The 115,343-nt window shown below is 40.0% G+C and carries 86 protein-coding genes and 1 pseudogene (2 of these 87 running past the window's edge); 48 read left to right on the plus strand and 39 right to left on the minus strand.

Annotation, left to right across the window (positions count from 1 at the left end):
* Window positions 1–673 carry the start of a helix-turn-helix domain-containing protein gene (locus QR40_RS17460; RefSeq protein WP_044296152.1) on the minus strand. It extends 1,538 nt beyond the left edge of the window, so the window shows 673 of its 2,211 coding nt (coding positions 1–673); its start codon is at window positions 671–673; the stop codon falls past the left edge of the window.
* A 1,025-nt stretch (window positions 674–1,698) separates the two neighbouring features.
* Here QR40_RS17460 and QR40_RS17465 point away from each other — a divergent pair.
* The 17 genes from QR40_RS17465 to QR40_RS17540 all read left to right on the plus strand — a co-directional run bounded on the left by QR40_RS17465 (window position 1,699) and on the right by QR40_RS17540 (window position 26,215).
* Window positions 1,699–3,039, plus strand: a complete 1,341-nt coding sequence (locus QR40_RS17465; RefSeq protein ID WP_052430905.1) for a GH1 family beta-glucosidase — start codon at window positions 1,699–1,701, stop codon at window positions 3,037–3,039.
* 404 nt (window positions 3,040–3,443) lie between these two features.
* Window positions 3,444–5,036: a type 2 periplasmic-binding domain-containing protein gene (locus QR40_RS17470; RefSeq protein WP_027295557.1), complete on the plus strand. Its 1,593-nt coding sequence runs from the start codon at window positions 3,444–3,446 to the stop codon at window positions 5,034–5,036.
* Between the two features lie 95 nt (window positions 5,037–5,131).
* Entirely contained in the window at window positions 5,132–6,115 is a 984-nt protein-coding gene (locus QR40_RS17475; RefSeq protein ID WP_242858550.1) for an ABC transporter permease, read from the plus strand.
* Between the two features lie 30 nt (window positions 6,116–6,145).
* A complete protein-coding gene (locus QR40_RS17480) occupies window positions 6,146–7,060 on the plus strand; it encodes a carbohydrate ABC transporter permease (protein ID WP_027295559.1) in 915 nt (304 codons plus the stop codon).
* A gap of 141 nt (window positions 7,061–7,201) precedes the next feature.
* Window positions 7,202–7,690, plus strand: coding sequence for a MarR family transcriptional regulator (locus QR40_RS17485; protein ID WP_027295560.1), 489 nt, complete (start codon window positions 7,202–7,204; stop codon window positions 7,688–7,690).
* Window positions 7,691–7,924: 234 nt separating this feature from the next.
* On the plus strand, window positions 7,925–9,211 hold the full coding sequence (locus tag QR40_RS17490) for an MFS transporter (RefSeq protein WP_044296154.1): 1,287 nt from the start codon (window positions 7,925–7,927) through the stop codon (window positions 9,209–9,211).
* Window positions 9,212–9,502: 291 nt separating this feature from the next.
* Window positions 9,503–10,270 carry an SDR family NAD(P)-dependent oxidoreductase gene (locus QR40_RS17495; protein WP_044296155.1) on the plus strand — a complete coding sequence of 256 codons (768 nt, stop codon included), beginning with the start codon at window positions 9,503–9,505 and terminating at the stop codon, window positions 10,268–10,270.
* 1 nt (window position 10,271) lies between these two features.
* Window positions 10,272–11,942, plus strand: coding sequence for a dihydroxy-acid dehydratase (gene ilvD / locus QR40_RS17500; RefSeq protein WP_044296156.1), 1,671 nt, complete (start codon window positions 10,272–10,274; stop codon window positions 11,940–11,942).
* 9 nt (window positions 11,943–11,951) lie between these two features.
* The gene (locus QR40_RS17505; RefSeq protein WP_027295564.1) at window positions 11,952–12,641 is read left to right on the plus strand and encodes an RraA family protein; all 690 of its coding nucleotides are present in this window, start codon (window positions 11,952–11,954) and stop codon (window positions 12,639–12,641) included.
* Between the two features lie 177 nt (window positions 12,642–12,818).
* Window positions 12,819–13,661 carry an SMP-30/gluconolactonase/LRE family protein gene (locus QR40_RS17510; protein WP_044296157.1) on the plus strand — a complete coding sequence of 281 codons (843 nt, stop codon included), beginning with the start codon at window positions 12,819–12,821 and terminating at the stop codon, window positions 13,659–13,661.
* Window positions 13,662–13,880: 219 nt separating this feature from the next.
* A complete protein-coding gene (locus tag QR40_RS32640; protein WP_255348109.1) occupies window positions 13,881–14,015 on the plus strand; it encodes a hypothetical protein in 135 nt (44 codons plus the stop codon).
* Between the two features lie 13 nt (window positions 14,016–14,028).
* Window positions 14,029–14,910 carry an AraC family transcriptional regulator gene (locus tag QR40_RS29985; protein WP_027295565.1) on the plus strand — a complete coding sequence of 294 codons (882 nt, stop codon included), beginning with the start codon at window positions 14,029–14,031 and terminating at the stop codon, window positions 14,908–14,910.
* Between the two features lie 14 nt (window positions 14,911–14,924).
* On the plus strand, window positions 14,925–16,430 hold the full coding sequence (locus QR40_RS17520) for a sugar ABC transporter ATP-binding protein (RefSeq protein WP_027295566.1): 1,506 nt from the start codon (window positions 14,925–14,927) through the stop codon (window positions 16,428–16,430).
* Complete coding sequence (locus QR40_RS17525; RefSeq protein WP_242858551.1) at window positions 16,427–17,455, plus strand: ABC transporter permease; 1,029 nt, start codon at window positions 16,427–16,429, stop codon at window positions 17,453–17,455. Before QR40_RS17520 ends, QR40_RS17525 begins: the two co-directional genes overlap by 4 nt.
* A 117-nt stretch (window positions 17,456–17,572) precedes the next feature.
* Window positions 17,573–18,700: a substrate-binding domain-containing protein gene (locus QR40_RS17530; protein WP_044296158.1), complete on the plus strand. Its 1,128-nt coding sequence runs from the start codon at window positions 17,573–17,575 to the stop codon at window positions 18,698–18,700.
* A 27-nt stretch (window positions 18,701–18,727) separates the two neighbouring features.
* A complete protein-coding gene (locus tag QR40_RS17535; RefSeq protein WP_027295569.1) occupies window positions 18,728–19,801 on the plus strand; it encodes a uroporphyrinogen decarboxylase family protein in 1,074 nt (357 codons plus the stop codon).
* A 63-nt stretch (window positions 19,802–19,864) separates the two neighbouring features.
* The gene (locus tag QR40_RS17540) at window positions 19,865–26,215 is read left to right on the plus strand and encodes a glycoside hydrolase family 2 (protein ID WP_044296159.1); all 6,351 of its coding nucleotides are present in this window, start codon (window positions 19,865–19,867) and stop codon (window positions 26,213–26,215) included.
* 264 nt (window positions 26,216–26,479) lie between these two features.
* On the opposite strand, the gene QR40_RS17545 is transcribed toward QR40_RS17540, so the two are convergent.
* Together QR40_RS17545 and QR40_RS17550 are read right to left on the minus strand one after the other, a co-directional pair.
* Entirely contained in the window at window positions 26,480–26,677 is a 198-nt protein-coding gene (locus QR40_RS17545; protein ID WP_027295571.1) for a hypothetical protein, read from the minus strand.
* A gap of 196 nt (window positions 26,678–26,873) precedes the next feature.
* On the minus strand, window positions 26,874–28,628 hold the full coding sequence (locus tag QR40_RS17550) for a DUF885 domain-containing protein (RefSeq protein ID WP_044296160.1): 1,755 nt from the start codon (window positions 28,626–28,628) through the stop codon (window positions 26,874–26,876).
* Window positions 28,629–28,787: 159 nt separating this feature from the next.
* On the opposite strand from QR40_RS17550, the gene QR40_RS17555 reads away from it, so the two are divergent.
* From QR40_RS17555 to metG, 4 genes are all read left to right on the plus strand, one after another.
* Entirely contained in the window at window positions 28,788–29,381 is a 594-nt protein-coding gene (locus QR40_RS17555) for a recombinase family protein (protein ID WP_027295573.1), read from the plus strand.
* A 204-nt stretch (window positions 29,382–29,585) separates the two neighbouring features.
* On the plus strand, window positions 29,586–30,374 hold the full coding sequence (locus QR40_RS17560; RefSeq protein ID WP_052430906.1) for an ATP-binding protein: 789 nt from the start codon (window positions 29,586–29,588) through the stop codon (window positions 30,372–30,374).
* 146 nt (window positions 30,375–30,520) lie between these two features.
* Window positions 30,521–30,691: a hypothetical protein gene (locus QR40_RS33985; RefSeq protein WP_465231370.1), complete on the plus strand. Its 171-nt coding sequence runs from the start codon at window positions 30,521–30,523 to the stop codon at window positions 30,689–30,691.
* A gap of 211 nt (window positions 30,692–30,902) precedes the next feature.
* Window positions 30,903–32,855 carry a methionine--tRNA ligase gene (metG, locus tag QR40_RS17565; RefSeq protein WP_044296161.1) on the plus strand — a complete coding sequence of 651 codons (1,953 nt, stop codon included), beginning with the start codon at window positions 30,903–30,905 and terminating at the stop codon, window positions 32,853–32,855.
* A 212-nt stretch (window positions 32,856–33,067) separates the two neighbouring features.
* On the opposite strand, the gene QR40_RS17570 is transcribed toward metG, so the two are convergent.
* The 3 genes from QR40_RS17570 to QR40_RS17580 all read right to left on the minus strand — a co-directional run bounded on the left by QR40_RS17570 (window position 33,068) and on the right by QR40_RS17580 (window position 38,044).
* On the minus strand, window positions 33,068–35,791 hold the full coding sequence (locus QR40_RS17570; protein WP_242858552.1) for a sensor domain-containing phosphodiesterase: 2,724 nt from the start codon (window positions 35,789–35,791) through the stop codon (window positions 33,068–33,070).
* A 296-nt stretch (window positions 35,792–36,087) separates the two neighbouring features.
* Window positions 36,088–37,317 carry a sensor histidine kinase gene (locus tag QR40_RS17575; protein ID WP_044296163.1) on the minus strand — a complete coding sequence of 410 codons (1,230 nt, stop codon included), beginning with the start codon at window positions 37,315–37,317 and terminating at the stop codon, window positions 36,088–36,090.
* 31 nt (window positions 37,318–37,348) lie between these two features.
* Window positions 37,349–38,044, minus strand: a complete 696-nt coding sequence (locus tag QR40_RS17580) for a LytR/AlgR family response regulator transcription factor (RefSeq protein ID WP_027295577.1) — start codon at window positions 38,042–38,044, stop codon at window positions 37,349–37,351.
* 341 nt (window positions 38,045–38,385) lie between these two features.
* On the opposite strand from QR40_RS17580, the gene QR40_RS17585 reads away from it, so the two are divergent.
* From QR40_RS17585 to QR40_RS33795, 20 genes and pseudogenes are all read left to right on the plus strand, one after another.
* Window positions 38,386–39,141, plus strand: coding sequence for an ABC transporter ATP-binding protein (locus QR40_RS17585; protein WP_044296165.1), 756 nt, complete (start codon window positions 38,386–38,388; stop codon window positions 39,139–39,141).
* Complete coding sequence (locus QR40_RS17590) at window positions 39,134–41,227, plus strand: FtsX-like permease family protein (RefSeq protein WP_160295828.1); 2,094 nt, start codon at window positions 39,134–39,136, stop codon at window positions 41,225–41,227. Before QR40_RS17585 ends, QR40_RS17590 begins: the two co-directional genes overlap by 8 nt.
* Window positions 41,228–41,328: 101 nt before the next feature.
* Window positions 41,329–43,035, plus strand: coding sequence for a response regulator (locus QR40_RS17595; RefSeq protein ID WP_044296167.1), 1,707 nt, complete (start codon window positions 41,329–41,331; stop codon window positions 43,033–43,035).
* Between the two features lie 24 nt (window positions 43,036–43,059).
* Window positions 43,060–43,389, plus strand: a complete 330-nt coding sequence (locus QR40_RS17600; RefSeq protein ID WP_044296168.1) for a hypothetical protein — start codon at window positions 43,060–43,062, stop codon at window positions 43,387–43,389.
* Window positions 43,390–44,817 carry a sensor histidine kinase gene (locus QR40_RS17605; protein WP_044296169.1) on the plus strand — a complete coding sequence of 476 codons (1,428 nt, stop codon included), beginning with the start codon at window positions 43,390–43,392 and terminating at the stop codon, window positions 44,815–44,817.
* Between the two features lie 145 nt (window positions 44,818–44,962).
* Window positions 44,963–46,411, plus strand: coding sequence for an ABC transporter substrate-binding protein (locus QR40_RS17610; RefSeq protein WP_160295829.1), 1,449 nt, complete (start codon window positions 44,963–44,965; stop codon window positions 46,409–46,411).
* 142 nt (window positions 46,412–46,553) lie between these two features.
* Window positions 46,554–47,441, plus strand: a complete 888-nt coding sequence (locus tag QR40_RS17615; protein ID WP_027295583.1) for a carbohydrate ABC transporter permease — start codon at window positions 46,554–46,556, stop codon at window positions 47,439–47,441.
* Complete coding sequence (locus tag QR40_RS17620; RefSeq protein WP_044289604.1) at window positions 47,434–48,276, plus strand: carbohydrate ABC transporter permease; 843 nt, start codon at window positions 47,434–47,436, stop codon at window positions 48,274–48,276. Before QR40_RS17615 ends, QR40_RS17620 begins: the two co-directional genes overlap by 8 nt.
* Window positions 48,277–48,774: 498 nt before the next feature.
* Window positions 48,775–50,073: a group II intron reverse transcriptase/maturase gene (ltrA, locus tag QR40_RS17630; RefSeq protein ID WP_044296171.1), complete on the plus strand. Its 1,299-nt coding sequence runs from the start codon at window positions 48,775–48,777 to the stop codon at window positions 50,071–50,073.
* A gap of 169 nt (window positions 50,074–50,242) precedes the next feature.
* The gene (locus QR40_RS17635) at window positions 50,243–56,623 is read left to right on the plus strand and encodes a discoidin domain-containing protein (RefSeq protein ID WP_044296172.1); all 6,381 of its coding nucleotides are present in this window, start codon (window positions 50,243–50,245) and stop codon (window positions 56,621–56,623) included.
* A gap of 71 nt (window positions 56,624–56,694) precedes the next feature.
* Window positions 56,695–56,823, plus strand: a complete 129-nt coding sequence (locus tag QR40_RS32645) for a hypothetical protein (protein ID WP_276325443.1) — start codon at window positions 56,695–56,697, stop codon at window positions 56,821–56,823.
* A gap of 25 nt (window positions 56,824–56,848) precedes the next feature.
* Entirely contained in the window at window positions 56,849–57,070 is a 222-nt protein-coding gene (locus QR40_RS31835) for a hypothetical protein (RefSeq protein ID WP_276325444.1), read from the plus strand.
* Window positions 57,071–57,425: 355 nt separating this feature from the next.
* Window positions 57,426–59,249, plus strand: a complete 1,824-nt coding sequence (locus tag QR40_RS17640) for a cache domain-containing sensor histidine kinase (protein ID WP_044296174.1) — start codon at window positions 57,426–57,428, stop codon at window positions 59,247–59,249.
* A complete protein-coding gene (locus tag QR40_RS17645) occupies window positions 59,242–60,816 on the plus strand; it encodes a response regulator transcription factor (RefSeq protein ID WP_044296176.1) in 1,575 nt (524 codons plus the stop codon). The genes QR40_RS17640 and QR40_RS17645 overlap by 8 nt, the downstream gene beginning before the upstream one ends.
* A 174-nt stretch (window positions 60,817–60,990) precedes the next feature.
* Window positions 60,991–62,292 (plus strand): ABC transporter substrate-binding protein, encoded by a 1,302-nt coding sequence (locus tag QR40_RS17650; RefSeq protein WP_044296177.1) that lies wholly within the window; start codon window positions 60,991–60,993, stop codon window positions 62,290–62,292.
* 77 nt (window positions 62,293–62,369) lie between these two features.
* A complete protein-coding gene (locus QR40_RS17655; RefSeq protein ID WP_052430907.1) occupies window positions 62,370–63,254 on the plus strand; it encodes a carbohydrate ABC transporter permease in 885 nt (294 codons plus the stop codon).
* A gap of 12 nt (window positions 63,255–63,266) precedes the next feature.
* Entirely contained in the window at window positions 63,267–64,094 is an 828-nt protein-coding gene (locus QR40_RS17660; RefSeq protein WP_044296179.1) for a carbohydrate ABC transporter permease, read from the plus strand.
* A gap of 57 nt (window positions 64,095–64,151) precedes the next feature.
* Entirely contained in the window at window positions 64,152–65,201 is a 1,050-nt protein-coding gene (locus tag QR40_RS17665) for a uroporphyrinogen decarboxylase family protein (protein ID WP_044296180.1), read from the plus strand.
* Between the two features lie 53 nt (window positions 65,202–65,254).
* Window positions 65,255–67,321, plus strand: a complete 2,067-nt coding sequence (locus QR40_RS17670; protein WP_044296181.1) for an alpha-amylase family protein — start codon at window positions 65,255–65,257, stop codon at window positions 67,319–67,321.
* Window positions 67,322–67,898: 577 nt separating this feature from the next.
* Window positions 67,899–68,176 (plus strand): annotated as a pseudogene (locus QR40_RS33795) (group II intron reverse transcriptase/maturase); the annotation flags it as partial.
* Window positions 68,177–68,440: 264 nt separating this feature from the next.
* Here QR40_RS33795 and QR40_RS17680 read toward each other — a convergent pair.
* From QR40_RS17680 to QR40_RS17705, 7 genes are all read right to left on the minus strand, one after another.
* Window positions 68,441–69,304, minus strand: coding sequence for an alpha/beta hydrolase (locus QR40_RS17680; protein WP_044296183.1), 864 nt, complete (start codon window positions 69,302–69,304; stop codon window positions 68,441–68,443).
* 9 nt (window positions 69,305–69,313) lie between these two features.
* Entirely contained in the window at window positions 69,314–69,445 is a 132-nt protein-coding gene (locus QR40_RS33800) for a DUF6783 domain-containing protein (protein ID WP_416389798.1), read from the minus strand.
* A gap of 329 nt (window positions 69,446–69,774) precedes the next feature.
* On the minus strand, window positions 69,775–70,122 hold the full coding sequence (locus QR40_RS17685; protein ID WP_044296184.1) for a hypothetical protein: 348 nt from the start codon (window positions 70,120–70,122) through the stop codon (window positions 69,775–69,777).
* Window positions 70,123–70,496: 374 nt separating this feature from the next.
* Window positions 70,497–70,769, minus strand: coding sequence for a hypothetical protein (locus QR40_RS17690; RefSeq protein ID WP_044296185.1), 273 nt, complete (start codon window positions 70,767–70,769; stop codon window positions 70,497–70,499).
* A 75-nt stretch (window positions 70,770–70,844) separates the two neighbouring features.
* Window positions 70,845–71,597 (minus strand): EFR1 family ferrodoxin, encoded by a 753-nt coding sequence (locus tag QR40_RS17695; RefSeq protein WP_044296186.1) that lies wholly within the window; start codon window positions 71,595–71,597, stop codon window positions 70,845–70,847.
* A gap of 15 nt (window positions 71,598–71,612) precedes the next feature.
* Window positions 71,613–72,362, minus strand: a complete 750-nt coding sequence (locus QR40_RS17700) for an EFR1 family ferrodoxin (protein ID WP_044296187.1) — start codon at window positions 72,360–72,362, stop codon at window positions 71,613–71,615.
* 14 nt (window positions 72,363–72,376) lie between these two features.
* Complete coding sequence (locus tag QR40_RS17705; RefSeq protein ID WP_044296188.1) at window positions 72,377–72,955, minus strand: TetR/AcrR family transcriptional regulator; 579 nt, start codon at window positions 72,953–72,955, stop codon at window positions 72,377–72,379.
* 183 nt (window positions 72,956–73,138) lie between these two features.
* Here QR40_RS17705 and QR40_RS17710 point away from each other — a divergent pair, with 183 nt between their 5' ends.
* The 7 genes from QR40_RS17710 (at window position 73,139) to QR40_RS17740 (ending at window position 80,511) form a co-directional block, all read left to right on the plus strand.
* Window positions 73,139–74,509 carry an aldehyde dehydrogenase gene (locus QR40_RS17710; RefSeq protein ID WP_242858554.1) on the plus strand — a complete coding sequence of 457 codons (1,371 nt, stop codon included), beginning with the start codon at window positions 73,139–73,141 and terminating at the stop codon, window positions 74,507–74,509.
* Between the two features lie 91 nt (window positions 74,510–74,600).
* Window positions 74,601–76,715 carry an NAD(P)/FAD-dependent oxidoreductase gene (locus tag QR40_RS17715; protein ID WP_044296190.1) on the plus strand — a complete coding sequence of 705 codons (2,115 nt, stop codon included), beginning with the start codon at window positions 74,601–74,603 and terminating at the stop codon, window positions 76,713–76,715.
* A gap of 517 nt (window positions 76,716–77,232) precedes the next feature.
* Window positions 77,233–77,436, plus strand: coding sequence for a hypothetical protein (locus QR40_RS17720; protein ID WP_044296191.1), 204 nt, complete (start codon window positions 77,233–77,235; stop codon window positions 77,434–77,436).
* Between the two features lie 199 nt (window positions 77,437–77,635).
* The gene (locus QR40_RS17725; protein WP_052430908.1) at window positions 77,636–77,923 is read left to right on the plus strand and encodes a hypothetical protein; all 288 of its coding nucleotides are present in this window, start codon (window positions 77,636–77,638) and stop codon (window positions 77,921–77,923) included.
* Window positions 77,924–78,225: 302 nt separating this feature from the next.
* The gene (locus QR40_RS17730) at window positions 78,226–78,435 is read left to right on the plus strand and encodes a hypothetical protein (protein WP_044296192.1); all 210 of its coding nucleotides are present in this window, start codon (window positions 78,226–78,228) and stop codon (window positions 78,433–78,435) included.
* Window positions 78,436–78,919: 484 nt separating this feature from the next.
* A complete protein-coding gene (locus QR40_RS17735) occupies window positions 78,920–79,639 on the plus strand; it encodes a hypothetical protein (protein ID WP_044296193.1) in 720 nt (239 codons plus the stop codon).
* A gap of 116 nt (window positions 79,640–79,755) precedes the next feature.
* Window positions 79,756–80,511, plus strand: coding sequence for a hypothetical protein (locus QR40_RS17740; protein ID WP_044296194.1), 756 nt, complete (start codon window positions 79,756–79,758; stop codon window positions 80,509–80,511).
* A 60-nt stretch (window positions 80,512–80,571) separates the two neighbouring features.
* On the opposite strand, the gene QR40_RS17745 is transcribed toward QR40_RS17740, so the two are convergent.
* The 26 genes from QR40_RS17745 to QR40_RS17870 form a co-directional block, all read right to left on the minus strand.
* On the minus strand, window positions 80,572–80,775 hold the full coding sequence (locus tag QR40_RS17745; RefSeq protein WP_044296195.1) for a cold-shock protein: 204 nt from the start codon (window positions 80,773–80,775) through the stop codon (window positions 80,572–80,574).
* Between the two features lie 250 nt (window positions 80,776–81,025).
* Window positions 81,026–82,765 carry a glucosaminidase domain-containing protein gene (locus QR40_RS29990; RefSeq protein WP_052430909.1) on the minus strand — a complete coding sequence of 580 codons (1,740 nt, stop codon included), beginning with the start codon at window positions 82,763–82,765 and terminating at the stop codon, window positions 81,026–81,028.
* 188 nt (window positions 82,766–82,953) lie between these two features.
* Window positions 82,954–83,172, minus strand: coding sequence for a hypothetical protein (locus QR40_RS17755; protein ID WP_044296197.1), 219 nt, complete (start codon window positions 83,170–83,172; stop codon window positions 82,954–82,956).
* A gap of 13 nt (window positions 83,173–83,185) precedes the next feature.
* Complete coding sequence (locus QR40_RS17760) at window positions 83,186–83,710, minus strand: hypothetical protein (RefSeq protein ID WP_044296198.1); 525 nt, start codon at window positions 83,708–83,710, stop codon at window positions 83,186–83,188.
* Entirely contained in the window at window positions 83,692–84,234 is a 543-nt protein-coding gene (locus tag QR40_RS30985) for a hypothetical protein (RefSeq protein ID WP_052430910.1), read from the minus strand. The genes QR40_RS17760 and QR40_RS30985 overlap by 19 nt, the downstream gene beginning before the upstream one ends.
* 427 nt (window positions 84,235–84,661) lie before the next feature.
* Window positions 84,662–85,063 carry a hypothetical protein gene (locus tag QR40_RS17770; RefSeq protein WP_052430911.1) on the minus strand — a complete coding sequence of 134 codons (402 nt, stop codon included), beginning with the start codon at window positions 85,061–85,063 and terminating at the stop codon, window positions 84,662–84,664.
* Between the two features lie 3 nt (window positions 85,064–85,066).
* The gene (locus QR40_RS17775; RefSeq protein WP_044296199.1) at window positions 85,067–85,624 is read right to left on the minus strand and encodes a hypothetical protein; all 558 of its coding nucleotides are present in this window, start codon (window positions 85,622–85,624) and stop codon (window positions 85,067–85,069) included.
* Window positions 85,625–85,634: 10 nt separating this feature from the next.
* Window positions 85,635–86,108, minus strand: a complete 474-nt coding sequence (locus QR40_RS30000; RefSeq protein ID WP_052430912.1) for a putative ABC transporter permease — start codon at window positions 86,106–86,108, stop codon at window positions 85,635–85,637.
* A complete protein-coding gene (locus QR40_RS17785; RefSeq protein ID WP_044296200.1) occupies window positions 86,083–86,985 on the minus strand; it encodes a hypothetical protein in 903 nt (300 codons plus the stop codon). Before QR40_RS17785 ends, QR40_RS30000 begins: the two co-directional genes overlap by 26 nt.
* Before the next feature lies 1 nt (window position 86,986).
* On the minus strand, window positions 86,987–87,442 hold the full coding sequence (locus QR40_RS17790; protein WP_044296202.1) for a hypothetical protein: 456 nt from the start codon (window positions 87,440–87,442) through the stop codon (window positions 86,987–86,989).
* A gap of 103 nt (window positions 87,443–87,545) precedes the next feature.
* Complete coding sequence (locus QR40_RS17795; RefSeq protein WP_044296204.1) at window positions 87,546–87,923, minus strand: hypothetical protein; 378 nt, start codon at window positions 87,921–87,923, stop codon at window positions 87,546–87,548.
* Between the two features lie 181 nt (window positions 87,924–88,104).
* On the minus strand, window positions 88,105–88,839 hold the full coding sequence (locus tag QR40_RS17800) for a hypothetical protein (RefSeq protein WP_044296206.1): 735 nt from the start codon (window positions 88,837–88,839) through the stop codon (window positions 88,105–88,107).
* Window positions 88,840–88,997: 158 nt separating this feature from the next.
* Entirely contained in the window at window positions 88,998–89,249 is a 252-nt protein-coding gene (locus QR40_RS17805) for a hypothetical protein (RefSeq protein WP_044296207.1), read from the minus strand.
* 15 nt (window positions 89,250–89,264) lie between these two features.
* Window positions 89,265–89,936, minus strand: a complete 672-nt coding sequence (locus tag QR40_RS17810) for a hypothetical protein (RefSeq protein ID WP_044296208.1) — start codon at window positions 89,934–89,936, stop codon at window positions 89,265–89,267.
* A gap of 229 nt (window positions 89,937–90,165) precedes the next feature.
* Window positions 90,166–90,384, minus strand: coding sequence for a hypothetical protein (locus tag QR40_RS17815; protein ID WP_044296209.1), 219 nt, complete (start codon window positions 90,382–90,384; stop codon window positions 90,166–90,168).
* A 170-nt stretch (window positions 90,385–90,554) separates the two neighbouring features.
* Window positions 90,555–91,238 carry a hypothetical protein gene (locus QR40_RS17820; RefSeq protein WP_044296210.1) on the minus strand — a complete coding sequence of 228 codons (684 nt, stop codon included), beginning with the start codon at window positions 91,236–91,238 and terminating at the stop codon, window positions 90,555–90,557.
* Window positions 91,239–91,246: 8 nt separating this feature from the next.
* Complete coding sequence (locus QR40_RS17825) at window positions 91,247–91,705, minus strand: Panacea domain-containing protein (RefSeq protein ID WP_044296211.1); 459 nt, start codon at window positions 91,703–91,705, stop codon at window positions 91,247–91,249.
* 402 nt (window positions 91,706–92,107) lie between these two features.
* A complete protein-coding gene (locus tag QR40_RS17830; protein WP_052430913.1) occupies window positions 92,108–92,425 on the minus strand; it encodes a hypothetical protein in 318 nt (105 codons plus the stop codon).
* A 2-nt stretch (window positions 92,426–92,427) separates the two neighbouring features.
* Window positions 92,428–94,299 carry a DEAD/DEAH box helicase gene (locus QR40_RS17835; protein ID WP_152614231.1) on the minus strand — a complete coding sequence of 624 codons (1,872 nt, stop codon included), beginning with the start codon at window positions 94,297–94,299 and terminating at the stop codon, window positions 92,428–92,430.
* A gap of 246 nt (window positions 94,300–94,545) precedes the next feature.
* The gene (locus QR40_RS17840; protein ID WP_044296212.1) at window positions 94,546–96,327 is read right to left on the minus strand and encodes a leucine-rich repeat domain-containing protein; all 1,782 of its coding nucleotides are present in this window, start codon (window positions 96,325–96,327) and stop codon (window positions 94,546–94,548) included.
* A gap of 55 nt (window positions 96,328–96,382) precedes the next feature.
* Window positions 96,383–104,878 carry a tail fiber domain-containing protein gene (locus QR40_RS17845; protein ID WP_044296213.1) on the minus strand — a complete coding sequence of 2,832 codons (8,496 nt, stop codon included), beginning with the start codon at window positions 104,876–104,878 and terminating at the stop codon, window positions 96,383–96,385.
* 76 nt (window positions 104,879–104,954) lie between these two features.
* Window positions 104,955–107,402 carry a hypothetical protein gene (locus QR40_RS17850; protein WP_044296214.1) on the minus strand — a complete coding sequence of 816 codons (2,448 nt, stop codon included), beginning with the start codon at window positions 107,400–107,402 and terminating at the stop codon, window positions 104,955–104,957.
* A gap of 16 nt (window positions 107,403–107,418) precedes the next feature.
* Entirely contained in the window at window positions 107,419–110,718 is a 3,300-nt protein-coding gene (locus tag QR40_RS17855; RefSeq protein ID WP_044296215.1) for a phage tail protein, read from the minus strand.
* Window positions 110,712–111,512 (minus strand): phage tail domain-containing protein, encoded by an 801-nt coding sequence (locus tag QR40_RS17860; RefSeq protein WP_044296216.1) that lies wholly within the window; start codon window positions 111,510–111,512, stop codon window positions 110,712–110,714. The genes QR40_RS17855 and QR40_RS17860 overlap by 7 nt, the downstream gene beginning before the upstream one ends.
* An 83-nt stretch (window positions 111,513–111,595) precedes the next feature.
* Window positions 111,596–112,108 (minus strand): Panacea domain-containing protein, encoded by a 513-nt coding sequence (locus tag QR40_RS17865; protein ID WP_052430915.1) that lies wholly within the window; start codon window positions 112,106–112,108, stop codon window positions 111,596–111,598.
* A 34-nt stretch (window positions 112,109–112,142) separates the two neighbouring features.
* Window positions 112,143–115,343: the 3' end of a hypothetical protein gene (locus tag QR40_RS17870; RefSeq protein WP_152614232.1), read on the minus strand. Its footprint extends 3,894 nt past the window's final position; only the last 3,201 of its 7,095 coding nucleotides appear in the window; its start codon lies off the right edge, out of view; its stop codon occupies window positions 112,143–112,145.

Here is a 115,343-nt window from a genome sequence, read left to right on the forward strand (position 1 = left end):
AGACAATCTGATGTTCAGGAGTGGTCAGACAGATGGAGGTAATTCCGGTGGAAATATCAGTTGTCATGATATTTTCCAGCTCGCGGCCGTTGATGATATAAAAGATTGCATATTTCTCAGACCCATGGTTGGCGGGAAGATAAATCAGCAGCTCAGAGGTATCATCAAAAAGGTATATTAACTGTCCCGTTACTGCATCCAGATAGGCATTCAAATCAAATGAAAGATAACGGGAACCGGTATAAATTTGGTATTTTCCATCCTGCTTGCGAACATATTTGCCGGAGGAGAGGATGGAATCACTTTGCAGATCCGTATATACGATCGTATTGATAAAGCTGTTGCTGATTACATAGTTATTTAGTTGTTTGGCAGCCTGATAGCGATACCAGTTCTCATTTTTGTAACGGGAAAGAATTAGATTGATGTCTTTCGTAAGCATAGACTGTATTTGATTGATATCAGACAGTCCATTTTCAAATTGTTCCTGAACATGGGCAAGGCGTTTAACTGTCTGTTCACTTAAGTCTTTTGAATAAATATTTTTCAGCTGAGAGCGAACAGCAAAGAAAAAGCCAAAGAATAAAAGACTTAAAATGATAAAGTAAGATAAAAAATATTTAATCAGGGTAGTGTTTTTTCTGCCCGATGTAAGTTTTTTAAGATATTTCATATAGACTCCTTAGGACAAGTATCCGTTACGAATAAAGTTAATATATCCACGATACCGGGGCAAAAACTTATGGTACTATAATGTGGGCCTTTTGAGCCAGGTATCTAAATAGCTTATCTTCGCCTTTTTTAGGATTGATTAGCACATTTCAATAAAAGTAGACTTTTTTTTACGTATGATATATAATCAAAATATAGGAAAAAAGGCACGAAATTACCAGTTTACAGACTGTCAAAAAAAGTCTACTTTTTTGTCATTTCCGGCATGATATATAGTGTGTATACATGGAATATATAGACGAAAAGTGTTTGAAAATTCATTCCTGCCAGATGCACACACCATGCCATCAAAAGTAAGGGGCTGTCGGTTAATACCAATTTTTAGCCTCTGATTTATAAGAAAGAGATAACCTTGTAGAATTCAGGCTTTTTCAAAGCCTTGAACCGCTACAGGGTTATCTCTTTTTTGGGACCTATTTATTTTAGGGCGCAGAAACCCCTTGTTTTGATTTTGGGAAGTGCTTCCTTGGATCCCAGGCACAGGGCGGATATGATTCCTGCTGAGCGGGGAATCCCTGGAAAAATGCAGGAAGCTGCTGCAGGGAGATAATAAAAAAGTAGTTCGTTTTCGAGAGATTCCAGTTTGAAAATAGTATGGTATTTAAAGTCAAAAAAAAGTATAAATGAAGCATAGAAACAAATACCTGTTTAAGTATTCTGGTGATATGTCAAGCGATTTTTCAAAAAGATTTTGATATGTTTTAACTAAAAAAGGGTGCACTTAATAGGTGTATTGGTGACTCTCCGGCGGTTGGCGCGCTTTTGTATGGAGACAGCGCTGATAAGTACAATATTTAAGCAGTTTGCTAAAAATCTTGTTTCTTGTTATTTGATAAGAGAGCTATCTATAATAAATCAGAGCATGTTTGAAACTTTCACTGATCAAGAGGTTTAGTTTAGATTGATAAAGAGATCTTCAAACAGTTCTCACACAGCGAAACTTACAAAGAAAATAAGGAGATTATAATGAAATTTTCAAAAGACTTTATATTTGGAACAGCCACCAGTGCGGCACAGGTGGAAGGAGCTGCGTTAAAAGATGGAAGGGGGAAGTCAATCTGGGATGTATTTGCCGGAATCCCCGGTAAAATTGTGGATGGGTCCAGTCCTGAGACAGCTTGTAACATGTATAATTCGTACAAAGAAGATCTTAAGCTTGCGAAAGAACTAAACATGCAGTCTTACCGGTTTTCTTTTTCCTGGTCCCGGATTTTCCCGGAGGGGAAGGGAAGCGTAAATCAAAAAGGACTTGATTTTTACAAACGTATGGTAGATGAAATGCTTAAAAATGGATTGATGCCCAATGCCACACTATACCATTGGGATTTACCCTATGAGCTGGAAAAAGAGGGAGGCTGGTTAAACAGGGATATTGTAAACTGGTTTGGTGAGTATGCATCCTTGCTGTTTCGTGAATTTAGGGATGTGATACCTATGTGGGCAACAATCAATGAGCCGATAGCCACTTATGTGGGATACGGTTTGGGGGGCTTTGCGCCAGGCCATCAGGGTGAAGATTTGGGGCGCCAGGCTAACCATCATGTTCTTATGGCACATGGGGAGGGGGTAAAACGGTTCCGTTCAGAGCAGGCAAAAGACAGCAAAATAGGCATTGTAATAGATATGTGGAACCATCATCCGTTTCGCAGGGAGAATCCTGAGGATTGTAAAATCGCGGAATTAGAAAATGAAAAATCATATCGTTCCTATTTGAACCCCATCTTTCGGGGGTGCTATACCAGGGAACTGCTTCAATATATGAAGGAAACCAACAGCACTCCGAATATGAAGGATGAAGATATGATGCTGATCCAACAACCCCTGGATTATTTTGGGCTGAACTGTTATAACCGGGTACTGGATTGCGCAGATCCCACATTGCTTCAGGATGACAGGAAAGAGAAAAACAAGGGCGGCAACTATATGGACAATGGAAGTGAGTACTATCCCAAGGCGGTCTATGATGCAATACATATTTTAGAGGATGATTATAAAATAGGAATACCGATTTATATCACAGAAAATGGAACTTTTAACTGCGGGGAGGAGATACAGCCGGATGGAAGAATTCATGATACACAGCGTATCCGCTATATCGAAGGATTCCTGAAGTGGATTCATAAAGCAATTGAAGAAGGTGCTGATGTAAGAGGTTATTATGCATGGAGTCTGCTGGATAACTGGGAATGGAGCGCAGGCTACACCTACCGGTTTGGTTTGGTGCATACTGATTTTGCTACACAGAAGCGCATTTTAAAGGATAGTGCTCACTGGTATAGAGATGTAATTGCTGCAAGAGAACTCTAGAGCGTGTTTGAAAATTAATTCTCGTCATCTGCACGCCCCACAAACTGTGACGCACAGCTGCCTGATCTTAAATTTGGGTTTGCTGAATAATGACGCTTTGTATATGCAGGTAGTGTACGGAAAGAGAAGGGGACGGACCAGGACATTGGTTTGGTTCGTTTCTTCATTCTACAGACGCAGTCAGGGCACAATATTCAATCATTATTGGTTGAATATTGTGCTTTTTTTATTAGAATAAAAGAATATTATTCTGTAATCTGCCAATTAGTGGATGCAATAATTAAGCGTTATATCAAAAATCTTGTCTCTTGTTCACTGGAAAGAGAGCACCTATAATGAATACAGAGTTTATCGAGAGAGGCGCCTCAAAGAGAACGAATATCAAAAACAGGAGGTATTTATTTATGAAGTTTAGAAGATTTATGTCGCTGTTGTGTGCAGCAGTTATGTTGGTATCTGTAACGGGATGTGGTGGCAGCAAAGATACTGCAAATGTGGAACCTGCGGATAAAACGGAAACTGGGGCAGAGGCCGACGGGGGAGAGATTACGTTTCCGCTGAAAGATACAAAGGAATACAGCGTATTTGCAATTCTGGATGGGGAATATGATCTAAAGGATAATGTTGCAATGCAGAAGGCTTTAAGTGATGCAAATATCTCCTTTAACTACCAGTCTGTTATGGGCGCGGATTTGTCAGAAAAGAAAAACCTGGTATTAGCTTCCGGCGAGTATCCGGATATTTTCTACAAAGCAAGTTTTACAGCAACAGAATTAGATAAATATGGAAAACAAAAGATTCTCATTCCATTAGAGGATATGATCAGGCAGTATGCACCTAATTTATGCGCACTTTTAGATAAGGTTGACGGATGGGATTATATTACTGCTTCGGACGGGCATATCTATTCACTGCCGGAAATTGATAAAGAAACGCCGCTATTATCCCCTTATTGGCTGAATCATAGGTGGCTGGAGAATCTGGGGCTGAAAGAGCCGGCTAATCTGGATGAGTTGTATACAGTATTAAAGGAATTCAAGGAAAAAGATGCAAATGGAAATGGGGACGTAAACGATGAGATTCCAATCACGGGTACGGATGTTGTAAAGCCGGAGCTGCTGCTGCCTTACTTTGGAGTTCCTTATGATGCGGTAACAAAGGCTGCTGTTTTAGATGGAAAATTAACCTATATTCCAACCTCCGATGTATACAAAGAGTTTGTTGCATACATAACAAAGCTATATCAGGAAGGGCTGATGGATAAAAACGTATTTACGCAGAAACATGAGCAGCAGGGAGCAATTGGACAGTCCGGAGATGTTTTTGGTTCTTTCTTTGATGCAGGTGCATTCCTGACGGTTGGACGTGATAATGATGATGATTATGCTATTCTGACGCCGTTTGAAGATGGAATCTATCCGATTTCTTCCGGTATCACCGCAGGAACTTTAGCCATAACAGATACCTGTGAAAATCCGGAAGTTATTATAGCCTGGGCAGATCAATTTTACACAGAAGAGGGCGGAATACTGGCATGGCTGGGTGTAGAAGGTGAGACGTGGAAAAAAGATGCTGAAGGCAATTGGGAGTGGATCATTGGAAATGGATATGGAGATGACATTGCAGCGGTACGCAGCAATGGTACGATTCAGGGTGCAGCGTATCATCCGTCTATTCAGCCGGAGTATTGGTTTAGCGGTATGTCAGAAGAAGTTGACCCGGATGAGGTTTACTTAAATAAAGAACGTGCCAAGGTAACAGAAAAAGGTGCGATACCCCTTCCGGTAATGAGATACAGCGACGATGATGCAAAGGAAATATCCACCTTAAAGGCTGACCTGGATGCTTATATTGATCAGTATTTGGCACAGGTTGCAACCGGAGAACTTGATCTGGAAAGCAGTTGGGAAGAATATGTTACTACGATAAACAATATGGGTGGAGCCCAGTTGAGTGAAATTTATCAGAGAGCATATACAGAGGCCATGGCTAAATAAGCTGCTGAATATGATTTAAAAAGAGAAGCCGCTGTATGGCATACAGCGGTACTCTCTTTCTTAGACCATAGAAAAAAGGAAAAGGAGGATTTCCGGTGATAAAAAAATTAACAAAAAGGAATGCATCAATACAGAAAAACACAGCTGTGGCATTTACAACAAAAGAGAAACTCCATAGCAGATTAGGAAAGGACATGAAGAAGAACTGGATACTTTATGTAATGATCCTGCCGGTCGTTATCTATTATGTTGTATTTGCATATGGCCCGCTCTACGGCATACAGTTAGCGTTTAAGGACTACATCATCAAAGATGGAATATGGGGAAGTCCCTGGGTTGGATTTGAGCATTTTACCAGGTTTTTCAGCAGCTACAATTTTGAATTATTATTAAAGAACACGATTGGAATCAGTCTTTACAGTATTTTAGTGGGATTTCCTATTCCGATTATGTTTGCTTTATTGTTAAATTATTTAAAAAACAAACATCTCAAGAAAACAATTCAAATGGCATCTTATGCCCCTTATTTTATATCCACGGTAGTTATGTGTGGTATGATTGTCATTTTTCTAAATCCGGATACAGGTATTTTTAATACTATCAGAGGGTGGCTCGGACTGGAATCTATTGATTTCCTGGGAAAACCGGAACTGTTTAAATCTATTTATGTATGGACCGGGGTATGGCAGGGACTGGGATGGAGCTCTATTATCTATATATCGGCATTATCCGGCGTAGATTATCAGCTTCATGAAGCAGCAATTGTGGATGGAGCTACAAAACTGCAGCGCATTTTCCATGTGGATCTGCCATCTATTAAACCCACCATTGTCATGCTGCTGATTCTTCAGATGGGATCACTGATGAGCGTAGGCTTTGAAAAAGTATTTTTGCTGCAGAATACCTTGAATAAAGGAGCGGCGTCTGTTATTTCTACGTATGTATATGAGGTTGGTTTGATTAATAGTGACTATGGGTATTCTACGGCAATCGGACTGTTTAATTCCGTGATTAATCTGACTTTAATCGTAGTGGCTAATCAGATTTGTAAAAAGTTTGCAGATGAGAGTCTGTTCTAGAGCGTGTTTGGAAAGGAGTTGGGTAGAAAGATGAGCAAAATAGCGAAAACAGGAAGAATAAAGCATTCTCATGCAGATAAAGTATTTGACATTGTAAATATCATACTTATGGCAGTCCTCTTAATAATATTTATATGGCCGCTATGGTTTGTGGTAATAGCGTCCTTCAGCAATCCCTCAGAGGTATGGAATGGCAATGTGGTTCTTCTGCCAAAGGGGTTTACAATGGCTGCATATGAAGCAGTCATCGAATATAAGGCCATTTGGACCGGATATGTTAATTCTATTTTTTATACGGTGGCGGGCACTCTGATTAATCTGGTTTTGACCGTATGTGCGGCTTATCCATTGGCAAGAAAAGATTTTGTGCCAAGAAATGTACTTATGTTTCTTTTCATGCTGACTATGTATTTTAGCGGTGGTCTGGTTCCTACCTATCTGATTGTGAATAAACTGCATTTGACCAATACACCATGGGCAATGATGATTCCGGGTGCAATTTCCATCTATAATGTTATTATCACAAGAACCTATTTTATAAATAGTATACCATCCAGTTTGCAGGAGGCAGCAGAGTTGGATGGTGCCAATACATACCAGTTCCTGATAAAAATAGTACTTCCGCTGTCCAAGCCTATTCTGGCTGTTATTGGACTGTATTATGCGGTTGGTCACTGGAATGATTTCTTCTCCGCATTAATCTACATTAATGATAAAAATCTAATGCCTTTACAGTCCTTCCTGCGTGATTTATTAATGACGAATAAGATGAGTCTCACAAATCTGCAGGGTCTGGATGCAGCTGCAGCAGAAGCAAAAATGCAGCTTTCCCAGACATTAAAGTATAGTGCGATTATAGTTTCTACGGTACCTGTATTATGTATCTATCCTTTTATACAGAAATATTTTGTAAAGGGTGTTATGATTGGTTCCGTCAAAGGATGAGCGCGTACGTTTTTTATTATTGTTGAAATAGAAACAATAATTTAGTATAATTATTGTATATAGTTTTCCAGAGCGTGGTTGGAAATTGGTGGAATGTATTTCAAAACACGTTCCGGAATAAATTGGACAGGAGGACAGGTCATGAATAAGGGAGGACAGGTTGTAGGTGCATTCTGGGACGTATTAAACAAGATGATGTGGCTTGATAAGTATCGTATGAAAAGCAGTCTTAAGGATTATAAACCTTCGGAGGTTCATTGTATCGAATATATTGGCAGCAATGCGGATTCCAACGTGACAAAACTTGCAGAGTCCTTTTACATGACCAGCGGTGCCATTAGTAAATTATCGAAAAAGCTTATACAAAAAGGCCTTATTGAAAGTTACCAAAAGCCGGATAACAAGAAGGAAATTTATTTTAAGCTTACTGCCCAGGGGGAAGCGGTTTACCGGGTTCATGAAGAATTACACAAAGAGTTTCAGGAGCGGGATAGAGCAGTCTTTGAGCAGGTAACAGAGGAAGAATTTGATATCATGCTTCGATTTGCAGAAAAGTATGGTGCGCATTTAGATGCCGAAATAAAGAAACTGGGTGTAGACATGAAGTCGGAAGACTATGATAAACTTTGAAAAATGAATAGGTAACGGAAGCAGTCCCATTCTAACTGGATCGGGCTGCTTTTTTTAATTTCTGTTTTGTTGACAAGGAAACAATATCATGGTAGTATAAAATTGTTTCCTAGGAAGAAAAAACGATACAGTTTTAGCGGGCAATCCGGAAGCTTATGTTATAGCTGTCACGCTTTGGAAAACACAATTAAACTATGGAACTATATACAATGATCAAAAAGGAGAACCATTACGATGCGTAATGAAACTATATTTAAAAAGGATTTTATGCTTGTTGCTGCCGGTCAGATTATTTCTTTATTTGGAAATCAGATATTACGGTATGCACTGCCGCTTTACTTATTAAATCAAACGGGCTCGTCTGCTTTGTTCGGGACAATATTAGCCTGTTCTTTTATCCCAACGCTCTTACTTTTCCCAATAGGAGGGATTTTGGCGGACCGGGTTAATAAAAGAAATATTATGGTCATTCTGGATCTTAGTACAGCTATTTTAATTTTCCTGTTTTATCTGCTGTCAGGGCAAATGGACATTGTGCCGCTTATGACTGTTACTATGATGATTTTATATGGCATACAGGGAGCTTACCAACCGGCGGTTCAGGCAAGTGTGCCTTCTCTGGTAGATACGGAACATATCATGCAGGGAAATTCAGTAATAGATTTAATCAGTTCCCTGGCAAATATGACCGGGCCGGTAATCGGAGGCATTTTGTTTTCTGTTTTTGGCTTAACCCCTATTCTGTATGTAAGCTTTGGCTGCTTTCTGGCATCGGCTGTAATGGAGATGTTTATTCATATTCCATTTGAAAAAAAGAAAACCACCGGAAATATCATTGCTATGGGATTTCATGATCTGAAAGATAGTTTTGGATTTATGTTTAAGAAGCAGCCTGTGTTATGGAAGGTATCTTTAGCATTTGCTTCGATTAATTTGTTATTAACTTCTTTAATAATGGTGGGAATACCAGTCATTATTACGCTGCATTTGGGGTTTGCAGCGGATACGGCAAACCGCCTATACGGATACGCCCAGGGAGCCATCGCCGCAGGCAGTATATTAGGAGGTCTGCTGGCGGGAGTATTTTCAAAGAAATTAAAGTTAAAGTCAAGTCCATTTATCTTAGCGGGATGCGCGCTGTGTATTCTTCTGGGAGGGTTCGCACTGCAATTGTTCACAGAATCTATGGCAGTCTATATTGCCCTGATAACCGGCTGCAGTCTGCTATTAGCACTGACCACCTTATTTTCCATCCAGGTACTGACTTGTCTGCAGATTTTAACACCCATAGAGTTAACAGGAAAAGTACTGTCATGCGTGCTGTGCATATGTATGTGCACAAATCCTCTCGGTCAGTTTATGTATGGTATTGTTTTTGAACATATAGGGAGCGTCACCTATGTTCCGTTTTATGGGGCAGGTCTGATTATGCTGGTAATTAGTTTGCTGACACGGCGCATTTTCTTTGGGATTGATCAGCTAATGGAAACCCATACGATTGTGAAAAAAGGAAAAACATAATTATAATTCCGAAATATACAAAAAAATGTGTACAATATTCCAATAATTAAAAGACATAGGTGATAGATATGGCTAAAATATACTTTATAAGAGAAAAAACAATATAAAAGAGCACATTATAGACAAATGCAAATGAAAAAAATAGAAAATAAAAAAAGTTATGATTACAGAAAAAAGTTCCTTATTGTGGAATGAATGGTAGAAAGAGAGGGAATATGGACAATTTGGAACAAAGTACAGTTGATTATGAAAAGTACCATAGATTTATATTAATGAAGAGGAGGATTAGGAATGCATCGAAAGACAGCGCTGATTACAGGTGGAGCAAGAGGGATTGGGAAACAGATTTCTTTGGATTTAGCTGAAGAAGGATACAATATTGTAGTGAATTACCGCAGTGATAAGGAAGCAGCCTGTGAGATATGTGAAAAAGCAAAAGAGATTGGTGTAGATAGTCTGGCTGTCTATGCGGATATGGGAAGTGTCAGAGATATTGAGAAAATGTATCAAATTGCCTTTGAGAACTTTGATGTCATAGATATAGTTGTGAACAATGCAGGTATCAGCCCCGAAGTGTATTTTCTGGATGCAACAGAAAAAATGTTTGATGATATGACTGCAATTGACTGGAAAGGCCTGTTCTTCAGCAGCCAGATTGCCGCTAAAAGAATGGTGGCAAAGGGTGTGAGCGGAGTAATCATTAATATTTCATCTAATCAGGTGGAAGGGTGCTGGCCAAGAGCAACTATATATGGACCGACTAAAGCGGCGGTTACAAAGTTTACCAAAAATGCGGCTATGGAGTTGGCATTAAAGGGAATCCGCATGGTTGCCGTGGCTCCGGGCTATACGGATGTAGGGTGGGATTCTGGTGATATCCGGCTGGAGGCGGCAGAACGGCTTCCTTTCAAACGATTTGCAACTACCAGGGAGATTGCCCAGGCAGTTGTCTATCTGGCATCGGATAAAGCGGCATATATTACAGGGACCTCGTTGCTGATAGAAGGAGGCGCAAGTCTTCCTGTGGTTGCCGCCAATGATTTTGTGGAGGTAAAGTAGAATGGAAGAGTATCAATACTATAATCAGCTTTTAAAAGGTGATGGAGGTGCTCTGAAAAGGGCGTTGTATAAGTCCATGGGATTTACAGATTCCGCGCTGGAAAAACCATTGATTGCCATAGTCAATACATATACCAATGCAACACCGGGTCATTATAACATAAATGAAATGTGTGAGCAGGTGAAAAAAGGTATCGAATCCAGAGGCGGTACAGCCATGGTATTTGGCAGCATTGCACCATGTGACGGCATAGCGGAAGGGCATGATGGAATGAGGTACATACTACCTTCCCGGGATTTGATAACCTCTTCGGTTGAATGTATGGTCAGGGCTCATAAATTTGATGGACTGGTATTGCTGGGTTCCTGCGACAAAATTGTGCCGGGCCTTTTGATGGCGGCTGCAAGGCTGGATATCCCATCCGTTTTCTGCAATAGCGGCCCCATGATGCCTGCCATGTATAAGAATAAACATTATGATGGAAATATTGTAACAGAGGCAGTCGGCTGGAAACAGCGGGGAGAAATCTCACAGGAAGAATTCCGGGAAATCGAAAATCTTGCGGAGCCTTGTGTTGGTTCCTGTGCCATGTTAGGTACTGCAAATACTATGGGTTGTCTGGCGGAAGCGATGGGGATGAGTTTACCGGGGAGTGGAACAGTGCCTGCAATTTATTCCAAACGCATGCAGATTGCATACTCCACGGGAGAGGTAATTGTTGATCTGGTTGCAAAAAAATTAACAGCCCGTCAGATCATTACAAAAGAATCCATTTATAATGCAATGGCCGTTTTAATGGGAATCGGCGGATCAACCAATGCCATTATGCATTTGCAGGCGATACACAAAGAAGCCGGATTAGGGGAATTGCCTCTTACACTATTTGATGAATTAAGCAAAAAAATACCTCAAATAGCATCTGTCTATCCGGCATCTCCTTACGATATGGTGGATTTTTATGAGGCCGGAGGTGTACCTGCGGTCATGAAAGAGCTGGAGTCTCTGCTCCATATGGAATGCCTCAATGTCTCCGGAAGTACCATGGAGGAGTCATTAAAACAGTTTGGCTTTAGCGGACGCAGGGAGGTAATCAAATCCATCAAAGAACCGTTTCACTTAACAGGCGGGGTAGCAGTCCTGAGAGGAAATTTAGCACCCCTTGGAGCCGTTGTAAAACCGGCAGCCATTCCGGCTCACTTAATGAGAATAGAGGGGAAGAGTCAGGTATTCCAGAGTGAACAGGAGGCCTGCCAAGCTATATTAAATGGGATGGTGGAGGAAAATACCATTATCATTCTTCGCTATGAAGGACCCAAAGGCGGACCCGGTATGCCGGAAATGTATCGTCCTATGAAATGCCTGGAAGGCATGAATTTATCAGACAGCTGTGCATTGATTACAGACGGAAGATTTTCCGGATCCAACCGGGGATGTTTTGTTGGACATATTTCACCGGAAGCCTACGAAGGAGGAATTCTTGCACTGGTGGAGGACGGGGATATGATCCGGATTGATGTGGATAAAAGAGAGCTTTCCTTATTAATAGAAGATACCGTATTAAACGAAAGAAAAAAACATTGGATCCGTCCGGAAAAAGAAGTTTTAGACGGATATCTGAATACTTACAAAAAAATCAGCCAGTCAGCGGCACAAGGCGCAGTGGTGGAATAGGAGAATCGTATGATTGAATGGAAAAATGATGATGAATTATTTGAATTAATGAGGAGTGAAATGTATTCAGCCGTAATCGGTGATATTTTAGATAAAATGGGGTATTTTCATCAGTTTCTGCCCCAGAAAATACAGCCGGTCAATTCCAAAATGGTAGTGGCGGGACGTGCAATGACGGTGTTAGAGGCAGATGCGTTCGAAGAACTTTCCAATGGGCAGAACCCGATTATGAAGAAACCCTTTGGATTGATGCTGGAAGCTTTGGATGATCTGAAAAAGAATGAGGTATATATTTGTACCGGTGCTTCTCCTTCCTACGCTCTGGTAGGAGAACTGATGTGTACCAGAATGCAGATATTAGGCGCGGCAGGGGCGGTGGCCAATGGTTTTCACAGAGATACAAATGGAATAGAGGAATTAAAATTCCCCTGTTTCTCCTATGGCAGATACGCACAGGACCAGGCTCCCAGGGGAAAAGTTATTGACTTTAGAGTGCCTGTTGAGATCGAGGGAGTGCGTATTAATCCAGGAGATATTATTTTCGGCGATTTAGAGGGGGTTCTGGTAATTCCCAAAGCAGTAGAAGCGGAAGTCATCCGGAGGGCATATGAAAAAGCTATGGGAGAAAAGATGGTGGCGGAAGCAATAAAAGGCGGAATGGGAGCGAAAGAATCATTTGACAAATATGGGATTATGTAAATAACCGGGATTTCCATGCCCGGGCAGATATGATATTATGATACCGAACATTGCACTGCTGCATTTGGGATGTATTGCACAATGGAAGTAAATGGGGTGTCGTATGCAGAGAATCATGAAAAATATGCAGATTCATGACTTCGGGAAACAGAGAAATGTGGAGAGGAGGAACTGCGAATGAAACATAGAAGAGATGTCATCGCCACCGGTCTCCAATTAGGGGAAGGGTGTATATGGGATCAGGCACGAAGTAAGGTACATTTTGTGGATATCGAAGGGTTTACTATTTACTCTTATTCCTTGCATGACAAAACCCTGGAAGCATTTAATATGGGAGATTATGTTGGCTGTATTGCGTTAAATGATCAAGGCGATTTGATTGCAGCGGTCAGGAACAAAATCATACGATTGAATCTGAGCACCGGGATGCAAGAGCCTGTTATGCAGATCAGCCTGCCTGCACATATTCGCTTTAATGATGGAAAACTGGATCCATATGGAAATCTGTGGGTCGGGACTATGGCTATTGATCAGAACCATCCAAAAGCGCAAGGGGCGGGATCCTTGTATTGTATAAAGGAAGGCAGGGTTATTTCTAAATACGATGGATTCACTATTTCTAATGGATTAGTCTGGAATCCATCAGGAGATAAATTCTATCACATCGATACCCCAGCCCAAAAGATTGACGTATATGATGTGGTGGAAGAAGGTGTCTTAAGCAATAAAAAAACAGCAGTTTTCATTGATGAAAAGGAAGGGGCTCCCGATGGAATGTGCATGGATGGCCGCGGTCAACTATGGGTTGCAATGTGGGGCGGAGGAAAGGTTCAATGTTATGACCCCGGTACAGGGGCCAAAATCAAAGAAGTGCAGGTGCCGGATCCAAATGTATCCTGCTGCATAATAGGAGGTGGGAATAAGAATTTATTATTTGTAACCACAGCTCAGGATGAACATAATAATTTAGGAAAGCTGTATATGTTTACCGGGGATCACATGCAGGAAGAGTGGTATTAGCTCTATGATGTGATTGGAAAAGGGCAAGGAAGAATAGGCAGGATATTTTTCCTTGTCCTTTTTTTGTGTGAAAATATTATCAGGTAATTTTGTAAAAAAATAAAAAGCAGACATTAAACACCTGTAATTGTGAAAAAAAGGAAAAACAGAATAATAATTCCGAAATGTACAATGAAATATGTACAACATACCGATAAGTAAAAGACATAGGAGGCAAATATGGTTAAAATATACTTCATAAGAGGCGAAAACGATATAAAAGAACACATTATATACAAAATAAAATGGGAAGAATTGCAAATACAAAAAACCATACTTACAGGTGAAAGTTCCTTATTGTGGAATGAATGGTAGAAAGAGAGGGAACATGGACAATTTGGAACAAAGTATAATGGAGATTTTGGCAAAGGGATCCTGTCAGATACAGATTCGAAATTCAGGAATTTTTCGTTTCCCGTCGGCGTACCGATTTAAGGACCATAATCATAAAGAAATTGAAATTAATTGTATTAAATCGGGCCATTGCATCATGGGAGTGGAGGGACAGTATTTTCCGCTGAAAGAAGGTGACTGCATGGTGGTTTATCCGGGGGTGCCTCATTGCTTTATTGTAGATACTCGGGAAAAGTGCAGTATTGCTCAATTGGAGTTTTGTGTACAGGCGCCGAAGACTTTGGAAGGGATATTGAGCTTTTTATGTCAGGAACCCAGATACCACAAACTGTCCAATTGTGAAATGGCATGCTGCCTTCTGGAGAGCTTGTGTAAGATTTACCGGGCGAAGAAAGAGGAAGAACAAAAAAATATTCAGCTGAAGTTGTCTATTTTTCAGCTGTTCATAGAGTTATCCGATAAAATTACAGAGAAAATACAGCAGCAGGAAAGTCATAGTAAGGCTGGAAAGATGGCAGATATCATCCGTTATATTAATGAAAATTATGAGATGGATATTAACAAAGAAAAGCTTGCGGAGCAGTTTGGAATCAGTTCCCGGTATATCCGTAAGTGTTTTGCAGAGGAGACGGGAATCAGCTGTCAGCACTATATTAATACTCTGCGGGTTGAAAAGGCAAAGGAGCTTTTGTGGTTTACATCCAATACGGTGACAGAGATTGCATTGAAAGCGGGTTTTAACAGTGCACAGTATTTTTGCCGGGTATTTCAGCAATATATGGAGATGTCGCCGTTAGAGTACCGGAATTTATGGCAGGGAAGTAAAGCGGAAGAGCTTTGCACTATAGAAGCATAGAAGGAGGAAGAATTATGGGAAGTGAATTGGAATTTGCACACATATCCAAATATTTTCCGGGTGTAAAAGCTCTGGATGATATTTGCTTTCGGGCATATGGGGGTGAGGTGCTGGCCTTCCTGGGAGAAAATGGTGCCGGTAAATCTACATTGTTGAAGGTTCTCAACGGTGATTACCAGCCGAATGCGGGGAAGTACCTTCTGGATGGAGAGGAAAAGCACTTTCGATCCCCTCACGAGGCAATTGAAGAAGGGATCAGTGTTATCTATCAGGAACGGCAGATATTAATGGAGCTCTCTGTGGCAGAAAACATCTATCTGGGAAGAATGCCGGTAAATAAATTGGGCGTTATCAATGTGAAGCAGGCAAATGAGATGGCACAGAAAATCATTAATGAATTCGGGCTTCCGATCAGGGCAAATGAAAAGGTGAAGGATTTAAGTATTGCTTATCAGCAAATGGTTGAGATTATGAAGGCTTACAGCCGAAAAAATCTAAAAGTAATCTGCTTTGATGAACCAACTGCCAGTTTGAGTGATTCAGAAATCGACAGCTTATTCAGTATTATTGAAAAGCTGAAAAAGGAACAGAAAATAGTAATCTATGTATCACACAGAATGAATGAAATACAGCAAATTACCGACAAAGTAGCTATTTTTAAGGACGGGCGGTATGTTGATACGGTTGTAACCGGAAAAGTATCAGAAAAAGAGATGATACGGATGATGGTAGGCAGGGATTTGGGAAATATTTATGAAAGCCTTGACCGCAATAAAAAGATTGGTAAGGTACTTCTGGAAGTGAAGAATGTTTCTTCTGATTATGTGAAGCCGGTATCTTTTGTACTTAGAGAAGGAGAAGTGCTGGGATTCTCGGGTCTGGTAGGAGCCGGGCGGACTGAGGTGATGCGTGCCATTATCGGAGCCGACAAGCTCCAGAGTGGAGAAGTAATCCTGGAGGGAAAGAAAATTACGAACCGGTCTCCGAAAGAGGCTATGAAAAACGGAATTGTGCTGGTGCCGGAAGACAGAAAGATGCAGGGAATTTTGTCAAATCTGAGCGTGTCGGGTAATATCAACGTATCCCTTATGGATAAAAATTCTAATAAATTTGGAATTATCGACAAGCGGAAAGAAGAGGCAGAGGCTAAAAAAGGTATCGAGTCCTTTAAAATTAAAACACCTTCCCCAGACAAAAAGATCGTTGAACTGTCCGGCGGAAATCAGCAAAAATGTATTGTAGCAAGATGGATTACCACGAACCCCAAGGTTCTTATTCTGGACGAGCCTACAAAAGGAATTGACGTAGGGGCAAAGTCAGAATTTTATCAGATGATCTGTGAATTTGCAAAGCAGGGGCTGGGAGTTATCCTGATTTCATCTGAACTTCCGGAGGTTATCGGACTTTCAGACCGCATTATTGTAATGCGTGGGCTGCATATATCAGGTGAGATTATGAGAGAAGAAGCGACAGAGGACAGGCTCTTAAGCTTGGGTATGATAGGAGAGGAAACAGAATGAAAAATACAGAGAATAAGGGAATGAATCAGAATAGCAGCAGTAAAGTTAAAGCAATAGCAGGATATATAGGAGGCGACAAGCTGGTATTGATTGGAGCAACTATTGTGGTATTTGCATTGTTTACTTCAATTAATAAAAATTTTCTTTCAATTCAGAACATGATTAACCTTTTGGTGGCAGCATCACTGGTTGGGATGGTAGCTGTGGGACATACCTACTTAATTATTGCGGGACAAAACGATTTATCCCCGGGATCCCTGGCAGCATTTTCCGGTGTTATGGTTGCACTTTTAGTGGCAAATGGAACACCCATAGTACTTGCAATTCTTCTGACCCTGGGAGCATCGGTAGTTGTTGGATTGTTCAATGCATGGATGGTAAATAAAATTAAACTGGAAGCATTTATCGCTACTTTAGTAACACAGTCCATTGTACGTGGATTTGCATTTATTATCTGTAATGGAAAACCGGTAGGTATTGCAGATGTAGGATTTTTAAAGCTGGGAAAAATTCGTTTCTTAGATATCCCGCTGGCAGTTTGGGTGATGATTATCTGTATTATTGTATTTGGCTTTATTCTTCAGAAGACAAAGTTTGGACGAAGTATCTATGCAATAGGTGGAAATAAAGAAGCTGCAAGACTTGCGGGACTGAATCCTGAAAAAATTGTTACATGCTGCTTTATCATGATGGGCGTGCTCTGTGCTATGGGAGGTATCCTGTTCTCGGCAAGAATGAATGCCGGACAGCCTTCCGCAAATGTAAACCTGGAGTTTGACGCAATTACCGCAGTTGTATTAGGCGGGGTATCATTCACCGGCGGAGTGGGAAGCATGGGCGGTACCGTACTGGGTGTTATTTTAATCCAGGCTTTTAACACAGGTCTTATAATGGTCAATGTGCCTACATTCTGGCAGTATGTTGCCCGCGGATCATTGCTTCTGTTTGCACTTGCATCCGATTATATCAGGAAAGAAAAGAGAAACAAAGAACTTCTTGCAGCAAGTATGAGAAATGCAGAATAACGGGAACAAATCACACAAAAGTGTGTTTTGGATACATATGTAAAAAGTTTTAAGGACCGGGTGCATTAATTCCATGGAGTGGTTCGGGAGCTTTTCATATCAAAAAGGAGGATAATCATGAAAGCAAAAAAATTATCAGCATTATTAATGACAGTCGTATTGGGGGCAGCAGCATTAACAGGATGCAGCAGTGAAACAGCGGAGACAGCAAAAGAAACAACGAAAGAGACAACAAAAGAAACGACAAAAGAAACAACAAAAGAAGCGGGGGAGACAACAAAGGAAACGTCACAGGAAGAAACTAAAAGCGCAGAGAATACTGCGGGAGAAGGGCAGGATAAAGATTTATTAGTCTATGGTATCTATAAAGCAGGCGATCAGACTTGGTTTATTGATGAAGGCGAAGCAGCGAAAAAAGCGGTTGAGGCTGCCGGTGGTGAATTTGTATACGTTGATGCGAAAATGAACCCGGAAGAATATTTAAAGGCAATTGATAATGCGATTGCAAACCAGGCAGACGGTATCGTGACCTGTATTCCCGATCAGACGATGTCACAGGCAGTTATTGATAAATGTACAGAAGCAAATATTCCGGTTGTAGCGGCTGATGACGCACTGCAGGATGCAAACGGCGAAAAGCTGGCACCATGGGTAGGCATCAACGCATATGTTATAGGTGAAGCTAATGGTGAGTGGATGGCTAATTACGTAAAAGAAAATAACCTTGCGGCAGATGAAGAAGTGGGAATGCTGCTGATGACAATGGATACCGTATCCAGCTGTGTGCCTCGTGCAGAAGGTGAATATGACAAATTTACAGAACTGGTTCCGGAATTTGATACAGCTAAGATCTACCGCGCGGATTATGACGGAACAACAGATAAAGGAAATACAGCGGCAGCAGCGGTAATTACAGCACATCCTGAAATTAAGAAATGGCTGGTAACAGGAGCAAATGAAGAGGGCGTTATCGGTGCAGCAAGAGCATTAGAGAGTGCAGGACTGGACAAGGATGCCTGTGCAGTAGGTCTGGGTGCTTATATGGCAAAAGACGAGTTTAAGAAAGAAGGCGGTTCCTGTGTAGTTGCTTCCGCATATTTTTCAGCAGATTCTGTAGGTGCAGGTTCCGTAGATGTTCTCCTGGGATTGATCGAAGGAAAAGAAGTTCCGCAGGAAACAGCAGTAGATGCTGTAGTAGTGACTGCAGATACTTATGAAGAGGTAATGGGCGAAGCAGCCAAATAAAGGGCAAGATGAAGGAGCAGGCAGAAGATGACAAACAGAGAGAACTTCCTGTCGCTGATCAGGCGGCAGGGATATGAATGGATTCCGGTAGAATTTGTACTTTCTCCGCATCAGCAGCAGGTTTGCAAAGAACAGCTTGGTGCAGATGATTATGAGGAATATTTCAAATTTCCATGGCGCAGGGTAGAAGATCTGCGCCTGCGCAACCATGACACAGAAAAATATCGTGTATATTATCAGACACCGCTTGCAGAGGGTGCGGATATCGACATCTGGGGTGTTGGGCATGAGAAATCGCCAAACAGTATGCATATGACCTATATGCGTAATCCACTGGAAAACATGGAAACCCTGGAGGAGATAGAGAATTATCCATATCCGGATTTTGCGAAGGCAGATGGATCCCACCAGGCGGAGCAGGTTGAAAAAATAAAAGCAAGAGATCTCATTGCGATAGGTGACATGCAGATGACAATATGGGAATGCGCCTGGTATATGAGAAGTATGGAAGAGCTGTTCTGTGATATGATGGAGGAAAATGAAATAGCTGAATTTCTATTTGATAAGGCGGCAGAGCAGTCCACAATAAGGGCTGCTGCCTATGCAAAAGCCGGGGTGGATGTATTGTTTATTGGTGATGATATCGGTATGCAGTATACGCTTATGATGAGTGAAGAGCTTTACTGCAGATGGATTAAGCCAAGACTGGCGGCACTGATTCGTACAGTAAAAGAAATTAACCCTGAAATCGTAATTTTTTATCACTCATGTGGATTTATCGAGCCCCTGATACCCCATTTAATAGAAGCAGGGGTAGAAGTTCTGAACCCTATTCAGAGTGAATGCATGGATTTTGAAGAAATCCATAAAAAGTATGGTCAGCAGATTTCATTTCACGGTACAATCGGCACACAGACTGTTATGCCTTCCGGCACCCCTCGGGAAGTGAAGGAAGCAGTCTGGAACAATCTGGATATTGCAGGGGAAAAAGGCGGACTCTTTGTGGCACCGACCCATATGCTGGAACCAGAGGTTCCACTGGAAAATATTCTGGCTTATGTGGAGGCGTGCAGAACTTATAGAAAAAAAGGCGGGAATTAAGCTGGCGGCGGGGATGAAAAACTCCAACCTTTCAAATACGCTCCGGGGAAGGGAGATTATATAATGAAAAATAGAAAAAGATGGATAAGTATGGCTTTGGCGGGGGTCATGATATTTCAGATGAATGGAATCCTCGTTTTTGCGGAAGCTGCATCTTCAGACGTTCAGACGGCTGATGTGCAGGAAGTGGCAGAAACAGAGATAGGCAGTGATGTTTGGGATACACCGGTGATTCCGGATGCAGCCAGGTATATAAAAGGGATAGAACAGACCGAGGTCAGCCTGAATGAGAAGACGGGAGACGGAACTTGGAGATATCTGTTTGATATTCCTGATTATACACAGGCAGGGGGAATTGCGGCACCCAATGAAGAGAACCAGGATTTTGATTTCAGTAAATGGGAAGAAAGAGACTGGAAAAACATAAAAGTGCCTGGAGAGCCGCTTATGCAGGGCTTCGACATCCTGACAAACAACGAGTATTATTACCAGCGTGAGATTACGGTACCGGAAGACTTTGCGGGAAACAGGGTATTGGTAAGGTTTGACGGTGTGTACAGCAATTCCCGTGTGTGGATTAATGGAAAATATATCCGCACTCATGTAGGTGGATTTACCACCTGGGATTGTGATATCACAGAATTTGCAGCACCGGGTGAGACAGTCACCATGACAGTGGGAGTTGCAGAAATATACAGTACCACAAAGGGAATCTGGAACCCGGAAGGAAAATCAGTCAACAATCCGGCAAATGCTACAGAGTATGCCCATCACAACATGGGCGGGATTAACAGGGATGTAAGCCTTGTTGCAGTTCCATATGACAGTATTGCACGGACCTATGTAAATACCGACTTTGATGAGACATTTACGAATGCAGATCTGGAAGTAACTGCCCAGCTGAACATGGTTTCAGGCGAAGGCGCACTGCTTGTGGAATTGCTTGACGGGGAATCAGTAGTTACCTCCGGTACAATAGATTTTGATCGGGATACAGAGGCTTTAAAGAATTTACCGGAACTTGTTGAGGAAGCAAGTACTTTATTAAAAGAAAATGAAACGAATCTCTATGAAGGAAATTCCGGTAAAACAGGACAGTACTCCAAAGCAGCATTTGAAAATATGCGCAAAGAAAGGGACAATGCTTTAAAAGTCCTGGCGGGAACGGGAGAACTCTCAGCTGCAAAGAAACTTACCCTGCCGGTTACAGAGCCGAAGCAGTGGGATGCCGAACACCCAAATCTGTATACGCTGCGTACCACATTACTGGTGAACGGGGAAGCGGTACAGATAAATGAGGAGAATGTAGGATTCCGTGAAATACATTACGGAGGCGCAGACGGCACAGATACCAATAAAGTTTATGTGAATGGAAAAGAAGTAAAACTGCGCGGTACCTGCCGACATGATGTATCCGATGATCTGGGACGTTCCATGACCAGAGAAGAAAGTTACGCCGAGATTGCAGCGTACAAGAATGCAAATATAAACCATATACGTACATCACATTATCCGGCTTCTGAAGATCTGCTGGATGCCTGTGATGAAATGGGAATTTATGTGGAACAGGAGACAGCTGTCTGCTTCCAGGGGCCATGGGCAGATGTCAGCAGTAAGTACGAAGATTTTCTTCCTCAGTTTACGGAGATGATTGAACGTGACCGCAACAGGCCGTCCATTCTCATCTGGTCTCTGGGAAATGAATCAAATTACAGTAAAGTAGCGTCACAGTCCGGAGGAAATGCATTCCAGGATGAAAGAGAATACTTAAGAGATGTGGACACAACCCGTCCATGCGTATTCAGCTTCCCGGATACCGGAGAACCTGCAGGCTTTGCCGATATCTACAGTGCCCACTATGCAAATGTAACAGGCGGCATGGGGAGAGCTGACAAACCCGTTATACATGATGAATATGCACATATTTCCTGCTATAACCTGGATGAACTTCAGCGGGATGTAAATGTACGTAATTTCTGGGGCGAAAGTGTAAAAAAAGGTTGGGAAAATATTTTCACCAGTGACGGAGCCCTTGGCGGAGCTTTATGGGGCGGAATCGATGATGTATTCTACATTCCGGAAGGTACCACAGAGCGCTGGCAGTCACATTCAGATGGCCAGACAGCCGGATATGGAGAATGGGGAAGCGTATTGGATGCCTACCTGAGAGAGAAGCCGGAGGCATATCTTACTAAGAAAGCCTATTCGCCTGTACGTGTGGAGGAAGAGGCATGTTACATATCTGACGGTACGATGTATATTCCGGTGAAGAACTGGTTCGACCATACAGATACAAATGAATTGAAGCTTGAATATACCGTTGACGGTGAGCAGAATGAAATTATGGTTGGGGAAAGTATTGCACCTCACAGTGATGGCGTGATTACCATAAACGGGGTATCCCAAGATGCACAAGCTGTAAATCTGAAATTTTATACACCGGATGGAATTATGGTGGATGAGTATAATGTTGCGATTTCATCGAAACAGTACAACTTCACACCGGCTGGGGATCAGGCACCGGCTATTGAAGAAAATGAACAGGATATTGTTGTAAAAGGCAAAGACTTTTCAGTTTCTTTCAGCAAGGAAAGCGGTATGATCTTAAGCGGTCAGTTTCAGGATCAGGTTCTTGTGACAGGCGGTCCATACCTTCATGTAACAGGAATGAGCCTTGGAGAGTGGAACCTGGCGGAAATAGATGGTATTACAGCTGAGACACAGGAGCAGTATGCTGTAGTAACCGTAAATGGTTCTTATGCAAATGGCCAGGGTGTGCGTTTTGATATAAAGATATCAGGAAATGGCATAATAACCACAGACTATACGCTGACAACTGCACCGAAAGTGACGAGCGGACTAAAAGAGGTGGGTATCAGTTATGATATCGACAAAGATACAGACAGTGTAAGCTGGTTAAGAGATGGTTTATACACAGCTTATCCGGAAGACCACATCGGACGTAATAAAGGAGTGGCTCTCAAGGTAAGAGAAGGATCGGATGTGACACCGGATCAGTATGGGGTGGAACCGCAGTGGTCCTGGAAAGATGATATGAAGAATTACTTCGTATATTCTACGGATGACCCCAATAATGGACTGGTAACCAATGACTTCAAAACCATGCGTGAGCATGTGTGGTCCTATGATGTAAACTATGGACTGGAAGCAGACGCACCCCGCATCAGTGTAGAAGCTCCGGATGCCAACGTGGCAGCCCGCGTTGCAATTACCTTTGATCTGGGCTATGTGGATGACAGGGACGCAGCCATTAAGTATACGGGCGGATGGGCGACCTATGATTCAAATTCTGATTATGCGGGAACAGAAACATTTAGTTCAAAATTAGGTGATTCCTGCGAATTTAAATTTACAGGAACCGGCATACGCTATATCGGATCGAAGCAAAAGAATACGGGCCTTGTAAAAGTGTATGTAGATGGTGAATTCAAAGAAGAAATTGATACCTACAGTAATCTGGGAAATGATCTGAAGCAGACGGTGATTTACAGCATAGAGGGACTGGAGAATGGTGAACATACCATTAAACTGGAAACGGCAGGCGGAAAAGCTAATTGCATCGTAGTAGATGCTTTCGAAGTTTTGAAGCCGGAAGGAAGCAGCGCTACTGAAAAAGCACAGCTCATCATTAATAACCAATGGTATTATCCAAACCTGGGATGGGGCAACTACACCGGTATTCAGGGAAAACTGGCAAATGGTTCTACAGGATCAGGAACAATCCGTCTGACAAATGAAAATAATCTGACGGAAGAGACGATTACATCACTGGTTAATTTAAAGATATCAGCAGTAAATGAAGAAGAATTGAAGGTTTCCTATCATGTACAGAATGAAAGTGAAGCTACAGAAGTGAAACTGCAATGGTACCGGGTAGCAGCAGGCGATCCGGACAGTAAGGCACAGGTAATTGAAGGTGCTGAAAATGACATACTGAACATAAAGGGACTGGAAGCAAACAAGGTTTACTGTAAGGCTACGCTGTTGATTGACGGAAAAGAGAGACAGACCGTAAAGAGTAATGGAATTGAAATAGGACAGGATTCTTATCGCTACTATGATATATTAGATGACTCGGATGAATTTGTATTTTCAGGAACCAAAGGTACAGATTATAAGACTGATAAAGATAAGTCCTGGACTGCAAATGCTTATGGTAAATCTGTCACCTACCTTATGGATACAAAAAATGAAGCAGGTGTTTCCTTCAAGTTTGCGGGAAGCGGAATCCGCTGGGTAGGCGCAAAAGAAAACAATCAGGGTATAGCAGAGGTAACGGTAGACGGAGGAAGTCCCGTAGAAATTGACTTGTTTGATGCGAACTCCAGCACGGGCAATCAGGTAAATGAAGTGCTTTTTGAGCAGGTATGGGATGAACCGGGAGAACACGAGATTACAATCAACCGCACAGGAAGAAAGAATCCGTTATCCTTAGGCGCAAATGTCAGCCTGGACGCATTTATTATCATCAATGATGTAAGTGAAAATGTCAGAATCAGTGATGTGGCAGTAAATGAAAATGAAGATGGAAGCCTCACGGCGGGTTGTACCATCACAAACGGGGCTCCAGAAGATTTAGAGTATCAGTGGTATGCAGCAGATGCATATAGTGCACAGGGATACGATAAAGAAACTTATGTAGCAATTGAAGGAGCTGTTAGTCAGAATTATATGCCGTCAGACACGGATGCAGGGAAACTGCTGCGCTGTGATGTGTGGAGTGCTGATGCCAGTACACCGGTTAGAAGTGCCAATGCCATATTGGCAAAAGCGCTGATGATTGATGATACGGATGAATCAGTACAGTATCCGGAAGGAAGCATTCAAGATACTGCAGACGCATCATATTTAGCAGGAAATAAACCATATAACAATACGATTACTTATTTTAAAGATGGAGAAGTGAAACTTCAGTTTAATGGTACCGGCATCGTCTGGCTGTCCGGTTATGATCAGACACTGCGCAGTGCAGCCGTAAAAATAGATGACGGCAGCGCAGAATCCGTGGAAATCCGTGCAGCTCAAGGCGGAGGATGGGATTTTAACCAGTATAAAGTATATGGAGTGACAGGACTGGAGCCTGGAAACCACAGCATTACCATTACGGCTGGTACCCCCGGAGTTTATAATAATGCAGATGCATTTATGGTATTGAATCCTGGAGAGGAACAGCCGCAGACCGGAAGTATCTCTGAGGATGTTCAGGAACCCAAGATGCAGTCAGGGCTTGAATCAGAATCAGAAGCCAATAATGGTGAAGATCAGGCAGAAACAGATAATACGGTTATGACCCAGACCGGGACAGCAAGAAAAGCAGAAATAAGAATAAATGGAAATGCCGTTATGACTCAGACCGGAACGGTAAATAGAACAGATTCGCAAGATAATGGAAATTCTGTCATGACCCAGACCGGGACAATTGACAAATCCGTATCGGAAGATATAGATAATGCAATTGTAAAATTAACAAAGGCGATATCAGACTTCAAAGCATCCCGCATTGAGAAAGAACCTGTGGATAAATCAAAGCTGTCAGCACTCATAAATAGTGTTAATGGCAAGTATAATGAAAAATTATATACGCCGGAGAGCTGGAAAGTATTTATCCAGGCGCTAAATGCAGCAAAAGGCGTAAACGCAAATGACAATGCGGTTCAGGCGGATGTATCAAAGGCAATATCTGCACTGGAGTCTGCAATAAGAGGATTAAAGCCCGCCCAGGCAAAACCGGTGCCCGTTGACAAGACGGCATTGAAGAATCTGTATCAATCATGTGCATCCCTTAAAAAAGCGGATTACACGGCATCCACCTGGTCGGTATTAGAAGCAGCTATGAAAAATGCAGCAGCTGTTATCAATAACCCAAATGCAACAAAAGAAATGACAGACCAGGCGTACAATGCTCTGAACAAGGCTAAGAGCGGGCTTTCAAAAATTCCTGCACTTCCGAAAAAAGGAAGCACCTATCAGACAAGGGGACTGCGTTACAAAGTAACGGCTTCTACGAGCAGAACAAAGACAGTAATGCTGGTAAAACCTGCGAAGAAAACATACAGATCCATAACGATTCCGTCCACTGTAAAAATTAAAGGATATACCTACAAGGTAACCAGAATTGACGACAATGCATTCCGGAAAAACACAAGACTGTCGAAGATTACAATTGGAAGCAATGTGACGAAAATTGGAAAAGAGAGCTTTGCAGGATGTAAGAAACTGAAATCTGTTACGCTGAAATCTAAATCAATTACAAGTATTGGAAAGTATGCGTTCAAGAATATTTCAACAAAAGCAAAGATCTATGTTCCGAAGAAAAAATATTTATCCTATAAAAAGATGCTGTCAAAAGCAAAACTAAGCAGTAAAGTAAAAATAATTAAAAAGTCAATGTAAATTAAGAATCCGCCGGTAAATGGTATCAATAAGGCATTGGAAGTAAATAGTGATGGAGACGAGAAAGAACCCATGGCTCCATACGTTTTGCCAGAGGATACTGATTATGAAAATGAAACTTAAAATTATGGATTCTTGATAGAATCACAGGTATAATGTTACGGATAAACATAAAGACTGTGTACAGTGTTTATGGAGTTGAATACATTCAACTTCATAGCGCTGTACACAGTCTTTTTACGTTTTCAATTTATTAAAATTAAATCAGGATGTTGTTCTTTTTAAATACTCTGTTGTTTTCACAAGACTTATCATATGTCCATCAATTTTTCTGCTGACCGCCAGCAACTCTTTTCCTGTTAACGGTTTTCCTTCTTCAACCAATCGGTCTAATTTTTTCCCTTCTGCAGCTAATGCACATTTGTACCAGTTCTTTTGAATATTACATAACATTCTTCTCATATGTTTTCTCCTTTATTCGCTCTATTAGTGTGTTAGTGACTCTGTTAGACACAGTATAACACAGTCCGATTGTCGAAGTCAGTCGAAACCCGTAGCAAATATAAGAAATTTTCGTTTTTTATGAAAAATTTATCTTTTCGGGAGTAAAACCGTCGAAAACGTAGGAAAGATAGCGGGTTTTGGGTGTTTGTGATCTTTATCCAAGCTGATAATAATTTTCCAGGTATTTTTCCAGGACTGGAAATGGGGCAGGCCCAATTGTCAGAATCTGTTCATGGAATTCTTTGAGGTTGAATTTATCACCCAATTCTTTTTTGAATTTATCCCGAATATCCATAAAGCTAAGGCAGCCCACATAATATTTCAGATAGTTGGCAGGTGCTTCAATGATAATGTCATACATGTTGTTGGCGATCTCCGGGTCTGAAAATCCAATCTGATTTAAGTAGGCAGCAGTTGCGTTTCGGTCGTAGCCATGGTAGTTGATGGCGATATCCAGCAGAGAAGATATCCCGAGCATTATGGAACGGTTCAGGCGGTAAAGGGCAGCCACGTCTTGATCTACATCTGCGTATTGGTATGACTGGAATTCTACATAAGTTGCCCAGCCTTCACTGTAACCCCCAAAGTTTAACAGGCTTCTGACCGGATCAGCGTTGGTACTGCCGGAATAAATAGTCTGGTATAAATGTCCCGGATATCCCTCATGCGCCAGTGTGGTATAGAGCTCAAGCCCCGAGTAGTCAGATGCCTGGTTGATATAGATCACATTGTCAATGAGATTATCTATAGGCGGTGACAGGTAAAAAGCAGGACTTAAGTATTTTTCCAGGGAGCTGTGGACGTATTTCACATTTACGTTCACCTGTGGAGAGGTGGGAAAATCATCTGCCATTTTCTTCTGAAGATCATTTAAGATTGCTTCCGGTGAGGAAGCAGCCATGCCCGATACAGAAGACAGGAGTGTGGGGTTTTTCGCCAGCAAAGTCTGTAGCTCAGTAAAGTCAGTCTGCACCTGGTCCATCAGACGTTTCTGAATCTGATCAATGGAAGCATTGGAACCGGTTGTATCTTTCACCAGGTACTCATAATATTTCTTTCCATCAGGGAAATTACATAAACCGGCATTGTTTTTTCCGGTTCCTTTTAATGCGGTCAGTCCTGTAATCAGGTTTTCATATGCCGGAATTACTTTCTTTAAAATAATGTCCTTATGACGGACTTTGAAGTTGGCACATTCTTCAGGGGTGAGTTCTGGAAAGGAATCCACCTTATCATTAAATATTTCAATTAAAAAGTTATTATCCGGGTCAGCAATAAAGGATTGGCATTGAGCTATAATTGCATCTGTATTTGCATCACTCATAAACAAACCTGCGGAGGATTTGGCTTTTTCATACTCCAGAAGGGATGCATAGTATGTATCCAGCTGTGAAAGCAGAGACAAATATTCATCAACGTCTGCTTTTTTGTTAAAAGTGTATTCCGCAAGCAGAACCGGAAGCTGTGCCTGAGTGCCGATTGTGGGTCCCAGAGGCTCTGCATACAGAGAAAAATCCTTTCCATTATTTTGGTTCTTCAGGTAGTATGCAAGAATGTCATAAGTAAGCTGATTATTTTTAGACAGTTTCTTATAAGAAATCTGATTCAGTGCTTCCTGATAATTTTCCAGGACAGCGGTAGATGCAGCGAGAGATTCTTCATCAGCGGCTCCAAGTGTTACCATGTAATCATCAATCCCGAAAGACTTTGGGTCCGACAGGGTATAATGAAGATTCAACGTGTTGGAGGTGACTTCATCCACAAACATGTTGTGGGTAAAATCTGTGAATTTGCGGTTTTCCTGATGATGGAAAGAGCTGTTGATGTAAATGCCGATAGAAATCAGCAGTAACAGGGAAGCCGGAATCAGCAGGAAGCGAAGAAGAGACGCGGGGTTGATTTTACGCATAGGGTTCACCTGACAATAGGGTCTTTAGTGTAAAGATATGCAGGAAGACATGCAAAAATTACCATTAGGGACACGAAAAAAGAAGGAGATGATAAAGGATATACGTATATAACTGGGTAAGCCGAAGAAAGACTGTTCGTACGCAATAAGGAGGTATTTATGAAAAAATATGGTTACGTAAGAGTATCTACAAAAGAACAAAATGAGGACAGACAGATGATTGCGCTGTCCAGATGGGGAGTCCGGGATGCTGATATCTATATGGATAAGCTGAGCGGCAAGGACTTCAACCGCCCCCAGTACAGAAAATTATTAAAAAGGATTAAGCCGGGAGATCTGATTGTAATTAAGTCCATAGACCGGCTGGGAAGGAATTATCAGGAGATTATTGACCAGTGGCGTGTGATTACAAAAAATAAAGGGGCAGATGTGCTCGTTCTGGACATGCCTCTGCTGGATACGCGGAAAGGCAAAGATCTGATGGGAACCTTTATCGCAGATATGGTGCTGCAGCTTTTATCATACGTCGCCCAGACAGAGCGGGAAAATATCAGGCAGAGACAGGCAGAGGGAATTGAGGCTGCAAAAATCCGCGGTGTACAGTTCGGGCGTCCCTGTAAGGATATTCCCCCGGAGTTTCATCTCATCCGGTCCAGATGGGAAGTAGGAGAGATCAGCGGCAGGGAAGCGGCACGTCAGCTTGCAGTCTCACATAACACGTTCTTTAAGTGGATTAACTCGGTACAATCATAAATTTGGCGAATAATGTAGACTTTTTTATCCAGTTCATTCTGAAATATACATAGATAGTAAATTTAGCGGTAATTGCATTTTAGACTACTTTTGGGCCCGAAGAAAGAAAATTCCATGCCCAGAAAAATTTTACCACGGTTGGTAATAAAAGTCTGATTATTTATCCGGAAATTGGAATAAAGAAAAATAAAGGATGGGTATGAAATGATGGAAGGTAGAAAAATGCCATATGATGATGTAGTAATGGAAAAAATGGATATTTCAGCGCTTTGTATGGAAACAATTGAAAGATATCGAAGCTTTATGAAGGGGAAAACGCCGGAGGCGCCTGTCCTGAAGCTTTTGATGCCGGAATTTCTGATTAAGCTGTCTGTTTTAAAAAGAGGAAGAAAAGATAAGCTTGTTCCCACTATAGCCGGTCTTCTGATGTTTGGGAAAGAATCCTGCATAAGGGAAGAGTTTCCAAATTACTTTCTGGATTACAGAGAGGAGCTGCAAGGTGTAAAGCTGGGCTGGAATTATCGTATGACCTCGGATGACGGATCTTTTAATGGAAATATTTTTGAATATTACAATAACGTAATAGGCAGACTCGTTGCTCATGGAGATCATGAATTTACAGTAAACAAAATGAAAAATGAGGTTGGAAAAGATCTGGTGGTAAGTGCATTGAAAGAAGCGGTAAGCAATGCCGTGATTCATGCTGATTATTATGGGCGGCAAGGCATTGTTATCAGAAAAAAAGAAAATCTCCTTACCATATCAAATCCGGGCAGGCTTCTGATTCCAAAAGAAGAAATACTTGCAGGCGGAATCAGCGACCCCAGGAATCCAACAATATTCAAGCTTTTCAACATGATTGGAGTAGGAGACCGGGCAGGAAGCGGCATGGGCAGAATCTACGATGCCTGGAAAACCCAGAACTGGCCCAAACCGGTATTTGAAGCAAATGCAGACCCGTATAGAGTTACTTTGAAGCTGGAAGTATATTAGAAGGGGAAAAATACTTCATATACCTGCCCAGAATATTTTCCTTTCATACTTGACATCCAACATTCATTGTGATAGCCTAACTACATATAGACAAACGCAATGACGAAGAGAGTACATCGGATGCAGGCATTACAGAGAATTCCCGGATGCTGAGAGGGAAGTGTGAGTATAGATGGAAGATGGCTTCTGAGTGGTGCACCGAACATGGAAAAGGCAAGTGGCTGTGGACATGGCCCAATCTGCCGGTTTTGTGCAAGGCTGCAACGGGAACCGCCTGTTACAGCGGTGTAGTGTACGATTGGAAAATGGTATTTTAATATCAGCTCCAGGGATGTGCACTTGCAGAGATTTGTTTCGCGAGAAATGAATGAAGTGAAGTGGTAACACGGGATGATAACACCCGTCTTCTCAAATGGGAAGGCGGGTTTTTTGCGCATTTTGCCGGTCAATGCAGATAATGCATTTCGGGCAAGACAGTAATTTCGGACACACTTCAGGCATTCGGAAAGAATAAGAAAGGGATTTATCATGGGAAAAGAAAAATATTATATGACTACGGCGATTGCCTATACTTCTGGTAAACCGCATATTGGCAACACCTACGAGGTAGTACTGGCAGACAGTATTGCAAGGTTTAAAAGAGCACAGGGATATGATGTGTTCTTTCAGACGGGAACAGATGAGCATGGACAGAAAATTGAGTTAAAAGCGGAAGAAGCAGGTATCACCTGCAAAGAATTTGTAGATCAGACTGCCGGAGAAATCAGGCAGATCTGGGATATGATGAATACTTCATATGACAAGTTTATTCGTACTACAGATGAAGACCATGAAAAACAAGTACAGAAAATATTTAAGAAACTGTACGATAAAGGTGACATTTATAAAGGACATTATGAAGGAATGTACTGTACTCCCTGTGAGTCATTTTTTACGGAATCCCAGTTGGCAGATGGAAAATGTCCCGATTGCGGAAGAGAAGTGCAGCCTGCAAAGGAAGAGGCATATTTCTTCAAAATGAGTAAATATGCAGATCGTTTGATTGAACACATCAATACCCATCCGGAATTCATACAGCCGGTATCCAGAAAGAATGAAATGATGAACAATTTCCTGCTTCCGGGACTTCAGGATCTCTGTGTATCCAGAACTTCTTTTAAATGGGGAATTCCGGTTGATTTTGATCCAAAACATGTTGTTTATGTTTGGCTGGATGCCCTGACAAACTATATCACCGGTATTGGTTATAACTGTGATGGAGAAAGTACGGATCAGTTTAAAAAGGACTGGCCGGCAGACCTGCATTTAATTGGGAAAGACATTATCCGTTTCCATACAATTTACTGGCCCATATTCCTTATGGCACTGGATCTTCCCCTTCCTAAGCAGATATTCGGACATCCGTGGCTGCTGCAGGGAGATGGAAAAATGAGTAAGTCCAAAGGAAATGTTCTCTATGCAGATGAACTGGTTGATTTCTTTGGCGTGGATGCAGTACGATATTTTGTATTACACGAAATGCCATTTGAAAACGATGGCGTTATTTCCTGGGAGCTGATGGTGGAAAGAATGAACTCTGATCTGGCAAATACCCTTGGAAATCTGGTAAACAGAACCATTTCCATGTCAAATAAATATTTTGACGGTGTTGTGGCAGATAAAGGGGCAGCAGAGCCGGTAGACGAAGAATTAAAAGCTATTGCACTGGAAGTTCCGAAAAAAGCAGCAGAAAAAATGGAAGAACTTCGTGTTGCTGACGCTATTTCAGAAATATTTACTCTGTTTAAACGCTGCAATAAATATATAGATGAAACGATGCCATGGGCGCTTGCAAAGGATGAGACAAAACAGGACCGTCTGGCAACCGTACTTTACAATCTGGTAGAAAGTATCAGCATCGGCGCTTCCTTATTGGATTCCTTTATGCCTGAAACCTCCGGGAAAATTCTGACACAGTTAAATGCTGAGAAAAGAAGTCTGGCTGAAATGGAGCAGTACGGCATCTATAAATCCGGCAGCAAAGTAACAGAGAAGCCGGAAATCTTATTTGCACGTCTGGACATGAAAGAAGTATTGGCAAAGGTAGAAGAGATTCATGCTTCAGAGAAAGAAGCAGAGGTGCCCGCAGAGCCGGTGATTGATATAGAAGCAAAAGAAGAAATCTCTTATGATGATTTTATGAAAATGCAGTTCCAGGTCGGTGAAATTATCGCTTGTGAAGAGGTTAAGAAATCCAGAAAGCTGCTTTGCTCACAGGTTCGTATCGGGAGCCAGGTAAAACAGATTGTTTCCGGAATCAAAGCCAATTACAGCGCAGAAGAAATGGTTGGCAAAAAAGTTATGGTGCTTGTAAACTTAAAGCCGGCAAAACTTGCGGGTGTTATGTCTGAAGGAATGATTCTGTGTGCAGAGGATGAAAACGGTGAACTGGCTCTGATGATCCCGGAAAAGAAAATGCCTTCCGGAGCTGAGATCTGTTAAAAGAGTAAATGGTATATCTATGATTGATTTTAGGAAAAGAAGAGAAATACAGAATAAAGAAATTAATAATTAGATCAGATATATAGTAAAGTTCATAAAAAAGCAGATGAAAGTAAATTACTTGACTTTCATCTGCTTTTTCAGTATCCCCGGTCTCTTTATGAAACAGTCTTTCAATTAGTTTCCTGTTATAAATTAACGGTGATAAAAGATTATTTATAGGAATTTTTCCATTCATATTCCGTCATCGGCATTGGCTTGCTGAACAAAAAGCCCTGCACCGTTTTCACACCGCAATTTTCAAGTACTTCCAGCTGGGATTCGTTTTCAACCCCTTCTGCGACTAATTGGATATTCAGTTTTTTACAAACGCTTACGATAGCTTCTACTATCGTCTGTGTGTTTTCGTTGGATATAATATCTTTTACAAAACCCCGGTCAATTTTGAGTATATCAAATTTCGCCGTTGCCAAAAGTGCCAGGTTGGAACTTTCGGCGCCAAAATCATCAACGGATATCCGGAATCCTGCATTTCGAATCTGGCTGATTTTGTTTCTTAAACTTCTAAAATCGGTAGAACAAGTGCTTTCCGTAATTTCAATTTCCAGATATTCCTTGGCAATACCATAGTTACTGACAATGGATTCCAGTCTTTTTAAGAAGGCATCATCCATAAACGTACTGCGGGAAAAATTGCTGGAGATTGGAAAAATTGCTTTTTCCTGTTTTTGCCACTCCTTTAGCTGGGCACAAACCATTTCAAAGACATAAAAGTCTATTTTACTTATTTGGTAGGAACGTTCCAGAATAGTAATAAATTTATCCGGGGACTGGACTACACCATCATCATCTATGTATCGGACTAATGCTTCTGCACCTACTACACTGCGGCTCTCCAGTTCAATTTTAGCCTGCAGATAGACCTGGAACTGTTTGTTTTGTAACTTTGTTTCCAATACGTCCGGATCAGAGAGAAAATCTAATACATCATTGCGGTGTCTGTAACGTCCTGTTTCGCGATGATTATGATAGAATTCTTTTTTATCGGCATACATATTTTCATCGGCTGTTTTTATGATTGACTGGATATTATGGCAGTCCTCCGCCCATTCATAACCAATGGCGGCTTTACAATCATTATGGGCAAAATTATATTTCAGCTTATGAATGTTTTCGCTGAAAATCTCCTGGCTGATATCCGTACAGATAATGATAAATTCATCTCCCCCGATTCGATAGTAGGAACCTTGATTAAAGCTGTTTTGCATTAATTCAGCACATTTCTTTAAGAGATTGTCACCACTATCATGTCCATAATGGTCATTGACCTCTTTCAGTCCGTTTACGTCCAGATAAACAATGCCGATCGGAATATTTTTGTCTTCCAGACTGTTGATATCCTGTATATAACGGTTTCTATTATAAAAATTAGTCAATGTATCCAGGTAGCTTAAGCGATACAGGGTCTCTTCATCTTCATTCCTGCGAATAGCAAGCATAATAAAATAGCGAAGTGTTTCAAGGAAAGTCACGGCATTTTCCTTGATACTGCATGACGGATTATCCAGACCAATGCAGCCATCTAATCTTCCTTCACGTTCTAAAGGCACCATAATTACACTCTTGATACCCTGCTGGGTCATAAACTCGTATTCAAGTTTCATGGTTGATTTAATATTTTCCAGGTCATCGATCACAATATTTTCCTGATTTCTAAACATATTAAACCAGATAGCAAAGTCTGACTGCGGAAGATTCTGAAGATAATCTATCTGCGGTATGACGTCTTCTCTGCACCATTCTGCCACATTTGACAAGTTGTCCCCATGAAATAAAAAGACATAACTGCGTTCTGCTAAAAATAACTTTCCTACTTGTTCTAAGACATAGGAAGTAGCTTCTAATGCATCATGATTTCGGTAAAGCTCCCTTATGCACTCAACTAGAATATTATCCCGCTCCAGTCGGTTTTTCAGTTCTCTTTTTTCATTGGCTGCGTCTGTAATATCAAAGGCGATCTCCATCCGGGCTGCGTGACCTTCCCACTCCAATAAACGGTCTTTTAGTAAATAGTGCCGTTTGGTAATCGGGTTTGTATGCTCCCAGGTATAATTCTCATCCTTTTTCAGGCGGGAGTTCGTACAAAATGGACAGGGGGAATCAAATCCCTGCAACACTTTATAACACTTCTGCTGTTCCTCGGCACTGATTTGGAACGTTTTCTTTCCGGCTTCATTTACAAAGAGCAATTCATAGGTGTTGATATCTGATACATACATTAGCTCGGAGATTTCGTTCATGGGAATAAGCAAATTTTCAAAACGTTTTGAAAGCTGTTCACTTTTTAAACGATTTTCATTTTCTGCTTCTAATAGTTTATCGCGGCGTTTACTCTGATAATAGGTGAATATGGCACATAAAGCGGTTAGTACGATGAATAAGAGATTCATAAAAAATAATGCGTTACGGGAGTGCTGAACAATTTTCTCTGTATAAACTTCGGCAGCAAGCACCGTTTGATCTGCTAAGTCAAAATAGTTTTCACTCATTTCAAATAAATGATCCCCGGAGGAATCGCCACTCCGGTAAAGATAAATTTCAGACTTTATATCATCCCAATCGTCCTTCATTTCTTCCAATAGAGCCTGATATTTACTATCATCCAGCCGGATTATATTATATTCATCGCTTCCACCGCACAATCCTGCAAGTACATCGTCTAAATGCGAGATTAATTTGTCGTCGGGTACATGATTTAGTTCTTTTTTGATCAGTCTTTGTGTAGCACCGCGGACAATTCCGGCATAGTTAATAACGCGTGCATCTCCCTCAAGATTCGTAATAGACTGTGCCGACTGAAATCCGGTCACTACCAAAGCAATACATAATATGAGCGGCATTGCACCACTACGTAGTTTAAAAAAAATCGTCTTCACTTTGAACCCTTTCTCTGTGTCTGATTTTTTATTTTTCTTGTGAGTATCGATTCAATATCTGTTAAAAAAATGCCTGTTTTTAAAATCTGGTAAAACACACCTTGATCTTATTATATCATATGTGCAAATAAGATCCTAGAGCGTATTTGAAAATTCATTCCATTTATCTGCACGCTCTAATTCGTGTGGAATTTGCTCCGAAAATAGTCAGGGCAGCCCGCTGTAAATGGATAAGTAATGGCATTTTTTTGTTTCTTATAGAAAAGCCTTTCTTTGGATAAACTGCACGCAGCAATTCATGACACGCTGGAAAGGGGTATAATCATAACTACTTCAAATGTTTCCCCCAGGTCCTTAAAATCTATTTCACCTTTATATTTTGCCACAATTTCTTTTACATTAGAGATTCCAAATCCATGTTGTTTCTTATCTGCTTTATCTGTTATAAATTTGCCGTTTTTGGTTGTGGTGGCATTTGTCTTGCTGTTGATCAGAGCGTAACTGAAATATCCATTTTTAATTCTGGCTTTGATTTCAATCCGGCGGTTGGACTTATCTGGGATTTTTTTACATGCTTCCAGTGCATTATCCAGGGTATTGGATAAGATGCAGCATAGATCCATATCGCGAAAACTCTCCAGCTTTTCCAGGCTGATTTTAGCGTCCACTGAAATATGATGATCTTCCATTGACTTTATCTTTTGGTTTAAAACCAGATTAATCACCGGATCCCCGGCATAGTTTTTCAGTACGGAATGATTAAGGGATGAAAAGACAGACTCAATGTAAGCGTGGGCTTTTTCATATTGGGTTTCATTCAGTAATCCATCTACAACCTGCATATGGTTGTTCATATCGTGGCGTATTTTTCTGGTATTTTGATGTTCCTGATCTAAAATATCATAATATGTTGCCTGCATTTGGAGCTGCTTCAAGTCGGATTGTGCCTTTAAGGATTTGATAACGGCAATAATCAGAACAAGAACACCGGTATTAGTAATTATGGTGGTACAGGAACCAAGTATAATTACAGCCACTTCACCTGTCTCCATCTTCAGTACAACCAGAAAGGTCATAAAAAATGCAGCGGTACAAATGATATCCATCAACAGCCACATTCGGTCGGTAAGCTGGTTGATGCAGTTTGACAGCCTGTTTTTAAACAAAAGATATACGGTGAGCCAGAATAAAAAGGTTACCGGGATGGTGAAGCGGGTTTTCATGCCTTCCGTACAGATAATGGAAACCGCAGTCATAATAGGATAAAACAAAACGACAATAGATATCCGGCTTATGGCTGAACCTTTAAAGCAGACCATGGTTAACAGAAGAAAAGCCGCCAGCCCATAAGAGATATTTACTAAATCGGAAAGAAAAATGACATTATAACAAATATACCCCAGGATCAGCATGGCAGGAATCTGAATAATTAACCGGGTTCTTGGCTGAATAAATAAACTAATCAAATGGAATACAAAATATCCCACAAGCAGTGACATGGTGAAAGCAATAAGTGCCGGCAGCATAAGGACCTCCTAATCCGGTTTTTCAAACAGGTTATAGCATTGACTTTGCAAATGTAATCATGACTTCTTTCGTTCTCTGCCGGCTGATGGGAAGCCTTATATTTTTCAGGAGCAGCTCCTGTCCCTCAATACCCGACGCATGAGTCAGATTCGCCAGATAGCGTTGATGGATACGCATAAAGGTATGGGGTACCTGTGCCTCCAGATCGTTTAATTTACCATAGAACTCATAGTTTTCCGTTCTGGTAAATGCCGTGACTTTCCGTTTGTCGCTGGCAAAATACAGAAGACTGTCCCAGGGAATTTTAAAGGTTCCCTGCTCACATTCCAGGAGAAAGAAGGAATCTTCTGTTAAATTCATGCTTTTCAGGGCAGTATCCAAAACAGCCTTGATTTTTTCTTCTTTAAATGGTTTCATAATGTAATTCAAAGCCTGAACTTCGTATCCGTCAAATACATAATCCGTAAAACCGGTAACAAATACCAGGTTAACCAGTTTATTTTCTTTTCTGATTGCCCTTGCGGTTTCCACACCATTTATTTCTTTCATTTCTACATCCAGAAAAATAAGGTCATAACTGCAGATATCACTTTTCAAAAGGGATTCTCCGCTGCCATATTCGTAGATGTGGTAAGCAATGTTTTTTGATTTCAGTATTTTCTCCACTGCTAATTGAAGCAGATATCTCTGTTTAATCTCATCGTCACAGATTGCAATATGTATCATTGTAATACTTCTCCCTCGTAAATGCCAATATTTTATTGCAAATCCAATCTATAGTCCTGCCAAATATTGTAAGTTTATGGAAATAAAATAACTACATTGATTTTATCATAAGATTCTGATTTTGGGAATAGGGTGGAATCCGGGTTTTGCTAACCCTATTTTACAGAAATTCATTGTACAAAATGCACAATAAAAACCAAAAGTTACAAATCAGCAACCAAAGATTACATTGAAAAAATCTTCGGATTGAACCCCGTCCGGTTCCGTGATATTGTGTGTCCATGAGGAAAACCAACAAAAATATTTTAAAAAAATAAGGATAGAAGAGAAGGAGAATTACCATGTTAGAGATTAAAGAATTACACAAATCATACGTAACCGAAAAAACAAAATATCAGGTGTTAAAGGGGGTTGACCTGAAAGTAAATGAAGGTGAATTTGTTGCAGTCATGGGGCCGTCGGGAAGCGGTAAAACAACATTGCTCAACTGTATTTCCTGTTTTATTCCCTATGACAGCGGAGAAATTTTATTGGATGGGGAAAAGTTAGCTGCTCTAAAAGAAGAAAAGATGGCAAAGATCCGAAATGAAAAGCTGGGATTTGTATTTCAGGATTTCATGCTGCTGGACGGTCTGACCGTATTTGAAAATGTATGTATTCCAAAGGTCATTAAAGATGAACCTTACCGCAGCATGGAAAAGAAAGCCAAGACTCTTTTAAACCTCTTTGGGATTGATGATATCGGACATAAGTATCCGGTTGAGATATCCGGAGGTCAGAAGCAGAGAACGGCAGTGGCAAGGGCTTTGATGAATGACCCGCTTATGATCCTGGCGGATGAGCCTACCGGCAACCTGGACAGCCGGTCCAGTGAAGCTGTAATCCATGCATTTAAACAGGCGCAGAAATCCCTGGGAGCGACAATTTTTATGGTAACCCACGACAGCTTTGCAGCAAGTTTTTGTGACCGTGTGGTAGTTATGAAGGATGGCGGCGTATTTACCGAATTAAGAAAAAGCAAAGGCAGAAGAGAATTCCTGGATGAACTGTTAGTGGTACTAAAAGAAATGGGCGGTGACGATGATGACAATGAATAAGATATTCAGTAAACTCAGAGATTATAATAAAAAGAATTATGTACAGATGGTATTCTGTGTGACCCTGTCTGTAATGCTGATTACCTCCTATGGGATCATGATGTCCAGTCCCACAGTTATGCAGGTACTTCCGGAGGGCGGAGACTCCAGGAAACAGGCTTATATGATTTTTGCTATCGCTTTGATTGGATGCTTTATATTTACAATTTATGCTGCCGGTTTATTTTTTAAATACAAGAGCAGGGAAGCGGGCGTATTCCTGGCATTGGGAACTCAAAAGAGTCAGCTTCGGAATGCACTGTTTGCGGAGATCAGCATTATCCTTTCTGGTTGTACGGCGGTCGGTTTAGCTTTAGGGGCTGTTGTTTCCTACTTTATATGGCAGTTGTTTTGCATTCTTGTTGTAGATAATGCGCAGATGAAGTACCAGGCTGATGTCACAGGATTTATCATCGGGTTTGTATTTGCAGCAGTAATGTCTGTCTGTATTATGGGAATGGCAGTGGGATTTATTAAAAGAACAAATCTCATGGATGTTCTGAACGACCATAGGAAAAGTGAGCCGTTAAGAGATGTAAGTAAATTATATGGAATACTAGGAATTGTCTTTAGCATTATGGGGTTTGTGCTGGGATATCTGGTTCCTGGAATCGCTGGAGAAATGGGAGTACTTATGCCTTCTGTATGGAATGCAACCTATCTGCTTTCATTTGCAGGTATTTATATGGTAATTACCTATGCCATTGTTCATCACGAACGGGGAAAAAGACCCCAGAAATACTACCGGAATATCATTTCCTATAACATGATGAAATTTCAGGGAAAACAAACCGTTCGAAATATGTGCATTATTTCCCTGTTGGTAGCAGCCAGCCTTTATGCCTGCTTTTATGCTCCGGGTATGTTATCCGGTATCAGTGAGATTGACAATAATCCGGTGGATTTTTCCATCCCGTCGAAAGTATCTTTTGGAGAGGTACAGAAAGAAGATATTGAGAAGCTGGCGGGAGATTACCAGATCGAAATTACCGGTTACCGGGAAGGGAACTTTGCGGAACTGCTTGGAAGCGGTGTATTAAGAGACTGGGATGACAATAATAAAATGATAGAAAATTACATGGAAAAGTATGAGTACAGTAAATATATGAGCGCCGGAGACTACCGGAAAATGACCGGGGATGATATTCAGGTGGACAGGGGAACTTTCTACCGGATCACATTTCCCCAGGAGCAGAACGGATTCTGGGATAAGTTTGAGGATATGGATTTAATCACGAATCCTGTAACAAAAGAGCAGATGAAAGTCAGGTTAGCAGGAACTATTGCATATGAAGCGTTAATGATAAACGGGGTAAACAGTTACATTCTGAATGATGAGGATTACCGGGAAATCACAAAAGAGCTGCCGGATAACAGACTGTATCATCAGATCTTGTTCAACATTCAAGATTCAGAAGCAGCTTTTGATTTTTCCGAAGCACTGTATGGTGAAATCCTGAAACGTGCGCCAAGAGAGATGCAGGTACAATCCGGATACGATGAATATCAGGAACAGCTGGCCATAGAGGCAGGAGAAGAATACGGCGCGGACCAACAAATGGAGATGTCGCCGGACAATTCCGATCTTATGGGATACTGGAAGTTCTACCCCAATATGAAGGTCATGAAGGAGAAGACATTTTTCCAGACTAATGCAGTATTTTTCATGCTGTTCATCTATGTAGCAATCATCTGCCTGGCAGCGGTGGGAATCATTGCATATACCAGAAGCGTTACCATAGGAATGAATAACAAACAGCTCTTTGATGACCTGAAAAAACTGGGCGGCAATCATAAATATCTGAAAAAATGCATTACAAGCCAGCTTATGAAGATTTATGCACTGCCCGTAATTATCGGAAGTATTTTGATCTATATCTTCACCCTGATGACTTATAAAGGCAATGATGGTGTGGTATCGTCAACGGAAATCTGGGCATTGGGAGTGGATTTCCTGCTGGTGCTGGGTGTGGGTGTGTATATGTATGTGGTTTACAGGGCATCACTGAGGAAGATTGAGGGAATAATTGGGAATAAAACAAGTTGAGAAAATATAGGGGATATTGAATATCTGTGTTATAATATAAAAAAATATTAGTGTGAGAAGGAATCTCCTGTTATCCGGGTGCGGACGATGGGAGGACTTCTTTGCGTTATAGTAAACAAAACAGGGTCAGTGCAGGGCTCAGGTATGCGGATGGATCCTTCATTTTACAAAAGAAAGGGACAATGATGCTGGATGTTGTAATTATTGATGATGATAAAATTGTAAGGCAGGGAATTAAGATGTCTGTCGATTGGAACGGCATTGGTTGTGAGCTTGTTGGAGAAGCATCAAATGGAAAAGCAGGATTGCAGATCATTAAGGAAAAGCGTCCCCACATAGCGATTGTCGATATTAAAATGCCGGTACTGGACGGATTAGAATTGGCAAGGATTGTAAGTGAGAACATGAAGGAAACCAGAATTCTGATTTTGACCGGCTACAGTGAATTCGATTATGCCCGGGAAGCACTGCGGTTGGGTGTAAAGAATTATTTGTTAAAACCGGTGACGTCAAAAGAATTAACTGAGAATATATTGGAGATACAGAGAGAAATTAAGGAACAACAGGACGCTTTGAGGCAGATGGAAGAAGAAAAGAAAGTTATGTCAGGTAATTTGGAGATCCTGAGGACGTATTTTCTGTTGCAGCTTTTTAGCAGTCAGGTTGTTTTTAATAATGAATTCTGGAAAAAAGCAGAAGATCTGAGTATTTCATTTAAAGGACCCGGGTATCAGGTTGTTATTGTGGACATTGATGATTATTCTGTGATTGTACCATCTAACAGCAATGATCAGATAAAGAAAATGCATGATACCATCAGACAGGTGTTTAATCAGGTTTTTGCCAGTATCTTTGAAGCAGATGCGTTTTATACCCATGATAATTTTCTTTGCGCTGTCTTAAATATAAACGAATCAATGGGGGAGCTGCTTTTAGACAGATGTAAAACTATGCAGAATAAAACGAAAATTGCCCAGAATACATCTGTTACGATAGCTTTGGGTGATGTACAAAAAAGTGTAGATGGTATTCCGGATTCTTTTACAAAAGCAATGACAGCATTGAAGACAAAAAGTTATAAAGGAAAGGGATGCATTATAGAATTTTCGCAGATTGATCTGTTAGAAAACAGCGGTACGGTAGATATCAGGGAAGAAGAGCAGCAGCTCATTGACAGTATAAAGATGCTGGATCTGAAGAAAGCATGCAGTATTATTGAACAGGTATTTGCTAAAATGCGAAGGAGCAACATTAGTTATGAGCAGCTGAAAAACTTGTCGGTACGTCAAATAATTGTAGCGCTGATTTCGGTTGAGAACATGGGAGTTGATTTCCAGGACGTATTAGGCAAAAATGCCAGTATCCTGGATGAATTGAATAACTGCAAAATTATGGATGATATTCAGTTATGGGTAGAGGGGTTTATCAAAAATTTAATTGAATTGCTTCGTGTTATGAATACATATTCATACAGCAATGTAGTAACAATAGCCCTCCAGTATGTGGCAGAGCATTATCAGGAGGAAGTAAGGGTAGAAGCAGTGGCGGAGAAAGTCTATGTAACGCCAAACTACTTCAGCCGCATATTCTGCCAGGAGATGGGGATTCATTTTGTGGATTATTTAAATCAATACCGAATAGATAAGGCAAAGATTCTGCTATTAGATAAAAGGTTAAAAACCTATGAGGTGGCACAGCAGTGCGGTTATCCAAATTATAAATATTTCAGTTTTATATTTAAAAAATATGAACGGTGTTCTCCCCGTCAGTTTCGGGAGAACGCAGGTATTTCACAGCGTCCGGAGTAATGGGAGGTCAAAAGGAGAAAAGCAATGGAAAATGAGAAAAAGAAGTCTTTTTTTGGTCTGAGTTACAAAGTTTTTATTTCAGCGATTGTGATAGCGATCCTCCCAATGATGATTGTGGGTACAATGTTATATGTTCAGTCTGCCAATATAGTTAAAAAAAATGAAAGTGCGGCAAAGTTAAATACCCTCGCTCATATCAGCACAAATGTACAGACAATTATGAATTATGTGGATGATCTGTCGGTGTTGCTGATACAGGATAATATTGTTCGGGAATGGCTTCACAGTGTTGAGGGGGGAAATAATAATACAGATGTTAAAAAAATAGCAGTTCAGCGGAGGCTGTCCTTTTGAGTGGGGAATAAAGACTATATGTCTGCCATTGGAATAGAAAGCCTGGGGGGTGATATCGCATTTACAGGAACTTACCGTAATAAAACAGCTGACAAAGCGTTGATTCATGATCTGGATGAGAAAAAAGGTAGATTAACCTGGGTTACGGACAGCGGGCAATGGGAGGATTTAAACCAGGGTGAAAAGACGATCTCTATGGTGCGTAATGTGAATGATATTAATACCGGGAAAAAGCTTGCAGTTATGAGAATAGAAATCTTAGTTTCGGAGTTATCTAAGTTATTTACGGATGAAATTGCAGACGAACACAATCTGACCTATATGATAGACCGGAGCGGTAATATAATTGCGTCGGAGGATATCTCTAAGTTAGGGGAGAAAGCACCTGCTGAGGTGATGGATGAAGCCAATGAATCAAGCGCAATGGCTGAAAAATATATTGGGGACGAAAATTGTCTGGTCACTTCGTATCAGATTACCCACAGTGACTGGATCCTGATTAATGTGGTTCCTACGAAGTATGTATTAAGTGACAGTGTTGTATTACAGCGTATTCTTACGGTAAGCCTTTTGATTAGTTTTATTTTATGTGCCGGATGTGCCTTCTTATTTTCTAAAATATGTACAAGGCCCCTTACTGTTTTGGCGAAGAGGCTGAAAGTTATGGATATGAAACATATCGATGTTATTCCCTCTAATGACGAGGTAGGGGTACTGGTAGAAACATATAATAATATGTCTGGTTATATCGAAAAGCTGACCGACGAACTGGTGAGAAAGAAAATAGAATTAAGGGAAGCGGAGTTTGCTTCCCTGCAGGCACAGATTAATCCCCATTCACTGTACAACAATCTAGATACGGCATATTGGCTGAGTCATATTGAAAATGCACCGAAAACAGGTGAGATTATAATGGCGCTCTCCAGATTATATAGATTGAGTCTGGATAATGTAAATGAAATTATGACAATCACAGAGGAATTGGATTATCTGAATAATTATCTGGTGATTCAAAAAATACGCCTGGAGGATACGATTGATTTTCAATTTGTGATTCAAGAGGAAGCAGAAGGATTGCATACGCTGAGATTTATTTTACAGCCCATTGTAGAAAATGCGATTCTTCACGGAATTATTCCCAAAGGAGAAGCGGGAATCATAAAAGTGGAAATAATGATAAAGGGGAACAGCCTGATGATTAAAGTTAGTGATGATGGCGTAGGCACCGACTGTGACAGGCTTAACTCAGTTTTAAATATCGACGATACAGAAGTTTCCGACAAATCGTATTTTGCTATTAAAAATGTAAATAGCAGGATTAAAATGCGCTTTGGCGAACGATTTGGGCTGCACTATGAAACAGACAGTGAGAATTTTACGGTAGCGGTTATTACTCAGCCGGTTTTATATGATATTCCGGTTATATAAACAGAAAAATAAAAATACCCAGGATTCTGTAAAAATGTATAGAATTTTGGGTGTTTTTATAGTTTTTAAGGTGTTCGAAAAAATGAAAATCAATATAATAAGAGTTGTAAAGAAAATTAATGAAACAGTATTGGGAGGAAAAGAAATGAAGAGAAGAGCAGTAGCAATGTTAATGGCAGCTATCATGACAGTATCATTAAGCGCATGCGGTAATTCTTCCGGGATTACGGAAGGTGCATCTAAGGCTGCAGAAGAGGTGAAGACGACTGACAATACAACGGAAGCAGAGCCTGGAAGCAAAGAAAATGTTCAAAAAGAAACGGAGGAAGATATTACCGAGACACAGGATAACGGACAGGCTAAGTCGGAAAAAGGAGAGGATTCGAAACTTTCAGTTATGGTGACCTGGAGTAATGATGGAGATGTGGTAGCCAGAACGGGAAATGAGTTATTAGAAAAACTGCAGGAGAAATATCCGGATTTGGAACTAAGTGTGGAAGTAGTGGCGCATGACTTGTATGAGGACAAGCTGAAGACTTTGATGGCGACCAATTCTCTTCCGGATATTTTCCAGTCATTACCCGGGCTGATGCCATCCATGTATGACAATGAACAGATTATGGATCTGGCACCGGAGATTGCAGCGGACAGTGAATGGAGTGGCAGAATGGATGAAGGGGCATTTAATGATTATACGTTTGATGATCAGATCTTAGGCGTCCCCCAGTCTATGATTGTAAGCAGTATGATGATTTACAATAAGGCAATCTTTGAGGAATGTGGAATAAAGGAGTTTCCAAAGACAGTGGAAGATTTTGAAGAAGCAGTAACAGCTATAAAAGATAAGGGGTATATACCTCTGGCTTGTGGAAATAAAGAAGGCTATATGATATCCAGCCAGATTATGCCAAGCATTTTGTTCCGGTATGCGGATTTAGACTGGTATGATAGCTTAAAAAATGGGCAGGGTGCAAAGTTTACGGATCCCTGTATGGTTGCTGCAATTACAGAATTAAAGAAATTGACGGATATGGGGCTGTTTAATGAAGATGTAAACAGTCAGGAAGAACTTTTAGGAAATTCTTACTATTATGACGGAAAAGCGGCAATGCTTATGGGCGGTTACTGGGTTACCGGAAATGTAGTAAAGAATGCATCGGATGAGGTATTGAAGAATTCAGATACGGCAATGTTCCCTCCAACCTCAGAAAAACCTGGTAATGGAAAGTATATGTCAGGAGGACAGGGATGGGGCGTAGCGGTAAACAGCAGACTGGAAGGCGCAGAGAAAGAGATTGCCATTGACTTTGTAAAAAGTTTGTCCGATCCTGACATACAGGCAAAAATTGCCGGGGAAGGTTCTATACCGTGTGCTAAAACTTCTGAAATTGACAATTCATCCCAGAGTGATCTTGAAAAGGCAATGTTTAAGATGTTTGAGGGATATGAAGTAGTTCCTAATCCTGAGATACAGTTTAATGCAACATATGTATCCACTGCAGAGGATGGATATCAGGAGCTTACAATAGGTTCTCTTACACCGGAACAATTGTCAGAGAAATTGCAGTCTGCTTATGAAGAAGGACAACAGTAGTAACTGGACATCAACTAGTATAAAGTAAGCAGAAACAGCAGAACAGAAACAGTTGAACAGAAACATAAAATGAATGAAAGAAGCAGGTAGGTTTGTCTGCCTGCTCCTTTTATACCTAAAAATAGAAAAGGGGAAGTGTAACATGCGTAAAAATCCATTGCAGCCAAAGGGATATAAGATTGCGCTGATGCTTTTAGCACCGGTTGGAGTTTATGTCTTCATGGTAATTATCCCAATCTTTTTTGCAGGATATTATAGTTTATTTAAATGGTCCGGTGGTAAAAATATGACTTTTTTGGGGTTAGAAAATTACATAAATATTTTTCGGGATGAGGCTTTTTGGATATCATTTAAAAACACAATGATTTTCACGGTACTCATGGTAATTGGTCAGGTAGGAATTGCTTTTGTATTCACTTTGTTTTTTACAATGAAGTGGATGAAGTTTACAGAATTTCATAGAAGAATCATGTTTACAACAAATATCATATCAGCAGTGGTAATCGGACTTTTGTGGCAGATTATTTATAGTAATCAAACAGGTATCTTAAATGAATTTTTGCGGTTGATTGGAAAAGAGGGCTGGATAAAATTGTGGCTGGATGATCCGAAAATAGTACTGTTCAGTGTGGCAGTCCCTGTAATCTGGCAGTTTGTCGGATATTACCTGGTAATTATGACAAGTGCAATAGCATCTGTACCCAGAGACGTATTGGAAATGGCTGAGGTGGACGGGGCAAATGGTTGGAAGAGAAGTATTTATATCACCATTCCTATGATATACGATACTTTAAAGGTTTGTATTATGGTTTGTATTGCAGGTTCATTTAAAGCTTTTGACCATATTTCTGTTATGACAGGCGGAGGACCGGGGAATTCATCTATGGTGCTTTCTCTGTATAACTATGATGTGAGTTTTTCCATGATGAAGATGGGATATGGATGTGCTCTTGCCGTAACAATATTATTGATTTCGTTAATTCTGATTCTTGGCAGCCGTCTGTTGTTAGGAGGGAAAAAGTATGCATAATATAAGAAAAACAGGAGGGAAGATATTTCGTTTTTCAGTTAACGCGGTAATCATGTTGTTTTCGCTAAGCTGTATCCTTCCTATCATTTGGATGATTATATCCTCACTTAGAGAAAACAAAGATTTTATGCAGAATGTTCTTGGATTTCCCCAAAATCCGGTTTTCCATAATTATGCTGAAGCTTTACAGACTGGGGATTTATGGCATTGTTTCCTGAATTCCGGTTACCTGAGTATTCTTACGGTTGTGTTGACTGTAATCTTTTCCTTTACAGTAGGTTTTGTGGTATCCAGGTATAAGTTTCCGGGAGCTCGTCTGATCTATTTGTTATTCATATCGGGGATGGTAATTCCGGTATTGTCCCTGATGGTTCCGGTATTTATCGAATTTAAAATGCTGAATCTCCTGGATCACTGGTTTACGCTGCTGCTGCCCTATGTTGCCTTTGCCATGCCACTGTCTGTATTACTTATGGAAAATTTTATTAAGACCGTACCAAAAGAACTTGATGAGGCAGCTTTTATGGAGGGATGCGGCATATTGCAGATGATGTGGAAGGTGATCTTTCCTCTTTGTAAGCCGATAATATCGGTTATCGTAATAACTTCTTTTATCAGTGCATGGAATGAATATCCATTTTCTCTTATCTTGGTTGGAGAGGCAAAATATAGAACGATTTCAATAGGAATAAGGTTTTTCGGACAGGCACATTCCTTTAATTATACTTTGTACTTTGCGGCTTTAGTGGTAAGTATTGCACCGATTTTAATATTGTATAGTATTTTTAGTAAACACATAATTGAAGGAATGACTATGGGAGCAGTTAAGGGATAAGTGCGCCCAGGAAAGGGCGGATAGTTTAGCGGGTGGAACACCCGCATGGCAAGGCGTAGCGAGCCACCATTAGCGAGTCTTGGGTTCTGACTGGTAACAGTCAGGGCTAAGCGTAGACAGTTAGGGAGCAGGGTTGTAATGCTATAGAGCTCCGAAATTTTACAAAGTCCCGAAGGCCGACGCAGTTTATCCATGCGGAAGGCAACATCATGGCAGACGTTAAGGATTCAGGAGCGAGTCTGTTGTGGCTTCGGCGGAGTCCGAGGGCCAATCATGTTTCACTATGGCTATCCAGTCAACTGGGGAGAGCCTGTGGTCTCTTGCGGGCAGACTGCAAGTATGGCGTACAACTATAAAACGGAGGAAACCAAACGGATCACAGGCAGTCGGATATTTCCGTACTACCAGAGAAACCGCTAATCACGGTGGAGGGAAGGGGAATACATAATAACACTCTTTCTGAGGACACATTTACCGTACTCAGGGGCGGGAGGATAAATGGAAACGAAATTAGAAAGAACAGCAGACAAATCGGCTCATGAAAGCCGACCGATATTTACATCACTATATCATCTGTTGAATGAGGAACTACTGTTGCAGTGCCATAAGGAATTAGACGGAAAGAAAGCAGCAGGAATCGATGAAGTGACGAAAGAAGAATACAGCCGGAACATAGGGGAAAACACTAAAAATCTGGTGGAACGGCTAAAGAATAAGGCATATAAGCCAAAACCGACATTACGTGTATACATTCCGAAAGCGAACGGTAAGAAGCGCCCATTAGGTATTGCATCCTATGAAGATAAGATAGTGCAATTAGGCTTGAAGAAGATACTGGAAGCAGTTTACGAACCGAAGTTTGAAGAAAACATGTATGGTTTTCGCCCGAACCGCAGTTGCCACATGGCAATAAAAGAAATGTGTGTCAGCATAGTAAGAAAACGTATCAATTACGTAGTTGATGCAGATATCAAGGGGTTCTTTTGCAGCATGAGCCACGAGTGGACTATGAAATTTGTAGGATATTACATCAAAGACCCAAATATTCTAAGGCTGATAGAGAAATATCTAAAGGCAGGAGTATTGGAGGATGGAATATATCAAACGAATGAAGTGGGATCTGCACAGGGAAATATTATCAGTCCAGTACTAGCAAATATCTATATGCATCATGTACTGGTATTATGGTACAAAGCATATTTCGAGAAACGTGGAGCGGGAATGAGTTTTCTGGTGGTATATGCCGATGATTATCTGGCAGGTTTTGAACATAAGCGAGAAGCGGAACGTTACTATAAAGAAATGCAGGAACGTTTAGGTAAATATGGGTTGGAAATAGAGACGAGCAAAAGCAGGCTTGTGGAATTCGGGAGATATGCGAAAGAAAGAAGAAAGCGAAGAGGAGAGGGGAAACCCGAGACCTTTGACTTCTTAGGATTTACATTCTATTGCGGAGAAACTAAGGCAGGAAGATTTTGTGTAAAACCAAAGACAAATGGAAAACGGCTAAATACGAAGCTAAAGGAAATGAAGAAGTGGCTGAAATGCAATCGTGCGATGCCATTGAAGGTATTGATGCCAGCACTAAACCGAAAGCTGGTGGGACACTACCGATACTACGGTTTAACGTATAACGTACAGTCGTTGGTGAAGTATCATTATTACACTACGCAACTGCTGTTTCAGTGGATGAACCGCAGAAGTCAGAAGAAAAGCTACAACTGGGAGGGATTCAAGCAGATGTTGGATTATTATCCGATGGTATATCCCAAGAGATATTTTAATCTCTATGCGTAGCTTGCAACTGTAAATGTTATTATGAAGAGCCGTATGCGGGAAAGCCGCACGTACGGTTCTGGAGAGGATTTCATATGGTGACATATGATTTTACTAAACGCGGGGAAGGGGGCGAAACAAAAGGGGCAGTCTTTGATAAAAAATTTTAAACTTAGGAGGAATTGAAGAGATGAAAAAAGTGAAAAGGTATTTCGCTGGTGCAATGGCATTGTGTATGGCTGTTTCGGGATTATCTGCTGTGCCCGCAAATTATGCCAGGGCAGCGGAGACAGAAGAGGTCTACTCGGCGGAGCCACAGTGGGAGGAGGTTTCAGCATTGCTGGATTCCCATGTTGGTGTCTATACAAAGCCATCAATTATTGAGCCGAAAACAGGGCATACCCCGGATGGGCCACTGATGGGTAATGGAACCGTACTGGGATTTTTAAGCGGTACTACGAGAGATGATAAGAAAAACCAAACGGTTTATCTTACAAGGCTGGATAACTTTGAAGAACTGACGAATGGGAATAGAGATAGCCAGTATGTGGGTTTTGGAGGTTTGGATATTAAGCGCACAGATGATGAGGGAATATACGGGACATATTCTATGACAGAAGATATGAAACTGGCTGAAGTGTCCGGCTCATCCGAGAGTGGTTATAATACAACAACATGGATTTCTGCAAAAGAAAACCTTATGATTACGGAAATTACAAATCATACAGATAAAATCATGGACTTAGATATTTCCGCATGGACAGCGACGCCGCCCTCCAATAACGGCGGTTTTTCCAGTGTGGAGTCAGCCATAGATAAAGAAAAAGGAATTATTACGGCAACGAGACATGCAGTGTCCAATACATATAATATAAAAGTACATGCAACACTGGCGGCGAAGATTTTAGGTAAAACACCAACCATAGAAAAAGTCAGCAATAACACAAGTAAGTTAAGTGTTTCAGTTGAACCAAATGAAACAATTCAGGTGGTATCAGCAGTAGAAGGCGGGAAAGAATCAACTACTTATTATGAAGATGCAATTAAGAAAGTAGAGCAGTATGATAGTGCAGATAAAATTGCAGATGCGAGAGAACGTCATCATCAGTGGTGGAAAGAATACTGGCTGAAATCTTATATTAAACTGGACGATAAATCTAATTCACTTGAAAAAGCGTATTTTGGACAGATCTACCAGATTGGTTGTGCATTACAGGCAGTCAGTGAACACCCTGCAGAAGGAGTTACGACAGGTTTATTCCCGTGGAGCGGAAGTTTAGCCCCAGACTGGACAGGTGACTATACCCTGAATAGTGATGTGCAGAGGCCAATGGGAACGGCCATTACCGCAAACAGATTGAATCATATTGATAATTACTCAGAAGTAATCGATGCCTATTGGAAAACTGGTGTGGAAAAAGCATCTGATCCCAGGCATTTGAATTCAGTTATTAATAATTCATCCAGAACTAAATTTACAGAAGGTATTCGTGGTTCTCTTTTCCCAACACATATAGGTCCATGGGGAATCCGTACAGAAAGCTTTAATGGTGGGGTGCAGGATTATTGGTGTTCTCCATCCAATGCTACCATGGCACTTCAGCCGATGATAACATATTATAAATCTACGTTAGATGAGGATTACCTGAATAATGTGCTTTGGCCTAAGTTGAGTTCCACTGCTGATTTCTGGGTGGACTATGCAGAAAAAGAGGGAGATCAATATAATATTTATGGTGCTACTTATGAAAGTACCACAGCACTTAAAAATGCTACATTAGATATAGCAGGGGCAGCTTATATTCTGAAACATGCAATTGAAATCAGTGAGTCAAAGGGTATAAACGCAGACGATCGGGTACAATGGAATGAAGTGTATACACATCTGGCTCCTTATCCAACCAAAACAATAGACGGAAAAGAGTATTATACAGTGGATGCTGAGGGAGGAAACCATGAACCTACATTCTCTAGTTTCAATGTATATGGATTTGCATTTTATGATTTAATAGGACCATCTTCATCACAGGAAGAGAGAGATAAAGTGCTGACATGGCTGGATAAGAAACAGGAGTTTGGGACCAGTGATAAGCAGACAAGAGCAGCAATGACTGCAGCAAGAGTGGGATATGACCCTGAAAAATGGTTAAATGCCATGAAGGCGGGTTATGTTGATGTAAAATCAAATGATACAGGGGTTTATGACTGGATGGGAATTCGGCCTAATAATACCATTGGAGATATGGGAGGAACGTTATTCTCCGGAGCGATTATGGAATGTCTGATGCAGAGCCATGAAGGATTTATTAATTTCTTCCCAACATGGTATCAGTCGCAGTCCGCTTCCTTTAAGAATCTTCGCGCATATGGAGCATTTACTGTAAGTGGAGAACAGAATGCATTTGGACAGACTACCCATGCCAGTATTTACAGTGAAAAAGGAACAGACTGTTCTGTTTTAAATCCATGGCAGGCAGAAGGTCTGGAATTAAAGGTTTTTGCAGATGGAAAAGAAGTAGAAACAATCAAAGAAGCAAATAGTCTTGGTGACGTTTATTCATTTGCTACAGAAGCAGGGATGCGATATGAGTTAACTTATACAGGAGAACTTCCAAGTGTAATTAATATTGAAGAAACAAGTGTAGATGTTCCGTTGAATAATAGTGTTAAAATTAATGTCATCAGCAATTCAGACAAAAAAATTATTTGGGAATCTGATAATAATGAAGTGGTTCCTGTTGATGCATATGGAACAGTGACAGGCAAACAGGAAGGATCAGCGACAATTACGGCGACTCTGGAAGGGACCAACATCAAAGACACCTGTATTGTTAATGTTATAAGTGAAAGAAAGATTCCGTCTTCACAGCTGACAGCTGTGGCTGACAGTGAACAAAACAGTGGTGCTGACGGTCCGGCAGGTAATGCAGTAGACGGAAATGAATCAACAAGGTGGCACAGTGCATATAATCATGATCCGCGGCCAGATATATCAAATGATATAAATAATAGCTTTACAATTGACCTGGGCGATATTTATGATGTAGGTAAGTTTGAATATGTACCACGTCAGGAGGAAAATGCATTTAATGGACGTATTTTAGGATATGAATTATGGTACAGCACAAATGCAGAAGGGGAAGATTTTGTAAAAATACCTGGTGGAAGCGGCACCTGGGAAAATACAATGTACAAAAAAGAAGCTTTGTTTGAAAGTGTTGAGGCAAGGAGAATACGGATTCGAGCAAAAGATACAACAGCAGGTAATCCGAACGAAGTAAACAAATTTATTTGTGCAGCAGAATTCTATGTTTATGAAAAATTTCTGCCGATCCCAGAGGTGCCCGCAGAAGAAGTAGTAATATCAGCGGAAAAACTTTCCCTGTATGAGAATGCTTCAAACACGCTTACTGCAGCTGTTCTTCCTCAAGATGCATCTTTCCCGGATGTAAAATGGAAATCTTCTGATAATACAGTTGCAGCAGTGGAAGGTGGAGTTGTTACTGGTGTGAAGACAGGAACAGCAATTATTACAGCAGTCAGTTGGGATAAACAGGCGTCTGCAATTTGCGAGATAACTGTATCAGCTGATCCGGAGTTGGTTGAACAGCTTCAAAATCTGTGTAATGAGTATGATCAGGTAAAAAAGGGCGTATATACATCAGAAAGCTGGAATGTATTCCAGACGACTTTGGAAAAAGCAAAAGTTACATTGGAAAATCCATCCAGGGTACAAAGCGAAATAGATGCTTTGAAGTCCGCTTTTGAGCAACTGAAGGAAATTGATGGTATAGAAATTGACCAGCAGGAAGTAAAGATTGAGGTTGGCTCTGCAGAACAGTTATCAGTACGTCAGAATGTAGATGGTGAAATTCAGTGGCGCAGCAGTAATAATGAAATTGTTAATGTTAGTAAAGAAGGTAAAGTATTAGCACTTGGGTCTGGAACAGCAACCATTACTGCAATGGTGAAAGGGACTGAATATCAGGACAGCTGTATCATCAAAGCAGAGGGCGGTGGATCGGGAAACCTTGCAGTTATGGCAAACCGGGTTACAGCAGACAGTCAGCACGATAACTTTGCTCCACTCCGTGTAATTGATGGAAAAACCAATGGAACCAAAGACGACGGTGCGGAATTTGCATGGGTATCCGCCAGCAAGAATATTGCAGAGCCACGATGGGTGCAGTTAGACTTTGATGAAGCAATCATCATTAATAAATGGAAAGTTTCGCATGTAGCTCTAAGGGGGGATATAAACAGCGTTGCAAAAGACTTTAAACTTCAGGTAAGTGAAAATGGAACAGACAACTGGCAGGATGTGGATTCGGTCACCGGTAATAAGGAAAAAGTAACGGAAAGAACATTGAGTGAACCGGTTACGTCCAAATATTTCCGACTTTACATTACCGTAGCAGATAACTATAATGGCCAGTGGCCAAAGAACAACGCCAGAATTGATGAGTTAGAACTGATAGCTGCCGATGCACCGGAAGTAAAGCTGACAGATGTGAAAGCAGCGGAAGACTTAAAGCTGTATTTTAGAACCACGGTAGAAGAACTGGAAGAACAGCTGCCAAAGACAGCTGAGGTAACACTGGGAGAGGATTTTGTAACAGAATATCCGGTTACCTGGAATACAGATGGATATAAACCGGAAGAAGAAGGAACCTATACATTAGAAGGAAACATCGCGGTTCCGGCTGCAGTTAAAAATCCGGAAAATAAAAAAGCAGGCATAAAGGTAATTGTTGAAAAACATGTAATCCGGTCCGTTGAATATCTGCCGGACATGGAAGCAGAACTGAATACACCAATAGAAGAATTGAATATTCCGCAAACATTGGTGGCAGTAATGGATGACGATTCCACGCAGGAAGTGAGTATTACCTGGAATAAAGAAATTTATGATGGGGCAGTTGCAGGTACATACGAATTAGTAGGAACAATTGCAGAAAACAGCACATATAAAAATCCTTATAAAGTAAAGGCAAAGCTTAATATTTTTGTAAATGAGGTACCAAATATCACAGAAATCGGTCTACAGGCAGAGAAAGAAGTAAGTTTTGGTACATCAGCTGATGATGCAGCTGCGGGTCTTCCAGCCGAAGTATTAGTGAGATTAAATCATGTGGATGTACGTTACCTTCCTGTAACATGGGCTTGTGAAGGCTATGACGGAACAGTGGCGGGTGTTTATGGTTTTACAGGTACAATTCCGGAAGGTACAGAATATCAGAACAGAAACAACCTGAAGGCACAGGTAAACGTCGTGGTTATGGAAGAGGGTGTACCAACTTCTGAAGAATTAGCAGAATTAAGGCAGAGTATTTTAGATGCAGAATCTATTGATGCCGGAAAATACAGTGAAGAGAGTTATGCAAAAGTGAAGGAAGCTTTAGCTGCAGCAAAAGCAGTGGCAGAGAACCCGGCAGCAGATGCAGGGGAAATCAAAGAAGCGGTGGATGCAGTAAAGGAAAGCATCCGAAACTTAGCATGCGGACATTTGGAAACGGAAACGGTAATACTTCATGAAAGCACCTGTGATCAAGAGGGTGTTCTGATAACAAGATGTAATATATGTAAAGAGATTATAAACCAGGAAATAATCCCGGCAGCAGGGCATGACTTTGGTGAATGGGAAAGGGTAAAGAATCCAACTATTTATGAAGAAGGAGAAGAGACGCGCAGTTGTAAGGCTTGTGACAAAACAGAGGAATCTCCAATTGCAAAATTACCATCCTGCAAAGTAATGTTCTTAAATCATGATAACCGTGTGCTGGGTGAGATGCAGACAATTGAGGTAAACGGGACAGCAAAGGCACCGCAGGTACCGGAAAGAAAAGGCTACCGCTTTACAGGCTGGGATAAAGCTTTCACAAATGTAACAGGTGATCTGGTAATAAGTGCAAAGTATGAGCTGTTAACGTATAGGATTAACTATGCTGGTATGTCAGGAGTAAATAATGCGAATCCAGCCGTTTATACAACAGTGCAGACCATTATACTTGGGACACCGGTCAAAGCTGGCATGAACTTCGGGGGCTGGTATCTGAACGGAACACGTGTTACAGAGATTCCGGCAGGAAGAACCGGAGAGATTACACTTACTGCAAAGTGGAGTGAGGTTCCGGCGAAAAAGGGTGATACCCTGAGCAGCGGAAGACTGAAATATACAATCACAGGCACGGTATCAGGAAAACGTACCGTAAAAGTAACAGTTCCTGTGAAAAAAACGTATAGCAGTATAACAATTCCAAATACAGTAAGGTTCAAAGGGAACACTTACAAAGTTACGGAAATTGGTTCCAAAGCATTTCAGAAAAACAGAAGGCTTAAGAGCGTTAAAGTAGGAAAATATGTAAAAACAATAGGCTCTTACGCATTTGACGGTGCAGGTAAGCTGAAGAGCATCCGTATTTATTCAGCTTCTTTAAAAACTGCAGGAAAGAATGCATTTAAAGGAATCAACAGCAGGGCTGAGATTAAAGTGCCATCAAAGAAATTTACAGAATATAAAAAACTTTTGGCTAAAAAAGGTCAGAAGAGCAGTGTGAAAATCAAAAAATAATGAGAAGACTCTCGGAAATCTAAATAATTTCCGAGAGGACTTTTTATATTACTGAAAGGATTGGATTATATATGAAAATACGAATGAAAGAAACATTTGAAACAGGGTGGAAATTCCATCTGGGTGATTGGAAAATCATACATCCCGTGAAGAGCGGTATGGCAGGTGGTATTACAGACTGCGAGGATATTGAGGATTGAGAATGGCTGAAAATCCTGTATCCGGATTTCTGTAACAGACAAATATAAAGGTGCAGCAAAGATAATAGGTACAGGAAATGGAGATCCAAGCAGCCATGAACCGGATAAAGCAATGGAAAAAAGTATGTTTTCAGGAAAATGTATGCTGATTATTCAGTCCAATGGAGAAGAGGGAGAGATTCTGGTAACTGCTTCTTCGAAAGGATTGAAGGATTGTATTATTACGTTAGCAGGGAAAGCTATATAGTAAATTTAGTATTGAAAAAATTGAGTTATAAATAGCAAGAGATCCAGATGAAAAGGGATTGTCGCTTTGCGGCAGTCCCTTTCCGTGGTCTCTTAATGAATTTTCACCTGAAAATCTAAACTATCAAAAGAACTCCATGCTTGATGTCCTCAAATACAATTTGGTTTCCGAAGACCGCTGATGGAGAAGTCCGGTGGACGGGAGCAGCGTAATGTAAAGGAGTGCGATATGTAAATTATTATGTGATATATACTAAAATTATGATAAAATAAATCTAATCTGAAAGCATAATCGAAAGCAGATAATAAAACTTTATATCTAGCGGGTCGAAATTAGGTGTTGGAGGTATGAGAATTTGGAAAATAAGTTAAAATCCTATTGGGAGAGGCTGGGTATACGGAATAGACTGCTGCTGATGTTCAGTGCGCTGGTCATAATTTCCGTAAGTTTGTGCGCGGCGGTTTTATCCATATACTGGTCCAGAGAGCGGATCAGCAGTTTCGACACATACGCTGATGAAATTACAAAGCAGGTAAGCAAGTCGGTGGATGCCTGTCTGCAGAATATAGACAGGCTGGCAATCTCAATTGCATACAGCGATAATATACAGCAGGTATTAAGCGTGAATTACAGACAGCACTTTGAAATGTATGCTTCCAATGAAAAATTAGCCGGCTGGTATCTGGCTAACGCTCAAAATTCTTATAATGGTATTCAGTCAATATATGTCTATGATCTTCAGGGACATTTGTTTTCCACACCAATGAATTTTATTAATTCTGACTATAGAATTCAGCAGGAGGAATGGCTTCCGGAATATGCGAGGTCTGATGCCCGGACATGTATTATCGGGCCATATGTCAACCAGCAGGAGACTTATCCCAGAGAAGAGGTTATCTCCATAGTCCGTAAAGTGAAGAATATGATGACGATGAAAGATGCGGGATATGTTCTCATTAATGTCAAAATTGAGGATATCCTGAATAATAATTTACAGAAAATCTGGGAAGCGGATGGAGGAACGCTGCTTATTGTCACAGATACAAATCATATTGTATTCGATTCAGGAAAGCTTTTCGGGGGAGAAAATGCCATGGATGTAGGATGGTTTGCCAAATTAGAGAAGAGTGACAACCATTTTGATTATAAGTATCAGGGCAGTAAGAACCGGGTGATTTTTTCACAATGTGAAAACAGTGGATGGTTTGTATTGCGTATTGCAGAGCATCAGCAGTTGTACTCCAGTGTACACAAGATGCTGATTTTTTCAGCTGTAATAGCAGGTTTAATTATAGTTGTTATTTTTTTGCCGATGATGGCATTTGCAAATGGTTTTGTATGGCCTATTATCAGGCTCCAGAAAAGTATGCTGCGTCTGACGAATGATAACTTTGATCCTTTTACAGAGCCGGAAGATGAAAATGATATTATTCTGCAGTCCGATGGCGGCAATGAAATTGCTCTGCTCACGGAGAGTTTTAACCATATGGCATTAAGGTTATATTCAATGATTCAAACAATTTACCAGACAGAGGATGAGAAGCATAAATTGGAAATTGCAGCTTTGTCGGCTCAGATCAATCCCCATTTTACATACAACACGCTCAGTACAATTAAACAGATGGCACTTTTGCAAAATGCCGGGGGGATCGCTGATCTGACAGACGCAATTACCAGTTTGCTGCGTGCAACTGCAAGATATAGTGATGGAGGCAGTACTCTGCAAAAGGAACTGGATTTGATCCGCGATTATATTTTCATTATGCAGATGCGGTATTATGAAAACTTTAAATGCAGCATTGCAGCGGAAGATGGGACACTGGAACAGCCAATGCCCTGTATGCTGCTTCAGCCGATTGTAGAAAATGCCATATTTCATGGTATCTATGGTATAGACCGCCAGGGCATCATTGATATTCATGCGCGCATTGAGGATGGAAAATTTTGCATTGCCGTGGCTGACAATGGGAAGGGCATCAATCCCGAACAGATGAAGGTATTTCTGGAAGGGCCTGGGAGGTCGGAAAACAAGTATGAAAACGTAGGTGTCTACAATGTACACAGAAGGCTTCAGCTGCATTATGGGAAAGAATATGGGCTGAAATTCGGACAGAATCACCCATATGGGACTACTGTAACGATATTGATTCCATTGAAGGAGGAAAAAATACATGTATAAGGTGATCATTGCAGATGATGAACCTCTATTGAGGTTTGCGGTGCGCAATCTGCTGAGATGGGAAGATTATGGCTTTGTTGTTGAAGGAGAAGCGGGAGATGGGCTTGAAGTATTGAAAATGGTACAGGAAATTAATCCCGATCTCATTTTTACAGATATCCGTATGCCTAACATGGATGGTCTGGAGATGGTAAAACTGCTGCATGAGGAAAGTGCAGCATCTGTTGTGATTCTGAGCAATTATGATGATTTTAATTATGCGCAGGCAGCCCTTCGTTTGGGGGTAGATGATTATGTGCTCAAGTCTGCTTTGGATGAGGAGCATTTGGAGCGGATTTTGGAAAAGGTACGAAGAAAACTTGAGGCATATCAGCAGCAAAATCCACCGCAGGAGAATTTGGAGAGAAAGACAAATAATATGACAACAATACTCAAAGAGATGATTCAACGAAAAGGGGTGACGGATATTATTGCAGAGGCAGAACCGCAGCTGCTTTCTCTGCTAAATGGGATGTATTATGTGATATTTGTAACGGATTCAGAAGCTGACTACCTGCATCGCATCTATGAGTCAGCAGAAAACTCTCCCATTTCTATGTTTAATAATTTCATAGAGAATATAGTGAGAGACAGGCTCCATAACCGGGGGTGCTATTTCTTTATTAAGGATGCAGGATGTGTTGTCGTGTTATCCCGTCTGGACTTTGATGAATTGGATGGAAAAGGTCTTTTGCATAGTATAACGAATTTACTTGAGCGATATACGAACCGGATATACCTGGCGGGAATCAGCCGCTTCGGACAGGGTACAGAACAGTTTTATACATTGTATAAAGAGAGTGTTTTTGCAGCTGACCGCTATTTTTTTGATCAGACCAAACGGGTGATTTCTTATGACGCGGTCAATGCACCGTCATCGGATCATATGCGCACTCTGTTGGAGCGGATTTTCGAACAGGCAGGCGAAATGTCCTGGGTCTCCGGCATACCGCTGACAATTTTGGAAATGTTGGATGAACTAAAAGATACACAACTCTTGTCTGCCAACTGCAAAACAATTCTCAGTAACGTTCTGTTGCTCTATGGAATGAAATTGACGGGTGACCATAATGAATTTATGAATTTAAATGAACGCTTTGCAGAGAAAGTGCAGTATGCCGGTACTTATTCAGTTATGAGGCAGGAAGTAGAATCCCTTCTGGACTGCATGGGAACCTGTGTAAATGAAATGGGTAAGTATTCTTTGCCAGTTCTCCAGACAATTCAATGGATTAAGGACAATTACAGAGAACGCATTACACTGGTGCTGGCCGCGGAACAGATGGCAGTACATCCCAATCATCTGAGCCGTATTTTTTCGCAGCAGACAGGGAATTCCTTCAGCGCATACCTCAATGATTACCGAATGGAGAGAGCAAAAGCACTGCTTTTGGACAGAGCACTTTCTGTCCAGGAAATAGGTGAAAAGGTGGGAATACCAAACGGAAAATACTTCGGAGATGCATTCAAAAAGTGGTGCGGTATGTCACCAAGGGAGTACCGCCAGATGGTTTTGAAGCAGAAATAGTTAAAAAAACAGGAAAAAAAGCTATCATAACAGAAATTAAAAATTACGGCTGAAAAGATGATACAGAATAGGGAGTATACGTTATCAAAAAAGGTTCCAAGTTACCGAAATATTATGTATAATCCAAACTACAATATACTTCATAAATAAAGAAATGGAAACGGGGGATTAGGAATGAAAAGGATGAAGAGTATCCTGGCAGTTGGTTTGGCAGTGGTAACGATGGGAGCAACGGCGGCTTGTGGGAATGCAGACAGTGAGAAACCCAAGGAAAAATCCAGTGTTAAACCCAAAATTGTTTTTTGGGATATGGTTTGGGGCAACGAGGAATCCATTACCATTGCCGAGGAGATGTGTGCCAGATACAGCGAGGAAAATGATGTTGAAGTAGTTTATCAGAGTGTGCCATGGGATAACTTTTACCAGACGTTTCTCACCGCAATTGCGGCAGGCGAGGCACCGGACTGCAGCAGTGGTTCCAGTTATATGCCGATGCAGTTCTATGATATGGACGCCATCTATCCGCTGGATGATCTGATTGCTAAAATGTATGAAGACGGCGAGATTGAGGATTACGCTTTGGAGGATTTGGTGCAGGGATACAAGTACAAGGACCACTATGTTGCTCTGCCATGGGGAATTGACATGCAGGTTGCATACTGCCGTACAGATATTCTGGAGGAGCATGGGCTGTCTGTTCCAACCAACTGGGAAGAATTTCGTCACTGTCTGGAAGTTCTGGCAGAGCCCAAGAACAATAAGTATGGTATGGTTCTGACCGGAAACGGGAATAACGGAAAGACCATGTTCCAATGGACAATCAATAATGGCGGCGGCCTTTTCAACGAGGCTGGTGAGCCGGATTGTGTCACTGACCGCAATATTGAAGCTGTTGATTATCTGTTGGGTCTTATCAATGATGGACTGGTGAACCCTGCCAGTGCAGGTCTGACTTCCGATGATTCAAAGTCCGCTTTTGCAAAGGGTGAAGCTGCATTCCACTGGGGGAATCCGGGACTGGTATCCCAGCTTCCGGAACTGGCTGATAAAATTGCAGTGCTCCCACCTCTCGAAGGACCTCATGGGGACAAGGGTGCAGTTTACTGGAATGCGGGACTAATGGCTTATTCTCAAAGCGAGTATCCGGAGGAAACCTGCGACTTTATGCGTTGGTTTGTTGCAAATATGACGTCCTATTGCGTGGACGGCAAATTCTCCATGTTCCCGGCACGTAACACAGTTTTGTCCGATCCGGCTTATGCCGAGGATCCGGTGGTTCAGGACATCGTTGACGAATATCTGCCTGTTATGAAGACTATTGCGGCAAATGGCACGGAGATGTTCAGTGAACTGAGCGCAGTTGAGTCTGATGGCACACTGGATGCAGTTATTCAGAGTATGTTTACTCCGGGTGCAACGGCGGAACAGATTCTGAAAAAGGAACAGGAAAATCTGGAAATGATTCTTGGTAAGTAAATCCCGATGACTTATTTTCGATGACTTATATGACGGGAACAATACGTTCCCGTCACCTCATAGATAGGAGGTTCAATGTGAAAGAGCAACGAAGCTTGGAGAGAAGAAAAAGAGATTATATGTTGTCCATGGGGTTTTTGTTACCCTCTGTCATACTGATCGGCTTCGTAAATCTCTATCCGGTAATCACCGGTATCCTCTACAGTTTGAAAGACGGAAATATTGTAAACACCGGAGACTTTGTCGGACTTCAAAATTATCAGTCAGTGCTTACCAGTTCCAGGTTCTGGAACGCAATGGGGTTCTCCCTTCTGTTTTCACTTGTTACCATTATAGGAAGTTATGTGATTGGTCTTACCCTTGCACTGATTCTTAACAAAGATGTGCCCGGCCGTGGATTTTTCCGTGCAGCATTTATTATACCCTGGGTTATACCGACGATCGTTTCTGTTTCAGCGTGGAGATGGCTGATAAATGATCAGGGCAGTCTGATTAACGTATTGCTCGGTTATCTGAATATTGAGCCGATTATGTTCCTTGCTGATCCGGTATGGGCGCGTGTTACGGTGTGCATAATTAAGATCTGGATCAGTTATCCCTTTGTACTCATATCTCTGCTGGCTTCCCTGCAGAGTATTGGTACGGAAATGTATGAATCTGCCCGTCTGGATACTTCCAGCGGAGCAAAGCTGTTCCGATATATTACCTTGCCGCATTTAAAGCCCACTTCGATCATTCTCGTTATACTATTAACAGTCTGGTCATTTAATGATTTTGGTCTGATTTATCTCCTGACGGGAGGCGGACCTGACATGGCAACAGAGAATATGGTATATCTGGCATATCTGTATCCGTTTACTTACAACAAGATAGGACCTGGTTCGGCTATTGCCGTTATAACGTTAATTTTGCTTATGATTCTGGCATATATAATGATGAAAATGCGCCGGAATGAAGAATAGGAGGTAGATAACATGAGAACAAAAACCCAAATCAGGAGATGGGTGCTGTTTGCTGTATTATGTGCTGCATTTGTCGTTGCGTATCTGCCTATATTCACAATCGTTGCCAACAGCTTCCGCAGCGAGGCAGAAATCTTGGCAAAAGGTTTTTTGGATTCTGTTTATACGCTTGATACATATAAGAAACTTCTGTCCAATTCTGAGTTTGTGGGATATCTGAAAAACAGTCTGCTTGTTTCGATGGCTAGTGCACTAGCTAATATTTGTATTTCAACCTTTGCAGGTTATGCAATTTCGCGTTTCAAAAACAGACTGGTTAAAGGCTACTCAAGCCTGCTGCTGCTTTTACAGATGTTTCCGCTGATTCTGTGTGCAGTGCCACTGTTCATCGTTTTCCGTTCTGTGAATCTGATGAACTCTTATACGAGCATCATTATATTATATACGGCAACTTCGCTGCCTTTCACCACATGGATGTTCAGAGGGTATTTTGATGAAATACCTCAAGAGATTGAGCAGGCAGCATGGATCGATGGCTGCGGTCGTTTCAAATCTTTTCTGAAAGTAGTACTGCCGCTGTCAGGACCTGGTATGGCATCTGTTTCCATTTATTGTTTCCTGCAGGGCTGGAATGAGTTTTTTCTGGCTAACATTTTCCTGATGGACAATGCCAAACGTACGCTTCCGGTAGGTATTTCCATGTTTATTAATCAGTATAGCCGCGATTATGGTCGTCTTTCCTGTGCGGCAGTACTGGCAATGATTCCTACATTTATATTCTTCCTGGTGGGGCAGAAGTATATTGTCGGCGGCGCAATTTCAGGATCAGTCAAAGGATGATGTGCGTCAAATCATTCTTGAAAAGATTCAAAAAATTATAATATGGAGGAAAAACAAATGAATTCAAAAGAACGTGTCAGGGCAGCCGTAAAATATGGCAATCCCGATAGAATTCCTGCAGCATTCGAGGCAGTACCGCCTGTAACATCCCGCCTATTGAAAGAGTACGGTTTTTCCAGCGTGGATCAGATTTATGATAAGTTTCAAATTGATATTGCCTGCATCCATTCGCGATATATCGGTCCAACGCTTAAAGAGACCCGGAATGCAAAAGGGGATACAGTGAGGGAAACCTACTGGAACTATGAAGAGACAATGTATACCACTAATGTGGATACTTATTTTACCACCACCCGTTACCCGCTGCAGAACTGCAAGACGATTGAAGATGTAGATAAGATGGGGTGGCCGGATCCGGACTGGTTTGATTATGAGCATATCAGGCGCCGGTGCGAACACTATAAGGATAAAGCTATCATTTTTGGTCACGAGGGTCCTTTTCAGATTGTCACCTTCCTGCTTAGTATGGAGGATTTTTTCGTACTGATGATCGAGGAGCCGGATGTGGCAAAACACATTTTAAAGCGTATGATGGATTTTGAACTGGAGTACTATGAACGTACATTGATTGCCGCAGACGGCCAGATTGATTTTATCCGTCCTCATGACGACTATGGTACGCAGATCAGTCTGTTGTTCTCTATGGATATGTGGAGAGAATTTTTTAAAATAAATACGAAGAAGCTGGTAAATCTGGCTCATAAGTACGGAGCATTTTATCAGCAGCATTCTTGCGGAGCTATTGCACCCCTGATCCCGGAATTGATTGACTGCGGCGTTGATGTTCTCGAACCGCTTCAGAAGGTTCCAGGTCTTTATCCGGAAGACCTGCAATCCCACAGGGGAAAGATCTGTTTCCATGGAGGTATTGACACGCAGAATCTCATGCCCCATGGGACACCCGGACAGGTAGCTGCCGAGGCCCGGTATTATATGGAGAATTTAGGAAAGGGCGGTGGATATATTCTCATGTCCAGTCAGGGGCTGGAGCCGGATGTACCAACGGAAAATATAGAGGCCCTTTTTACTGTCAGCAGAGAGTTTTAATCCGGCAAGTGGTGTTTTGATAAAAAGAAGATATGGAAGGAGAAATAAAAAGTATGTGGATTAAAGGTAATTACAGGCGCATGTTTCTGGATATGCATATAGCAGATGATAAGCCCGAATATTTAAGCAGGCTGGATCCTGAAAAACTGGTTGCAATGTTAAATAATGCAGGAGCACAGCAAATCGTGGTCAAATGTCGTACACACACAGGACTGGCACATTATCCCACCAAGATCGGATTGATGCATAAAGGCCTTCATGGACGGGATTACGTGAAAGAAATGATTGAGCTGTGCCACAAAAATGGCATTGCCGTAAAAGCTTATTTTTCTCAGAATTTTGATAATTATGCTTATGATATCCATCCTGAATGGCGTATGGTTAACGGCTTGGGGCTGACTTCACGTGAGGAGGAAAAGTATACAGCTGAAAGTATGTTCCGTAAAGGACGTTACGGCATCGTCTGTCCGAACAACGAGGAATACCGTCAGTTCGTGCATGACTGCCTTACAGAAATTACCTGGAATTATGAATTTGAGAGTATTTTTCTGGATATGCCATTCTGGCCGGAAGTATGTTTCTGCCCAAGCTGCCGCAAGAAATATAAAGAGTCATCCGGTAAGGATGACCTGCCGCGTATAGTGGACTGGTCCGATCCGGAGTTCCGTGAATATCAGTATCTGCGTGAAAAATGGATGGCTGAGTTCTGTGCCCTTAGTACTAAAGCGGTCAAGGATGTGAGGCCTGAGGTTACAATAGAGCACAATATGTGTGTAAATACGTCACCCTGGAGGCACGGCACCAGCGATTTGGTAGGAGAGGAGTGCGATTACATTGGAGGTGACCTGTACGGTGGTATCCTTGAAGAAAGCTTTATTTGTAAATATTTTCGTAATCTGACGAAAGAACTGCCTTTTGTATATATCACATCCCGCTGTGATCCGGGTCTGCAGAGCCATACTACAACTAAGACGATGGAGGAGTTCCTGCTTCATGCCATGACAGCGCTGGTGCATGACGGAGCACTGTCAATTTGTGACGGAGCAAACCCTGATGGGACTCTGTCAGATGAAGTATATGCAGTGGGTGGTCCGGTCCAAAGAGCCTGGTCAATCTCAAAGAACTATGAAAAATATGTAGGCGGCAGGCTGAATACGAATGCAACGATCTGGTTCCCGACCCACTCCAAGTATGACTGGTCAGAAAATGGTGATAACGTTTGTGTGGAAGAGGATTATAAAGAGCCTGATAAGAGGTTTATCTATGATAAGCTTGATGTATGCAAGATCCTGCGCACAGAGAACATCCCCTTTGATGTAATCCCCAGCAGGAGACTTGATGTAATCCCGAACAATCTGCTTATTATTTCGGAAGTGGTGAATATTCGTGATGAGGAGATGGAAAAGATCGAGAAGTTTGTCAGGGAAGGCGGAAATATTTATCTGTCCGGACACTTTGGACATCCGCGCCTGCCGGAGCTCCTTGACATAAAGCACCTCGGTCAGACTGACCATAATGTGACCTATATGAGCTGCACACCTGCCGGCCAAGATCTGTTTCAGGGCTTTACGAAGCAAAGTCCTATGGCGGTTCAGGACAGACAGGAACTTATGGAAGTGACAGGCGATGCGCAGGTATTGGCAACCATTACGCTCCCCTACACGATGACAGGAAGACGTGAATTTTCTTCCATCCATTCTGATCCTCCTGGTGTGAAGACGGATTATCCGGCCATGATCCTCAAGAACGTTGGAAAAGGTAAAATTCTGTACGCAGCCGCACCCATTGAGCGCAGCAGGCCGCTTATGAGCAGACGAGCATTTGCACGCATCATACGCAGATTAATGGGAACGCCGGTGTTCACATCTGATGCACCGGGTTTTGTAGAAGTGATAAACTGGGAGCAGAACAACGGTAAAAGTTACTTTACTGTTCTTAATCAGCAGGAAGAGGCCCCATATATAACGATAAAGGACATCACGGTTACAGTCCCTTATCAGATCAAAAGCGCCCATCTGGTTGAGACAAACGAGGCTCTGAAAGTGGAGTGTAACGGCAGCAGTTCGGTTATTTCTCTGCCAAAACTTGAAGTATTCCTAATGTTTGAGGTGGAAAAGTAAATCACTGGTTATAGCGGTATAGTACATCAAATGCTAGCGGTATAGCATACCCAATACTATATCGCTTTTCATAGTGTGCCAGGCATGGCATTAATCTAGCTGGTGCAAGTCCGGTCACGGGTATTTACCGCCAAGTGTAGCGAACCACAAGTTGGTATCAGTAATGGTATAGATGAAGGAAGTGGTGTAGCAAAGTTCCCCGCCTACGAACAGAAACTTGATCAGGCGATTAGGTGGGTTAGGTTGCTATACAAACCGAAGCCCCAAAGGTAAACGTAAAACCGAAGTTGTAAATCAAGAGGTTGTGAAACGAAAGATTAGTGTCTTACCCTCGGGAGACCCTACCCACATATCGCAGGATATGGTCGAAAAAGGTTCAGGGAGGGAGTCAGATGAAGTCATAGTAGGCATAAAGCCGAAGGACTGAAACGATTTATAGTACAAATCGTTATTAAGAGAATGATGCATAAGCCAGAAATCAGATGGATAGGAAAAATAGGAACGTAACCGAGAAATACTATTTATATCGGGAGGGGCGATGTGTATAAATTTTGTAATAATCAGAGGAGTAACAACAATGGAATTAATTGACGTGATTGCATCAAAGGAAAATCTGAATAAGTATTATAAGAAAGTAGTGGCAAATAAAGGGGCAGGCGGGATAGATGGAATGGAAGTGGAAGAACATGGTGCCTATATCAGGGAAAACAGAGACCTTTAGGCATACCGATAGTCCTGGACAGAGTAATCCAGCAAGCCATAGCCCAACCAATCATAGAAATTTATGAAGAAATATTCAATGAGTACAGTTATGGATTCAGACCTGGAAGAAGCTGCCACGATGCAATAAAACAGGCAAAACCAGAAATATAAAAATGGATTTGATGACCATGAGGCAATCTACAAGGTCGCAAACTCAAGGGTCGGCTGGTACAGAAGAAGTGGAATGAATGTAGTGAACTATATCATCAGTCCGGAGTTGCTTGAAAATAAAATAAAGGACTGAGCAGGGTTGCTCAATCCTTTATTTTACTATCTAAGAAAAGTTGGAATATAAGTTGTAGAGCCGTATACGAGAACCGTACGTATGGGTCAACGGGAGGAAAATAATGCTTGCCATTATTTCTCTACCCTATTCGCTTGTTCATTATATTTCTTCTGTTCCGCAAAATAATGTTTCACGGCATACAAATATTGTCTTTCAAATTCCACAATGGCTTTTTTGCTCACTTTTTTGAATGGGAGAAGCATATCGAATGCATGAAAACAATTCGGGTAGACATCAGTCTTTGCCTTCACACCGGCGTTCTTCAGGTTTTTGATATAAGTAAGCGTTTCACAGTAAAACGGATCATTATCACCTACAAAGGTATATGCAGGTGGCAAATCTGAATAATTGGTTTGCCTTGCAGGAGCAGCGTATGCAGGAACATTCCCTTGCCACAAATCACCCAGATATGCTTTCCAACCTTTATGATTGAGCTTTGTATTCCAAACAGGAGCGTGGTTATCACGAGAAGATTCAGTATCTCTGTCATCAATCATGGGATAAAGAGGCATCTGATATGCAATATTTATTTCACCCTTATCTCTGGCATACATACAGGTTGCAACTGTCAAACCGCCACCGGCGCTTTCACCGCCAATCATAATCTGACTGGTATTTATGCCTAATTCCTTCGCGTGTTCTTTTAAATATTTTAATGCTGTATAGCAATCTTCCAAGGCGGCAGGATAGGGAGCTGCTTTGGAGAGACGATATTCCGGAGTCACAACGACAGCACCGTATTTTTTCACAAGTCCTATTGCCCGAGAGATATAGAGCATCTTTGCCATTCCCGTAATATATCCGCCACCATGTATCCATAAAATTCCCGGAGTTTTATTCTTTGGCTTCACATTTACAGTAGGTTTCAGAATATATAGATCCATTTCTTTTTCGCCAGACAGAATCTGGATTTTTTTCATTGTATATTTTTTCATAGTATACCTTTACATTCTAGAGAGCGTTTTAAAATTGTTTTCTGGCAGTTGTGCGTCACATTCTGTGGGAGAATTTTCCCGGATGAAAGGTGCGCAGCGGGCTATGTAACCTGAATCCGGGGCAAATATGCCGCTGCGCATGCAGATGGCGGGAATGAATTTTCAAACACGCTCTAATATATCTTTCAGCATCATATTATATACCTCCACAAATTTCAGTTTAGTGCCACTGATTTCATGTACTTACATAACACATTATAAACTACCATATCGTTCTTGAAAAGGCTTGATTTTACGATGGTTCTTCTTGCTGAACTGTAATGCTTCCATCCCCACGCATCTGTTACCATTTGGGGCTTACAGAAAGTGGAGGTGTGGAATTTCCTCCATTACATAAAAAAAGCAGTACCGAAGTACCGCCCTAAGACTATTTTATATTGTATCGTTAATTAAAAATTGAATTCAGCTGTTTAAACAATGTTTTCACCCAATATTATTTTTGGCATTGTGGTTAAACAACGATTCCACCGTTTATAGAATTTCTCTATTCCAAGTTTTGATACTCTTGCATGAGCTTCCTCATTTTCCAATACCCAATACAGGACATACGTTACCTTACCCACATTTCTTATAAGACGAACAGGTAATTCACCTTCTTTAACTGCATTAAAATCTTTTTGTCTATGAGTGCGTTTTATGTAGTGAACATCAATTACGCCCTCTTGCTGCTGATAAAATTCGGCAACTTCCTTCATTAACTGTTCTATTTCATCAATCTTAGTTAATTTTGCTTCGTATATACATATTTCGTTAAACATAAAGCACCTCCACAAATACTGATTTATTTAATTCTATCATATGGTGAAATATATTGTCTATTAATATTACTTTGTATATCGATAATTTCTTGCCAATACTTTTAAAGTAATTTAGCAGAATTACGGTCATTTATAGCAGAGTAGATGATTGTGCTATCACTGTCAGATTGTTCTAAAACAATCATTTGTTGGCAAAGTGTTTTTGAAAGGAATATACATTTTGGACGAATGTGGAAACCTCACGATCTCCGCCTGAGTGACAGCTTACATATTGCGGGTGGAAAAGCAAGCTTTAAAATACTTAAAACATATCTTTATTTTTAGAATATCCTGCTAGCAAAAAGCCCCGCTGGAGCGGGGCTGGTATCGTTTCTTTATGTTAGGGTGAAATTTTGTGCTGTAAGTGCGCCTATCAATTCTTTGTTTTCTTTACCGATAAGGGTTCCGTTTCTGTCAATGATGTAATTGCCTACCGCGAAGCCATAGGTCGGGGCTTTCATATATACCAGAGCCATGCCGATAAAATTTCCTACAGCCGCCGCTAATTCCTTTCTGCGCGGGCCGGTTACATTGTAGTGGATTTCCATGCTGTCGGGTTCTTTTGCTTCGGATTGTTCCGTTGCCTGCTCGGCGGCTTCCTCTGTCATCGGTTCTGTTTCTGGTGTGGCTTCTCCGGTTGTGGGCGGTGCAATCTTTTTTTGTGTTTTGTATTGGGTGTGGTTCTACTCCTTCATGATATCGTAACGCCTCTTCCCCTTGGAAATAGACTTATACTCAATGGCCTCGGTGGGGCATCCACAGATGCAGGCCATACAGTGGGTGCAGTTTCCCTTCCATACAGGCCTTCCCTCCGCCATGTCGATGTTATTTAAAGGGCACCGCTTTGCGCACTTTCCGCAGGAGACGCAGGCATCCGAGACCGTAAAGCCTTTGTCCTTGATATAAAGGCGGTAATAGAGCGGATTAAACGGTCCGCTGATGAAGCGGCCTACAAGAGAAACTGGTATCTTGGGGAATGGCTTGCCCTGGCCGATCTGACTGGCTAGCTTGGAAAAGACTGGCTTCGCCCGGGCGATTATGGATGCGCATTCGCTCTCACTGGGCGCAGCAGATAAGGCAATGTAATTTTCCGGCATTTGCGCGGACGCAAGGCCCCGGTAGATTAAACCGGTCTCTGCGCATAGCTTTGCGGCGTAGGCCGCCGCGTTCCCCTGTGTGCCGCCGCCGCGGGTCAGGACAAAGTAGGCGTTTTGATTCCCCTCAAACCTGGTGGCACAAATCCACTGCGCCACCACTTTGGGTATGCGCCAGGCGTAAATTGGCGCAACAAACACCAGAGGACGTTCCGATCGGAATGTCTTTTTTTCGCCTTTCTTCAGGCAGTGGTTAATAGAAACCATTTCATCGCTAAGCTCTGCCGCTATCTGCTTTGCCGCGAGCTGACTGTTGCCGGTGCCGCTGAAATAAAAGACCATTTAAATCCCTCCCTTTCAATCTTCCATGATGTAATATCTACGGTTTCTCCTGGAGGCGGATTTGTACTCAATGGCCTCTGCGGGACACCCTCCGATACAAGCCATGCAGTGAGTACAATTTCCGTTCCAAACGGGCTTTTTATCCACCAGGCGGATATTGTTCAGGGGACACCGTTTCACACATTTGCCACAGGCGGTGCAGGCGTCCGATGCAGCAAAGCCTTTATCGTGGACAAAAAGCGTGTAAAACAGCCCATTGACCGGCCCGCTTACTATCTTATCTTTAAAAGTGACTGGAATCTCCGGGAACGGTTCTCCCTTTTTAATCAGCGCGGCCAGCGATGCTGTGCGCTCTCCGGCCTTTTTAAGAATCCCCTTATATTCTGTCTCGTCCGGCGTGTTGGATAAAGCCACATAATTATTGGGCATGATGAGCAACGTCAAACCACAAAAGCACAGTCCCTTTTCCGCGCATAGCTCTTTCGCATAGGCAGCGGCATTTCCCACGCTTCCGGCGCAGGTCAGGATAAAATAAGCATTTGAATTCCCCTCTAATTTTGTCTCACGAATCCATCCATCCACGACCTTTGGCATTTTCCAGGAATAGGTAGGTGCCACAAATACCAGTGGATCCTCCGAATGAAACGTATCTTTTTCGCCCTTTTTGAGATACTTATTCATAGAGACAATCTCATCTCCAAGAATTTCACTCATTTGTATTGCCGTCCTCTGACTATTGCCGGTGCCGCTGAAATAGAAAATCATATCCATATCCTCCTTTATTTTTGGTCGATTCCGCTGACCATCTGCGCTAAATATTCTTTAGCCTGTGTCTTGGAACACGCTTCTTTATCCAGGTATTTCCACTCCAGGATTAGCAGGATCACCTGGCTGTAAAGGTTTGCAGCCATCTTCTGCGGCACCTTGAAGCGGTGGGAATCCGAATTGTCCTGAAAGACCGCAGACATATTGGACAGCAGATAAAACCTTATTTGATTGATGAGATATAAATTGGGCGGGTTATTCTTTAGGATCGCCTGCACGATTTCTATGTTCTCATCTAAAAAATCAAAGCAGTTCTCCATCAGCGTATCCATCCGCTGCACACAGGTTCCTCCGTCCTGATAGCCGCTGTCCAGCCGGTCACGGACGGTCATGAAGCAATACTCCAGAAGGTCGTATTTGTCATCAAAGTAATTGTAGAAAGTAGCGCGGGGCAGCATTGCCATCTCACACAACTCTCCAACGGCAATCTCCTCAAAAGATTTTTTGCAGAGCAGAGACTGCATTGCGTTCTGGAGGGAAAGCAGGGTGCGGCTTGCTCCAATGGTCATCTTTTTTGATAAGTCATATTTCATATTTTGTCTCTCCTTTGACAATTTTTTACTTTTGTCTAAATATATACAACCGATTCATTTTGTCACTTGTCTTTCTACTAAAGCTATTATAGACTAAAATCAAGATTTAGACAAGTGCAAAAATAAAGACTTGTGAAGAATGTTTTATTAGAATGAATTTAGACCTAATAATTGTGAGGTGTTATGATGAGTTACGAGAAATTACTGCACAGGCAGAGAGTCTTTTTTAGAACTGGAGAAACGATGGATTATTCATACCGGATGAATGCTCTCACGGCGCTTCGTGAGGCGCTCGTCTATTATAAGGCCGAGATTTATCAGGCGCTTGTGGACGACTTGAACAAGTCACCCTATGAGACCTTTATATCAGAATACGGCCTTGTGCTCAGGCAGATCACTTATGTTGAGCGCAGGCTGAAAGGCTGGATGAAACCTCGCTCCAAAGCGGTAGGCATTACCGGCCTGCCCGGAAAGGCCTATGAGCTGGTAGAGCCTTACGGGATCGTGCTGATCATATCGCCGTGGAACTACCCGCTTTCACTGACTATGCAGCCGCTCATCGGGGCGATAGCGGCCGGGAACTGCTGTATCAACAAACCCTCTGAGCTGTCCCCGCATACATCAGACGTTCTTGTAAAAATCATATCCCGCGCCTTTCCGGAGAAATATATTGCCACGGTGCTGGGAGGGAGAGAAGAAAGTGAAGCCCTTCTGGAGCAGCGTTTCGATTACATTTTCTTTACGGGGAGCACGGCGGTGGGCCGTTCTATCATGGAAAAAGCCGCCCGCCATCTCACTCCGGTGACCCTGGAGCTGGGAGGGAAAAGCCCCTGCATTGTCACAGCCGATGCCGATGTTCGGGAGGCTGCCAAAAATATTGCATATGGCAAGATTATGAACAGCGGGCAGGTGTGCATTGCTCCGGACTATGCGTTGGTGGATGAGAAGGTGAAAGATCAGTTTTGCGGGGAGTTTGCGGTGCAGTGTCAGAAGATGGCCGGAGACCCGCTCACAAATCCCAAGTATCCGCGCATTATCAGCCGACGGCATTTTGAACGTCTGCTGGGGCTTATGGAGGGCGTGACAATCTTAAGCGGCGGGCGTTCCGATCCGGCGGCGCTCAAGATAGAACCCACCGTCCTTGTGGATGTGGGATTGGATTCCGCTGTGATGCAGGAGGAGATCTTCGGTCCCCTTCTCCCGGTCATTCCCTATCGGACCTTAAATGAGGCGGAGGAATTCGTGAGAGCACGGGAAAAACCTCTGGCGCTTTACCTCTTTACCAAGAGCAGTAAAACCGAGAAGCGGGTGCTGAACAAGCTGGCTTTTGGCGGAGCCTGTGTCAATGATACGATCTCTCACATCTCCAGTGACGGCTTGGCCTTTGGCGGGGTTGGCCAGAGCGGAATGGGAGCCTATCACGGCGTCCACAGTTTCGAGACATTCAGCCATCGCAAGGGCATCTATAAAAAATACAGTCTGTTTGAACTGCCCATGCGGTATCAGCCCTATGGGGACAAAATAAACGGCCTGCTCCGCTTCCTGATGAAATAAAGGCGCATTCCATTCAGGTGAAGCTGTCAGGTTCAGAGACAGACGAGGCGAATCATTCATCCACTAAAAGAATAGAAATGAGGTACAGAATATGGAGTATCCTAAATTGTTTTCCCCTATGAATATTGGCTCAGTGCAAATTAAAAACCGTCTGGTCATGACCGCCATGTGCGTTGGACTCGCCAGACATGACGGAGCGGTCAGCGACGCTCTTGCCGCTTATTACGAGGAGCGTGCCACCGGAGGTACGGGGCTCATCATTACAGAATGCAGCCGCGTGAACGAGACGGACGCCGTTGCCTATCCCAGCATGCTGTCCATGTCCCACGACCGGTATATCGAACCGCTTCGCAAGGCTGTGGAGCGGGTTCACGCCCACGGTACCAGGATGTTTGTACAGCTTTATCATCCCGGACGGCAGAATGTGGTCATCTTTCCCACCGTGTGGCAATTTAATGAGCGCATGGCGCGGGTATTCCCGTCTTATTGGGATTTATATTTCAAGGTGGCCGGAAAGTTTGACGCTTCTGCGATAGACGATCCTAAGACCGCGAAGCGCATGAAGAAGTACATGAAGCCCCTCCTGGCCCCCAGCGCCGTTCCCTGCGGACTTGCGGACAATCCCATCCGCAATCAGAAAACCGTTCCCATGACCATTTCGCAGATTAAAACGCTGATCGGTCAATTCAGAGCGGCAGCGGGACGGGCAAAGAAGGCCGGGGCCGACGGGGTGGAACTTCACGCCGCCCATGGCTATCTGATCCAGCAGTTTTTAAGCTCTTACACCAACCGCCGCGAGGATGAATACGGCGGCTCTCTGGAAAACAGGATGCGGCTTCTGAAGGAAATCATCGAGGGCGTCCGTGAGGAATGTGGCTTTGATTTCCCCATCAGCGTGCGTCTTTCTGTGGAGGAGTTCTACGATATGATTGGCTATCCCGGACAGGGAATCCTCTTGGACGAGGGGGTGGAGATGGCTAAAATGCTGGAGAGCTTCGGCGTTGATGTGCTCAATGTCAGCAGCGGCAGCTATGATACGGCGCAGACCTCCTGCGAACCCATAAGCTTCCCTCCCGGCTGGAGGAAGTATTTGGCGAAAGCAGTCAAGGAACAGGTCAAAATACCTGTCATTGCAGCCAATTTGATCCGAACGCCGGAGCAGGCGGAGGAGCAGCTGACAGAGGGGACGCAGGACTTTATTGCTATGGGCCGTTCCTATCTGTCCGATCCGGAGTGGGCGAAAAAAGCAATGGAGGGGAGGAGTGAGGATATTAACCGATGTATCTGCTGCCTGCGCTGCATGGAGGCTTTTCAGGAGAACATTATGAATGGCAGGCCGGTGGAGTGCGCGGTCAATCCCCGCGCCTGCCGGGAGAGCATTTACTCCCATACTTCGCCCAGAGACGGGCGGCAGCGGCCGGTGGTCATCGTGGGCGCCGGGCCGGCTGGGCTGACAGCGGCCAGGGAGCTGGCGGCGCGGGATTTTAAGGTGACTGTGCTGGAGCGGGGTTCTGCCCCGGGCGGACAGCTTATTCTTGCGAAGGCACCTCCGCTCAAGGAGAAAATCGGCTGGCTGATTGAGTATCTGACGCATCAGGCTATCCGGCAAGGCGCGGACATTCAGTACAATATAAATGCTGACAGGGAGATCATTGACAGCTTTCATCCATATGCCGTGTTCCTCGCCACCGGCGGAGAGGCGGCGGCCCCGAGAATCCCCGGCTCCGAATCGGACGCAGTGATGACGGTGACGCCAATCCTGACAGGGGAAAGGAAGTTCTCCGGCAGGGAAATTGCCGTGGTAGGCTCCGGTATGACCGGACTTGAAACAGCGGAGCTCCTGGTGGACCAGGGGAATACCGTCACCATAATTGAGATGGCGGACAAAATTGCCCCCGGCGCTTATCCAGTCAATTCCTCTGATGTCATTGAACGGCTGAAAAAAGGCGGGGTGCGGTTTCTGCCCGGCAGAAAGCTAGAGCGTATAGGCAGCGGAATGCTCTATCTGACCCGTAATGACGGTGTGTCGGAGGAGATCCGCACCGATGTGACGGTACTGGCGATAGGCGTGCGTAGCAACAACGCATTGGAAAAAGACTGCGACGGACATTTTCCGCGGCTCTATCCCATCGGCGATGCGGTGAAGCCCGGACGTATCAGTAATGCCACCGGCAGCGCTTTTCTATTGGCCCGCGGATTACAGTAAGGGATTACAAACTAGTAATCTTACACATGTGTAATCTAAGAGTCATAGAATATTCCTTATAAATACAGGGGTTAGCGCCTTTAGCTGCAATTAATTTACACCACTTTTACACCATTTGAAAAAAGCTTTGGTATGATTGGTATTTGGAGGAGATATCGGGATAAGATATCTCCTTTTAACACCCCAATTGTTTTCAAATACTCATTTAAATCTTTAGATAATTTTGCACTACTACGTACATCACATACTAACTTTGTTGTATGAGTAATAGTTTTGCTGCGTCTTTTATACAGACCTTTTTCTTTTGATTCAACTAGGATTATATATTCAAAAGGAGAGCAGCAGATAAAATCTGTTCTCCTATTGGCACCCTTTAATTAAATATACAATACCCATGTGTATTTATCTTAGGGCATTTTTCATCAAAGCAAAAATTCCCAACTTGACAATAGAACATATATTCGATATAATAAACACATAAAAAGAACAAATGTTCGACCGAAGAAGGATAAAAATTATGAACTATAATAAAAATATAATCACATTCGAAAACGAAAATGCCAGATTGTTATATCAAGAAGTAAAAACTAAATATCCGTCACTCGACCTCAAGGGGCAGCCATTAACAGAAGACCAAGCAGTGGCTATGTATTATCACGCTAAAGGTTTCCATATTCCTGTTACTAATAATAAGCAATACATTCCAGGCTATAATATATAGATATTCCTTTTGAGAATGAAAATGCAAAACTTCTCTTCGAATCAATCCGTATGTTCTTCCCCAAAATAGAATTAAATTGGGATGGGGAAGAGCGAATGGAGAGAGAAGTTTTAAAAATGTACTAGAAAGCGTGCCGCAGGCTGAAAGTCAAAACAGCTCCATACAACAATACTCAGATAATGGCTTAGCGGAGGAATAAATGAGCGCACAAACTCAAGTAATTAATAATAACATACAGGAAATCGCATGTGGCTGCTGGTATACATCCACTGGAAGAGCGATTCCTACAATGTTTCGATACCAAGATGAAGTGGGGAATATTCAGACTATACGAGATTTCAGAATTACCGAAGCCAAAGATCGTAACTATGTAGGTATCCATCAGGAAGAATTTCATTGTGAACTGATTCAGGAAGGGATTACATATAATTTTAAACTACTCAATCATATGACGAAATGTCGATGGTCTGTGATTTGGGGTAATTAGAAAGAGTCATAATGGGGTTCTTTTTTGCTTTCAAAGAATATAAAAAACTCCAGCAGGATGAAACTACTGGAGTCTTCGTCAACTGTTGTGAGGACAGTCGGCTATGGAATATATCAGCATTTGCTAATACAACTTGAATCTACCATATTCGACATACGATATCAAATAAAATCGTTCGACAAATGGTAGTATAAAACGACATTTTTAATTAACTTTTATAAAATGCCTGTATAAATCCTAGACAAACAGTCAATAATGATTTACAATAATACCAATAATGTAAATTATGGAGGATTAATATTATGGCAAGAGGACAGAGAAAATCAATTGATGATCAGATTGCAGTTTTGGACGAGCAGATCGCAAAAGTACAGGCTAAAATGGACGTGTTGTTAGAAGAGAAAAAAGGTTTAGAGCAGAAGAAACGTGAAGAAGCTTTAGGTCAGCTTTACGATATGATTCAGGAGAGCGGAAAATCTATTGATGATATCATGATGTTGATTACGGATTAATAACTGAAGTTTTAAAGTAGGGGAGAGGCATACATTGGTATGTCTTTTTTCTATTAACTTTACTATTGACTAAATGGTAAGATTTATTGATTATTTGGAATTAAAACAGTATATTTGAAGTAGATTTATACGAAATTTAAGAAGAATAAAAAGAAAAAATTTTTCTGGGATTAATTGTTTCTGTTTAACGTAGTAGTCTTAATTTTATGACGCAAAAATTTCAACAAAAATCATTAAGTTTTTATGCCATATTTAGAAGATTTATAAAAAAATATACAAAAAATAGATAAAATTGTCTTTGTGCATTTGTTAATTCATGCTCTTGGGAGAAGTTGACAAACAAAATAAAGAGGAATATACTTCAATTGTAACATTTACAAAATGCATTGTTAACCAAAGTGTGGGAGGTGATACCAATGCAGAATTTATATTTATTTGTTTCTTTGTATCTACAAACAGATAGTTTATTCTGGAGGGTAATAATATGAAAAGAACAAAAAGAGTTTTTGCAATAGTATTTAGTGCTATACTAGTCGTACAGCTATTTACAATATCAGCTTTCGCTTCTGAAAGGAAAGATGAATCAATTATAACGATGGCTGAAACAAGATCGGCTTCAGAAATGAATAATTTAAGATCAATTTATGCTCAACTTTTCCCTAATGAGTATCATTACATTGAAGAATACGAAAAAAATGGTGTTAAGGAAATGGATGCAAGTGAAGTAAAAATGATATTTTATGGTAGCGAAGATATTAATACCCAATCTTATGATCTTATTGTTATGAATAATGGTCAGATATTTACAAACATTTCAGATTTAGCTCCAACTTCAGATAATCCTCATAGTAGGTTAACGGTTACTACCACTGGTGAGTATACAGTAGGAGATCTAGGTCATTACAATACATTCAAAATCAATTATACGGTTAATTATTCAGGATATGATAGGATTAATAGTTGCGATAATATTTCTGGTTCTGGATTTTATTTATATCCAACCAATTTAAGTAAAAAATGGAATGAAGATGCGGATGGCCCAGCTCATTATTCATATAATAACGTTTCAATGAATAGCGATGGTTCCGGTGTTCTATATGATATTGGAGTTGCGGTAGGGAATGATAAGGCGAAAGGAGTTACACAAGTCTCAACTGGAGCCGATATGTGGTTGTGGGCATTTTTATATGGTCTATTCTTCTAATTCTGTTCTATAGGAAACGCAAACTAACAAAAGAAGTTTTAATGCTACAGGATTTCTTATTGGTATAAGTATTCTGTAGCATAATTATTTTTCTATATGATAGTAGGTGACATTTTATGAAAAAAAGAATAAAAACAATATCATTATTATTTTTAATATTTATTATATTGATGTTTACTGGTTGTGATGAATCTAAAAATGAGAGAAAGATAGATGCTATTGTGTCAAATTTTTTCAATGGTAGTTATGAATACAATAAGACAAATACATGCTTTGTTGATAATAAGGATCATAATAGTACGGTAACAGTAGTTGAAGGAAAGGTTACGCGTAATCCGTACAAAGAATATGTGAGAATTGTTGAGAACGCCGATAGTGCGCTATGGACTGAGGCATATTATTATGGCAATGGAAAAGTGGTTAATGCATTAATCAAAAAATCAGAAGGGTGGCAGAAAATAAAAATGAAAGCTGAACATCCATATGGTTACGAGCAAAAATTAAATTTCAAATTAGATAGAGAAGAAAAGATTAATGGGAGTATAAATGAAGTATATACCACAGAGTATAAAATAAATATAGGGAAAAAATATAGAATTAATGAAAAGCTAGAATGTACAGTGAAACAAGAATATTATTTAGATAATGAAAAGCAAATCTTAACGCGGATTGATACTGATCTGACTGATTTAAATAAAAAAACCTACATTGCAAATGATATCTCTGTAAATGGAGAGACTTTAGATATAGCAAAAAAGAATATGGAACAACAACAAAATTTATCTGAAATAGAGCAATTGGAAATATTTAATTTTAATGGTGGATTTGATATAGATATTCCTGAAGATGCCAGAATTCTAGTTGATAAATAATAAAAAAAATAGGAGAACAGAAATTAATCTGTTTTCCTATACTATAACAATTTTTTAAGATTATGCTGCATAAACGTTAATAGCCTGTGCGCCACGGTTTCCATCAGTAATATCAAATGTAACTGCCTGTCCGTCTTCTAAAGATTTGAAACCATCTGTTGCAATTCCGGAGAAATGTACAAATATATCTTCTCCTCCTTCATCGTTTGTGATAAAACCAAATCCTTTTTGTGAGTTAAACCATTTTACTGTACCTTTATTCATGAAAGATACCTCCTAATATTTTATTATACTTTTCATTAAAATAAAAAAATCACACATTTTTGTAAATCATTAGATTAAGAAATAATGACTTACAAAAATATGTGAAATCCTGATCTCATTTAAAATACTTTTTAATAATATCATAGGATAATGCTTATGTCAAGATGAATTTTTATTATTTAGTAAAGCTTATTTTATTTCTTGATATATATAGATAGGAGAACAGACGTTAATCCGTTCTCCAAAACAATTAAACCTTCTTCACGCAATCCAGCCAAAGGGCAACCCATCCATCTTTATTCTTCTGATAAGTCTTAAGCAATCCCCAAGTCCTATCCTGAGAATCTTTCTTTTCCTCGACAATCCCGAAAGTACCAATTCCAGTAAATCCTTTTGAAGCATAATTAGTACCGGCATTAGATCTGATATTCACATCCCCAGAGTTTACTTTGACATTATATGGTTCAAATGCCTTACCTACAGAACGGATATCACCATCATTGCACCAGTATTTACCGTCAATCTGATATGGGTTAGCTTTCTTTGGTTTTGTAGCCGTTATGGTTCCGCTAAGTGTTTTTATCACAGCTTTAGATATTGGATCAGCTGCTTTGTTATAGTAGGAGCTGCAATTAACATATTGACCTACCTTATACTTTAAATCCTTATCTGGAGTAGGGGCAGGAGATGGTGCAGAATTTCCATTGCCATCATATTTATCTAACTCAAAACGTTTGATAAGGTTGCAGATCTTATCTATGTATTTAGAGTCTGTCGCATATCCACCATTTTTGATAATAGTGATAGCTTCGTTATAATCTTTAGCTTCTTTTAATCCAGCGTATCTAAGCTTATCCCCATTTTTGGCTCCCAACAAATAAGCAGAATGATCTGAAATACTATCTTCAATACAGGGGTATCTGCGGAAATCAGCAGTAACCTTCGAGATTATTCCCGGAGTATATTCTTCGTTAGTGATTTTTGTATACTTAGATTTTCCATCCCATGTACTGTTTTTCCAACTATTATTGGAGAGCGTTGTCTTCATTCCAAAGCAGTTACATGCATCAACAGCCAAATCGGTTTTCACATATCCAGATTCCAGGATCATTTGAGCGGCAGTTACAGATGCAAGTATGCCGGTTTTCTGATAGTCTGCCTTTGCGAGTGCTAATATTTTGGCTGCTGCCTGAGATTCGGATAATCCTGCAAAAGCTGATGGCTGTGTTCCTTTTGATGTTGGAGCAGTGTAGACTATTTTCCCTTTCTCATCAAATACTTTATATCCGCTTCCACACACTTTGACAGCATTTTCTTTTGAAGTATAAGCACCTGCTTGGTTCATACATTTCCCATTCTGCCAGTCTGTTCCTACTCTGTAATATGATAAAGCAGGAGTTGGAGCAGAGTTGAATTTACCGGTTTCTATCATCTGTTTTACGTCATTTCTAAATATATCCATTGATTTCCCATGCTTAGGGAACCAATGAGTTACATCTATATGGCAAGTGCCTTCTCCGCGCTGATAAACTTCATAATGACATAAAACATGGTTTTTATCGGGTATCCATCCATACTTTTTGCAAAGATAAGCGCTCAGCCATACCGCTTTTTCATAAACGTTGTTGAAATACGAAACATTTTCAGGAGAGCTGGGATTATAATTTCCCATGCGTTCCCACTGACCATTATATTTGAATGTACCAGGTTCGCAGATTTCATAACTGATATAATAATCATTTGCGGGAGAGCCAGCGTGCCAGGAACGTCGATTTTCTGGAAGCAGTTGATATATGCCTGTGTCATCGATGATGTAATGGACACCTGCGTCAGGATTGGGCTGATTCCACAAATTATAAAAGTTTGTATGTTTTGCGCCAGGAGTAGCAGTGGAATGCGTAACTACACCTCTTGGGGTAATACGTCTATTGTTCGTGTAACAAGGTGAAGCATTCATAAACATTTCTATTATTTTAAAATTAGTTGCCATTTTTGTTTCCCTCCAATTAAAAAAGGTGACACCCATAAAAGTGCCACCAAACATCAACATCTAAGTTACAATTAAGTCTTCCCGTCCAGCATTTATCAACGATGTACTTACGTCATCTTTTAATCTTTCAGGTACATTGGCATAAACCAGATAGCCATTTATAATTCTACATGCTAAAAAATATGCCATTATACTTCACCTCCCATAGTATTAAGTATTAATTCCTGCAGAGCAGCATCTGTCACTGCCTGAGACTGCTTGATTTCTAAGATATCTGATTGCAGCTTTTGTCCTAATTCTGGTTTGATTTCTGAATCGTTTATGATATTAGAATTTGCTAATTCCTGATACCCCTCTTTTTCTTTGGAGCTATAATGAATAACTCCGTCTATAATTGCAGCATACATATGTAATTCCTCCTTATTCTATTTTTTCTACCACTAGATCTTTAATATCAAAGGCACAAATTTGCCCAGCAACATAACTCATTCCCCGTAGTAAAAAACCGATATATGGTGTAGCTAACGTAAATTCTTTTGTAACATCAACCCATCCAGTTTGTGTTTTATTATCGTAAACTTGATAAGCTTCATCGTATGTGCTGTTTAAACTTAAACACAGTTTAGCATCTGGGGATGTCGTTGCTTCATCTACATTTACCTTACAGGTGACTTTAATCTTTTTAATATTTTCTGGTAGTATGTAATACCATTTATTCCAGTCGTTTATTCCGTTATTTCGAATAACAAAATGGTCTTGCTGAACTGTAATGCTTCCATCCCCACGCATCTGTTTCCATTTGGGGCTTACAGAAAGTGGAGGTGTGGCACCATCGATGAGATTTACATTTTTCTTCCCGATTTTCATTTTAAAGATTCCCGTTTCTGTGCCAATAAATCCCATTCCAGTGATCTGACCAATTTCTTTTACTTCCAATCCAAGCATTGTACCTGTACCCCCTTTTCAGACGTAGAAGCTGGCGAAACTACGACTGTTTGAGTGCCATGTAATTTTGTTCCTTTTCTGATGGTAATCGTGGATGCACATTCGGCAGGTATTAACCAGGATTCACTGTTAGCTGTATCTGATGTGTAGGCTACATAGATATCGCCATCTGTGAAGTTAGCAACCGAAAACTCATAGCCAGTTACATCAAATTCAAAGATAAGTTTTGTGTTTGCTACAGTAGGTAATCTAAATAGTTTTGGTTTTGTGAGTGGTTCCCCGGTTTCTGGAGTAGTAGAAGAGTTCTGGGGAGAATCCTTCAATACCCATTGATTTTGATTGTTTAAAATATATTTACTTCCATCTTCTATAACCTCAGCTGTTGATCCTATGGCGCAGGTATGTTTTCCATTTGATCCTGCCGAGGTTGGAAGATCATTTATATCGGTTACCTTGTCACATATAAATTCGCTCAAAGAGATTTCATTTACGTGATCACCGTATTTTGTTCTTGTATAAGCCATTATTTCCTCCTTTACATTAAAAAAGAGCAGTACCGAAGTACCGCTCTAAGACTATTATCAATTGTTTCTTTAGAATTACTTGTTATCATTACTTTTTGAATGTTACCCCAAGTCCATTGTCATTTTAATTTTTCAACCAAACAAACTGAAATTTGGATTTAAGAGTTTAAAATATCCAACCTATCATATTATACACTGCAATACCTAAAATACCACCAATTGACACGAATAACAAATACCATCCTAATTTAGAGCTTTTCATCTTATTTTCCATTCTCAAATTTCTCCTTTCAACAAATACTAATTTATTTAATAGTATCATATGGTGAAATACATTGTCTATTATAATTTTGGCTTACGGATAATCATTTCTTTTGCCAGTACCTTTAAGGGTTCCTCGATTAATTCCATTTTACATATTTCATCTTTAATGATCCATTTCATACCAACCCCTCTTTTTTAAATCATTAACTAAAATCTTTTCAATATCAGCTGACATCTTTTTAGTCATATCAGGTTCACTCTTGGTCTGCACTGTAACTCCCAATATCTTCCCGAAATTAATCAAATCCTTACCAGCATACGTAATAATAGCAGTCTGAATCACAAGCAGTGGTGTAATACCCACAGATGTCAAATCCACCACTTCAAAGCAGTATGCCAATCCAACAGCAGACAATCCTAAGATAGCAGCTTTGATAATGCCATTGATAAATTTAGCCTTATCAAATTTAAAGTTCTGTTTCCCGATCTGGTAGTACATTCCCAGGGCAATATTAATAGCCATCACAATAGCTAAAACGGGTAAATATGTAATAATCTGGTTCATATGTTAGTCCTCCTCTTTCACATCGATAATTTTCCAGGTGCATGATTCTGGTTCACAGATTTCATGAATAAAGCTGTTTTGTCCACCATGATTTTCATAGTCTAAGATTAAGCCGTGAAAAGATTCTTTGTCCATTGTTGTCCATTCACCCTTAGCATGATGATATCTGTAAACCTGAGAGATCCTGTCTTTTAATTTTAGCCGTTCACTAACGTCCATTTTTTCCTGCATCTCCTCAAATCGTTTATCTGTATTTTGATTAGATTCCAAAAGCATTTGGGATATAACGTTGATCTTTTCAACAACCTTTTCTAGTTCCTTTTTTATTTCTATATCCATTTGATTCGAACGCACCATGTCCTGTTCCTGCTTCTGTGATAATGACCGAATAGTTTCATCAAATTCAGTCAATACCTTTTTATTATGTTTCCGTTTTTCATACCAGGAGTCAAATTTAGAATTATATTTTAAAATCAATCCTGAAATAGCTCCGATAGCAATAATCATTGTAACAATCTGTGCAATTGTTACTTCTCCAAATAGCTGTAAAAATTCTGGCATTTTATACACCTCACCCTTTCTTAAATGCAAATACTTTTCTGCCCAAAACCATGTAATAAGGGGGCGTATCTTCTTTATACTTAAATAATTTCCACTCAATCCAATCCAGTAGGGGGATGGCAAAAGCGGCTATAAGACACCAAGCCAGAGAGAACAGCAGACATACCTGCCCATCTAAGGAAGACAAAGGCAGTCCACGGTAATCCCAGATATGATAATCCTTGTTAAACAGTAAGCCACAGATCCATTCCGCACCGGTACAGAATATACCACAAACAATTATTTGCAGAAGATAATCCAGATCATATGTAAATATGTTGTTAAGCCAGCAGATAAATAATCCGCATATGCCAGCTAATAAGAACATCTCGGGCGCAGTCCTGCCACGCCACAAGAGTTCAATACCTGAGTAAATTAATCCACAAAATGCTGCAATGAATAGATATTTGAGCGTAATCTTAAATAGTGTTATTACTGTCTGCATTGGTATCACCGCTTTCTGGTGGAGTAATTTCTTCCGGTGGGATTTCAGGATCAGTAGGTTCTTCAGGCTCAGGAGTCGTAGTATTATCGCCTAAAAGAGCTTTTAATGCTAATTCACCCTGGGCAAGAGCAGCGTCCATATTTTCCTTATACTTGCCTGTTACTTCCTGTCCATAGGTTACTTTTTTGATTTCAGCCTTATCATACAAATCTCGGATATATGTATTAAGCGCATTGGCATAAGTAGTGTGATAAAGTTTATGGGCTGATAAAGATAGATAAATTGCTACAATGTCCTCAGCCGTGTAAATCGCACAGCTTCCAGAGTTGGGATGATACGGGCAACCCAATCCAGTAGCAGTAGCGGTGGCAAATAAATCTTTCAGATTGGACTGATCTTCCAGGTTGTAACTGAACATTTCTTTTCCTTTTGATGTTTCTACGTTTGTGCCCAAATAAATAGCTGAGGTGCAAACTTTGCCCAGCTGCTTAATTTTGTAAGATTTGAATTCGTCCAGAGACATAGCACTCTCATCAACAACAGGATTAACTTGCTTTTCCAACTTATCTACTTGTTCTTTTAAATCGTGTGGAGCTAAGCTGATTCGGAAAGGTGTTATAAATTTACCATCTTCGTCCGTGTACATGTTGAAGATAGCTTTGACTTCTTTTAATGTGCTGTAAGCAGTAGTCATCTTCCTGACCAGTCCATTTACGTCAAGAATCTCCAGTTTTTCAATACTGCTGAATTCATTTACGACAGAAGAGTAGTCGTCTGATTTGATAACGGCTTCAAACATATCTGGCATAGTGTCATTGATGAAGAAACAATCAAACTCTGATTTGCCGTTGACTTTTAATTTTTCCAATGTTTCCATATTATTTGTCCTCCTTTTCTGTTGGTGCGATGAAAAATTCTAATGCATCCAATTCAGGCATAGATATTTTTCCATCATAGTCAGTTACAAATTTCTCTAAATCGCTTTCTGTAATTGCATCCAGAACCACCTCATTTTTCTGTAAGGAAAGTTCATTGATCTTTACATTTACAGCAGCAACAAATTCCTGCATAAATTCCTGCTTAATCTGTTGCTGTTTATTTCCCTCGTTATCGGTTGTTTCCTGTAAGAATTCGGGTTTCATACATTCCTGAAAAATCTCCTTTTCGGTTTCGGAAATTAATTCGAAGATAGGAGAGAGGGATTTCATATTTTTCCGTAAAGACCACATCATCCCAGAGGGAAGCTTGATAGCACTGTTCTTCATAAAAGAAGAAGCATCATTGAGTGTTTTGTAGATTGTTACGATATCTCCGTTTGTTAATGTTTTTGTCATAGTTGTTTTCCTCTTTCTTTCCTGTTTTTGGGTATTAAAAAAGACCAGCGGGTTGCTGATCTAAATGGTTTACTATTTTATTATTTTGTATTTATGATTATCACTATCTCAATCTTATATATTTGACAATTGCATATATAAATAGTAAGAATATAACTATGGAATATATAGTTGGTATAACTGGGCTTATCTCGATAGGTAAAATTGTTTTAACTATTATTTCATTCCCCACAATTTCACCTCGAAATGAGGATGATATAAATCCAAATATTAATAATATCCATCCCACCCATTTATTAAATGTAAGCTTCCCTAATAAGTAAATATTGCAACAAGGAATCCATGCCATTGGTGTTCCGTTACCATATATGATTCTATTTAATTTAAACAGAACAATTCCTGTAATAACATAGAAAGCTATTGAGATAATAAAAATTAAAATTAAAACACCTAGCATTATACCTAAAATCTGATCATCCATTTTTAATATTCTCCTTTTTTTAATACATTATAACTTATTCTATGAAAATTTTAGTATAAATGTATTAAAAAGCATATTTTTTGTCATGAAATATGCTTAAGGCATGAAAATTTATTGAGTCATCCATATATCCAACTTTTTTAATAAAAAGGAACCGATGAAACGACTCTTTCATTGTAGATTATTTTATTACTCCGTTATCACTATCTGTTCTTTCTTTAAATATTATTTTATTTTTATCAGGGTTCCAAAACTCGGCTGTATTGACCTTACCCCATAATACGTTATTTTCTTTTAGTTCGTTTGACAAATCATGCAAATATATCACCTCGCAATCAAAATTATCATTAATAGAAGAATCTCCTAATTTAATACCTTTTTTTAAAGTCTGGTAGAATATGCTTTTTAAATTTTCTGAAGAAAATACAGGAGTCTTATAAAATAGATTTTTATAAATATTCCCTAAATGTAATTGACCTTGTGCTAAAAAGCACATAGTAACATCATCATTTTCTGTTTTATGAATAGTTTCTTTAACGTTAATTGATTTACCTACCTCAATCAAAGTAAATTTAATATAACCGTTACTACGTCCACATACGCCTATATTTGCCGTTAAATCAGAATGTTCTTTACTTAATTCTTTCAATTCATCTGAAATATTTAAATATTTCTTGGAAATTAATTCCACAGTTTGCTTATATGTAAGTGTTGGTAAAGCTGGACTATAGAATATAGGTTTCCACAATACGTTAATCAAAGCAGAATGTCCCCCAGCACAGGTAATGACATTGTTATTTATTCGCTTTACCTTTTGCACGTTTTCAGATACTGTTTCTGCATTATCACTAGTAGACCGCTTATCTCCATACATTGCACCAAAAAGATGACATCCGGTAAAAACTACAAAACTCATAACTATACCTCCCTAATATTTTGATACACTAATTATATACCAGAATATGACAGGAAAGTAGTGAGAACATGCGTTTTGTTAGCTATAAAAAATGTTTTTCCCAGTAAAATGAAAAAAGGTTCTAGCTCACCTTTTGTGAACGGAAATGCTTCTATCATCTAATGAGGAAAGCGATCAACTAAATAAAATATCAAATATGCAACTGGCTGACTCATGATAAGATCGTCAGTTGATTTTACAAGATCAATTAGATATGAATTATCATTAATGAAACTCTCAATACTGAATAGGGTTATGTTTTTAATTGTCAATAAGTCTTCAAGTCCCCTGTAAATGTATGTATTTAGTTTGGCATTTTTCTCGGCACAAACATAAGGCAGTGTCATTTTCATATAATTATCATATTTCATAATGCGCCTCTCTCTTTAATCCATCCATTCTGCAACCTGTAAATCTAGCAATTTCCGTAAGGGGTTAGCAGGATGGAGCATTTTTATTAAGATTTGATATTGCTTGAATACTTCTTTGCCATCATCCTCATTCATATGTTGGTCATACAGATCAAGAGTTTTGTTGTATAAAATAGAAGAGTTACTGGGAACATCTAAAACGTCCGTTAGGATTTCTTGTAGTGTCCAACCCTGTAATCCATACTCACTGAGGTACAAGTCTTTTGCATATATGTCTCCATCAGCGCCTTTTCCTAATGCTATTAATTCTTTACTGTTTAAGCATTGTAAAATACTTGGCAGATTAGATGATAATATAATTTGAGACTTAGGGAAAGTTTCTTTGAATAAGTCAATTAACTCTTGATAAGATGGGAATTGATAATTGTCGATACCGTTAATCAAGATTATACCTGCATAAGTATTTGCTGATTGTCCCATTCTTTCAATACCTTTTATGATCGTTGGAATAAGGCTATAATCAGCTCTGATTGCGATATTGCAGCAAGAGTCAATGGTATTTAAAATATTTGTTCTCGTGAACTCGTCAAGTCCGCATATCACGTTAATCTGATTATTGAAATTAATTGTAATGTTTTCGTAGTCTAGCGATGTTATTTTATGTTTTAATAATCTAATCGATATCATTATTCGCCAATTCTCCTTTTAACTGAATAAAATATTTACAACGAGGCAGTAAGAAAAAGACAAAGCGAAAGAGGTTACTATGCTTAATGAATATAATAGGATGACTCTATGCCTTTTTATGAATATTGTATCTATATCATATCTCTTAGACACAAGTGAAAAAATTTCAGATAATGAGAATAGAAAAGCAAAAATGAACATTAAGATATTTAGCATTTATGCCTCCTTCTCATTTGTTTGCTATGCCTCTATGATTTATAAATCTTTCCATTGCCCGCTTAAAAGGAGCATCTGTATAAAAGCTCAAAAATTTATCAATTTTGTCAGGAGCAATAACAAAAGCAGGATGATCTACTCCTGATGATGTGAGAGTACAAAAGAAGCCACCTTGAGCATCTGTTGTTCCGTTTAGAATATTTTCTTTGTTAGTTATTTGTTTTACTGACATTGGCTACACATCCTTTCTGTTTAGTCATATAAAAAGAGCCTACCAATAGATAGACTCTTACATACAACTTAATTACTTGTGATATAATAATTAACAATTTTTGAGATCTCACAATGCCCTCTTTATCAAGATACTTTATTTTTTGGGATCTTCTTTTAATCTTTTACAACTCAACTTACAGTTTCATCAAATGTAGGTTTGTATTGATATCCATAAGTTTCTTCAATTTTAGTTTCGTCTAAAAACTCAAAAGCAAAGCATGTACCGACATAGTCCATTCTAGGACATTGTTTATTTACATTAACAGGACATGTTTCAAAAAATAAAGAATTTGCTTGAATAACCTTTTTCTTGTTAAAATAGATATGATGGTTAGCATCAAGAAACAGTAAAGAAAAGACGTTTTCTATAACTTGAAAAATTACCCTAGTCGCCCCATTCTCATAGGGTATTTCAAATTGATATATGTTCCCACCTTCCAAAATATTATCAATTTTAATTTTATTGAGTCCATATTTGTTTAATATCTTTTCGATAATTTCTTCTTTTCCTGAAACTGGATGAAAATGCATTTTATTTTGCTTTATTTTATCTTGCACTAATTCATTAACATTTTCATGAGCGAGTAATTGAAGCCCCCTACCGAAAAGGTTAGTAATAGTGTTGATAAAAGTAAATTCATTTTTATAATAATTATTAAATTCGTTCTCAACTCTAACCGATGTCAGATGAAAATCTTCAAATGAAAAAACTGGGTGTTGTATTGCCTTGATTTCACTATTGCTTAATCTGACATTTCTTTTAGGAAATTTATTATTATTTACCGCTATCGTAAATTGTCCTTTTTTTACCATAATACAAACTAGTCCTCAAGCCTTTTACTATAATATTGATAAATAATATTATCACTAATCTGCTCATTACTCGGCTGATTAGCACTGTAACCTACTCTAGCCATTTGCCAAGGCTTTTCTTGATGGCTGATACTCTCTAATTCATTACCATTAAAACCGCCATATACTGCCCACACTTGCTCTAAGACATCTAAAACATCGGCTTCTAAATTGGTAACATCATATTCTTCTGATGGAATAGCTTCCCATCCATATCCTTTGTATTTAGCATACAATGGCGGACATACTGGCCCATGAACCCAAGCTTGAATTTCCTCATTAAAAAGTTTGTTGTCAAGATTATCTTCTTTATCATTGAGTAAAGTAAGTGTCCAAGCGTATGCATAATATACTAATTTCTGTAATTTTTTTTGTGTCATTGGAGCCTTTGATAAATAAAAACTTGCAATATCATATACGCTTTCCATATTATTCCCTCCGCATGTAATAACAGACTAGCAAAACATATGTGTTTTGTCAGTCTGTGTTATATTGTATATATATTTATTATACCCTATTTTATAGAAAAATCAATGTTTTTTATTTGAGCGTAAGCCCCCGGGAAATTGTTATATAATCAAAAACGAGAGGAATGAATCCTCTCATTTTACATTCATCGCTCGGTCAATTTTTATTTTACCGTTGAGTCAGAACCGTCACTCAACTCATTACTCGGTCAATTTTTTAATTACCATAAGGTCAGAACCGTCACCTCACTCATCCCACATATCTTCTGTTCCGTGTAAAAGACCATAAAGTTACAGTTCGACCTCATTCCAATCGTACTAAAGCTCCACTTTACGACAACGATAAAACTTTACTTTTTTCTATTAACTTATCTTTTTGTTTTGTATGAATTTATAGTCTGTAAGTAAGGTGTTTAATTCTTTTTGTCTGTTGAATAATTCAATTGTTTCGTTCTCGTTTATTGTATAAGCTAACTGTAGTTTATTATTATAGTCAAATTCATAGAAGAATATATCTTTATTATTGTCCTCAATAGTAAGTATTTCACATTTAATTATATTCTGATCTTTTGTGAATTTAATCTCTTTGTAATTCTCAAGTAAGATATTATCTAATAGATTATAAGGCGTTAATATAGTAGAATTTGTAAGTTCATAAATTCGATTAATTATATCTTTCATTTTTATTCCTCCGTAAAAAACTTTTTAAAGTATGCAGCTTGTTGATCTAATAATTCACCAGCTCTTTCATAATCTTCATTTGTCCATTTTCCTCTTTCATATCCGATCGAGTTCTTTAAATATGTATTAAAATATGTTGCTAACATACCACCATTCTGATTAATTCTAGAAGGTATCCATTTAAATCGCTTATCTGAAAATATTGCTAAAGTAGATAATTCATTACCATTAATAGGAACTCCAGCTAACCGCAACAGTTCTGGAACAAGTACTTCTCTTATATTTGTATCTGTAGATTTTTTACGACGTTTTAAAATTATGTCAGGCCGCTTCAATTCATTGTTAGATCCTGATTGTTGTTCTAAGATATCCGATGCTTCACTTTCGGTGATATTTAATATTTTAACTAATTCTTCAACTTTTCGTTTTCTAGATGCTTGGGCTTCTTTAGCTTTTTGAATATAATTTGTTTCCATATATACAGAATGCTCTAAAACACCTGTATCACTTGCGCTTATTTTACCAAATGACACCTCTATTACTTTCCCCGAACTATCACTTGTTACAATTTCAGGTAGATCGACATCTTCTAATTCTTTTATAAAATCGCTTTCTTGTATTTGACTTTTATAGTAATCCCACAAATCATCTAAGAATAACATCTTATGAGCAACCACACTTCCGATATTATCCTCGGGCTTGATGATTTCGTCAACAGGAATGACTCTCAATATTCGACCGATAAATTGCTCATATGGGAGGGGATTTTTAAAAGCTCTAAAAATTGCGGCTATAGATAGATATTTATGATCATAACCTTCCCCCATCATCGAAACATTAACTACAACATCTATTCTATGATTTTCTATATCAGAAAATGCCTTTTTTCTATCTTCAGGAGACAATTTGTTATGAACAGCGATAGACCTGAATCCTTCATTAGAATACATTTGTGCAATTTTTTTTGCGTCTTGGATATTTTGTGCGGCAGCGATTATTTTATGTGGAACTGTTGTTCCATTGCGTTTTTGTTGCAAAACTTTTAAACTCTCTTTTACAATGCTCATTTTGCACTCATCAGAGAAAACTACTGATCGAGTTATCCAATCCTCATCTCTTAGATTTAAATTGATAATTTGTTGATAAGTATACATTTTATCATTTTGATCGTCAATCGTAAAATATAACTCATCGGGAACGTAATCAAACTTTTCAAGTGATTTTACATATCCTTTACTCATGGCTTGGCTTAATTTGTACTTATAAACTAATTCACCAACCAAAGGTCTTTTATCAGTTCTGTATCCAGTGGCAGTAATCTTTACTATTTTTGCGTTTGAAAAGTGTTGTAAATTTTCTAACCATGTTTTTGCCTCTGAATGATGAGCCTCATCTATAATTATCATATCAAAAAAATCTGGGTCATACTGATTTAAAAGTGCCATTTCATTGCGTGCTTGCAACTTTTGAATATTTGCAATTACGATATCTGCTGAGTCCATATGATCTTTATGAGTTTCTCTTCCTTCATATCTAACTACTACAGGCAAATCCTTCGGTCTTGGAATAACATTTTTATCCGTCCAGAAATTCTCACTACTTAAACTATTAAAACTTGTTTCTATGGTATCTAAAATTGTTAGTTGAGGTGCAATCACTAAAACTCTACCTTTTGAGATATTGTATGGTAGAATTGTCATTAGACCGGTTTTCCCGCTACCCGTAGGTAAAATTACAATAGCATGTGTCGTTTTTTTCTTTGTAATAAAATGATTGTAGACCTCTACATATGCTTCAATTTGTGGCTCTCGTAAATTTTCATTATTAAGAATATTTGTTTTTGTATTTAAAAAATAATCTTGAATAATAGTCACCTCCAATGTTATTCTTTAGTTTTTTATAGTTTAACATACCCTGCTACTATAATTCAATTAATTTTAGAAAAATATTTAACTAACCTAGAGGATTCTATTATTGATTTAAATCACTATATGATTTGATTATTTTTCGTCCTTGCGTAATATATACGAAATCTAACTATTCTATAAAAAGAAGCCTACCTTTCGGCAGACTCCTTAATTAAGTCGTTATATCATGCATATTTTTTTACTATCATTTACCTATTTACTAACCTTAACAGTCTTGCTCTGTCCCTTACCCCTAAACAGTTTCGTGTATTTACTCACTTTGCTCTTAGGAACCTTTATCGTAGCCCGACTGTTTATCTTCTTTAGTGCAGAATTGCCAACCCGTCTCAGCGCAGTTCCCTTAACCGTAATTTTTTTCAGATTCTTACAGTTGTAGAACGCCTTACTCCCCAGTGTCTTAACCTTAGACGGAATAGTAATACTCTTTAAACTGCTACATCCCGAGAAAGCTCCGTTACCAACGGAAGTTGTATTATTACCCAACGTCACTGTCGTCAGCTTTTTACATCCGTAGAACATCTCATCTTTAATAGAAGTAACTTTAGTCGGTAACTTCACCTTTTTCAGATTCGAGCAGCCACGGAAAGCAGCTTTGCCGATTTCGCTTACTCTACTACCCATTTTAACGGTTGTGAGCGCTGAACAGTTGTAGAATGCTCTGTCTCCGATTGATGTAACGTATTTGCCGATATTGACAGTCTTAAGTTTCTTGTTGGACTTAAAAGCGTTCTTTGCGATGCTTGTTACCGTAAAGTTGTAGGTGTTGAGTTTCACAGTATCAGGAATCGTGAGCTTCGTTTTCTTGTTATTGATTGGGGCAATTACTTGGACGGTACCGCCGTTTGAGCCTGATGTCAGTACTTTATATCTGAAACTGCCTGAGATATATTCCTGTGTTACAAATGGCACTGCATAGCTACCATTGTCTTTGAAGCCTATTCCGTTGCTCTTTGCGTATGCCTGGACTCTGGAACCTTTGGATGCTGACAGTGTTACTGGGCACCCGTTGAATACCCCTGATCCGAGCTTAGCATTGCCGTTACGAACCATTACGCTACGAAGCATGGTACATTGATTGAATGCATAACTACCGATTGATTGGATCGTTGATGGCAGAGTCACAGTTTGTAATCGAATGCACCCGTCAAAGGCATTATTCGCTATTGTACGTACTCCTTCTTGCATTGTTACATTAAAGAGTCTACGACAGCCAGCAAATGCGTTACTCCCTATGGTTTGCATTGAACCGGGGATATTTATATCTGTAAGTGAAATGCAACCTGCAAAGGCATCTCCTTCTATGGTTTTCAGACTGTTTGGTAGATTAATAGTTGACAACGCTTGACTATACCAAAAGGCATTTCGTCCTATAGAAGTTATCGTAGGTGGTAACTCTATTTTTGTTAAATTAGGGCATGAATTAAATGCCCAAGGCTCTATTTCTTTTACTGTATTGGGTATCTTTATTTCTTTGATCCCAGAACTTGCAAATGAACTTTTTCCAATAACCGTTAATCCTTCTGGCAAATTGATGTTTTCTAGTCTCATGTTAAAGGAAAAAGCATCATCATCTATAATTTTCAATGTATTAGGTAATATTATTTTCTTAATATCTGTTCCGAGAAAAGAGCTTTTTCCAATTCGAGTAACACCATTGGGTATGGTATAAGAATCTCCTAAGAGATGAATACCATTAAATAGATAATCTCCAATACTTGTAATTCCAGGGGATATTATTACTCGATAGTATTTTCCACCTCTAAAAGGGTTTTTATTATAGCCACTTGTATCATATCCGTCTTGATCATAATTGAATGTTTCACCTGTTCCTGTAATAGTTGCCTCTTGTATTTCCTCATTTAGCGTGACATACACATTGTCACCTATCCGATGTTTGTCATCTGCTTTTGCATTAATATTTAGACCAAGACTAACAATAAATATAATGCACATGCTGAAAAGTATTTTTTTCATATCCCATATCCTCCCTTGATATATTTAACCTTATTATAGACTATATGGAATATATTTACAACTTTTTATCCTTATGAATTTCTTTTAGAACATATTGCATAGCTTTTATCAATAAAGGTATAAATTGAGTATAATTAACCCCATATATTACATATTCCTCATTAGCTTCTAAATCATAGACAGGTCTACCTTCTTCGTATCTATCGTCGATTGATAAACCAGAGAATAATTCATGTGAAGATTCAATTAATAAATCTCTTAATTCCTGTCCCAGTATTCCATAATTTTTTATTTTGGCTTTGTCGTCTTTATAGTTATAAGATTTAATATTTAAATTTTCAACTATGGTGAGAGCTTCGGCTAAAGAGATATCCCTTATATTTTCTTTAAATCTTCGATCTGATTTGTTAACAAGACTCTTGTAATAAACAGCATCTACACATCCTGTAGTACTATTAGCCCCAATATTAGCAGCAGTATCTGTTCCATTTTTACGTGGAATTAAGTTTCCTGTACCACTTATATTCCAACTATATATACCATTCACGATATTACCATGAGTATGGGATGAGGCTGAATAACTACCTTTTGCTTGGTATCTGTTTGATAACAATGTTCCAAACTCATAGATTGCATTTCCAGCCATAATCTGACTACCAGTATAAATGCTTTTATTACCAATAGATCTTACCCATGTCGAATCTTGCATAAACCACCCACCATCGTAACTAGAAATATGATGTTGAGATGCATATATTTCTGATGCAGAAATATTATTGTTTACGACCAAACCGCCAGCATTTATGATAGCGCCATTGGTGAATATTGCATGTCTTTGAAACTGCAAATAACTAGAAGTATTTAAGCCATCGCCCATAAGTAAAACATCATAAGTAGAACTGACTGTTGGTTTTACCAACTGTAAGATTGTTTCCGGTGCTACTGTTAGAGCACTATACATTTGAATTGTATCTTTTGCTTGCAGCGAAGTTGCATTAATAACACCTCGCACATCAGCGTCCATAGCAGTCATCTTGCCATTCCATGCAATTGAGAACTTATCTTCCCATGCACTAGCTGTAGTAGCTTTAGTTCTTAACATAAATGCAGCATAATTATCTGTGGTTGTACCTGTATCAAAATATAACCAATAATTTTTGTTATTTGCTGTAAATTGTCGGTTCATAGATCCAGTGGTAATATTCCAACCACCAATGATTCCACTTGTAGCAGTCATAGCTCCGTCATAAGTAACCTTAAATTTTCCATCACCTGCCCAGAATGCCATACGGGAAGCATAATTTGAGTCTGTGTAACTTTGTCCCAGTCCTGTACCTTTTCCATCGCCCCAATGACCATTATTAAGTTCTGTATCAAGATTCCACACACCTATTTTACCACTTGTAGCATTGACAACGCCATTTACTTCTAATACACCATCCTTATACTTCAATTTATCGCTCAGTGAAAAACCATCAACCCCCAAGTATATATTACCATTTCCAGCGGCGCCCCAGGTTTCACTGCCTCTCCAAATTGCACCTGTTTTAATATTAAAACCGTTAGCTCCACCAATCTGTCCACTTGATGCTAAAATCTTACCATTTACTTCTAAAACACCAGTACTAGTTTTATATATAAACTTATCACTAAATGATACCCCGCTATTACCGAGATAAATATTGGAACTTCCTGATTGTCCAATTGTTGAGTTGCCTTTCCATAGACACGTGCTATTAATATTCCAACCAGCTATAATTCCATTGTTACTTGCTGTTAGAGTCGTAGCCGTAACAGTACCATTAAAATAGCTGTTCCCGCTTGCGTCCATTCCAAATCCCTTACTTCTTATCACACCTGTTGCTAAATCAATCATTGTACCAGCAACAGTAAAGTTACCACTGCTATAATTGTAGTTAGCCGATTTCATAATTCCCGTGGTAATATTGCCCCCATCAATAGTAGTAGTACCAGCTTGCTTAAATGTACCAGGTTCTTTATCTTCGCTGTCTACTTCTTCAATCTGAAAAGCGTCAAACCAAACGGGGAAACTTGGACTCTCTACATTGATTCTTATGGAAACATAGGGATAAGCACTACTTGCTGTATATTTAATAGACAGCCGTACCCATCCATCTGTATTTTTTATTGTTTTACTAGCATTTCCATAATTAACTATATTGGAAGCAGAAATATTGGGGTGTGCAACAAATCCTATAAAAGCATTAACATAAGAAGTAGAGGTTGTTTTTACATAGCAAGATAATATATACATCTTACCTGATGTGACTGGAACACACCCATAGTCTGTCTCTTTTGATCCTAAGCAAACAGAGTTACTGTCAGATGTGCCTATAAATTTAATGGATTTAGTTCCTATGTAATACTGTGAATCATCCAGAGTAACAGTTGCAGTAGCTGACTTTGAAAAATAAGGAACCGTAGAAAATTGCTCCATAGTATCCAGTCCATATCTCACGAGATTTGGATTCATGCCAACGGCTAAATGATCTGTATCAATTGAATTAGCAGCTATCTGTTTCGCCGTAACCGTCCCAGTATAAATATAAGCGCCGTCAATCATGGTCTTATCCTGAGAAGCAAACCAATTCGCAACAGCTAAGGCTTTCTCAGTCGTAAAATGTTCTTTTATTGTGTTTGTATATTCATAGACTTTACTTATCTGAGCCTGTTCCAAAGCTTCTCTTGCAGTAACATAATTCTTATAAAGTGTATCATAGTTGCTTTTATTAAATCCTGTAGTTGTTGAGTTTTGTAAGGTTGTCGTTCCTACAATGCCGTTTAACAATGCGTAAAGAGCATCATACGAAGTTTTCAATGTATCAGCAACCCCAAGATTAGTACACTGATCCTTTAATCTGCTGTACTCATTCTGAATATTAAGAAACGTAGCATATAATGAGATCTTATCAGCCGGGGTCAGAATAGTATTAGAAACAGCTTGATTAGCTGTCGTATCATCGGTATATTTACTTGCTTTTTCCCAATGAGCCGCATTGTAACTTCCACTGGCAAGAGCGGTTTTGCATTTCATGATATCACCAGTTCCACCCTGTACCCATAAATCCCCTACATCGTAAGGAGTGGTAGGAGTAGCTGTGAATACCCGTTTCTTTTGTTGTGCTAGATTTTGTGCAGCAATTGCATCCGCATCTTTTAATGGCATCCAGGCAGTGCCAGACCAGCGTTGTGTAAGTTTTGCTGTATCGTCATACCAGATGTCACCAGTATGTTGAGTCTTAATATCAGCTGTTGTCCATGCGTCTGCCGGATTGGTTGTCTGATTGTAAGATTCAATTTTACCGTCAATCTGATCTTGGAGGTCTTCACCTAAAATAGCGATTGATGCATTTATATCTTCAGGAGCGGCTGACCAATCAGACGGTTTAGTAGCATATTCTAACATCAAGGAGTTCATGTAGTAAGTTCCGACTGAATTGAAACCATATATAATCTGTGCCATATGATAAATATCGCATTCGTTATCAACCACACCAAAATCAATTGTAACTTTTGCCCAATTGGTGGTAATATAAAATGATTTCATTCTTGCAGTTGTTGTAGCTCCAGACATACGTATCCACCCTGTTGTAGCTACGCTACCTTTTATATAGAAGGATACTGTAACGGGTTTATCCATGATCATTTCTTTCCATAGATATTGCCATACATCCTGAGCGCCACTTACTGATACTGTATTGCACACAATTTTAAGTGAATTATTGCCATTATATTTATTTGCAGTATCCCGGCTAATAGTGTGGTAAGTTCCTCGATTATTTGTTCCTTCAATGTTGTTTTCATATGAAGTATTCTTAAGAAGGTTTCTTCCGCTAAGTGTCAAATTATTCAAAGACTCCTGAGCATCAGTACCCGCTTGCTTTGCTTCTTCTATCTTTTTCTTAGCGTCAGTGGCAAGACTGCTAAAGGTTACTTTTCCAGTCAAATTAATCTTATCAGCAATTACATTCAGGGCTTCCGGTGTTAACTCCATATTAGCAGCTTCCGTACCCGACTTAACCAACCAAGCCATTTTTCCAGCCTGTTCAGTGAATTCGGCATATGCGGCATCGTTTTCTACCTTATGGCTTATAGCATCAGCCGTAACCTTGATTAAAGCACTCGCATTCAGCGACACCTGAGCATAACAGTTCATGATCTTGCATTGAGATAATGTAGATAATTTACTACTGAATAACCAACCGTCATTGCTAGTTCCTTCATTATAAACAACCTCAAGAACATTCCAACCAGCTTGAAATGGTAAAGAAATATTTGTAGCCACGCTAGTTGTTGTAGATACTTTTTTAACACCATTGAGATAAACTACGCCCTCATCATCTGTCTTAATTGTTCCAGACCATGTATAGGCAGCATCAAAATAGAGATAAGTAAACGCATGTCCAATGTAGTAATCACCAGTATTAAGACTAGCACTCATTGCAGTATCCGCAACTTCAATAATCTTAGTCGGCACTTTCCCCCGAATATTCTCAATATCCGCAACTCTTGGATTTGGCATAGAAGAACTGGTCAGCTGATAAACCTCTAATATCCACTTATTTAAACCTTGGGTTATTTTATCGCCTTCCGCTTTGCTTGTGTATGCTTTAGATACTCCAAGTTCAATGTCTGACTTTGTTTGGTTGATTAATGAGTTCATGTCAGTGGTCGTGGTATAATTAGTAAACTTTTCGTCAGTATCTTCTGGGGCTGGTGTCCAGTCTGATGGTTTTGTAGAATATTCTAACATCATAGAGTTAATATAAAAAGTACCTGTAGCATTGAAACCATAGATCAACTCTGCAATATGGCTAGAATCACTCTCTAGAATAACTTTGCCAAAATCAATTTCAATTTTTTTCCAACTTGTAGTAATACTAAAAGTTTGTGCACTAGCAGATACAGCAGCCGTAGCCACACGCATCCAACCAGTAGTGGCAATACTACCTTTTATATAGAAGGAAGCTGTAACTGGTTTATCCAAAATCATTTCCTTCCAAAGGTATTGCCATACATCTTGTGCACCACTTATAGATACCGTATTACACACAATTTTAAGCGAATTATTCCCGTTGTATTTATTTACTGTATCCCGACTTATGGTGTGGTAAGTTCCACGGTTTAATGTTCCTTCAATATTATCTTCGTATGAAGTATTTCTAAGAAGGTTTCTTCCGCTAACACTCAGCTGGTCAAACTCCGTCTTAGTAGTATAAGTATCACTAACAGTTTGCTTAAATCCGCTAATATCCTGATAAGCCTGAGATACCTGATCCCTAAGCCCTTTCGTAATATCATAGAGAGCAGAATCTTTTACAGTGATTCCAGTTAATGTGTATGGTTTTACGTAAGGAAATTGACCAACTCCAAAATTGATATAAGCAGTATTTGCCGGAATAGAAAGAGTACCTGCAAACAGATTACTGCTTGCTTCAACCGGTATTAATTTACTAGTATGAGGTTGTATTTCTGCATTTGCATTATTGAAACACCGATAGTGAATATTTACATTTTTTAACTTATTCTCATCAGAATCTGGACGGTCAAAGTAACCTGTGATGATTAATTCACCAATATTGCTTGTATTGCGGGTCAGCGTAGAAACATCGATCTTGCAACCAGGTACAGACTGTGGATCTGATGTAACAGTTATTTTACCCGTCTTAGCATCAACTGTAGTTCCTGCAACAATCGTATTTAAACTCCCCGAAGCATACCGTTTGATAGCAGACAAATCCCAGAGGTTTATTCCACCAACATTTAAATCTTTAATCCCTGTGAGGATGTCTGATTTCCATACCTTATTAGTAATGTTCTTATGGTCTTCGTCAACGATAAATTTAACGTCACTGATCGTGCTGGTTAGGGTAGCTGATACTTCGGTTATTTTCTCATCAGTGTCTTCGATGTTTGGTGTCCAATCAGTTGGTTTCGTGCCTTCTTCCAATTTTAAATACGCAATATTAAATATGGTACTTCCACTACCCAGATATACGAAAGGGCGCCAATATTTTACTTTAGGTTTAAATGTTAAATACAATAAAGTCCATTTGTTAGCAATTGCAGATTGTTGGAATTTAATTATTTCAACTCCTGCAATGATATTGACTTTGTCCACTGAAGATTGGCAATGCAGGGGAGTACTAGGCCCCCCGGTTACATTAGCATTTGTTAAGATCATGGATGAATACGTATAAATTTTATTTGTATCTAATTCTATCCATTCGGAGCTATAACCATATATCCCGTTACCAACTGTAGTCCGTAAAGTGTTGTACCCTAAATATTTAACGGTTGTGTCCAAGTTAATGGTTCCGCCATTATTGCCCCAATATTTCGTATCAGGCAACTTTTCCCAATGTCCAGATTGTCTAAAAATATTCCTTCCGCCAATAACGACATCATCAACAGCATCATCCGCCTTTTTCTTAGCAATAGCATCTATCGCATCCTGATAAGCTTTCTGGTAATCTGCTAACTTAGTCTTGTACGTTCCGAAAGCCGTATTCATATCCGTAACAGCCGTTTTCTTTTGAGAATCTGTTTTCGTGCTGTTAACTGAGCAGTAATCGATGGCAGTATTGATCTTAGAAATGAGCGTATTATATGCATTATTGCATTCCGTGTATTTCGTCTGGTGTGTTGTCTTTGGTGTGCCAGTCAGCGAAGGATTAGAATCTACCTTATTAAATTGGTTCGTGACTTGAGTATGCATTGTTTCGGCAGCTTTACGGATGGCTTCCGCTTCATTTACGTTGATAATTCCATCGTAAAATCCACCTTTGATTTCGTCATCTAAGTCGCCTAATGAAGAATTGGTATTTTTGATCTCTTCCTGAATTTTGAAGTTTTCATAGAATGCCCGTGATTTTACTGCCATCGAAAAGTTTGTAGCTAAAGGATCTGTTGTATATATGTAATCCTTGCCTGAGTAAGATAATAGGTTGTTCAGGGCTATTTGGGACGAAGTGTCTAGGGGTTCCCAGGTTGGCGTCTTTAGTTCGTAAACTACATCAGTAGGATTATCACGGAAGAATACTTTGGGATCTGAATTAATTGGAATACGAAATGCAATAGATTCTAGGTTTAATCCAGAGGCTGCAAATATGCCAACTTTATCAATGTCCCATGTGGTTAAGACGTTTTTAAAATTACTACATATTAAGTTGTTATTTCTATTGCCAGGATGAGAAACGCGAATTTCCTTAGAAGATACTAAGCTATTGTGAGTAGTGAAATTTGCTGTTCCATCGATATGTAATAATCCGCAATTCCTCGTAACTCCCCAAATCCCATCTTTACATTCCAGCACATCGTGTACACCATTTGGCAAAGAGCGCAGTGGAGATGTAAGATTTGCCGATGCAAGAGATAGTTTGTCTTCGTATTGCTTATAGTTTTCTGGGGTGATGTCTTCTGGGGCGGGTGACCAGTTATCGATGTTTTCACCCTCTACTAATTTAAAACTGTGTATATAAATAACATCACCCACTGTAAAATTAAAATACATTAGGAATGCACGGTATGGGGAATTATTCATCGTATAAGTAAAGGAATATTTTTCCCACTCGGATGATATCGTGTAATTTTTTGTACCACCGCATTCATGTCCAAAAATCTCGGATGTAAGTACTCTATTAGATTTAACAAGTAATCCCCATGTATATTTGCGCCCTACCTCCATTTTTTTTATTGGCATAAAACCAGAGTAGCAATAGAATCCTCTGCCGGCTGTTGTAATTGTTATTTTTATAGCTTTTCCATATGGCGATGTTGGTTCATTAACTTCCTCAACAGTCCCTTTTGCCCCAGTCCAAGTAGGCGTAAGCATGAATTGTTCTGATTGCTCAAATAAATTCCTCCGCCCATTAGAACTCACCATATTCAATTTTCCGCTATCCCCAACACTGTTAATAACGCTTGGATAATCTGGGCTTGGGCTGTTGGGAATGAATGGTTCGTAGGCTGTTGCTGTGGAACCTTCCTCTAATTGAATATTCGTGTAAGTGTTGGTATAAGTTTCTGTAGAACTGGTACTGTTTATATTTGCATAAATTTTTAGTTTATAGAAATATCCTTCTCTTACAGTTACCTGTGAACCATTAATGACGGTTCTATTGACAAACGCCGCATCTGTAGCTTCGTCCATACCCAATGTAATATTCTTCCCAGATTGTACACCTGAAACAGAATAGGACTTTCCTGTGGTTAATCCAACAAGGTTTATATGAAGTGATGAATAAGCTCCAGGATTTGTACAATTCAGAGTTACGGCATTTGAATTTTGAATTGTATAAGTAAATCCTGTTCCCTGAACTATTATTATAGCATGGGTTAAATCCAGTAAATTCTTCCCCAGCGTACTCTGCGCCTGCTCCGATTTCCCCTGTAATTCTGTAACCCTTACACATCCCTGATCCGGTGCGTGAGTACATTCGATGAGTCCGGTTGTGGTGTCGTGAGTGCAGATGTCTTCGAAGGTTTGTTCTTCTATATTAAGTATTGTTAATTGATTACTTGCTTTCATTTTTAATTTCTCCTTCCTGTGCCTCGTATTCTTATATAGGCATAAAAATAACAAGGCACTGAAAGACCTTGTTTATCTATTCGACTTCTACTACAAAAGTACATTTACTGTCTATCATAGAGCCATCAATATAAACTACTTTTCCTGTTTTCCATACATTGCCGTCATCCATTGGCAGTGAGTTTTTATCTAATCGGTAAGTCTTGTACGTTTCTGTTGGTAAATCTGCTCCTGTAGCATCTGCCCAGGCTGTGCCGTTATACTTCTTTAATGTCACGGTTTTGGCGGTTACATCTATGTGATAATAAAATGCACCGGTTGCTGGCGAAGATGGAGCGGTGGAAGAGAAGTTTGTGCTTTTAAGGGCATCAACCTCTGAACCATTTTGATAGAGCCTGTAATAAATTACACCAGAACCCATACCATTTTTTATCTGGGTGCCAAGGGTACAGATAACATCAACATCATAGTTATCCTGCTTGTCTATGACAGTTGCATATGCCGTATAAGTTTTGCCATCGTATGTTCCAGTACAGCTGAATGAAGCCGATCCGTCAACCATTGCAGGTGTTACGGTTAACTTGGATGCTGTCTGCCCGGATATCACTGTCCAGGCACCGGAAGCATACTTTTTCCATACAAATGCCGTTGGTGTTACCACAGATGTCCCGGAGTACATGATGGTTTCCAGACTGACATTGTTCGCAGAATTGACAATTACATTGCCAGCTGGAGAAATAAGTTCAAACAATACGGAATTAGTGCCGTTTACAGCAGCCTTGTTCTTTTGCCAGGAAAACTTTTTCACAATGCTCTGTCCACCGCAGCTGAATGTGAGGTCGATTGTTCCAGACATCGCTGCACTGTCTCCTAAAGTGGCATTCACGGCAAATGCAAGAACCAGTGAACCAGCAGCAGAAGTGGTTGAAGCGGTATTTGATTTGACAGTAACACCCGATGGAAGAGTACCAGCGGTAACAGAACAGGCTATTCTGGATGTTCCCTGATATCCGTAAAATGGGATTGTAACGTCTGTGGCAGGTGATACGTTTCCGGAACTATTGCATGGAATGCCCTGGTTTTCATTTCCAACTACAACAGAGATTCCGCCTGCGCCAGTTGCCCCGGTAGCGCCGTCTTTTGCAACCATGACGGTCTGCGTGTCCAAAGCATTGGTGACTCCGCCTGAAGCGTAAAGGGTACATTTGACAGCAGCAATGTTAGTGGCTGATGGCGTATATGTTTTTGCAGCTTCATCTGCACTTGAAGTATATTTATTAGTAAATGTGGTTCCATCTGTGGATTCGGCAATAATGAACCGTCCAGAATAAGCTGTGCGGTTTGCGCTTGTTCCATCCCGGTAAAAGGAACTAAATGTCACATTACTGGGGGTGAAAACATTACTTATATTTTTGTTTAAGACCAGAGTGTCTGAATCCAGAAAATACACACGTGCTGTAGAACCGCTTGCACCGCCTTTTACTCTTGAGAGTGCAAATCTTTTCGTTATGGTGGCATACCCGGCTCTCGTTGCAGCAAAATCAACATATCCGGTATCTACGGTCATTCCAGTGACGGTATATGTTTTTTTGTCAGCAGACTGGGTTCCTGTGACACCGGAAGACGGAGTAGTTGTGATACTGAATGTGCTGGTAATGTCAGAACCATTTTCGTAAATTGACAGCGTAGAGTCAGCACCTGCGTAAGAAGTTACAGTGCCGGCACTATTTGCGGGAAGTGTGTGGCTGTCATTGTTTAGCGCCCCGATAACGGAATGACTGCCGTCACGCAGTTTGGCAATGGTTATGGTATCATATACATCCACGTCATTTGTTACCAGTTTTACTACAGCAATATCATTGAAAAATATAGCATGTGCGGGCTTAACGATTAAGGTTGAGCCGGATATGGTCTGGTTATCAGAAGTAGTCGGATATACAGCAAATGTTCCGTCTGCTTTTTTATACTGCCAGTTTGTGATCGTGACATTGCTCAGGTTAGCCGTAAGAGTAATTTGGCTGTCACCCATAAGATTCCCCGCAGAATTATAGAGAAAAACATTTGCGCCATCAATGGAACAGTAATGTAGTTCAACAGCGTTCTGCAGTAGAGAAAATGACAACAGACTCTGTGCATTGACGGTTACCCCCGAATCGGGATCTTTATAGGAAACATAACAGATATAACTCAACAGCCCGCTGGAAACCGTACTCAGCTTATTTTGATTTACGGTTAGGATTCCTCCAGAAACCGTTTCACCAGCAGTTAAATTTCCTTCTGAGCTGGAGCCTTCTCTTCGTTTCCATGTAAGTGCCAGACCTGATGCATTTAAAGCCAACGCTTTATCATTTAAATAGATAACAGGTGTCAGCTTTAAATTTGTTGTCTGCCAGTTAGGGGCGTATGAGTTTGAATTTGGATCATAGATTGTTGATAATGGCAGGTTACTGTTTAAATAAACACTCAGTCTGCCCACATCTTCAATATCAACAACCGTTATTTGATTGCTTGCTTTAATAGACATTTATTGTTAAACCTCCTTAGGATGTTGTTGTAGCAGCTACTTCGTCGTCCAAGATAAAAGAACAGCGGAATTGCGCTTTTTTAAAGATATCTTCTCTTGTAATATGTAATGTTCTGGAACCCGCTATGTGCTGTGAATTCCAATATTCATCAAGGTCTGAGTCTGAACTCTGCCTAGACCAGATGAAGTGGGAATCAGGGTAATCATTTGTAACATCGTTATTCCCACGGTAAAGTGTGACGGTTAGATAGGTATCGATTTGACCGTTCGTAAATATATTTCCGTTGGAACTGGACACTTCTAATTTATACTGGAGGCTGTCCTCGATTTTTTTGTCTAAGTTAGTTGTTGTGGAAGTAATCGTATCCTGGAACTCTTGGTACTTAATCCCAAACTGGTCACCGTTGCCATCTAAGATTTCTGTGATGGATACTTTACCGTTTTCATCGGTTTTGACGATTGGGAAATTGAGTTTATTTTTAGAGATCTGATTATCAGCAAGCATGTCATTCTTAATAAGTCCATCCTGGATACCTTCTGTCGTTATTCCATTCTCATCAAAAAGCGCTGTTTTTCCATCAACTCCCCGGACAATAAAATTGAAATCACCATTTACATCCTGTCCAATCTGAACACGGATATTGCCTTTGTCGTCGTAGAACTGTTGAGTCCCATTTGCAAATGCAATTGAAGGCTGACCAGTGTCAGAAGATATTAGCGTGATTATTTCTGCTGAGGCTGCATGTGCCATAAGGTCTGCAACCGATATTTTAGCTGCAATCATTTCCTTAATAACGGCATCGCTAATATGGACATTGCCCGATGTGAGTTCAATAAAGAAAGCTTCATCACCAATGATCTGACCCGTAACAACTTTTTTAAGTAAGGCCAGATCACCTTTAATTTCTTTGAAGTCTGCGATATCTCCTATAACAATTCGTGCTGCTATATAGTCAGCATCAATGTATTCGCTAAAGAATTTGTTGAAACTTGCTTCATCCCCATTGATCTGGCCAACGTCTATTTTTGCAAACCGAAGATATTCACCTACTAATTTTTGAATCGTTGCAGAGGGAACCTGTAAATTTCCGGTAATGTTCGTTACGGCATTATTGAACAGGTTATTGGATATCATCTTTTGTAGTAAGGTTGTCAGATACTCTTTGTCATCCTTGCTGTTTCCAGTTCCAAGCGCAACCCCACCACCAGAAGATCCCCGTTCATTTTCATTTTGCAGAATCTGAGTTAAATCATTTCTACCTGACCTGCTTGTAATCATGTTTGAAAACTCTACGGTTAAATCTGGAGTAATCGCACACGGGTTCCACGTTCTGCCTATTAATCTTAACTTAACAGAATAGTCATCCCTTATTCCTAAGCGGACAAAATTACCCAGCACAAAAGAACTTCGCCAGCATTTAAATTCTTCCAGGCGTAGCAGATTGTCCATTTCAGTTGTAAAGGTATATTGGGGTTGACTAAGCTCTGAGATTTTGTCAATCGCATCCTGATACAGTGTTTCCTGCACTTTTATGGTATCAAGGGTAGAATCGATTGATGTAGAGACTATATTAGAGTTTGTGTACGTTTGATCATGAATCAGGGTATTGTAAATGATATACTCATCATCAGAGAGCTTCCATTTTTCATTTTTTATAGAGACATCCGTAATCATGGCAGTTTTCTGATCTGTGATGTCTTTTTGTTTTGTTTTTAAAACCTCAATTTCATCTGTCAGTTGTTTTAGTTTGAATAGGAGAGTACCTTGGGTGGTTTCATTACCAAGATAACCACTATATTCTACATACTTGTCATGCATCCTATTATAAGAATCTTCGTTTGGGTATTTAGCCTTTTCCTCGTCAGTAAGATCAGACCAGGGTTTCTCATATTCAGCAAAATCTTTTAACTCATTTTCATAGAATTCTTTCTTTGCTTTTAATAATTCAACGCCATATAAATCCCAGTTTGTTTCAAACTCTTTGTTGTAGTCGTGTTTATCCTCTTTGTCTGGGATCATTAGATTATCTATCGCAATCTGAATATTCGGAAGAATATAATCCTTAACCTGTATGTAAGTGTAGTAGCCGCCATATCCATTTGCCTTATTATATAGAAGATCCAAGTAACGTTCATGGTCGATAGTGCCATCTATTTTTTTCCAGGGAATATATTCAGGATCGGTACCGTCTGTTGGATTCGTATACTGAGGATCAGGATCGACACTAACCTGAAGACTAGTTAGAAGAGCATTGTAGTACTTCATGTTCTTATTAAGTAGTTCTTCCGTCATGTCGTCCCATTGTTTCCAGTCGCAGCCATCATTTGGAGCACGATGAGTTATGTCTTGTATCTTAGACTCAAGATCTGCCCCTTTTGTAGACAACTCTATGAAATCTGGACGCTTCTTCTCACGATATGTAATCCAGGCTTTTAATTTCTCTATCAGTTCGGATGACATGTATTTTTCGTTCATAAAGAAAGACAGGTCTTGAATACATCTTTCATTAAAATTTACAGCCCGGATATCCAGATCATCATCACCAGTTACTGTGAACTGGGTAAATACGCTGTCCTCATCACAATTTATTTCAACAGCTTTTGCCAGATTACGGTAACCAATAAACACAGTTGTGTCTTTCCCAATTTCTTCTTTGTCGTAAACATTTATCGTTTTGTTTAAAATATCGAAACGGAAGATAAGGTCTAATTTTGGCGCAACTACAGAAGTAAGAAAGGCATAAATATTGGTATTGTCCGCATCTACAGACATCCGTTTCGCTTCATTGTCTTTTAGGATTTCGGAAACAAACCCTACTTTCCATCCAGGCATTTTCTCTAACATTAGATGCAACAGGGACAATTCGGGATTATCGCTTCGGTACAGAATAATATATTTCTTGGCGAATCCAAGTTCATCAACATTGTTTTTAGCTAAATACTCCAATGAATCTGTGGTACCTTTATTAATTAAAATACCTGTCAGGGCTTTATCCTGGAATTCTTTTGAAATATCATAAGCCTGGATTGACTTTGTTTCCTGAAATCCATCATTGCTTGTTACCGGTTCCTGCATCTGGAAGTAACCAATATCCTCCAGGTACAATTCCATGTAAACACCCAGATCCTCATATCCATTGGATAAAATCTCTGCTCCTTCATCTGTGGCGATATAACGGTCAACTACAAAGCTGAGTTCCCAGAAATCTTTTAAGTGCTCCGAGCATTGAACGGTATCGATCTGGACACCGTTTAATTGCGTCATTAATATGTTTCCAGGCTGACATAAATAAATACGTTTTCCACTTTCTAACATAGGAAACCACCAGCCTTTTTCTGTGGGCACTTATATGTGATTTTTACATCTGCATCACCCGTTATCTGAATTACATTTTCTCCTGGCAGTAACCTTAGCCAGTAAATATTTCCGACATCCTCCCAGCCTAAATCTTTGTAGGAAATAATACCGTGTGTTGTAGCATCAGTTGGAATGCATAATTTGCAGTCGAAAGTCATCGGAAGTTTAGCGTAAGTATGAATTTTCATTGTGTTTTCGTTGTCAGTTAGATTCTTAATTACTATGTCAGTAGTTGTTTCTGTTTTAACCGTCATCACAGGGTAAACATATTCCTCAGTTTCATCAGAGTCTATATAGATTGTATGATTTTCTGGAGCAGTAAAGTGCTCCTCATAACTTTTCCATGCATATGGTGAGTCACATTCAAACTGGCATACAGCACCAATGATACCTCCAACTAATTTCCAACGGACATCGGTAAATGTTCCGCGGTATATGGTTGTTGTGCCATCAGAATTGTGGAACTCTATCCACTTTGGCAGTTTGGGAGAGGTAAGCCATCTGTTTACTTTTCGCTGTTCATCATCTGTGAATTCTGTTTGGTCTTCTTTAATTAGTGCGAACTCTAGGTTGGGCGTGTCAGTAAACCTTGTGCCATATTGGTTGGGAACGCTACGATTAATCGTAGTTTCTCCTTTTACCGTTTCCCGGGCAAATCCTGTAAGTTCTTCCGGATAATCGAAGAAACATAAGATCAGAGGAACGGATAGAAGAGTAGCACTGGTTTTTTCATTATATTTAAAATATCCCATCTAGAACCTCCTTTCTACTAAAATAGAAACTGCTCCTTTGACAGAGCAGCTTCCTGATTAAGTTCAATGCCTTTGGTATTTTGTTATTCTTTATTTTCCATTAGCATCCTATAAAATTTTTTCATATCGCTTTCTTTTATGATATTATTACTTCCCTGCCATGGTTTCAAATTTTCTCTAGCATTTTTCCAAGGCATTTCTGTATGATTAAGTATTTCAAGTTCCTCACCATTCAAATCACCATAGGAATGATATATTTCTCTTGAAAATGTCAAAAACTCCTCAGGAATTTCTTGAGTATTATTACATAATGGAATATAACCAAATCCATACACTTTGCATCTTTGATATAAATCCGGTTGAACCGCCCCCTGTACCCATGCCTCAAACTGTTCCGAAATTAAATTTGTATTATTTATTGCAAGATACCAAGCCTTTGCATAATAACAAAGCTTTTGTAATTTTTTATGTGTCATAGAATCAATACACAAAAAGGCATTTGCCAAATCAAACACATCTCCGATTTTTTTTGACACATCTCCATTTGTCAAATCTAATCCCTTGAATACAGGTTTAAATTCTAAATAAGTATTCATTTTTTCCACTCCGATAATTTCTATTTTTATGGATTTATCTAAGCCCTACCTTACGTAAATCTTTAGCTAATTCTTTTCCGGTATACTTAGCTATCATAGGCAGTTGTTGCTTAATAATTCTTATTGTGTCTTCTCCGGTATTTCCGCCCTGAACATTTAGGTGACATTCAATCTGCTGGTTAATCGTTGATTCACGTGGTTCTATATTTGGCATCTTAGCAGTAAACGAATCAGCAAACCGAGCATGAAAAGCTTTCATCGTAAATAAAGCTTCTGGCAGAATCTTTGTGAAATCTTGTGTCAAGATGGTTTCACCCGGATTAACGGATGCAAGCAGTGAATCACCATTTGAATGTATCTTCTCAATTATTCCGCCTTTAGCAGCACCACCAAGCCCAGACCAGTCAAAGTTTTTAGGATCAACTCCCAAACTTTCCAGCATCTTCTGAATAGTTTCACCGACTTTTCCAAAAGAGGAAGTTACGATGTCGGTAGCGCCATTAATCAGGTCAGTAATCTTGTCCAGGTTCTGGGCAAGATCTTTGATGTATTTATCATAGTCTTCTTGCAATTCAGTCTTGAGTTCGTCAAGTCCATCCATCTGTATCTTGATTGTCTGCTCGTGAACGGTATCGTCTATCTCGTCCTGTTTCTCTTGGATCTGCGCATCCAGTCTTGCTTTTTGTGCCCTGCTTTCTGCATCCGTTACGCCATCAAGAGCTGCTGCTTGTGCCTTTAATTGCTGAAGTTCCTTACTGCTTTTCTTCATGTTTTTGTCGTAGTTATAATAGTCCTCAGTTTTTTGCAGTAATTTGTTCCGGGCATCGATTACTTTAAAGATAGCATCAAGTTCCGCTTTAGATTGGCTTTTTACAATATTTAAAACAGCTTCTCTTGCAGACCCACCATTTTTAATTGCTTCATTCAATTCTTCCTGCGCTTTGCGAAGATCTTCCAGGTATTTGCCTTCCGTATAATCTTGACTGCCTTTTAATCCTTCAATCGTGGCTATCTTTTGCTGGATTGCCTGGATGTCATCCATGTAAGTTTCATACTCTTTTATACTTGTTGCGAGTTTTGTTATACCAAAATCAGTGAGATTACCGTCATCATCATACATCATATCTTCATTTATTAGGGATGAAATGGTACCCATTAAATCTCGCAACCGCCCGCTTGCTTCTATGGCTCTTTCAATATCTCTGAAATAAAGGTCTGAGCGCATGGAATCTTTCAACTCATCATTTTCCTTTTTCAGATTGTTTATTGCCGTATCAGCGTCTAGTGCTTCTTGCGTATACTGTTTGAAGTACTCATTGTCAGGATCACTGGCATATTTTTTTGCATTTTCTTCGGCGGCACTTTTTATGGCTTTTTGCTTATCAATTTCTTCATTGTTTTTCGTAATCTGGCTTTCGTAATCATCTTTTGTTAAGTCTATTTTCTGTGCTTTCTTCAGATTAATGATACTTTCCAGGTTTGATTTCTGAGCATCCAGTAATTCCAGTTCCTTCTTGAGTTTTTCGATAGGAAGGTTTTCTATTGTATGGTTCCATTCTAACTGGCTTATTTCAGCAGCTCTTATAGCGGCATCGTTTGCTTCGATCTTGGCTTGGATTTCTTGATACTTTTCGGAATTTACATCTAATCCTTGTTGCTGTTTTTTATATTCCTCATTCTGTGCAGCGAGGTTTGTTACCTGGGCTTCACTGTTTGTCTTTAGCTGTTTGTAATCATCAGCAGTCGCAAGTTCACCTTTCTTTTCTTTTTTAGAGATATCATCTTGTTTACTGTCTGATTGAGCTTTAAGTCTGTCCAAAGAATAACCCATGTTTGTTACTTTGATGTTTTTCTGACTGTCTAATAGATTTTGAATTTCGATTTCCGCATCAGCTGCAGCATTCCCAACACCATCAATATCAGCCTGCCACTTATACCAGTCCTCACTACCTGCTTTGATTTTTCCTGACTTCACTAGTGAATTAAATTGATCCTGCATTGCTTTTTGTTGGGATAATAAATTTGTTTTTTCAGAACGTTTCCCAACGATTTCAGTTTCAAAATCATTTTCGGTTACGGCTTTTCCCTGGGCTACTTTTAATTCTCTGTTTTTAGCAGCCTTGTTACTATTAGAAGAGAGGTATGTGCCTTTAGCTTCATAGAACGCCTTTACGTTCTCCATCTGCTGATTTGCAACATCGCCCATTTTTTGAGCGAGTTCAGCCTGAGCCTTGGCGGCATTATCAGCAGCTGTTTTCTGGGCTTTTAAAGCCTCATTATTCTTCTTGACTGCTTCATTGTAAGCCTTTGCTTTCTTTAGGTCATCGCCCTTTAGCCCTTTTGTACTGACTGTTTTGCCAGATTCGATCGCACTTCGCTGAGATTTACTCAGACTTTTAGACTTTAATAATTTATTGGCTGTAGTATCTTTGTTTTTCTTGTTATCAGCTACAATCTTATTATAATTTTTAGCGTCCTTGAGTGCATTCCCTTCAAGCCCTTTTGTATTAACCTTTTTACCAGATTTAACAGCTTTTTGTACAGACTTACGCTGGCTTTTTGACATCTTATTATTCAGTAGTTTGTTTCCAGCCTTTGTCGTTGATTTTTGGTAATCAAGCTGGTGTCCTGTTTTTCTGGCAATAGAAGCCGTTTTCTTTTTTGTGCTTTGTGCCGTATTGTTTTGCTTTCTCTGAATGGCTACCTCATCATCAAGGAGCTTGTTTGTATATCCATAAGAAGCACCTTTGACATTATCAACCTTGTCCTGAGCCTTTTGGTATGTCTTATCTGCTTTCTTAAAAGTTTTTTCATCTTTGGATTTCTTACCTACAGAATTATTCCAATCCTCAATCTGTGACAGTAGCTTCTTATCCTTGATTCCTTTTGTGCTGACTTTCTTGCCTTTTTCGATATTAGAGGTAATCTTTTTCTTAGTAGAAGATTTAACCTTAGATTTTTTAACTTTCTTCTCTAATTTATCACCCATTTTGTCATTACTTTTCGTAGATTTATTCAGCGTTGATTTTGCTTTGTTTCTTGTACTTTTTTTGGAAGACAGATTAACCTTTTCTTCAGTTTGTACCCTCTTAAGCAGATAACCCGTATTTGTATTGGTTCTTGCTTGAACCTTTGCATCCAGTACATCCATGTCATTGCCTAACCGCTCCAGCTTCTTTTCATACGCTTCAATCGGCACATTTGCCCATTGCGTATAAAGTTCCTGCTGTTCCCG

The sequence above is a fragment of the Robinsoniella peoriensis genome, from assembly GCF_000797495.1.
In the GTDB taxonomy this organism is placed as follows: Bacteria; Bacillota; Clostridia; order Lachnospirales; family Lachnospiraceae; genus Robinsoniella; species Robinsoniella peoriensis.

Coding starts and splice junctions, on each gene's coding strand:
- QR40_RS17790 (WP_044296202.1), bottom strand. CDS start 87,442: ATGACAAAAACATTAACAAACGGAGATATCGTAACAATCTACAAAACA.
- QR40_RS17590 (WP_160295828.1), top strand. CDS start 39,134: ATGAATAAGATATTCAGTAAACTCAGAGATTATAATAAAAAGAATTAT.
- QR40_RS17615 (WP_027295583.1), top strand. CDS start 46,554: ATGCGTAAAAATCCATTGCAGCCAAAGGGATATAAGATTGCGCTGATG.
- ilvD (WP_044296156.1), top strand. CDS start 10,272: ATGGAAGAGTATCAATACTATAATCAGCTTTTAAAAGGTGATGGAGGT.
- QR40_RS17720 (WP_044296191.1), top strand. CDS start 77,233: ATGAACTATAATAAAAATATAATCACATTCGAAAACGAAAATGCCAGA.
- QR40_RS17495 (WP_044296155.1), top strand. CDS start 9,503: ATGCATCGAAAGACAGCGCTGATTACAGGTGGAGCAAGAGGGATTGGG.
- QR40_RS17830 (WP_052430913.1), bottom strand. CDS start 92,425: ATGAAAGATATAATTAATCGAATTTATGAACTTACAAATTCTACTATA.
- QR40_RS17785 (WP_044296200.1), bottom strand. CDS start 86,985: ATGGAAACATTGGAAAAATTAAAAGTCAACGGCAAATCAGAGTTTGAT.
- QR40_RS17850 (WP_044296214.1), bottom strand. CDS start 107,402: ATGTCTATTAAAGCAAGCAATCAAATAACGGTTGTTGATATTGAAGAT.
- QR40_RS17490 (WP_044296154.1), top strand. CDS start 7,925: ATGCGTAATGAAACTATATTTAAAAAGGATTTTATGCTTGTTGCTGCC.
- QR40_RS17820 (WP_044296210.1), bottom strand. CDS start 91,238: ATGGTAAAAAAAGGACAATTTACGATAGCGGTAAATAATAATAAATTT.
- QR40_RS17855 (WP_044296215.1), bottom strand. CDS start 110,718: ATGTTAGAAAGTGGAAAACGTATTTATTTATGTCAGCCTGGAAACATA.
- QR40_RS17865 (WP_052430915.1), bottom strand. CDS start 112,108: ATGAATACTTATTTAGAATTTAAACCTGTATTCAAGGGATTAGATTTG.
- QR40_RS32640 (WP_255348109.1), top strand. CDS start 13,881: ATGGTTAAAATATACTTCATAAGAGGCGAAAACGATATAAAAGAACAC.
- QR40_RS17795 (WP_044296204.1), bottom strand. CDS start 87,923: ATGGATGATCAGATTTTAGGTATAATGCTAGGTGTTTTAATTTTAATT.
- QR40_RS17555 (WP_027295573.1), top strand. CDS start 28,788: ATGAAAAAATATGGTTACGTAAGAGTATCTACAAAAGAACAAAATGAG.
- QR40_RS17695 (WP_044296186.1), bottom strand. CDS start 71,597: ATGGTCTTTTATTTCAGCGGCACCGGCAACAGTCAGCTCGCGGCAAAG.
- QR40_RS17745 (WP_044296195.1), bottom strand. CDS start 80,775: ATGAATAAAGGTACAGTAAAATGGTTTAACTCACAAAAAGGATTTGGT.
- QR40_RS17650 (WP_044296177.1), top strand. CDS start 60,991: ATGAAAAGGATGAAGAGTATCCTGGCAGTTGGTTTGGCAGTGGTAACG.
- QR40_RS17540 (WP_044296159.1), top strand. CDS start 19,865: ATGAAAAATAGAAAAAGATGGATAAGTATGGCTTTGGCGGGGGTCATG.
- QR40_RS17610 (WP_160295829.1), top strand. CDS start 44,963: ATGAAGAGAAGAGCAGTAGCAATGTTAATGGCAGCTATCATGACAGTA.
- QR40_RS17480 (WP_027295559.1), top strand. CDS start 6,146: ATGAGCAAAATAGCGAAAACAGGAAGAATAAAGCATTCTCATGCAGAT.
- QR40_RS17645 (WP_044296176.1), top strand. CDS start 59,242: ATGTATAAGGTGATCATTGCAGATGATGAACCTCTATTGAGGTTTGCG.
- QR40_RS17620 (WP_044289604.1), top strand. CDS start 47,434: ATGCATAATATAAGAAAAACAGGAGGGAAGATATTTCGTTTTTCAGTT.
- QR40_RS29985 (WP_027295565.1), top strand. CDS start 14,029: ATGGACAATTTGGAACAAAGTATAATGGAGATTTTGGCAAAGGGATCC.
- QR40_RS17665 (WP_044296180.1), top strand. CDS start 64,152: ATGAATTCAAAAGAACGTGTCAGGGCAGCCGTAAAATATGGCAATCCC.
- QR40_RS17770 (WP_052430911.1), bottom strand. CDS start 85,063: ATGAACCAGATTATTACATATTTACCCGTTTTAGCTATTGTGATGGCT.
- QR40_RS17680 (WP_044296183.1), bottom strand. CDS start 69,304: ATGAAAAAATATACAATGAAAAAAATCCAGATTCTGTCTGGCGAAAAA.
- QR40_RS17740 (WP_044296194.1), top strand. CDS start 79,756: ATGAAAAAAAGAATAAAAACAATATCATTATTATTTTTAATATTTATT.
- QR40_RS17760 (WP_044296198.1), bottom strand. CDS start 83,710: ATGCTTGGATTGGAAGTAAAAGAAATTGGTCAGATCACTGGAATGGGA.
- QR40_RS17670 (WP_044296181.1), top strand. CDS start 65,255: ATGTGGATTAAAGGTAATTACAGGCGCATGTTTCTGGATATGCATATA.
- QR40_RS17805 (WP_044296207.1), bottom strand. CDS start 89,249: ATGAAATATGATAATTATATGAAAATGACACTGCCTTATGTTTGTGCC.
- QR40_RS29990 (WP_052430909.1), bottom strand. CDS start 82,765: ATGGCAACTAATTTTAAAATAATAGAAATGTTTATGAATGCTTCACCT.
- QR40_RS17470 (WP_027295557.1), top strand. CDS start 3,444: ATGAAGTTTAGAAGATTTATGTCGCTGTTGTGTGCAGCAGTTATGTTG.
- QR40_RS17800 (WP_044296206.1), bottom strand. CDS start 88,839: ATGAGTTTTGTAGTTTTTACCGGATGTCATCTTTTTGGTGCAATGTAT.
- QR40_RS17710 (WP_242858554.1), top strand. CDS start 73,139: ATGATGAGTTACGAGAAATTACTGCACAGGCAGAGAGTCTTTTTTAGA.
- metG (WP_044296161.1), top strand. CDS start 30,903: ATGGGAAAAGAAAAATATTATATGACTACGGCGATTGCCTATACTTCT.
- QR40_RS30985 (WP_052430910.1), bottom strand. CDS start 84,234: ATGGCTTATACAAGAACAAAATACGGTGATCACGTAAATGAAATCTCT.
- QR40_RS17730 (WP_044296192.1), top strand. CDS start 78,226: ATGGCAAGAGGACAGAGAAAATCAATTGATGATCAGATTGCAGTTTTG.
- QR40_RS17700 (WP_044296187.1), bottom strand. CDS start 72,362: ATGATTTTCTATTTCAGCGGCACCGGCAATAGTCAGAGGACGGCAATA.
- QR40_RS17505 (WP_027295564.1), top strand. CDS start 11,952: ATGATTGAATGGAAAAATGATGATGAATTATTTGAATTAATGAGGAGT.
- QR40_RS17840 (WP_044296212.1), bottom strand. CDS start 96,327: ATGAAAAAAATACTTTTCAGCATGTGCATTATATTTATTGTTAGTCTT.
- QR40_RS17815 (WP_044296209.1), bottom strand. CDS start 90,384: ATGTCAGTAAAACAAATAACTAACAAAGAAAATATTCTAAACGGAACA.
- QR40_RS17510 (WP_044296157.1), top strand. CDS start 12,819: ATGAAACATAGAAGAGATGTCATCGCCACCGGTCTCCAATTAGGGGAA.
- QR40_RS32645 (WP_276325443.1), top strand. CDS start 56,695: ATGAAAATACGAATGAAAGAAACATTTGAAACAGGGTGGAAATTCCAT.
- QR40_RS17550 (WP_044296160.1), bottom strand. CDS start 28,628: ATGCGTAAAATCAACCCCGCGTCTCTTCTTCGCTTCCTGCTGATTCCG.
- QR40_RS17560 (WP_052430906.1), top strand. CDS start 29,586: ATGATGGAAGGTAGAAAAATGCCATATGATGATGTAGTAATGGAAAAA.
- QR40_RS17810 (WP_044296208.1), bottom strand. CDS start 89,936: ATGATATCGATTAGATTATTAAAACATAAAATAACATCGCTAGACTAC.
- QR40_RS17775 (WP_044296199.1), bottom strand. CDS start 85,624: ATGCCAGAATTTTTACAGCTATTTGGAGAAGTAACAATTGCACAGATT.
- QR40_RS17465 (WP_052430905.1), top strand. CDS start 1,699: ATGAAATTTTCAAAAGACTTTATATTTGGAACAGCCACCAGTGCGGCA.
- QR40_RS17845 (WP_044296213.1), bottom strand. CDS start 104,878: ATGAAAGCAAGTAATCAATTAACAATACTTAATATAGAAGAACAAACC.
- QR40_RS17685 (WP_044296184.1), bottom strand. CDS start 70,122: ATGTTTAACGAAATATGTATATACGAAGCAAAATTAACTAAGATTGAT.
- QR40_RS17705 (WP_044296188.1), bottom strand. CDS start 72,955: ATGAAATATGACTTATCAAAAAAGATGACCATTGGAGCAAGCCGCACC.
- QR40_RS17525 (WP_242858551.1), top strand. CDS start 16,427: ATGAAAAATACAGAGAATAAGGGAATGAATCAGAATAGCAGCAGTAAA.
- QR40_RS17860 (WP_044296216.1), bottom strand. CDS start 111,512: ATGGGATATTTTAAATATAATGAAAAAACCAGTGCTACTCTTCTATCC.
- QR40_RS17520 (WP_027295566.1), top strand. CDS start 14,925: ATGGGAAGTGAATTGGAATTTGCACACATATCCAAATATTTTCCGGGT.
- QR40_RS17690 (WP_044296185.1), bottom strand. CDS start 70,769: ATGACAGAGGAAGCCGCCGAGCAGGCAACGGAACAATCCGAAGCAAAA.
- ltrA (WP_044296171.1), top strand. CDS start 48,775: ATGGAAACGAAATTAGAAAGAACAGCAGACAAATCGGCTCATGAAAGC.
- QR40_RS17600 (WP_044296168.1), top strand. CDS start 43,060: ATGGAAAATGAGAAAAAGAAGTCTTTTTTTGGTCTGAGTTACAAAGTT.
- QR40_RS17575 (WP_044296163.1), bottom strand. CDS start 37,317: ATGCTGCCGGCACTTATTGCTTTCACCATGTCACTGCTTGTGGGATAT.
- QR40_RS17530 (WP_044296158.1), top strand. CDS start 17,573: ATGAAAGCAAAAAAATTATCAGCATTATTAATGACAGTCGTATTGGGG.
- QR40_RS30000 (WP_052430912.1), bottom strand. CDS start 86,108: ATGCAGACAGTAATAACACTATTTAAGATTACGCTCAAATATCTATTC.
- QR40_RS17580 (WP_027295577.1), bottom strand. CDS start 38,044: ATGATACATATTGCAATCTGTGACGATGAGATTAAACAGAGATATCTG.
- QR40_RS17535 (WP_027295569.1), top strand. CDS start 18,728: ATGACAAACAGAGAGAACTTCCTGTCGCTGATCAGGCGGCAGGGATAT.
- QR40_RS33800 (WP_416389798.1), bottom strand. CDS start 69,445: ATGCGCAGCGGCATATTTGCCCCGGATTCAGGTTACATAGCCCGCTGC.
- QR40_RS33985 (WP_465231370.1), top strand. CDS start 30,521: ATGCTGAGAGGGAAGTGTGAGTATAGATGGAAGATGGCTTCTGAGTGG.
- QR40_RS17635 (WP_044296172.1), top strand. CDS start 50,243: ATGAAAAAAGTGAAAAGGTATTTCGCTGGTGCAATGGCATTGTGTATG.
- QR40_RS17825 (WP_044296211.1), bottom strand. CDS start 91,705: ATGGAAAGCGTATATGATATTGCAAGTTTTTATTTATCAAAGGCTCCA.
- QR40_RS17755 (WP_044296197.1), bottom strand. CDS start 83,172: ATGTATGCTGCAATTATAGACGGAGTTATTCATTATAGCTCCAAAGAA.
- QR40_RS17545 (WP_027295571.1), bottom strand. CDS start 26,677: ATGAGAAGAATGTTATGTAATATTCAAAAGAACTGGTACAAATGTGCA.
- QR40_RS17715 (WP_044296190.1), top strand. CDS start 74,601: ATGGAGTATCCTAAATTGTTTTCCCCTATGAATATTGGCTCAGTGCAA.
- QR40_RS17660 (WP_044296179.1), top strand. CDS start 63,267: ATGAGAACAAAAACCCAAATCAGGAGATGGGTGCTGTTTGCTGTATTA.
- QR40_RS17485 (WP_027295560.1), top strand. CDS start 7,202: ATGAATAAGGGAGGACAGGTTGTAGGTGCATTCTGGGACGTATTAAAC.
- QR40_RS17735 (WP_044296193.1), top strand. CDS start 78,920: ATGAAAAGAACAAAAAGAGTTTTTGCAATAGTATTTAGTGCTATACTA.
- QR40_RS17585 (WP_044296165.1), top strand. CDS start 38,386: ATGTTAGAGATTAAAGAATTACACAAATCATACGTAACCGAAAAAACA.
- QR40_RS17725 (WP_052430908.1), top strand. CDS start 77,636: ATGAGCGCACAAACTCAAGTAATTAATAATAACATACAGGAAATCGCA.